General features: G+C 61.1%; 97 protein-coding genes (2 of these 97 cut by a window edge). 49 read left to right on the forward strand and 48 right to left on the reverse strand.

Annotation, left to right across the window (positions count from 1 at the left end):
* The 3 genes from Tel_02120 to Tel_02130 all read right to left on the reverse strand — a co-directional run.
* Positions 1 to 1514 carry the 5' portion of a hypothetical protein gene (locus Tel_02120; GenBank protein ALP52030.1) on the reverse strand. It extends 22 nt beyond the left edge of the window, so only the first 1514 of its 1536 coding nucleotides appear in the window; the start codon lies at positions 1512 to 1514; the stop codon falls past the left edge of the window.
* A gap of 87 nt (positions 1515 to 1601) precedes the next feature.
* A complete protein-coding gene (locus Tel_02125) occupies positions 1602 to 2108 on the reverse strand; it encodes a hypothetical protein (GenBank protein ID ALP52031.1) in 507 nt (168 codons plus the stop codon).
* 15 nt (positions 2109 to 2123) lie between these two features.
* Positions 2124 to 2645 carry a hypothetical protein gene (locus Tel_02130; GenBank protein ID ALP52032.1) on the reverse strand — a complete coding sequence of 174 codons (522 nt, stop codon included), beginning with the start codon at positions 2643 to 2645 and terminating at the stop codon, positions 2124 to 2126.
* A 156-nt stretch (positions 2646 to 2801) separates the two neighbouring features.
* Between Tel_02130 and leuS the strand changes: the two genes are divergently transcribed.
* The 3 genes from leuS to Tel_02145 are packed head-to-tail and all read left to right on the forward strand — an operon-like array spanning position 2802 to position 6889.
* Positions 2802 to 5306, forward strand: coding sequence for a leucine--tRNA ligase (gene leuS / locus Tel_02135; protein ALP54702.1), 2505 nt, complete (start codon positions 2802 to 2804; stop codon positions 5304 to 5306).
* A gap of 4 nt (positions 5307 to 5310) precedes the next feature.
* Complete coding sequence (locus tag Tel_02140) at positions 5311 to 5865, forward strand: hypothetical protein (GenBank protein ID ALP52033.1); 555 nt, start codon at positions 5311 to 5313, stop codon at positions 5863 to 5865.
* Complete coding sequence (locus Tel_02145) at positions 5855 to 6889, forward strand: DNA polymerase III subunit delta (GenBank protein ID ALP52034.1); 1035 nt, start codon at positions 5855 to 5857, stop codon at positions 6887 to 6889. Before Tel_02140 ends, Tel_02145 begins: the two co-directional genes overlap by 11 nt.
* Before the next feature lie 253 nt (positions 6890 to 7142).
* On the opposite strand, the gene Tel_02150 is transcribed toward Tel_02145, so the two are convergent.
* Entirely contained in the window at positions 7143 to 7559 is a 417-nt protein-coding gene (locus tag Tel_02150) for a hypothetical protein (GenBank protein ALP52035.1), read from the reverse strand.
* Between the two features lie 643 nt (positions 7560 to 8202).
* Here Tel_02150 and Tel_02155 point away from each other — a divergent pair.
* The 4 genes from Tel_02155 to Tel_02170 are packed head-to-tail and all read left to right on the forward strand — an operon-like array spanning position 8203 to position 10947.
* The gene (locus Tel_02155) at positions 8203 to 9462 is read left to right on the forward strand and encodes a gamma-glutamyl phosphate reductase (GenBank protein ALP52036.1); all 1260 of its coding nucleotides are present in this window, start codon (positions 8203 to 8205) and stop codon (positions 9460 to 9462) included.
* A complete protein-coding gene (locus Tel_02160) occupies positions 9459 to 10100 on the forward strand; it encodes a nicotinate-nicotinamide nucleotide adenylyltransferase (protein ID ALP52037.1) in 642 nt (213 codons plus the stop codon). Before Tel_02155 ends, Tel_02160 begins: the two co-directional genes overlap by 4 nt.
* Positions 10101 to 10466 carry a hypothetical protein gene (locus tag Tel_02165; protein ALP52038.1) on the forward strand — a complete coding sequence of 122 codons (366 nt, stop codon included), beginning with the start codon at positions 10101 to 10103 and terminating at the stop codon, positions 10464 to 10466.
* A gap of 10 nt (positions 10467 to 10476) precedes the next feature.
* Complete coding sequence (locus tag Tel_02170) at positions 10477 to 10947, forward strand: 50S rRNA methyltransferase (GenBank protein ID ALP52039.1); 471 nt, start codon at positions 10477 to 10479, stop codon at positions 10945 to 10947.
* A gap of 8 nt (positions 10948 to 10955) precedes the next feature.
* Here the strand turns inward: Tel_02170 and Tel_02175 are convergent, their stop codons facing one another.
* A complete protein-coding gene (locus Tel_02175) occupies positions 10956 to 12125 on the reverse strand; it encodes a sodium:proton antiporter (GenBank protein ALP52040.1) in 1170 nt (389 codons plus the stop codon).
* Positions 12126 to 12498: 373 nt separating this feature from the next.
* Between Tel_02175 and Tel_02180 the strand changes: the two genes are divergently transcribed.
* From Tel_02180 to Tel_02195, 4 genes are all read left to right on the forward strand, one after another.
* Complete coding sequence (locus Tel_02180) at positions 12499 to 12936, forward strand: hypothetical protein (protein ID ALP52041.1); 438 nt, start codon at positions 12499 to 12501, stop codon at positions 12934 to 12936.
* Positions 12937 to 13334: 398 nt separating this feature from the next.
* Positions 13335 to 13841, forward strand: coding sequence for a N5-carboxyaminoimidazole ribonucleotide mutase (locus Tel_02185; GenBank protein ALP52042.1), 507 nt, complete (start codon positions 13335 to 13337; stop codon positions 13839 to 13841).
* Positions 13841 to 14923: a phosphoribosylaminoimidazole carboxylase gene (locus Tel_02190; protein ALP52043.1), complete on the forward strand. Its 1083-nt coding sequence runs from the start codon at positions 13841 to 13843 to the stop codon at positions 14921 to 14923. Before Tel_02185 ends, Tel_02190 begins: the two co-directional genes overlap by 1 nt.
* Before the next feature lie 88 nt (positions 14924 to 15011).
* Positions 15012 to 16214: a sodium:proton antiporter gene (locus Tel_02195; protein ALP52044.1), complete on the forward strand. Its 1203-nt coding sequence runs from the start codon at positions 15012 to 15014 to the stop codon at positions 16212 to 16214.
* Positions 16215 to 16348: 134 nt separating this feature from the next.
* Here the strand turns inward: Tel_02195 and Tel_02200 are convergent, their stop codons facing one another.
* From Tel_02200 to Tel_02210, 3 genes are read right to left on the reverse strand one after another with little or no spacing between them, the layout of a single operon-like run.
* The gene (locus tag Tel_02200) at positions 16349 to 17287 is read right to left on the reverse strand and encodes a recombinase XerC (protein ID ALP52045.1); all 939 of its coding nucleotides are present in this window, start codon (positions 17285 to 17287) and stop codon (positions 16349 to 16351) included.
* Positions 17268 to 18017, reverse strand: coding sequence for a hypothetical protein (locus Tel_02205; protein ID ALP52046.1), 750 nt, complete (start codon positions 18015 to 18017; stop codon positions 17268 to 17270). The genes Tel_02200 and Tel_02205 overlap by 20 nt, the downstream gene beginning before the upstream one ends.
* Complete coding sequence (locus Tel_02210) at positions 18014 to 18847, reverse strand: diaminopimelate epimerase (protein ID ALP52047.1); 834 nt, start codon at positions 18845 to 18847, stop codon at positions 18014 to 18016. Before Tel_02210 ends, Tel_02205 begins: the two co-directional genes overlap by 4 nt.
* Before the next feature lie 144 nt (positions 18848 to 18991).
* On the opposite strand from Tel_02210, the gene Tel_02215 reads away from it, so the two are divergent.
* A complete protein-coding gene (locus Tel_02215) occupies positions 18992 to 19372 on the forward strand; it encodes a hypothetical protein (GenBank protein ID ALP52048.1) in 381 nt (126 codons plus the stop codon).
* A 45-nt stretch (positions 19373 to 19417) separates the two neighbouring features.
* Here the strand turns inward: Tel_02215 and Tel_02220 are convergent, their stop codons facing one another.
* Positions 19418 to 19966: an inorganic pyrophosphatase gene (locus Tel_02220; protein ALP52049.1), complete on the reverse strand. Its 549-nt coding sequence runs from the start codon at positions 19964 to 19966 to the stop codon at positions 19418 to 19420.
* 155 nt (positions 19967 to 20121) lie between these two features.
* Here Tel_02220 and Tel_02225 point away from each other — a divergent pair, with 155 nt between their 5' ends.
* Complete coding sequence (locus Tel_02225) at positions 20122 to 22125, forward strand: potassium transporter (GenBank protein ID ALP52050.1); 2004 nt, start codon at positions 20122 to 20124, stop codon at positions 22123 to 22125.
* Positions 22126 to 22167: 42 nt separating this feature from the next.
* Here the strand turns inward: Tel_02225 and Tel_02230 are convergent, their stop codons facing one another.
* Positions 22168 to 23430 (reverse strand): 6-phosphofructokinase, encoded by a 1263-nt coding sequence (locus tag Tel_02230; GenBank protein ALP52051.1) that lies wholly within the window; start codon positions 23428 to 23430, stop codon positions 22168 to 22170.
* A gap of 210 nt (positions 23431 to 23640) precedes the next feature.
* Between Tel_02230 and Tel_02235 the strand changes: the two genes are divergently transcribed.
* The 5 genes from Tel_02235 to Tel_02255 all read left to right on the forward strand — a co-directional run bounded on the left by Tel_02235 (position 23641) and on the right by Tel_02255 (position 30436).
* The gene (locus Tel_02235) at positions 23641 to 24912 is read left to right on the forward strand and encodes an adenylate kinase (GenBank protein ID ALP52052.1); all 1272 of its coding nucleotides are present in this window, start codon (positions 23641 to 23643) and stop codon (positions 24910 to 24912) included.
* 107 nt (positions 24913 to 25019) lie between these two features.
* A complete protein-coding gene (locus Tel_02240) occupies positions 25020 to 25988 on the forward strand; it encodes a delta-aminolevulinic acid dehydratase (protein ALP52053.1) in 969 nt (322 codons plus the stop codon).
* A 19-nt stretch (positions 25989 to 26007) separates the two neighbouring features.
* The gene (gene aroE / locus Tel_02245; GenBank protein ALP52054.1) at positions 26008 to 26847 is read left to right on the forward strand and encodes a shikimate dehydrogenase; all 840 of its coding nucleotides are present in this window, start codon (positions 26008 to 26010) and stop codon (positions 26845 to 26847) included.
* 57 nt (positions 26848 to 26904) lie between these two features.
* Complete coding sequence (locus tag Tel_02250) at positions 26905 to 27555, forward strand: hypothetical protein (GenBank protein ID ALP52055.1); 651 nt, start codon at positions 26905 to 26907, stop codon at positions 27553 to 27555.
* A gap of 214 nt (positions 27556 to 27769) precedes the next feature.
* A complete protein-coding gene (locus Tel_02255; GenBank protein ALP52056.1) occupies positions 27770 to 30436 on the forward strand; it encodes a hypothetical protein in 2667 nt (888 codons plus the stop codon).
* Positions 30437 to 30468: 32 nt separating this feature from the next.
* Here Tel_02255 and Tel_02260 read toward each other — a convergent pair whose 3' ends face one another.
* Positions 30469 to 30999 (reverse strand): hypothetical protein, encoded by a 531-nt coding sequence (locus Tel_02260; protein ALP54703.1) that lies wholly within the window; start codon positions 30997 to 30999, stop codon positions 30469 to 30471.
* 425 nt (positions 31000 to 31424) lie between these two features.
* Between Tel_02260 and Tel_02265 the strand changes: the two genes are divergently transcribed.
* A complete protein-coding gene (locus tag Tel_02265; GenBank protein ID ALP52057.1) occupies positions 31425 to 32810 on the forward strand; it encodes a hypothetical protein in 1386 nt (461 codons plus the stop codon).
* A gap of 120 nt (positions 32811 to 32930) precedes the next feature.
* On the opposite strand, the gene Tel_02270 is transcribed toward Tel_02265, so the two are convergent.
* A complete protein-coding gene (locus tag Tel_02270) occupies positions 32931 to 34280 on the reverse strand; it encodes a glutathione reductase (protein ALP52058.1) in 1350 nt (449 codons plus the stop codon).
* Positions 34281 to 34337: 57 nt separating this feature from the next.
* Between Tel_02270 and Tel_02275 the strand changes: the two genes are divergently transcribed.
* The 6 genes from Tel_02275 (at position 34338) to Tel_02300 (ending at position 39772) form a co-directional block, all read left to right on the forward strand.
* Positions 34338 to 34910, forward strand: coding sequence for a LemA family protein (locus tag Tel_02275; protein ID ALP52059.1), 573 nt, complete (start codon positions 34338 to 34340; stop codon positions 34908 to 34910).
* Positions 34911 to 34947: 37 nt separating this feature from the next.
* Positions 34948 to 35859: a hypothetical protein gene (locus Tel_02280; GenBank protein ALP52060.1), complete on the forward strand. Its 912-nt coding sequence runs from the start codon at positions 34948 to 34950 to the stop codon at positions 35857 to 35859.
* A gap of 170 nt (positions 35860 to 36029) precedes the next feature.
* The gene (locus Tel_02285) at positions 36030 to 36461 is read left to right on the forward strand and encodes a hypothetical protein (GenBank protein ALP52061.1); all 432 of its coding nucleotides are present in this window, start codon (positions 36030 to 36032) and stop codon (positions 36459 to 36461) included.
* Complete coding sequence (locus tag Tel_02290; protein ID ALP52062.1) at positions 36458 to 36877, forward strand: hypothetical protein; 420 nt, start codon at positions 36458 to 36460, stop codon at positions 36875 to 36877. Before Tel_02285 ends, Tel_02290 begins: the two co-directional genes overlap by 4 nt.
* Before the next feature lie 108 nt (positions 36878 to 36985).
* Entirely contained in the window at positions 36986 to 39022 is a 2037-nt protein-coding gene (locus Tel_02295; GenBank protein ALP52063.1) for an oligopeptidase A, read from the forward strand.
* Positions 39023 to 39067: 45 nt separating this feature from the next.
* On the forward strand, positions 39068 to 39772 hold the full coding sequence (locus tag Tel_02300) for a hypothetical protein (GenBank protein ID ALP52064.1): 705 nt from the start codon (positions 39068 to 39070) through the stop codon (positions 39770 to 39772).
* Here Tel_02300 and Tel_02305 read toward each other — a convergent pair.
* Positions 39742 to 41754, reverse strand: a complete 2013-nt coding sequence (locus Tel_02305; protein ID ALP52065.1) for a hypothetical protein — start codon at positions 41752 to 41754, stop codon at positions 39742 to 39744. The two genes, Tel_02300 and Tel_02305, sit on opposite strands and share 31 nt — an antisense overlap.
* Before the next feature lie 320 nt (positions 41755 to 42074).
* Here Tel_02305 and Tel_02310 point away from each other — a divergent pair, with 320 nt between their 5' ends.
* From Tel_02310 to Tel_02325, 4 genes are all read left to right on the forward strand, one after another.
* Positions 42075 to 43544 carry a 3-octaprenyl-4-hydroxybenzoate carboxy-lyase gene (locus tag Tel_02310; GenBank protein ID ALP52066.1) on the forward strand — a complete coding sequence of 490 codons (1470 nt, stop codon included), beginning with the start codon at positions 42075 to 42077 and terminating at the stop codon, positions 43542 to 43544.
* A 286-nt stretch (positions 43545 to 43830) separates the two neighbouring features.
* Positions 43831 to 44508: a hypothetical protein gene (locus Tel_02315; protein ALP54704.1), complete on the forward strand. Its 678-nt coding sequence runs from the start codon at positions 43831 to 43833 to the stop codon at positions 44506 to 44508.
* Between the two features lie 77 nt (positions 44509 to 44585).
* On the forward strand, positions 44586 to 45353 hold the full coding sequence (locus tag Tel_02320) for a hypothetical protein (protein ALP52067.1): 768 nt from the start codon (positions 44586 to 44588) through the stop codon (positions 45351 to 45353).
* 224 nt (positions 45354 to 45577) lie between these two features.
* A complete protein-coding gene (locus tag Tel_02325; protein ID ALP52068.1) occupies positions 45578 to 46426 on the forward strand; it encodes a cadmium carbonic anhydrase in 849 nt (282 codons plus the stop codon).
* Positions 46427 to 46505: 79 nt separating this feature from the next.
* On the opposite strand, the gene Tel_02330 is transcribed toward Tel_02325, so the two are convergent.
* From Tel_02330 to Tel_02340, 3 genes are read right to left on the reverse strand one after another with little or no spacing between them, the layout of a single operon-like run.
* Positions 46506 to 47375 (reverse strand): molecular chaperone Hsp33, encoded by an 870-nt coding sequence (locus Tel_02330; GenBank protein ID ALP52069.1) that lies wholly within the window; start codon positions 47373 to 47375, stop codon positions 46506 to 46508.
* A gap of 52 nt (positions 47376 to 47427) precedes the next feature.
* Positions 47428 to 47757: a hypothetical protein gene (locus Tel_02335; protein ID ALP52070.1), complete on the reverse strand. Its 330-nt coding sequence runs from the start codon at positions 47755 to 47757 to the stop codon at positions 47428 to 47430.
* Complete coding sequence (locus tag Tel_02340) at positions 47754 to 48617, reverse strand: hypothetical protein (protein ID ALP52071.1); 864 nt, start codon at positions 48615 to 48617, stop codon at positions 47754 to 47756. Before Tel_02340 ends, Tel_02335 begins: the two co-directional genes overlap by 4 nt.
* 84 nt (positions 48618 to 48701) lie before the next feature.
* Between Tel_02340 and Tel_02345 the strand changes: the two genes are divergently transcribed.
* On the forward strand, positions 48702 to 49712 hold the full coding sequence (locus Tel_02345) for a CDP-6-deoxy-delta-3,4-glucoseen reductase (protein ID ALP52072.1): 1011 nt from the start codon (positions 48702 to 48704) through the stop codon (positions 49710 to 49712).
* Between the two features lie 44 nt (positions 49713 to 49756).
* Here the strand turns inward: Tel_02345 and Tel_02350 are convergent, their stop codons facing one another.
* The 6 genes from Tel_02350 to Tel_02375 form a co-directional block, all read right to left on the reverse strand.
* The gene (locus Tel_02350) at positions 49757 to 51031 is read right to left on the reverse strand and encodes a hypothetical protein (protein ALP52073.1); all 1275 of its coding nucleotides are present in this window, start codon (positions 51029 to 51031) and stop codon (positions 49757 to 49759) included.
* Positions 51028 to 52251 (reverse strand): hypothetical protein, encoded by a 1224-nt coding sequence (locus tag Tel_02355; protein ALP52074.1) that lies wholly within the window; start codon positions 52249 to 52251, stop codon positions 51028 to 51030. Before Tel_02355 ends, Tel_02350 begins: the two co-directional genes overlap by 4 nt.
* A gap of 19 nt (positions 52252 to 52270) precedes the next feature.
* Entirely contained in the window at positions 52271 to 53047 is a 777-nt protein-coding gene (locus Tel_02360; GenBank protein ID ALP52075.1) for a hypothetical protein, read from the reverse strand.
* Positions 53048 to 53146: 99 nt separating this feature from the next.
* Complete coding sequence (locus Tel_02365) at positions 53147 to 54079, reverse strand: porphobilinogen deaminase (protein ID ALP52076.1); 933 nt, start codon at positions 54077 to 54079, stop codon at positions 53147 to 53149.
* A gap of 57 nt (positions 54080 to 54136) precedes the next feature.
* Complete coding sequence (locus tag Tel_02370) at positions 54137 to 54880, reverse strand: hypothetical protein (protein ALP52077.1); 744 nt, start codon at positions 54878 to 54880, stop codon at positions 54137 to 54139.
* Positions 54877 to 55950 (reverse strand): hypothetical protein, encoded by a 1074-nt coding sequence (locus Tel_02375; GenBank protein ID ALP52078.1) that lies wholly within the window; start codon positions 55948 to 55950, stop codon positions 54877 to 54879. Before Tel_02375 ends, Tel_02370 begins: the two co-directional genes overlap by 4 nt.
* Before the next feature lie 74 nt (positions 55951 to 56024).
* Between Tel_02375 and Tel_02380 the strand changes: the two genes are divergently transcribed.
* Positions 56025 to 57434, forward strand: coding sequence for an argininosuccinate lyase (locus tag Tel_02380; GenBank protein ID ALP54705.1), 1410 nt, complete (start codon positions 56025 to 56027; stop codon positions 57432 to 57434).
* On the opposite strand, the gene Tel_02385 is transcribed toward Tel_02380, so the two are convergent.
* Positions 57431 to 58276: a hypothetical protein gene (locus tag Tel_02385; GenBank protein ID ALP52079.1), complete on the reverse strand. Its 846-nt coding sequence runs from the start codon at positions 58274 to 58276 to the stop codon at positions 57431 to 57433. The two genes, Tel_02380 and Tel_02385, sit on opposite strands and share 4 nt — an antisense overlap.
* A 245-nt stretch (positions 58277 to 58521) precedes the next feature.
* Here Tel_02385 and Tel_02390 point away from each other — a divergent pair, with 245 nt between their 5' ends.
* The 3 genes from Tel_02390 (at position 58522) to Tel_02400 (ending at position 63537) form a co-directional block, all read left to right on the forward strand.
* A complete protein-coding gene (locus tag Tel_02390; protein ALP52080.1) occupies positions 58522 to 61401 on the forward strand; it encodes a hypothetical protein in 2880 nt (959 codons plus the stop codon).
* A 207-nt stretch (positions 61402 to 61608) separates the two neighbouring features.
* Entirely contained in the window at positions 61609 to 62862 is a 1254-nt protein-coding gene (locus Tel_02395) for a diaminopimelate decarboxylase (GenBank protein ID ALP52081.1), read from the forward strand.
* Positions 62863 to 62874: 12 nt separating this feature from the next.
* On the forward strand, positions 62875 to 63537 hold the full coding sequence (locus tag Tel_02400) for a hypothetical protein (GenBank protein ALP52082.1): 663 nt from the start codon (positions 62875 to 62877) through the stop codon (positions 63535 to 63537).
* Between the two features lie 3 nt (positions 63538 to 63540).
* On the opposite strand, the gene Tel_02405 is transcribed toward Tel_02400, so the two are convergent.
* From Tel_02405 to Tel_02440, 8 genes are all read right to left on the reverse strand, one after another.
* Entirely contained in the window at positions 63541 to 66132 is a 2592-nt protein-coding gene (locus Tel_02405; GenBank protein ID ALP52083.1) for a hypothetical protein, read from the reverse strand.
* Positions 66133 to 66150: 18 nt separating this feature from the next.
* Complete coding sequence (locus Tel_02410; GenBank protein ALP52084.1) at positions 66151 to 66624, reverse strand: rRNA methylase; 474 nt, start codon at positions 66622 to 66624, stop codon at positions 66151 to 66153.
* Between the two features lie 84 nt (positions 66625 to 66708).
* Positions 66709 to 68121, reverse strand: a complete 1413-nt coding sequence (gene glnG, locus Tel_02415) for a nitrogen regulation protein NR(I) (protein ID ALP52085.1) — start codon at positions 68119 to 68121, stop codon at positions 66709 to 66711.
* Positions 68118 to 69191, reverse strand: coding sequence for a PAS domain-containing sensor histidine kinase (locus tag Tel_02420; protein ALP52086.1), 1074 nt, complete (start codon positions 69189 to 69191; stop codon positions 68118 to 68120). The genes glnG and Tel_02420 overlap by 4 nt, the downstream gene beginning before the upstream one ends.
* A gap of 246 nt (positions 69192 to 69437) precedes the next feature.
* Entirely contained in the window at positions 69438 to 70844 is a 1407-nt protein-coding gene (gene glnA, locus Tel_02425) for a glutamine synthetase (GenBank protein ID ALP52087.1), read from the reverse strand.
* A gap of 239 nt (positions 70845 to 71083) precedes the next feature.
* Positions 71084 to 71317, reverse strand: a complete 234-nt coding sequence (locus Tel_02430; GenBank protein ID ALP52088.1) for a hypothetical protein — start codon at positions 71315 to 71317, stop codon at positions 71084 to 71086.
* Positions 71314 to 72357, reverse strand: coding sequence for a tRNA (5-methylaminomethyl-2-thiouridylate)-methyltransferase (locus tag Tel_02435; GenBank protein ID ALP52089.1), 1044 nt, complete (start codon positions 72355 to 72357; stop codon positions 71314 to 71316). Before Tel_02435 ends, Tel_02430 begins: the two co-directional genes overlap by 4 nt.
* Before the next feature lie 81 nt (positions 72358 to 72438).
* Positions 72439 to 73014, reverse strand: a complete 576-nt coding sequence (locus tag Tel_02440) for a hypothetical protein (protein ALP52090.1) — start codon at positions 73012 to 73014, stop codon at positions 72439 to 72441.
* Positions 73015 to 73242: 228 nt separating this feature from the next.
* Between Tel_02440 and Tel_02445 the strand changes: the two genes are divergently transcribed.
* From Tel_02445 to Tel_02475, 7 genes are all read left to right on the forward strand, one after another.
* Positions 73243 to 74232, forward strand: a complete 990-nt coding sequence (locus Tel_02445; GenBank protein ID ALP52091.1) for a hypothetical protein — start codon at positions 73243 to 73245, stop codon at positions 74230 to 74232.
* Between the two features lie 71 nt (positions 74233 to 74303).
* Positions 74304 to 75251 carry a glycine--tRNA ligase subunit alpha gene (locus tag Tel_02450; GenBank protein ID ALP54706.1) on the forward strand — a complete coding sequence of 316 codons (948 nt, stop codon included), beginning with the start codon at positions 74304 to 74306 and terminating at the stop codon, positions 75249 to 75251.
* Positions 75248 to 77338 (forward strand): hypothetical protein, encoded by a 2091-nt coding sequence (locus tag Tel_02455; protein ALP52092.1) that lies wholly within the window; start codon positions 75248 to 75250, stop codon positions 77336 to 77338. The genes Tel_02450 and Tel_02455 overlap by 4 nt, the downstream gene beginning before the upstream one ends.
* A gap of 3 nt (positions 77339 to 77341) precedes the next feature.
* Positions 77342 to 77884 (forward strand): hypothetical protein, encoded by a 543-nt coding sequence (locus Tel_02460; GenBank protein ID ALP52093.1) that lies wholly within the window; start codon positions 77342 to 77344, stop codon positions 77882 to 77884.
* Between the two features lie 10 nt (positions 77885 to 77894).
* Positions 77895 to 78629 (forward strand): acyl-phosphate glycerol 3-phosphate acyltransferase, encoded by a 735-nt coding sequence (locus Tel_02465; protein ID ALP52094.1) that lies wholly within the window; start codon positions 77895 to 77897, stop codon positions 78627 to 78629.
* Positions 78630 to 78752: 123 nt separating this feature from the next.
* A complete protein-coding gene (locus tag Tel_02470) occupies positions 78753 to 79574 on the forward strand; it encodes a hypothetical protein (GenBank protein ALP52095.1) in 822 nt (273 codons plus the stop codon).
* 43 nt (positions 79575 to 79617) lie between these two features.
* Positions 79618 to 80181 (forward strand): hypothetical protein, encoded by a 564-nt coding sequence (locus Tel_02475; protein ALP52096.1) that lies wholly within the window; start codon positions 79618 to 79620, stop codon positions 80179 to 80181.
* Positions 80182 to 80296: 115 nt separating this feature from the next.
* Here Tel_02475 and Tel_02480 read toward each other — a convergent pair whose 3' ends face one another.
* From Tel_02480 to Tel_02500, 5 genes are all read right to left on the reverse strand, one after another.
* Complete coding sequence (locus Tel_02480) at positions 80297 to 81613, reverse strand: hypothetical protein (protein ID ALP52097.1); 1317 nt, start codon at positions 81611 to 81613, stop codon at positions 80297 to 80299.
* A 1-nt stretch (position 81614) separates the two neighbouring features.
* Positions 81615 to 83051, reverse strand: a complete 1437-nt coding sequence (locus tag Tel_02485) for a peptidase C69 (GenBank protein ID ALP52098.1) — start codon at positions 83049 to 83051, stop codon at positions 81615 to 81617.
* Between the two features lie 6 nt (positions 83052 to 83057).
* Positions 83058 to 84044: a hypothetical protein gene (locus tag Tel_02490; protein ALP52099.1), complete on the reverse strand. Its 987-nt coding sequence runs from the start codon at positions 84042 to 84044 to the stop codon at positions 83058 to 83060.
* 127 nt (positions 84045 to 84171) lie between these two features.
* Entirely contained in the window at positions 84172 to 84735 is a 564-nt protein-coding gene (locus tag Tel_02495; protein ALP52100.1) for a hypothetical protein, read from the reverse strand.
* 126 nt (positions 84736 to 84861) lie between these two features.
* Positions 84862 to 85560 carry a flavodoxin gene (locus tag Tel_02500; protein ALP52101.1) on the reverse strand — a complete coding sequence of 233 codons (699 nt, stop codon included), beginning with the start codon at positions 85558 to 85560 and terminating at the stop codon, positions 84862 to 84864.
* Between the two features lie 289 nt (positions 85561 to 85849).
* Between Tel_02500 and Tel_02505 the strand changes: the two genes are divergently transcribed.
* Positions 85850 to 86890: a hypothetical protein gene (locus tag Tel_02505; GenBank protein ID ALP52102.1), complete on the forward strand. Its 1041-nt coding sequence runs from the start codon at positions 85850 to 85852 to the stop codon at positions 86888 to 86890.
* Between the two features lie 123 nt (positions 86891 to 87013).
* Here the strand turns inward: Tel_02505 and Tel_02510 are convergent, their stop codons facing one another.
* The 5 genes from Tel_02510 to Tel_02530 form a co-directional block, all read right to left on the reverse strand.
* A complete protein-coding gene (locus tag Tel_02510) occupies positions 87014 to 87232 on the reverse strand; it encodes an RND transporter (protein ID ALP52103.1) in 219 nt (72 codons plus the stop codon).
* 5 nt (positions 87233 to 87237) lie between these two features.
* Positions 87238 to 88035, reverse strand: coding sequence for an rRNA methyltransferase (locus Tel_02515; protein ALP52104.1), 798 nt, complete (start codon positions 88033 to 88035; stop codon positions 87238 to 87240).
* Positions 88032 to 89024, reverse strand: coding sequence for a 4-hydroxythreonine-4-phosphate dehydrogenase (locus tag Tel_02520; protein ALP52105.1), 993 nt, complete (start codon positions 89022 to 89024; stop codon positions 88032 to 88034). The genes Tel_02515 and Tel_02520 overlap by 4 nt, the downstream gene beginning before the upstream one ends.
* A gap of 264 nt (positions 89025 to 89288) precedes the next feature.
* Entirely contained in the window at positions 89289 to 90572 is a 1284-nt protein-coding gene (locus tag Tel_02525) for a molecular chaperone SurA (protein ALP52106.1), read from the reverse strand.
* 15 nt (positions 90573 to 90587) lie between these two features.
* A complete protein-coding gene (locus Tel_02530) occupies positions 90588 to 92828 on the reverse strand; it encodes a hypothetical protein (protein ID ALP52107.1) in 2241 nt (746 codons plus the stop codon).
* A gap of 146 nt (positions 92829 to 92974) precedes the next feature.
* Between Tel_02530 and Tel_02535 the strand changes: the two genes are divergently transcribed.
* From Tel_02535 to Tel_02545, 3 genes are read left to right on the forward strand one after another with little or no spacing between them, the layout of a single operon-like run.
* Positions 92975 to 94135 carry a hypothetical protein gene (locus Tel_02535; GenBank protein ID ALP52108.1) on the forward strand — a complete coding sequence of 387 codons (1161 nt, stop codon included), beginning with the start codon at positions 92975 to 92977 and terminating at the stop codon, positions 94133 to 94135.
* A 14-nt stretch (positions 94136 to 94149) separates the two neighbouring features.
* Entirely contained in the window at positions 94150 to 97299 is a 3150-nt protein-coding gene (locus Tel_02540) for a cobalt-zinc-cadmium resistance protein (GenBank protein ALP54707.1), read from the forward strand.
* A gap of 1 nt (position 97300) precedes the next feature.
* A complete protein-coding gene (locus tag Tel_02545) occupies positions 97301 to 98305 on the forward strand; it encodes an aminoglycoside phosphotransferase (protein ID ALP52109.1) in 1005 nt (334 codons plus the stop codon).
* Here the strand turns inward: Tel_02545 and Tel_02550 are convergent.
* Both Tel_02550 and Tel_02555 read right to left on the reverse strand, forming a co-directional pair.
* Positions 98260 to 98637, reverse strand: coding sequence for a hypothetical protein (locus Tel_02550; GenBank protein ID ALP52110.1), 378 nt, complete (start codon positions 98635 to 98637; stop codon positions 98260 to 98262). The two genes, Tel_02545 and Tel_02550, sit on opposite strands and share 46 nt — an antisense overlap.
* A 17-nt stretch (positions 98638 to 98654) precedes the next feature.
* The gene (locus tag Tel_02555) at positions 98655 to 100502 is read right to left on the reverse strand and encodes a hypothetical protein (protein ID ALP52111.1); all 1848 of its coding nucleotides are present in this window, start codon (positions 100500 to 100502) and stop codon (positions 98655 to 98657) included.
* 295 nt (positions 100503 to 100797) lie between these two features.
* Between Tel_02555 and Tel_02560 the strand changes: the two genes are divergently transcribed.
* Positions 100798 to 101871, forward strand: a complete 1074-nt coding sequence (locus Tel_02560; GenBank protein ID ALP52112.1) for a hypothetical protein — start codon at positions 100798 to 100800, stop codon at positions 101869 to 101871.
* Positions 101868 to 104903, forward strand: coding sequence for an acriflavine resistance protein B (locus Tel_02565; GenBank protein ID ALP52113.1), 3036 nt, complete (start codon positions 101868 to 101870; stop codon positions 104901 to 104903). Before Tel_02560 ends, Tel_02565 begins: the two co-directional genes overlap by 4 nt.
* Positions 104904 to 105879: 976 nt before the next feature.
* On the opposite strand, the gene Tel_02570 is transcribed toward Tel_02565, so the two are convergent.
* Entirely contained in the window at positions 105880 to 106500 is a 621-nt protein-coding gene (locus Tel_02570) for a hypothetical protein (protein ID ALP52114.1), read from the reverse strand.
* A 180-nt stretch (positions 106501 to 106680) separates the two neighbouring features.
* On the opposite strand from Tel_02570, the gene Tel_02575 reads away from it, so the two are divergent.
* Together Tel_02575 and Tel_02580 are read left to right on the forward strand one after the other, a co-directional pair.
* Positions 106681 to 107829 (forward strand): hypothetical protein, encoded by a 1149-nt coding sequence (locus Tel_02575; GenBank protein ID ALP52115.1) that lies wholly within the window; start codon positions 106681 to 106683, stop codon positions 107827 to 107829.
* 12 nt (positions 107830 to 107841) lie between these two features.
* Positions 107842 to 111036, forward strand: a complete 3195-nt coding sequence (locus tag Tel_02580) for an RND transporter (GenBank protein ID ALP52116.1) — start codon at positions 107842 to 107844, stop codon at positions 111034 to 111036.
* Here the strand turns inward: Tel_02580 and Tel_02585 are convergent.
* The 4 genes from Tel_02585 to Tel_02600 form a co-directional block, all read right to left on the reverse strand.
* The gene (locus tag Tel_02585; GenBank protein ALP52117.1) at positions 111033 to 111794 is read right to left on the reverse strand and encodes a hypothetical protein; all 762 of its coding nucleotides are present in this window, start codon (positions 111792 to 111794) and stop codon (positions 111033 to 111035) included. The two genes, Tel_02580 and Tel_02585, sit on opposite strands and share 4 nt — an antisense overlap.
* 614 nt (positions 111795 to 112408) lie before the next feature.
* Positions 112409 to 113986, reverse strand: a complete 1578-nt coding sequence (gene purH / locus Tel_02590) for a bifunctional phosphoribosylaminoimidazolecarboxamide formyltransferase/inosine monophosphate cyclohydrolase (GenBank protein ALP52118.1) — start codon at positions 113984 to 113986, stop codon at positions 112409 to 112411.
* A gap of 95 nt (positions 113987 to 114081) precedes the next feature.
* The gene (locus Tel_02595; protein ALP52119.1) at positions 114082 to 114357 is read right to left on the reverse strand and encodes a hypothetical protein; all 276 of its coding nucleotides are present in this window, start codon (positions 114355 to 114357) and stop codon (positions 114082 to 114084) included.
* 1 nt (position 114358) lies between these two features.
* On the reverse strand, positions 114359 to 115343 hold the 3' portion of the coding sequence (locus Tel_02600; protein ALP52120.1) for a tRNA-dihydrouridine synthase B. It continues 2 nt past the right edge of the window; only the last 985 of its 987 coding nucleotides appear in the window; its start codon straddles the right edge of the window (only 1 of its three bases is visible, at position 115343); the stop codon is at positions 114359 to 114361.

Consider the following 115343-nt stretch of genomic DNA (forward strand, 5'->3'; position numbering starts at 1 on the left):
AAACTTTGCCGGTGCGGCTTGCTGTTGAATTGGGTAAAGCGCTCATGGAACGCCTGGCGCTGACCTTGCTGCTGGACGTTGAGGTTGGCAATAAGCGTGTCGAGCGCGTGGGCGGTGGTCTGCGGCAGGCGCCCCTGTTCGTGCATGGCCTCCCGCAAGCGGGCGAAGAAATCGATATGCACGTGAATGTCCTGATACTCCCCCAGGTTGTCCTGCAAATGCTTGAGGATGGCGATGAGCTGCTTGAGTTTTTTTCTGGCATAGAGCGTGCGGAAGAATTCCATCAGGTAACGCAGCTTCTTGCAGCTCTTGCGCAGGGTGTGCAGGTCCTCCGGCGCTGACGCGGCGGTGATCGCCTTGCCCTGTTTCAGCACCTTTTTGTAGCTTTTCCAGATGCGCTCGTCCGCCACCTGTGCCAATGGCCGTTTGGCGTTGGCCAGGCGTGTGTTGGCCGGCACCGGTGTTTCCAAAAACCTGCGCCAGCCTTGGTAGAAGCGGGCGTGGCTGTTTGAGCGCAAATGGCGACACACATTTTTGTAGGCCGTGCGGCGTTGTTCCCGGATGAAGGCCAGGGCCGGCTCGAGATCGTCCTGCAGGGTGTTCGGCAGCAGCGTGCGATAGTCATCGAAGTTAAGCAGCATCACATCCAGATCGCGCAAGGGGGTGGTGATCCGGCCCAGCTGGGCCAGCTGGCGTTTGGCGCGTGCCAGCGCGCGTTGCGGCACGGTGCCCGGCAGCTGTCCCAACAACGTGCGGCTGCGCCGCACCGCGATGCGATAGTCATGCAGAAACTCGCTGTCGATGTCCTTGATCACGCCGTCTTCGTTGCGACGCATGACGCCCAGGAAAAATGCCAGCAAGCGTTTCATCTGCGCGTCGCTGCGTGCCTGGCCGTCTAACACGATATCCGCCTTGCTGTTGTAGCTTGTGTCTATGTCGAGACGCTTGAGCAGCAGTTGCAGCGCGCCTTGTGGGGTCGCCTCTAGTGAGGGTTCGTGTTTCAGCTGGGCGCTTATTCGTTTGTTGTCCGTGTCATAGCCTTTGATGGGGGTGTGAAACAACAGCTTGAGCGCCTGGCCGGCGGCGCCCGGGTTGATTTGTTCGATGCAGATCACAGCGGTGGTCTTGGCCTGGGCGTTGAGTTGCCGCAGGCATTGTTGTGTCACCGTGGCTTTTATGTGCGGCAGCAGGGCGCGCACATCGAGGATGGGTCTAAGCAGGCTTGCCAGGCGGGAGCGGCCCAGTTCGTCGACAAAACGGGGCAGTTTGGCGCTGTGCAGTTGGGTGATGAATGTCAGGTCGCGCAGGCGCAACAGTTGCAGCGAGATCGCATCGTCGCGGTGCTCGGCCTGCAGGCAGTAGCCCTTGTTGAGCAGGCGCCAGTCGAAGCTGTCCAGGTAGTCGCGTCTGAAACGCTGTCGTGGTTCCTCGCTCAGGCTGAGGGTTTGGCCAAGCTGATGGGCCAGCGTTGAAGCGCCGCTCTTCGGATTGATGAGGTAGCCGTAAGACGGCATGTATTCAGTGCTCCTGCGGTGACTGAAAAGGCCCAGTCTAGCAGGCGCAGGGTGTGAAAATTATGACAATTGTGACAGTCGCTAGCGCTAATCGATCTCGCCGGGGCGAATGATTTGCTGCAGCTTGCCGCACTCGGCGGTGAGTTGTTGCCAGTCGTCCGGCAGGCCGATCTGGGCCAAAGTGGCGGTGGCCATCAGCTTGCCCTTTTTGGAGCGCGGCAGGTTAGGGCCGCAGAGATAGGTGAGCAGCTCGTCCAGGCCGGGGTTGTGGCCCACCAGCATGATGTCGTCCATATCCTGCGGACAATGCGCCGCCACCTCCAGCAAGGTGGAAACGTCGGCCAGGTATAAGCGTTCGTCGAAATGGACCAGGGTGTCAGGGATGTCCAGGTGTTGCCGCAGCCCCTGCACCGTATCCAGCGCCCGCCGGGCCGGGGAGCTGACTATCCATTCCGGCTGAATGTGGGCCTCCTTCATCCAGCGCCCCATGCGTTCAGCGGCCTTGTGCCCGCGTGCATTGAGCGGACGATCGAAATCCGGCAGGTCGTTGGACCAGTCCGACTTGGCGTGGCGGAACAGCAGCAGGGTCTTCATGTGGCGATGTCCGGCTCAGGTCTCGGCGGGACGGGTAAAATAGGTCCCGCGGCACTTGGGGCAGGGCGGGATGTGACCGGCTGCGTGAAAGTGCAGCTCCTCGCCGCAATCCATGCAGGCCAGCAGGCCCGGGCCGGTGATCTCGCCGGTGCGGTACTCGGTGGCCTCGGCCAGCTGCTCCTGGAAGTCGAGCATGTCCAGCTTGGCCTGGTCGGCCACGCTCAGGAACATGTCGAATAGCTGGTTTTCGATCAGATTGAGATCAATGCGCAGCCAGTCTTTGAATTCCTGCGCCTCGTCGCCGGCCAGGTATTCACCGGCGTCCTGCAGGTCGCGGCGTAGATAATCGCCGATCTGCACCGCCTCCTCGCGGCTCAGCTCGCCCAACTCCACGGCCCGCTCCTCGGCGTTCTCGATGGCCTGGCGCAGGCGCGGCGCGGCGGCCTTCTCCGCCTTGCCCAGGGTCTTTTTGACCCGGCGCATCATCTGGTTATAGGCATGAACCTGCTTTTCATTGTGCTGGCTTTCTTCGCTCATGATGCGTGTCCTTCTTTGTATATGCTTATTCATTAGTGTTGGCCGTGGGCGGGAAAAGTGCAAGCGCCCATGGTGAGCTATGTATGTAAGAAAAGCCCGCCTTACGGTACCATATACCCCTTTCCGACCCATCCAATTGAAGAAATAGAGCTAATGATGGACGCGCACTATTCGCCCGCCGACGTAGAACAGGCAGCCCAAGACTACTGGGAGAAAAATCAGAGCTTTAGCGTCAGCGAGGAACCCTCCAAGGAGAAGTACTACTGCCTCTCCATGTTCCCCTATCCCAGCGGCCGGCTGCACATGGGGCATGTGCGCAACTATACCATCGGCGACGTCATCACCCGTTTCCAGCGCATGCAGGGCAAGAACGTGCTGCAGCCCATGGGCTGGGACGCCTTCGGCCTGCCCGCCGAAAACGCCGCCATCAAGAACAATGTCGCCCCGGCCAAGTGGACGCGCGAAAACATCGACTATATGCGCGGCCAGCTGAAACGCCTCGGTTTCGGCTATGACTGGAACCGCGAATTGGCCACCTGCGACCCGGACTACTACAAGTGGGAGCAGTGGCTGTTCACTAAATTGTTCGAAAAGGGGCTGGTCTACAAAAAGACCGCCGCGGTCAACTGGTGCCCCAACGACCAGACCGTGCTGGCCAACGAACAGGTCATCGACGGCTGTTGCTGGCGCTGCGATACCGTGGTGGAGCGCAAGGAGATCCCGCAATACTTTATGCGGATCACCGCCTACGCCGACGAGTTGCTGAATGATCTGGATCAGCTCGACGGCTGGCCCGAGCAGGTGCGCACCATGCAGCGCAACTGGATCGGCCGCTCGGAAGGGGTGGAGATCGCCTTCGACGTGGCCGGCCATGACGACACCCTGCGCGTCTTCACCACCCGCCCCGACACCCTCATGGGTGTCACCTATGTGGCCGTGGCCGCCGAGCACCCCTTGGCCCTGCAGGCCGCTCAGGAACACCCCGAACTGGCCGCCTTCATCGCGGAGTGCAAAAAGACCGGCACCGCCGAGGCCGAGCTGGAGACCATGGAGAAGCGCGGCATCGACACCGGCCTGAAGGCGATCCACCCCGTCAGCGGTGAAGAGGTGCCTGTCTGGGTCGCCAACTTCGTGCTCATGGGCTACGGCACCGGCGCCGTGATGTCGGTGCCCGCCCACGACCAGCGTGACTGGGAGTTCGCCAAAAAATACGGCCTGACCATCAAGCAGGTCATCGCGCCGCTCGCCGATGCGGAGATTAAAGAGTGTATCAACACGGCCCGCGGCAAAGTGACCACGGTCATGGACGTCGATCTGGAGCAGCAGGCCTTTACCGAGAAAGGCGTGTTGATCGACTCCGGCGACTTCAGTGGCATGTCATCCCGCGACGCCTTCGACGCCATCTCGGAATTTCTCAGCAGCAAGGGCAAGGGCAAGAAAAAGACCACCTACCGCCTGCGCGACTGGGGCGTGTCGCGCCAGCGTTACTGGGGCGCGCCCATTCCCATCATCAACTGCGGTGCCTGCGGCGAAGTGCCGGTGCCCGAAGACCAACTGCCGGTGGCGCTGCCGGAGGATGTCGCCCTCGACGGCGTGCGCTCACCCCTCAAGGCCGATCCCGGATGGCGCCAGACCACCTGCCCCAAATGCGGCGGCGCCGCCGAGCGCGAGACCGACACCTTCGACACCTTCATGGAGTCGAGCTGGTATTACGCCCGTTACTGTTGCGCCGACAACGACCAAGCCATGTTGGACGAGCGTGCGGCTTATTGGCTGCCGGTGGATCAGTACATCGGCGGCATCGAGCACGCCATCCTGCATCTGCTCTACGCCCGCTTCTATAACAAGCTTATGAGAGACGCCGGGCTGATCGGCAACGCAGAGCCGTTCAATAATCTGCTCACCCAGGGCATGGTGCTCAAAGACGGCGCCAAGATGTCCAAGTCCAAGGGCAATACCGTCGATCCGCAGGCGCTGATCCAGCAATACGGCGCCGACACCGCGCGCCTGTTCATGATGTTCGCCGCGCCGCCGGAGCAATCCCTGGAATGGTCCGACTCCGGTGTGGAAGGGGCCTCACGCTTTTTGAAAAAGATCTGGAACTTCGCCCAAAGCAACCAGGCCGCCCTGGGCGCCGCTAAGTCCTTCGATGCAAGTGCTGCGGACAAACAGCAACAGGCCGCGCGTCGCGAGGTCCACGAAGTGCTGAAACAGGCCCTGTTCGATTTCGGCAAACAACAATTCAACACGGTCGTCGCGGCCTGCATGAAGATTATGAATGTATTGTCGACAGCGAATGAGGGCGGCGCGCGTGAGGCCTTGATCAATGAGGGTTTCAGCATCCTGCTGCGCCTGCTGTCACCCATCGCCCCCCATATCACTCACGTGTTGTGGCGCGAGCTGGGCTACGGTGACGACATCCTTACCGCCCCCTGGCCCGAGGTGGATGAGGGCGCCTTGGTGCGCGACGCCATCGAGCTGGTGGTGCAGGTCAACGGTAAGTTGCGCGCCAAGATCGACGTCGCCGCGGATGCTGACAAAGACGCCATCGAGGCTGCGGCCCTGGCCGATGAAAACGTGCAGCGTTTCACCGCAGGCAAGCAGATCGCCAAGTTGATCGTGGTGCCCGGCAAACTGGTGAACATCGTTGTCAAAGGCTGATCGCATGTTCCCCCTGTTTCCCCGGGGCGTGGTGGCCGCCATCCTGGTGCTGGGTCTGAGCGCCTGCGGCTGGCATCTGCGCGGTTCCCAAACCATGGATGTGAGCCTGCCGCCGGTCTATCTGGAATTCCACAACGCCAGCGCCGAGCTGCGCCGTGATCTGAATCAGACCTTGGCGTCAGCCCAAGTGAACGTCGTCAACCAAGCGGCGCAGGCCGGGTTGTTGCTCACCATTCACAATGAGCAGCGCGGTCGTCGCGTGCTGGCGGTGGACAGCAGCGGCCGGGTGAGTGAATACGAACTGCAATACACGCTCACGTTCTCCGCGCGCGATCGCGGCGGCAAGGTGCTCATCCCACAAGACAGCATCGTGCAGCAACGTGATTACCGCTTCGACGAAAGCCAGGTGCTGGCCAAGGGCGAAGAAGAGAAAAAACTGTTCGACTTCATGCGGCGCATGTCCATCCAGGCATTGTTGCGGCGTTTGCATGCCTTGGACATCGGCGCAGAGGCCGACACACCCACGCAAGCTGAAGCAGAGTCCAGTAATGCAAATTAAGCCGGAACAGCTTAACGCCCAGCTCAAGCGCGGCTTGGCATCCATCTATTTCGTCAGCGGCGACGAAGCACTGCTGGTGCAGGAGGCCTGCGACGCCATCCGCGCCGCCGCGCGCCAGGCCGGTTGCAGCGAGCGCGAGGTGCATCACGTGGAAGGCGGCTTCGACTGGCAGGGCTTTGTGCAATCCGGCGACGCCATGTCCCTGTTCGCCGAGCGCAAACTGATCGAATTGCGCCTGCCCACCGGCAAGCCTGGCGACGCCGGCAGCAAGGCCTTGCAGGCCTACGCCGCGCGCCCGTCCGAAGACAATATCCTGTTGATTATTTCCGGCAAGCTCGAGGCCAATGCGCGCAAGAGCAAATGGTACAAGGCCCTGGATCAGGCCGGCGCCCTGGTCACTATCTGGCCCATGGATCTTAAACAACTGCCCGGCTGGGCCATGCGCCGCATGCAAGACAAAGGCCTGCAACCCAGCCAGGAGGCGGTGGCGCTCTTGGTGGAGCGGGTCGAAGGCAACCTGCTCGCCTGTGCCCAGGAGATCGAAAAACTATTGTTGCTACACGGCCCCGGTCCTATAGATATCGATCAAGTCGCCGCCGGCGTCACCGACAGCTCGCGCTTTGACATCTATAAACTGGTCGACGCCGCCCTGCAGGGCGATCCTGTGCGCACCACACGCATCATCAACGGCCTGCGCGGCGAAGGCGTGGAGCCGGTGCTGGTGCTCTGGGCACTGAGCCGCGAGATCCGTGCCATGGCCGGTATGGCCTTCGAAATCTCCCGGGGCGAGCGCGGCGAACAGGTGCTGGCCAAGCACCGTGTCTGGGAAAAACGCAAACCCCTGGTGCGCGCCGGACTCAAACGCCATTCCCTGGCCCAATGGCAGGACATGCTCGAGCGCTGCGCCGAGATCGACGCCATGATCAAGCGTGGCCGCGCGGGCAATGTGTGGGATGAATTCCTGGCCTTGAGTGTGTGCTTGGGCGGTGCCGAGTTGTTTCGCAGGGTGGGGCATGCCGTGTAGTGCACTGGCCGGGGACAGTGTTGCTGGCGCATTCGTCAGATTAAAGTCAGCGAACGACTGTCGGGCCGGCAGTATTTTCTAACGTACAGGGGCGCGTTACCGCCGGACGATCTGGTTGGACGGCGTTTGGCGCTGCCGCGGCTATTATTAGCCGTCCACGCTGCGCACGAATTCGATAAATTCATGACCGTCTCGCTGAAGCGGCTTGAAGCATTGCGTCAGCGGTGGCGTAGCCGGGACCGTAGTAAACGGTTTAGGCGGCCGTGACAGCGACTTCTATGCCCAGCAATATCACATAGGGGTATGCGGCCGCGGGGCGTAAGGTGTTGAGCATACATTCTTTCAGTAGGGCGCTGATCCCGGGGCGCGCGCCCTGCCGACTGGAGTAGAATTGCATGCCGGGCTGGTCTTCCGGCAGTTCTAACAATTTTTCCACCGTCAGCAGGCGCTGGGTGGTACGTGCTTGAATGGTTCGCCAAAAACCTTCCTGAAACCACAAGACCAACAAAAACAACACGGCCAGCGACAGGTCCAAGCCCAGCTTGAGTGAGAACAGGCAGACCAATACGGCGGCTAGTTTGATGAGCAGGCTGTAGCGATCGTAGCGGTCGTGTTCCCGGTGCAGGGTTCTCCACTCCTGACTGAGCAGATAGTGTGGGGTAACGTGCATCCGCAATACTCCTCGAATGGTTTGAGACTGCATCCATCCATTGAGAGCAATAAGTAGACCCGCTGTCGGCTATTACCCTACTTATTGCCGATATCTCCCTAGTGCCGACAGGGTTCAAAGGCGCACGCATTAATTACGCCAGAATTGCCAGTCCAGTTAAAACAGTCGCTTATATGGCACAGAGCGTGCGCAGGGTTCAAAAGTGTAAAAAATTACGACGCCTGAACGGCGGCCGGCGAGCGGGTTTTGCCGCGCATTGATCGTGGCCAGTGGCAGCTGCGAGCGCGGGAGCTGGTTTCCAATCTATTGCTGGGTCGGGATTCGGTCAAAGCGCGTGGGCGGAACCTTGTTGCTGTGCTCAATGCGGCGCCGGCCATGCGTTTATTGCGGGCGGTTCCGTCGCTTGTCTTGTTGCGTGCTGAGCGGCTGCGTCTCACGCCCGAATCGTTTCGCGTCATCCGCGCAGCCCGGGCCGGCAGTGTCTGCGGACCGGGGAAACGCCCACCGTTCGGCGTGGATCGGCCCCGCGGGGACAAGTGTACCCCGGAGTTGCTAAAATACCCTCTTCGCCCTTTGGGGTTGTCGAACACTTTTTTGTTGGGCGGTGTGCTTGCCCGGCCCAGCCGAGGATTGGAATTGAACCATGAGTGATATCGAACAGTACATGACCCAGGTCGGCCGCCAGGCCCGCGGCGCGGCGCGTGCCATGAGCCGCGCCGCTACCGCCGCCAAGGATGCGGCGCTGCGCGCCATCGCCGCCGCCATCGAGGCGCAGCAGGCCGAGCTGCTGGAGGCGAATAATAAGGACATGCAGGCCGGTCGTGATGACGGTCTGGATGCGGCCCTGCTGGACCGGTTGGAATTGAACGAGGCGCGCATCGCCGGCATGGCCGAGGGGCTGCGCCAGATCGCCGCGCTGCCCGATCCGGTGGGCGGCATCAGTGACTTGAGCTACCGCCCCTCCGGCATCCAGGTGGGCAAGATGCGCGTGCCCCTGGGGGTGCTGGGCATCATCTATGAATCGCGTCCCAATGTCACCGCCGATGCCGCCGGCTTGGCGCTGAAATCGGGCAATGCAGCGATTCTGCGCGGCGGATCCGAGGCCCTGCACTCCAACCAGGCCATCGCCCGGTGCGTCCATGCCGGGCTGGAGAAGGCCGGTCTGCCGGCCGCCGCGGTGCAAGTGCTGGAGACCGTCGACCGCGCTGCAGTAGGCAAGCTGATCACCATGCCGGAATATGTGGACGTCATCATCCCGCGCGGCGGCAAGGGCCTGATCGAGCGCATCAGCGCCGAGGCGCGCGTGCCGGTGATCAAGCACCTGCACGGTGTCTGTCATGTCTATCTGGACGACGAGGCCGATCTGGAAAAGGCGATCCAGATCGCTTTCAACGCCAAGACCCACCGCTACGGCGTGTGCAACGCCATGGAGACCCTGCTGGTGGCCGAGGGCATCGCCGAGCGGGTGCTGCCCGAGTTGAGCGGCATGTATCTGGAGAAGGGTGTGGAGCTGCGCGGTTGTCAGACCACCTGCCGTCTGGTGCCCGCCGCCAAGCCGGCCACGCAGGAGGACTGGGATACAGAGTACCTGGCACCCATTCTGTCGATCCGTGTGGTCAAGGACGTGGACGAGGCCATCGATCACATCGCGGCCCACAGCTCCAGCCATACCGAGTCCATCGTCACCGAGAATTACACTCGGGCGCGCCGTTTTCTGCGCGAGGTGGATTCCTCGTCGGTGATGGTCAACGCCTCCACCCGCTTCGCCGACGGTTTTGAATACGGCCTGGGGGCGGAGATCGGCATCAGCACCGATAAGTTCCACGTGCGCGGCCCGGTGGGATTGGAGGGGCTGACCTCACAGAAGTACGTGGTTCTGGGTGAGGGCCAGATCCGCCAGTGATCGCGCTTTTCGGCGGCACCTTCGATCCGGTCCACTACGGCCATTTGCGCCCGCTGCTGGAGGTGAAGCAGGCACTCGCCCTGAATCAGGTACGGCTGATCCCCGCCTTTATTCCGCCCCATCGCGATACACCGGGCGCCGAGGTGACACATCGCTTGGCCATGCTGCGCTTAGGGGTGGCGCAGGTGCCCGGTTTCGTCATCGACGAGCGCGAGCTACGGCGCGGCGGCCGCTCCTACTCGGTGGACACGTTGCAATCCCTGCGCGACGAGATCGGCGCGGCGACGCCGCTGTGTCTGATCATGGGGCTGGACGCCTTCGCCGGTTTGGCGAGCTGGCATGAATGGCAACGTTTGACCGAGTTGGCCCATTTGGTGATCGCTCAGCGCCCCGGCGCCGAGCTGCCCGGCAGCGGTCCGGTGGCCGAATTGATGGCCACCGCGCGTGCGCGACACGCCGCTGAGTTGCAACAACAGCCGGCGGGTAAACTCTGGTTTCAGGAGGTCACTCAACTGGAAATCTCCGCCACCGCCATTCGCGCAGAGCGCGCGCGGGGCGGCGATATACGTTTCTTAGTGCCGGACAGTGTGCGGCAATACATAGAGACCCGAGGGCTCTATCAACACCAAGAGGGTTAAATGAAAGAAGAAGAGATCAAGAACCTGGCCGTCACGGCCCTGGAGGATATGAAGGCGGTCAATCTGGTGGTGCTCGATGTGCGCGGCAAGTCCAGTGTCACCGATTTCATGATTATCGTCAGCGGTACCTCGGACCGTCACGTCAAGGCCATGGCCAATAATGTGGCGGTGGAACTGAAAAAGGCCGGGGTCAAACCGCTGGGCGTGGAGGGCGATAAAGTGGGTGAATGGGTGCTGGTGGACCTGGCCGATGTCATCGTGCATATCATGCTGCCCGATGTGCGCGACTTCTATCAGCTGGAAAAGCTGTGGGAGGCCGGTTCCATCGACGAAATCGCCGAGTTGCGTCCCAACTCCCAATCCTAGCCCGCATTTCATGCATATTCACCTCATCGCCGTCGGGCAGAAAATGCCCGCCTGGGTCAAGCAGGGCTATGAGGAATACGCCAAACGCCTGCCGCAAAGTTTCAGTCTAAAGCTTACCGAAATCGCCCCGGGCCAGCGCAGCAAACGCAGCGATCCCCGGCGGGCGATTGAGGAAGAAGGTGCCAAAATCATCAATGCCATTCCCGCGCCTGCCCACGTCATCGCCCTGGACGAGGGCGGCAAGCAATGGACCACCCTGCATCTGGCCGAACAGATGCAGGGCTGGATGCAGGACGGCCGTGACATCGCCCTGCTGGTGGGCGGGGCCGATGGTTTGTCACATGGATGTAAACAGCGTGCCGAGCAACGTTGGGCCTTATCGAAATTGACCCTGCCGCACCCGCTGGTGCGCGTGCTTCTCGCCGAACAGTTGTATCGTGCCTGGAGCGTTACCCAGGGCCATCCCTATCATCGCGAGTAGTGGGTCTGTTATTCCACAGCTGCGCCGCGCCGAATGGCGATGCGGGTCATGATCGGGCCGATGATCTCGAAGAATATGGTGCTGCTGATCACCACCGACAACAATACCTGACGATATTCGGGAAACTCAGCGGCGGCCATTAAGGCCATGCCCATGGCGGCACCCGCCTGCGGTAACATCGCCATCCCCATCCAGCGTCGTGTGCCCTGATCGGCACTGCAAAGATAAGCGCCGAAGCCGGCGCCGCCGATCTTGCCGACAGCGCGGAATACACAATAGATGACACCGATCAAGGCGATCTCTTTGACGTGGGAAAGATTCAACGACGCACCCGCCAACACGAAAAAGATCGCCATCAACGGCCATTCGACTCCCTCGATGGCGTGAAAGGGATATTCATGGTGCTTGGCCAGATTGGTGATGGTTGCGCCCAGCACCATGGCGGCGATCAAAAACGAGACTTCCAGCCATAAGGCCAAGCCACCGCAAACAAACACTACGCCCAGGGCCTCGGTCAACATCGGTTGTCCGGGTTTAATCCGGCCGGTGAGATAGGCGGCGGGTAAGCCAACAGTGAGTCCGAGCACAACCGCGCCGCCGATCTCGTGTACGGCCGCCAAGACAAACGAGTATTCGTCGCCAGAGCCGTTAAGCACGGTGACAGTCGCCATGCCCAGGCTGAACAGGATCAGGCCCCAGCCGTCGTCCAGGCTGACGATGGCGAACAGTATTTTGGAAAAATTGCCTCGGTATCCCGATTCAATCGCAGTGTCCACCGTGGCCGCGGGATCGGTGGCCGAGGCGATACAGCCCAGCAATATGGCGATTTCCAGAGGCATTCCGAATGCGATCAAGGCCAGGCTGACAATCATGGTGGTGACTATGGCGGCGCTGATGGAGATAGAAAGGATCTTTTTGCCCGACTGCTGAAATGTCTTCTTGGTCAGCATGCCGCCCATTAAAAATCCGACCATCAGCAGCGTCATGTTGGTGATGATTTCAAAGCGCGCACTGAAAAATTCCGGAATGAGATCGAAGCCCTCTTCGCCGATTACGATGCCGAAGATAAGCAATAGGGTGATGCGCGGTAAAAAGGTGTGACGTCCCAGCGCGTCGGTTGCCAAGCCCGCGAGCAGGATTGCGCCGATCGCCAATAAAAACTGTGTGCCGGTTTCCATGTCTAGTGTCAGTATATTGACCGTCTTTGCGGCGACTCAAGCATAAATTTGCACGAAGGTTATCGCCGTGTGTTTGTGGTTTTTAATGCTTGTCTGAAATTTATTGCGACTTTGCGTGCTTGGATGTTTTTAATTTTTTGAACCCTGGTCTAATATTCTCGCAGGTGGGGTCGATGATGAGTTGGATGATGGCATGAGCAGTTCTTTTTGCATTCATCTATCATTTGAAACTAAAATGAGTCCGCACTCTTTTTGAAGCAAATAAAATGGAGAATTTTTAATGGTAAAAAGAGCAACGAAAAAGAAGGCGCGTACTGCTCGTGCCAAGGCACGTCGTAAGCCAACGGTATCAGTTGCGAAGATTCTTAATGAAATGCCGATCGACGCCGAGCACAAAAAGGCGATCACCGCAGCAAGCCGTGCGGTAAAGGCTCAGGAGCGAGCCAATGCTGCGCTGGCCAAGGCGACTGCCAAAAAGGATGCTGAAGACGCGCGCGTGAAAAAGGCCGCTGCGGCAGCCAAGAGCAAGAAGACCGCCGCAGCCAAGAATGCCGTGGCCAGAGCCCGCGCGGCCAAATCCAAGGCCATTGAAGCGGTCAAGACCGCCAGGGCATCCGTAACCGAGGCCAATGCCGCGGTCAAGGACGCCATGTCGGCCATTGATACCATCAAGAAGAAAGAGGCGGCCAAGGAGAAGGCCGTGGCCAGTTTCCTGGCGAAATGGGAAAAGGCCTACAATCGTAGTGCTGCCGCTGCTGCCAAGAAAAAGAGCCGTCGTAAGAAAAAGACGCGTCGTAAGAAAAAGGCTTAAAGCCGTCCCGACGACAAGCAGCCCGGCTTAGGGCTGCTGGAAAAAGGCCCGCGGTACGGGCCTTTTTTTTGTTGTTACATCCGGCCAAGGGCTGAGATGCCGGTGATTGAAGCTGACGATGGACTCTCGAGAATGTCGATCAACCGGACAATCACACACTGTTCACGCCCTTGGCCTGGCGCGCTTCAAGCGGGTCTTCGCGCCCGTATGCGTGCGCTTGACTCAACGCGCAGCGATATACAGCTACCCCTTTACCAAAAGCACAAGCGCTCCAGCGCGGCGCCTAGGAGCGCGAATCATGCGTCTGCTCGCGCGCCCCTGGTGAGAAATGCGGGCTAAGCGCCGCAAACTGATATAATTGCCCGACAAATTTAGCGATAAATCAGATGGGCGTCTGCATGAACACAAAAAATAAACCGCTGGTGGGAATCATTATGGGCTCGACCTCGGATTGGGACACCATGCGCCACGCCGCCGAGGCCTTGGAGCAGTTAGGGATTCCGCACGAGGTGGAGGTGGTCTCCGCGCACCGCACGCCGGACAAGTTATTTCAATATGCCGAGGCCGCCGAACACCGGGGTATCGAAGTGATTATCGCCGGTGCCGGCGGCGCCGCCCATCTGCCCGGCATGGTGGCGGCCAAGACGGTGGTGCCGGTGCTGGGCGTGCCGGTGCAATCCAAGGCGCTCAACGGCATGGACTCGCTGCTGTCGATCGCGCAAATGCCGGCCGGGATTCCGGTGGGGACCTTGGCCATCGGCAGGGCCGGTGCCGCCAATGCCGCCTTGCTGGCGGCGGCCATGCTGGGCAATAAGTATCCCGAGTATCGCGATGCCTTGAAGCGGTTTCGCACGGCCCAGACGGATAAGGTATTGGCCAAGCCCGATCCGCGGGAGCAGGATTGATGGTGGTTGGAATTCTCGGCGGCGGTCAGTTGGCGCGCATGCTGGCGCTGGCCGGTTATCCGCTGGGGCTGAACTTTATCGTGTTGGACCCGGCGCCGGATGTCTGCGCCGCGCCCGTGGCCGAGCACATGCAGGGCGATTATGACGATCAGGCCTTGTTGGCCGAATTGGCGCAACAGGCCGACATCGTCACCTATGAATTCGAGAATGTGCCGGCACAGGCGGTGGCCTATCTCGCCGACAAGGTGGCGGTGTATCCGCCGCCACAGGCCTTGGCGGCGGCACAGGATCGGCTCAATGAAAAGACGCTGTTTCGCCGTCTGGGTGTCGACACCCCGGATTTCGTTGCGGTCAACAGCCTTGAAGAATTACAACAAGCCATGGATCAGGTGGGCTGGCCGGCTGTGGTCAAGACGCGCACCCAGGGCTATGACGGCAAGGGTCAGGCGATTTTGAAACGGCCCGACGATCTGGCGCCGGCTTGGCAATCCCTGGGCGGCGTGCCCGCCATTGTCGAAGCCTTCGTACCCTTCGCGCGTGAAGTTTCGATTATCGCCGTGCGCAGCACCACGGCCGAAGTGGTGTGTTATCCGCTCACCGAGAATAGTCATCGTGACGGCGTTTTGCGCCTCTCCATTGCCCGGCCCGACGACCCGATGCAGGGCCAGGCGGCGAGTTACGCCGCACGCCTGATGAAGGAACTGGACTATGTCGGTGTGCTGGCCCTGGAATTGTTTCAGGCCGATAATCGCCTGTTGGCCAATGAGTTTGCGCCGCGGGTGCATAACTCCGGGCACTGGACCCAGGACGGCGCCGCGACCTGTCAGTTTGAGAATCATTTGCGCGCCGTGCTGGGTTTGCCGCTGGGGTCGACGGACGCCGTCGGCCATAGCGCCATGGTCAACCTGGTCGGTACCATTCCGGCGCAGGCGGACGTGCTGGTCAACAGCCACGCTCACCTGCACCTCTATGGCAAGGCGCCGCGTCCCGGGCGCAAGGTCGGTCATATCAATTTGTGCGCCGAAAGCCGCGCCGCACTGGAGGCCGGGCTCAAACGCGTCCTCGCGCTGGCCGGGGAATAAAAACCGCGTTGTTATTGCGCTAGGCGGCGGGCTGTGACAGCCGCTGGATTGTGTCTAAGCTTGTAGTCAGACACATCCGGATGACGCCATGGAAGCCCATAGTTTCTTTCTCCACCTGCTGTTGGTTCTGCTGACGGCGCGTATCTTCGCCGAGTTGGCGACGCGTCTGAAATCGCCCTCGGTGATCGGTGAGTTGCTCGCCGGTGTGGTGCTGGGGCCGAGCCTTCTGGGTTGGGTCGACCCGGTGCAGGCGATCCGTTTGTTGGCCGAGATCGGCATCATTCTGTTGTTGTTCGAAGTGGGCTTGAACACCGATGTGCGACGCCTGATTCACAGCGGTAATGAGTCGGTGGTGGTGGCCCTGGCCGGGTTCCTGTTGCCGCTGGCGCTGGGCTTCGTGCTTGCGGTCGTTGTGTTCGACTTGCCGTCCTTGGTGGCCTTGTTTATTGGCGGTACCCTGACGGCCACCAGCATCGGCATTACCGTGCGCGTGTTGACGGACTTGGGTCGGCAGCAGTCGCGCGAGGGTCAGGTGGTGTTGGGCGCGGCTGTGCTCGACGACATCATGGGCGTCATCCTGCTGGCCTTGCTGTATGAATTCTCCCTCGGCGGCGGCGTCAGTCTGACCAACGTGGGCAAGGTGTTTATCTTCGTGGCCGCCTTTTTCGTCATGGCGCCCATCGCCGCCAAGCTGATTTCCCTGGTGATCCGTCACTTCGACGGCGTGACGGGATTGCCCGGCCTGATTCCCACCACCATCGTTTCGCTAGTGCTGTTTTTCGCCTGGCTGGCCCACACCATGGGTGCGCCTGAATTGTTGGGCGGCTTTGCCGCGGGCTTGGCGCTGTCGCGGCGCTTCTTTCTGCCCTTCGGTATCGCGCTGCGCACCGATCCCCAGTTCGCCGCCAAGATCGAGGCACAGATGAAACCCATTATTCAACTGTTCACGCCGATCTTTTTTGTCATGGTGGGGCTGTCGCTGAATCTGCATGAGATCGATTGGGGCTCGCCGTTTATCTGGGCCTTTTCCGGTTCCATGCTGGTGGTGGCGGTGCTCGGCAAGATGATCGGTGTCCTGGCGATTAAGGAGTCCTGGCCGCTGCGCTGGATGATCGGCACTGCCATGGTGCCGCGCGGTGAAGTGGGCTTGATCTTTGCGGAGTTGGGGCGCGTCAGCGGTATCTATTCCGCCGAGGTCTATGCCGGTCTGGTGATCGTGATTGCCTTGACCACCTTGCTGCCGCCCTTGGTGATGAAGTGGGCCTACACCCGCCTGGCCAGATACTATTAATCCGGCAATCGAATCGGTCGTGCTGAGCTGGTCGATTGGCGCCCGGTAAAACCTGGTGCAGAGTGTGCGTCTGCTGGAGTTTGCCGGGCGCCCATTGACTGAAGGCCAATGGCGGCACAGTGCTGTGCCTCGTATTAACCGCTTTTCTTTTTTCTGGCGCGCGGATGGGCCTTGTCGTAGACGCTGGCCAGGTGTTGAAAGTCGACATGGGTATAGATCTGGGTGGTGCTGATATCGGCGTGGCCGAGCAACTCCTGCACCGCGCGCAGATCGCCGGAGGATTCCAGTAAATGACTGGCAAAGGAGTGCCGCAGCATGTGTGGATGTACGTGTTTGTCCAGGCCCTGTTTCACTGCCCACTGACGCATGCGTTCCTGGATGGCGCGCGCCGACAGGCGTTTGCCGTGGCGGCTGAGGAATATCGCCGTTTCGCCTTGCGCCGCCAGCTCGGCCCGGCGTTTGTACCACTGTCGCAGGGCTTCCAAGGCGAAGCGGCCGATGGGGGCGATGCGGGTCTTGGCGCCCTTACCGGTGATGCGCACGGTCTGGTCGGCTAGATCGATATCGTTCAAGTCGAGAGCGGCCAGTTCACTGAGGCGCAAGCCGGAGGAGTACATCAATTCCATGATGGCCCAGTCGCGCCGGCTGAGGACGTCGTCGGATTTGATGTCCAGTAGCCGGGCCATCTGATCGACATCGAGCAGGTCCGGCAGGGCTCGCTGTTGCTTGGGTGCGCTCACCGAGGCGGCGGGATTGAGGCGCGCCAGGCCTTCGCGTTGCAGATAGTTGTAGAAGGAGCGGATGGCCGACAGGCAGCGCTGCAGGCTGCGTCCCGCCAGGCCGTTGCGGCGCAGTCGCGCGACGAATGCGCGGATATGATGATCGCGCAGCTCCTGCCAGTCGCCGATTAGCTGTTCGCGGCAGTATTCACTGAGCTTGTTGAGATCGCGGCGATAGTTGCTGAGGGTGTGGGGCGAGACGCGCCGTTCATGTTGCAGATAGGCGAGGAAATCATCGATCAGCCCGGGGTCGGGCTGAGCGGTGGCGCTGTCATCATTTGTTGTCGGCGACATAGGGGCGGATGGCGCGACTCAGGATTTCGCCCAGGTTGCTGAGAAACAGGGTGCCCATGTTGGTGTGAAAACGGCGTTCATCATGGCTGCCGATAGCGAGGATGCCGAGATAGTTGCAGCCCCGCGCAGAGCAATGCTCGCCGCCCAGCGGGATCAGAGCGGTGGATTTGATCTGCTCGGCGACCTCGCCGAACATGTAGCCCAGTTGTTCCGGCTTGAGTGCGCCGCAGACCGGTTTTTCGTGGCCCAGGATTTGTCTGAAGCCGTCCAGGCGCGGATCGTCCATCGGTACGAAGATGGTCTGCATGAGGTCGTTGTCCGCGTCGATGTCGGCCTGCGCCGTGTCGACGAACAGCTTGACGGTGACCGCGTCGGCGCCGAATTCGCCGCGCAGACTGTCGTCCAGGGCGATGTAAATCTCGTTCAGGCTGTCGGCGTCCATCACCGCCAGGGTCAGAGTGTGCATGCGTTCGTTGAGCTGATCGTTGTCACGGGCGATCTGGATCAGATTTTCCAGCTGGGTCTTGAGCTTCAGATTCTGCTCACGCAGGGTGGTGATCTGACGCTCGATCAGCGACACCGCGCCGCTGAGCTGATGACTGATGTTGAGCTCGGCCAGCACGTCCGGATTTTGTTCGAAAAATTCCGGATTCTGGTGCAGATATTCGGCAATGGTTTCGGCGTCGATCATGGCGGGACCTTGGGGCTGGGAATTCTGCTTGCTGCTCATATTTCTATACTTCCTTCAAAAACGTAAGTGGCGGGGCCTGTCATCCAGACGGGCTGATGGTCGCCCAGCCAGCGTATCAATAGTTGTCCGCCGGGCAAATCGACGTTTACCGTGTCGTCCAGTTCGCCCAGGCGATGGCCGACGACTGTGGCGGCGCAGGCGCCGGTGCCGCAGGCCAGCGTCTCGCCGGCGCCGCGCTCGTAGACACGCAGGCGGATATGGTCGCGCGCCAGGATCTGCATGAAACCGACATTCACCCCGCGGGGAAAGGCGGCATGAGCGCTGATGGCCGGCCCCAGCAGTGACACGGGCGCGGTATCCACATCCTTGACCTGTAACACGGCGTGGGGATTGCCCATGGATATGGCGCCGATGCGGATCTCTTGGTCTTTAATTTTGAGCGTATAGCTGTCCTGCGGGCCGTCGGCGTCAAAGGGCAGGCTGGCGGGATCGAACTTGGGGGCGCCCATATTGACGGTTACCTGGCCGTCCTGTTCCAGACGCGGATAGATGATGCCGGTCTTGGTCTCGACGGCGATTTCGTCTTTGTGGGTGAGTTGGCGGTCGCGCACGAAGCGGGCGAAGCAGCGCGCGCCGTTGCCGCATTGTTCCACTTCGCCGCCGTCGGCGTTGAAGATGCGATAGCCGAAGTCCGCCTCGCCGGTGAGCGCCTTTTGCACCAGCAACAGTTGGTCGCAGCCGACGCCGAAATGACGGTCGGCGATACGGCGGATCTGCTCGGGGCTGAGTTTGACCGTCTGGTTTATGGCATCGATGACTACGAAGTCGTTGCCCAGGCCGTGCATTTTCGTGAAATTGAGGCGTTGCATTCGGCCAGTTTAGCACGTAAATCAGGAATATAGATGTGTTTTGCCGTGCCGCCCCGGTGTCAGGGGAGGTTCAATTTCCGGCCGAATTGACTAGGATTATGAATATCGATGGAGTCAATGAAGCCACAACCTAAGGAGGCAGCAATGGCCCTAAGTAATGAACAACTTCAACAACTGAAGCAGCGGCTGGAGACGCGCCTGGCCGAGTTGCGGCAGATCATCAGCGATGCACTGGCTGCCGCCGGCCATGATCAATTGGTCGGGCAGGTGCGTGATAGCGGTGATGAAGCCCTGGTGGAACTGTTGTCCGGGGTGGACATGGCCATTGCTGAAATCGATACCCAGGAGTTAATGGATATTCGCGCCGCGTTGGATCGCATGGAGACGGGTCAGTATGGCCGGTGCATCGATTGCGGCGGGGAGATCGCGCCGGCGCGGCTCCAGAGCCAGCCAGCCGCCAGCCGTTGTATCGAGTGTCAGGAGGTCTTCGAGTCCCGCCACCGGCGCGCGACACCGAGCTTGTGAAGCGATCCGCCGGGGCGCTGCGCGGCCCGGCGGGTTCGGCGTCATTTAGAAGTGCGGTTTTTCAGGCGCGGCATTGAAGCGCTCGATGCTGGAGATGATCTCGGCCTTGGCCTCTTCGGCATCGCCCCAACCGTCGATCTTGACCCACTTGCCGCTTTCCAGATCTTTGTAGTGTTCGAAGAAGTGAGCGATCTGGCTCAACAGCTGTTTGGGCATGTCCTCGATGTCTTTGATGTGATCATAGCGATCGGTGAGTTTGCCCTGCGGCACCGCCAAGACTTTGGCATCTACCCCTGATTCGTCGGTCATTTTCAATACACCGATGGGGCGCACGCGGATGACGGAGCCGCTGATCAGCGCATGGGGGGTGATCACCAGCATGTCGACCGGGTCGCCGTCTTCGGACAGAGTGTGGGGCACATAGCCGTAGTTGCAGGGATAGAACATGGCGGTGGCCATGAAGCGGTCGACGAACATGGCGCCGGTGTCTTTATCGACTTCGTATTTTACCGGGTCGCTATGGGCGGGGATTTCGATAATGACGTTGACGTTGTTAGGGATATCTTTCCCCGAATCCACTCTGTCCAGATTCATTTTTCTTCCTCACTTGTCCACAAAAGGCGCACATTATATATGGAGTGGCCGCCTTGCGCTAATAGGCAGGCGTGCTATCTATATATACGAACAAATTATATTGAGCGCAATTTCACCGGCCTCAAGGGGCTTTGTATAGATAAGAGGGAGGTTTTATGGCAGTGGTCGAACTGTTACCCCCGTTATTGGGCGGGGTGGGATTGTGGGTGGCCTATAGGCTCTACCGCGACGTGCTCAAATGGCCGGCGGGGGAGGGCAAGGTGCAGGAGATCGGCGATGCCATCCACGAGGGGGCGATGGTGTTCCTCAAGCGCGAATATGTCACGCTTGCCATCTTCGCCGCGATCGTGACCCTGTTTTTGTTGTTCACCCTGGGCGTTGGCACCGCCTTCGCCTTTGTCGTCGGCGCGCTGGCCTCGGCCAGTGCCGGCTATATCGGCATGTATTCCGCCACTCAGGCCAACGTGCGGACCACCACTGCGGCCCATACCCAGGGGGTGGCGCAGGCCTTGAGTGTGGCGTTTTCCGGCGGCTCCATCATGGGGCTGGCGGTGGCCTCTGTCGGCTTGCTGGGTTTGGGGTTTCTCTATCTGATCTTCGGCGGTGATCCGGAAACCGCTCACATGATCCACGGTTTCGGCATGGGGGCCTCGAGCGTGGCGCTGTTTGCGCGTGTGGGCGGTGGCATCTATACCAAGAGCGCCGATGTGGGCGCCGACCTGGTGGGCAAGCTGGAGGCCGGCATCCCCGAAGACGATCCGCGCAACCCGGGTGTGATCGCCGACAATGTGGGGGATAACGTAGGCGATGTGGCCGGCATGGGTTCGGATATCTTCGAATCGTATTGCGGCGCCATGATCGCCACGATTGCCATGGCCTCAACGCTAAGTATGAATCTGGTGGCCGAATTGGGCGAGCGTCAGGATCTGATGTTCTTGCCCCTGGCCCTTTCCTCGGCCGGCTTGCTCTGTTCCATCGGCGGCATCTATCTGGTGCGCGCCTCCTCCCGCAAGCCGGCGCAGACCGCCTTGCGTATCGGTACACTTGGCGCCGCCGCGGCCTTCATTGTCGTTGCATTGCTGGTGGTGTTGATGCTGGGGATTTCGGCCGCGGTATGGGGTGCGGTACTGGCGGGCGCGCTGGGGGGTATGGTGATCGGGCTGGTGACCGAGTATTACACCGGCGGCGCGCCGGTGCGGCATATCGCCCGTTCGGGCGAGACCGGTCCGGCCACGGTGATGATTAGCGGCTTGGCAACGGGCATGCGCTCCACCTTGATCCCGGTCCTCACTCTCTTCATGATCATCTTCATCTCCACCGAGTTGTGCGGCCTGTACGGTGTCGGCATCGCCGCAGTGGGTATGCTGGCCACCGTGGGCATCACCATGGCCATCGACGCCTACGGTCCGGTGGCGGACAATGCCGGCGGCATCGCTGAGATGAGCGAGCTGGGCCCCGAGACGCGCAAGATCACCGACAGTCTGGATGAGCTGGGCAATACCACGGCAGCCATCGGTAAGGGCTTCGCCATCGGTGCCGCCGCCCTGGCGGCCTTGGCCATCATTGCCGCCTTCACTCAGGAGATTACCCGGCACGTGGCGGATTTCAGTCTGGCGTTGGATAACCCGCGTGTCTTGATGGGTATGTTTCTCGGCGCGGGATTCCCGTTTCTGGTCTCGGCCCTGACCATGACCGCCGTGGGTGACGCCGCCTTCGACATGATCCATGAAATCCGGCGCCAGTTTCGCGAAATCCCGGGGCTGCTTGAGGGGACCGGCAAGCCGGACAGCGCCCGCTGTGTGGATATCGCCACTAAGGCGGCGCTGAAAAAGATGGTCCTACCCGGTGTCTTGGCTGTCGCGGCGCCCATCGTAGTAGGGTTCACCTTCGGTCCGGAAACATTGGGCGGTATGCTCGGCGGCGCCTTGGTGAGCGGTGTGTTGCTGGCCCTGACCATGGCCAACGCCGGCGGCGCCTGGGATAACGCCAAGAAATATGTCGAGAAGGGCGAGCTGGGCGGCAAGGGCTCGGATGTACACAAGGCCTGCGTGGTCGGCGATACCGTCGGCGATCCATTCAAGGATACCTCCGGGCCTTCCATGAATATCCTAATCAACGTGCTGGCGATCGTGAGTCTGGTAATCGCGCCCTTGTTATAGCCCGCCACAGCCCCTCGACGGAGGGGCTGTTTCTTTGCCGGTTTAGATTTTGAATCGGGCCTTCAGCTTTTTGGCGACGGCGACGTTTTTCATGCGCGCGTATTGCGGCAGGCCGTTTTTATAGGGCGGATAGTCCTCGCCCTTGATCAACGGTGCCAGATATTCGCGGCAGGCATCGGTGATCTCAAAGCCGTTACGGCTGATGAAATTCTTGGGCATCATCTTTTCCACGTTGGCGACATCCGCCAATTTCGCTTCGCCGATCGTCCAGCGATAGGGTTTGTTGGATTTGCGCACGATGGTGGGCATGACCGCGTTTTTGCCCTTTAGCGCCAACTCCACCGCCGCCTTGCCCAGGGCATAAGCCTGTTCCACATCGGTCTTGGCAGCGATATGCCGCGCCGAGCGCTGCAGGTAGTCGGCCACCGCCCAATGGAATTTATGTCCCAGCTCGTGCTTGATCAGATTGGCGAGCATGGGTGCCACGCCGCCGAGTTGGGCATGGCCGAAGGCATCTTTGATGCCCGAGTCGGACAGGAATTTGCCGTCTTTGTCGCGCACGCCTTCGGAGACCACGATCACGCAGTAGTCGTACTTCTTCACCGCCTTGTCCACCTGTTTGAGAAATTTCGCCTGGTCGAAGGCGACTTCCGGAAACAGGATGATGTGCGGTGCATCGCCTTCCTGCTCTTGCGCCAGCCCGGCCGCGGCGGCGATCCAGCCGGCATGCCGCCCCATAACCTCCATAACGAAGATCTTGGTGGATGTCTTGGCCATGGAGGCCACGTCATAGGCCGCCTCGCGGGTGGAGACGGCGACGTATTTTGCCACTGAGCCGAAACCGGGGCAGTTATCGGTAATGGGCAGGTCGTTGTCCACGGTCTTGGGAATACCGACACAGGTGATGGGGTAACCCAATTCGGCACCGATTTGCGAGACCTTGTGTGCAGTGTCCTGCGAATCGCCGCCGCCGTTATAAAAGAAATAACCGATGTCATGTGCCTTAAAGACCTCGATCAAACGCTCGTATTGGGCGCGGTTCTCCTCGATGCCTTTAAGTTTGTAACGGCAGGACCCGAAGGCGCCGCCGGGTGTATGACGCAGCGCGGCGATATTGGCGGCGCTCTCCTTGCCGGTATCGATGAGATCTTCGGTCAAGGCGCCGATAATACCGTTGCGTCCCGCGTATACGTTGCCGATTTTGTCTTTGTGTTGCCGTGCGGTTTCTATCACGCCACAGGCGGATGCGTTAATGACTGCAGTAACGCCTCCTGACTGTGCATAAAAGGCATTTTTTTTCGTCATGGCAGTGACCTCGTTGAATTGAGTTGTGGAATTAATGCGAGATGTCTTGACAGTGAAGCCAAAATAATTTTGTTAATCGATTGACCTAATCAGTACTTGGATGTAGTTTTACCATATTCCAGACTATACTCGATGCAAAGTAACAAGGGGGACAGTCGATAGCGTGCTGGAATCAATTGATAAGAACAGCAAATAGAGAGAACTGACGAAATGAGAATTGTACTTCTGGGTGCTCCAGGGTCTGGGAAAGGTACACAAGGAAAGCTGCTCTCTGAAAAATTTCACATCCCTCAGATATCCACAGGTGATCTGCTGCGCGCCGCCGTTGCCGCTGAAACGCCGCTCGGTTTGCGAGCCAAGGCGGCGATGGATGCCGGCCAACTGGTGTCGGACGATATCGTGTTGGGGATGATAGAAGAGCGCCTGGCCCAACCTGATGCCAAGGACGGATTCATATTGGACGGTTTCCCCCGCAATATCCCCCAGGCCGAGGCCCTGGATACACTGTTGATGCGAATCGGCAAGCCCTTGCAGGTCGCCTTGCTGATGGACGTCGACTTTGATCTGCTCATGCAGCGTCTCACCGGTCGGCGTACCTGTGAATCCTGCGGACAAGTATTCAATATTTATACATCGCCCTCCAAGATCGATGGGCGCTGTGACAGCTGTGGAGGTAATCTGCGCCATCGCGCGGATGATCGAGAAGAGACAATTAGTAACCGCCTCAAGGTGTATGAAGCGCAGACTGCACCGTTGGTGGATTACTACCAGAGTCGTGGCAAGCTTAAGAAGGTTGAAGCTGTGGGAGAAATTGCCGATATATTCAACGGCATATGCAAGCTCCTCGATGAAGTGATTGAAGAAGAGAAGCAGCGAGCCAATGACATGCCGGCGGACGTAGATGCTATAGCCGCGGCAGTAACAAAGAGATTGTCAGCAGCGAAAGAGGAAAAACCGATGAAAAAATCAGCCAAGAAAAAGGCTGCGGCCAAGAAAAAGTCCGCAGTCAAGAAGAAGGTAGCGACCAAGAAGACGGTAGCACCGAAGAAAAAGGCGACCAAGAAGAAGGTCGCAAAGAAGAAGGTAGCCGCCAAGAAGAAGGCGGCACCGAAGAAAAAGGCGGCCAAGAAGAAGGTCGCGAAGAAGAAGGTAGCCGCCAAGAAGAAGGCGGCACCGAAGAAAAAGGCGACCAAGAAGAAGGTCGCAAAGAAGAAGGTAGCCGCCAAGAAGAAGGCGGCCCCGAAGAAAAAGGCGGCCAAGAAGAAGGTCGCGAAGAAGAAGGTCGCGAAGAAGAAGGTAGCCGCCAAGAAGAAAGCGGCACCGAAGAAAAAGGCGACCAAGAAGAAGGTCGCGAAGAAGAAGGTCGCGAAGAAGAAGGTAGCCGCCAAGAAGAAAGCGGCACCGAAGAAAAAGGCGGCCAAGAAGAAAGTCGCCAAGAAAAAGGCCACCCCCAGAAAAAAGACGGCTAAAAAGAAAAGGTAGTTGATTTAACTGCGATATAATGGAGCGGCATAGCCTATGCCGCTCCATTTTTTGTTTTAAGAGGGTAAACAATCGTGCCAGCTTCAGGCCTATTCCTTCCCCGGCGTATGCGCCGTATGCGCCGTGATGACTTTTCCCGTCGTTTGATGCGGGAAAATCGCCTCAGCAGTGATGACCTCATCTACCCCATGTTTATTCTCGAGGGTAAGGGTCAGCATGAAGCCGTCCCTTCCATGCCCGGCGTCGAGCGAGTGAGTATCGATTTGCTGTTAAAAGAGGCGGAGCACTTGGTGGGTCTGGGTGTTCCTGCCGTGGCGCTGTTTCCGGTGACGCCGGCTGAGAGAAAGAGTCTGGATGCCGCCGAGGCATACAATCCCGAAGGCCTGGCCCAGCGTGCCGTTGGCGCGCTCAAGCAAGAATTTCCCGAGTTGGGGGTGATTACCGATGTCGCCCTGGATCCCTTCACCACCCACGGTCAGGACGGCCTGATCGATGACCGCGGTTATGTCATGAACGACGAGACCGTAGAGGTGCTGGTGAAACAGGCCCTGTCCCATGCCGAAGCGGGCGCCGACGTGGTGGCCCCGTCCGACATGATGGACGGCCGTATCGGCCAGATCCGCGATGCGCTGGAGCAGAAGGGCCATATTCACACCCGTATCCTGGCCTATTCGGCCAAGTACGCCTCCAGTTACTACGGCCCTTTCCGCGACGCGGTAGGGTCGGCCGCCAATCTGGGGGCCGGCAATAAATATACCTATCAGATGGATCCGGCCAACAGCGACGAGGCCGTCTACGAAGTGGGCTTGGATTTGGAAGAGGGCGCCGATATGGTCATGGTCAAACCGGGCATGCCCTATCTGGATATTGTGCGGCGCGTCAAGGCGGAGTTTGGTGTGCCCACCTATGCCTATCACGTCAGCGGCGAGTACGCCATGCTCAAGGCCGCCGCCCAGAACGGCTGGTTAGACGAACGGGCCGTGGTGATGGAGGCCATGCTATGCTTCAAACGTGCCGGCGCTGACGGTATCCTTACCTATTACGCCAAACAAGTCGCCGAATGGCTCAAACAATAGTCGCAGGTATACCGTCGCGATGGAGACAGTGAGTACAGATCGTTACGCCGTCATGGGCAACCCCATCGGTCACAGCAAATCACCGCAAATTCATACCCAATTCGCCCGTCAGACCCGCCAGGCCATCAACTATGAAGCCCTGTTGGTGGAATTAGGCGGCTTCGCCGCGGCCGTGGAACGATTTCAGGCCGAAGCGGGCAAAGGCTTGAACATTACCGTGCCCTTCAAGCAGCAGGCCTGGTCATTGGTGACCGAGCGCAGTGAGCGCGCCCGCGTGGCCGGGGCCGTGAACACCATCGTATTTCGTGACGACGGTAGCCGCTACGCCGACAATACCGACGGTGTTGGACTGGTGCGCGATCTGCGCGTCAATCACAACATCGTCTTGCAAGACAAGGCCGTACTCATTCTGGGGGCGGGTGGCGCCGTGCGCGGTGTACTGGCACCCTTGTTGGCGCAGCGCCCCGCCCATTTGGTGATCGCCAACCGTACCGACGCCAAGGCCGTGGAATTGGCCGGACGCTTCCGCGAATTGGGTAATATCACCGGTTGCGGCTTCGATGATCTGGGCACGGCGCCCTTCGACCTGGTCATCAATGCGACGTCCGCCAGCCTCGAGGGGCAGATGCCGCCGTTACCCGACGATGTGTTGGCCGCCCAGGCGGTCTGCTATGACCTGATGTACAGCGCCGCGGCGACGCCGTTTCAGCTATGGGCGCAGGCCCGCGGTGCGGCCAAAGCGGTTGATGGGCTGGGCATGCTGGTGGAGCAGGCGGCTGAATCATTTTGCCTCTGGCGCGGGATGCGGCCCGAGACTCAGCCCGTCATCGCCCGGCTCAGGGCCGATATGAGCACCTGAAACCCTAGCCCCCGTTGCATAAAATGACACGGTGTTGGCGGCGGCGCGAGTGTTGGAATGATGGCTTGCAATAGATTGGGCGCCGCACTGCTTGGCGGCGGCGCTATGCTGATGTTCCTGGTCGTCGCCCTGGCCGCGGATAATAACGGCGGGGCCGATTGGGAGGAGATCAAACACGCCGACGGGATTCGCGTGCTCTCCACGGACGTTGCGCAGGATATCGTCAAGGTCAAGGCTATCGCCGTCCTGGCGGCATCCCCGCAAGCGGTCAGGGCGGTGATCGACGCCGTCGCACAGCAACCCGCATGGGTGCCCTACCTGACTGAAACCCGCGTGCTTAAGAACATATCCCCTGACGAGGCGTTGCTTTACAGCCGTTTCGATGCCCACTGGCCGGCACGTGACCGCGATTTCGTGTACCGCTCCCGCGTCAGTCGTGATGCGGCGGGACGTATTGTCTACCGTCTGGAATCCTACCAAAGTCCGTTGATGCCCGAGCGTGACGATTATGTCCGCGGCATCCTCATGGAGGGGCTGTATATCATTGAGCCCAAAGATAAAGATAGCGCGCGTGTGGAATTTATGTTCCACGCTGACCCTCGCGGTAGGCTGCCCCTGTGGATCGTAAATATCGTCCAAAGGCGATTTCCGTTCCAAGCCTTGTTAGGCTTAAGGGAACGGCTCGGTCTAAACGCGGCGGCGCCTTGAGCTCAATGGCGGATCGCGGTATGACCTGTTGCTGATAACGATAGGCGCAAGTTTGCCGCTTGCCGGAAGGGGATAAGGAGGGGTGTTGGAGATTATGTTGCCATTTTATGGGTTGTGGTTCCTACTTCTAGGTTTGCTGATCATAGTTTGGCCGAAACACGACAGCGACTACTGCATTGTTCGCTTGCTTTGGTTGTTGGCTGGTTTTGGCGTTGTGTACGGTCTGGCCGAATGGGTCGATTGGTGGTGGCTGACGTCCAGTTTGCATGCCCACCTCGGCGGGCTCCACCACGTGTTGGTCGCTGCCAGCTCTATTTTTCTGTTCGAATTCGGCCGCCGCCTGGCCCATGTGGCATGGTCGCCGGCCGCAATTTCCGCTCCGCCCCCTAGGTTCCTGTCGCACTGGCTATATGTCCCGTTGCTGCTGGTCGTGCTTGGCGGAGCTTTAGTCTCGACGCAATTTTTTGTCAGCATCGAAATCCTGTCGCGCTATGGCTTCGTCTTCACCGGCGCGCTGCTGACCGGTGTTGCGCTGCTACGTTACTGGCGTACCCACATGCAGCCGAATGTGCGCGCGATCGATACCCGCCGCGTAAAGGGTGCTTTTTACTTGTTGGCTGTATCGTTCCTCCTCTACGCGCTGGTTGGCGGTATCGTCGTTCCGCCCGCGGCATGGCTGCCGGCCGCAGTGATCAACGAACACACCTTTCCGGCGCAGTTTTACGTGCCCGTCGAGCTCGCGCGCAGCGCCTGTGGCATCATTATGCTTGTGGCGCTGAGCTATGTGCTGAGGTTTATCGAGCGCGATTCACGTCGGCAACTGCAGGTCGCGCGCGCCGATTCGGCGCGCGACCGCCAGACCCTAAGCCGCGTCAGTCGTCAGAGTGAGATATTGCTGCGTACCGCCAGCGACGGTATCCACGTGCTCAATCTGGAGGGCGACGTGGTCGAGGCCAACGACGCCTTTTGCAACATGCTGGGATACACCCGGGCAGAGGTGTTGGGGATGAATGTGAGAGAGTGGGACGCCCACTTCTCCGCCGAAGAACTGAAAATCCGTATTCCACAGCTGCTCGACAAACTGAATATCTTCGAGACGGTGCATCGGCGCAAGGACGGTCGTCTGATGGACGTGGAGATCAGCACCATCGGTGTGACCATCGATGATGAAATACTGCTTTACTGTTCCTCCCGCGACATTACCGATCGTAAGCACGCCGAGCAGCAATTGCGTCTGGTGGCGCGGGTATTCGACCGCGCCGCGGAAGGTGTCATGATCACCGATGCAAACCAGCATATTCTCACTGTAAACGACTCCTTCGTGACGGTCACCGGCTATGAGCGCGAGGAGGTGATCGGCAAGACCCCTGCCATTCTGCGTTCCGGCAAGCAGCCTCCGGAATTCTACAAAAAGATGTGGGAACAGCTTCAGCGTCGCGCTTGGTGGCAGGGCGAAATATGGAATCGCCGCAAGAACGGGGAGCTTTATCTGGAATGGCTTTCCATCAATGCGGTGCGCGATGAGTCCGGTGAGGTGATCAATTACATCGGCATGTTCAGTGATGTAACGCTGATCAAGGAATCGCGGCAGCGCATGGAGTTTCTCGCCACCCATGACGAACTCACCGGCCTGCCCAACCGCGCCCTGTTCAATGACCATCTGAGGCTTGCGCTGGCCCGTTCCGAGAGAAGCGGAACGCGGCTGGCACTGATGTTCGTCGATCTGGATAACTTCAAGATGATCAACGACACCCTCGGCCACGAGGAAGGCGATGAACTGCTGATGCAGGTGTCGGAGCGCTTGAAAAAATGCGTGCGCGGGATCGACACGGTGGCGCGCCTGGGGGGCGATGAGTTCGTGGTGCTTATGGAGATCGAAGGGCGGCGCGAGGCGCAGATCATGGCCGACCGGATTCTGGACATCTTCACCACTTGCTATACGCTGCAGGGCCAAGAGTATTTGGTGTCGTCGAGTATCGGCATCAGCATGTTCCCCGATGACGCCGGCGATCCCAAAATACTCATGCGCCATGCCGATACCGCCATGTATCGCGCCAAGGAGCAGGGTAAAAACACCTATATGTTTTTCACCGGCGATATGGCGGAAAAGCTCAGTCGCCGTATGGTGGTGGAAAACGCCTTGCGCCGGGCAAAGGAAAAGAGTGACATATTTTTGGAATATCAACCCCAGATTGATCTGCATAACGACAGGGTGGTCGGCGTCGAGGCGCTATTGCGGTGGAATCACAATGGCAATGTCGTTATGCCGGACGAGTTTATTCCCATCGCCGAAGAATCGATCCTGATCGCGGAGATCGATGAATGGGTCATTGGTGATGTCTGTAGACAAATACGCGAATGGGATAAAGCCGGCCTGCCCGCCTTCACAGTCAGCCTCAATGTCTCGGCGCGTCAGTTTCACAACCCCGGTATTGTTGGCCGCTTCACCAATATCGTGTCGCAGGCCGGCGTCGCGGCCGAACGTATTTGTCTCGAGATCACGGAAGGTGTGCTGATGGATGTGGAGTCCGCCGCGAGCATTCTGACTGAACTCAACCAGGTCGGGTTTCGGGTGAGTGTGGACGACTTCGGTACGGGCTTTTCCTCCCTGTCTTATCTGAAGCGCTTGCCCATCCATGAAGTCAAAGTGGACCGCAGTTTCATTGACGGCCTGGCGGATGACCCGGATGACTACGCCATCACCAAGGCCATTGTCGCCATGGCGCGTTCCATGGGCTTGAAGACGGTCGCCGAGGGGGTGGACTCAGAGGCCCAGCAACAGGTGCTGAAGGGCATCGGTTGTGACATCGGTCAAGGGTATTTGTACGCCCAATCCCTGCCGCCGTCGGCCCTGGGAGCTTGGCTGCTGCAGCGCATGTAATGTCGATGGAGATTCAGGACAGTGCGTGGCGGTCAGGATTTCATATGCCGGTTTTTCAATTCCACATAGTGTCGGGCAGAGAATTCCAAATAGGCCAATTCCTGTTCCGATAGCGGGCGTATCTTTTTCGCCGGGCTGCCCAACCACAGATGGCCGCTTTCGATGACCTTGCCCGGTGGCACCACGCTGCCGGCCGCCACCATGGCCTTGCTTTGCACCACCGCGCCGTCGAGCACGATGGCCCCCATGCCGACCAGGGCGTAATCTTCCACGCTACAGGCGTGCAGCACCGCCTTGTGCCCGACAGTGACCCCGTCGCCGATGATCGTGGCGAAGCCGCCCGGGTTGAATTCGTTATCGGCGGTGACGTGGATCACCGTGCCGTCCTGAATATTGGTGCGTGCGCCGATGACGATCTTGTGTACGTCACCGCGCGCCACCACCGCAGGCCAGATGGAGCTGTCGGCACCGATGGTGACGGCACCGATGACGCTGGCGTCTGGATCGACGTAGGCGCTAGCAGCGATGTCAGGATGAATATCTTGAAAGCTTCGTATACTCATGATGTTTTCCTCCACGAACAATGATGCGCGCGGCGGCGCGGATGTGATTCCATCTTACCTGCCTGCGCTGCCGCTTGCATGGGGGGCGGGCAATATTTCTGTGTCCAATCATGACGGCGTGCTCTGGTATTGGGCCAAGCATCCACAACCTTTTAATCCGGATTTCTTACCGCCGTGGGTGGCGAGAATAAAGCGATTAACGCGAAAACCCGTGATTGACAAAACGCAATGATGGACGCGTAAAGACATGTACGCTGTCATGTATGAGCATGACTTGATCGCAGGTGTTTGACCGACATGGCTGTAATCAATTCCACAAAATTGAGGATGAAACCATGAAGACCGCAATAACGTTATTCAGTTTGATTCTGACAGTAGGTCTGGTTGGCTGCGCCTCGCAGCCCAAACAGACACAGGCTCAGATAATGAACCAGTACCCCCACATCAATCGTCTCGATGCAGCGCTGCAGGATGCCCGGCGGGAAGGCGCGGAGTTGCTTGCGCCGCAGGGTTATACCAAGGCCAATGATCTGCTGGATCGTGCTGTTTCACAGGCGCGCAATAACGACGGCGACGCCGCCCAGAAAATCGCCCTCCAGGGGCTGGATGTAGTAGACGAAGTCAACCAAGATATGGCGACCAGTAAAGACATGCTCAAAGAGGTGCTGCGGCAGCGAGAAGACGCACTCGCCGCCGGCGCACCCAACGTGCGACAGGAAGAAATGTCCAGGCTGGATGAGGACTTAAAGCAGACCGCTGCCTTGATCGAGGGCGGCAACACTGAACGCGCCAAGCAGCGCCGGCCCAAACTCCTATCCGGCTATTCGCAAATCGAATTGGTGGCTTTGAAGGAAGGCACGGTGGAGTTGGCCGAGGCGGCGATTAATGATGCCAAGGAGCAAGAGGCAGCGGAATATGCACCGCAGACCTTGAAGCAGGCCGAGAGAGAAATGAAACTGGCGACCTCGATCCTGGATGCCGACCGGACAGATACGGAAAAGGCGGATAGACACGCAAAAACCGCCCGCTATCTTGCCGAGAAAAGCGCGGCGATCGCGGAAACCGTCAAGGATTTCGAGCGCCGTGATTACACCATGGAAGAGGTGGTGCTGTGGTATCAGGATCAACTTAAGACCATCAATCAACCGATCGGCGGCCAACTGCCGTTCAATCAACAAAATGACAAGGTGGTGTCCGCGTTGAAGTCGGAGGTCAATGATCTGATCGACGCGCGCAATACGGCACAAAGTCAATTGCAGACCGCCGAACAAAAACGTAATGCAATGGCCGATGCCCATGCAGAAAAGCTGGCACAATTGAAGTCTGAGTACGAGGCCCAACTGGCCATGACAGAACACGCGCGCGACGCCTCGGCGCAAATGGACGCCGCCGAGGAACAGAAGTTCGAAAAGGTGCAGAGTCTGTTCGATGACGGCGAGGCCACCGTCTATCGTCAAAAGAACAATGTTGTGATTTCCGCCTATGGCTTTGATTTTCCCACCGGGCAGAGTGAGATCCAGACGGACAATTTCCCGTTGATGAACAAGATTATCAAAGCAATCAAGACCTTTCCCAACGCACGCGTCGAGGTCACCGGGCATACGGATGCGACGGGAAGTGATGAGATCAACCAGGCCTTGTCCCAGTCCCGCGCCGAAAAGGTATCCAAGTTTCTCACCGAGGTGGGAGAAGTGTCGCAAAGCAGAATTAAGGCGCGCGGCTTTGGTGAAACTAAACCCGTAGCCAGCAATGAGACCCCCGAGGGTCGCGCTGAAAACCGCCGCGTCGAAATCGCCATTGTCAACGAGTGAAGCGAGGCTCGGTATCTATCGGCTGGGCTTAGCTTAAACGCGGACGCTAGGAATACCGATGGAGGCTGCCGGTGGAAACAGGGCACCGGCAGCTTTTTTGTTGATTTTCGAGGCGCTGAATTATTTCAATGTGACCCATTCCTCGGCACTGGTCGGGTGGATGGCGACGGTATTGTCAAAGTCGGCCTTGGTGGCGCCCATCTTGATGGCTACGGCGAAGCCCTGCAGCATCTCATCACAGCCATGACCGACCATGTGGCAACCGACGATATTTTCCTCTGCGCCGACACAGACCAGCTTCATGGCTGTTTTGGTTTTGTGCCGGGTCAGTGCGTGATACATGCCGGTAAAGCGGGTCTGGTAGATCTTCACTTGGCTGCCGAATTGTTCCCGCGCCTGGGCTTCGGTCAGTCCCACCGTGCCGATCGGCGGATGGGCGAAGACCACGCTGGGGATGTTGTGGTAGTCCAGCCGGCTGTCGCTTTGGCCGCCGAACAGCCGGTCGGCCAGTTTGCGGCCGGCGGCGATGGCCACCGGTGTCAGTGTTGCCCTGCCGGTGACGTCACCGATGGCGTAGATATTGTCGATGTTGGTGTTCTGAAATTCGTCCACAAGAATAGCGCCGCTGGCGTCGCAGATCAGATCGATGGCCTCCACATTGAGACGGTCGCTGTTGGGGATGCGGCCGATGGCCCAAATCAGACAGTCATAGCCCGAGAGTTCCGGGCGCTCATGGGGCACAAGCACCAGCTTGTCGTTTCGTCCCAGGGTGACGGTCTCGAGATTGTAGCAGGGGTGAATACCGACGCCGTCCTGCTCCATCTGTTGCCGGAGCGTGTCGCGGATCAGCGCATCGAAACTCGACAACAGCTGGTCGCCGCGCAGCAACATATCCACCTGACTGCCCAGTGCATTCAACACGCCGGCGATTTCCACGGCGATATACCCGCCGCCGACAATGGCGACCTTTTGCGGCAGCGTCTCCAACTCAAAAAAACCGTCCGAGGTGATGCCGAATTCGCCCCCCGGAAGCTGCGGCGTTAGCGGCCGTCCACCGCTGGCGATGATGATGTGGTCGGCCTGATACGCGACACCGTTTATCTCAACCGTGTGCTGGTCGATGAAACGGGCATGACCCGGGATAAAGTCCACGCCGGCCGTGTCGAGGCTGTCGAGGTGGATTTGATTGAGACGCTGCACATAGGCGTCGCGCCCCTGTTTCAGCTTCGCCCAGTTGAGTCCGCCGTGGCTGAGACTGAAGCCGTAGTCTTTGGCGTCCTCAAGGGCGTGGCCGAGGCTGGCGGCGTACCACATCACCTTTTTCGGGACACAGCCGACATTGACGCAGGCCCCGCCGAGACGGCCGGCCTCGATCACGGCGCAGCGGGCGCCGTGCTTGGCGGCCTGCTTGGTGGCGGCCAATCCGCCGCTGCCGCCGCCGATTGCGATAACATCGTAATGCTTGCTCATTAATATCCTCGTTCCGTTTGCCGATATTCCAGGCTAGTCAACAGGAGAATCCGATTCATGGAAATCAGCACCTTTATCTTGCTCGGTGTGCTTGTAGTCATCTCGGGTTATGGCGTCATGATCTACAACAACCTGGTCAGACTCAAGCATAACGTATCCCAGGCCTGGTCCAATATCGACGTGCTGCTGAAGCAACGCCACGACGAATTGCCCAAGCTGGTGGAAACCTGCAAGCAGTACATGGGCTACGAGCAGGAGACACTGGAAAAGGTCATGCAGGCCCGGTCGCGGGTGGCCGACGCCCGCGCCGCCGGCGATGTGGCGGCCTTGGGGCCGGCCGAGACTCAACTGCGCATGGGGCTGGGCAATCTGTTTGCCGTGGCCGAAGACTATCCCGAGCTCAAGGCCAGCGAGAGCTTCCAACATCTGCAGACCCGTATCAGCGGCCTGGAAAACCAGATCGCCGACCGGCGCGAGTATTACAATGAAAGCGTCAATAACAACAACGTCCGTATTGAACAGTTCCCTGATGTCATCATTGCCAACATGTTCAAATTCGGGCCGCGCGATCTGCTCGAGTTTAGTGACGAGGAAAAGCGTGATGTGGATGTGAAAGCCTTGTTTACGTAAATCCCAGCCCCCTTAAGTAATGATGCCGCAACTCCCCATGGGGCTGGCCCCCGCCGAATACTGGATCGTCGTCGCGGTGGCCGTGGCTGCCACGGTGGCGGCATTTTGGTTCGGCTGGCGCAACTGGCGCCGGGCACGACTGATCGAAGATGCCCCCACCGCCAAGATCCGTTCGGCCCATCAGGGCTATGTCGAGCTGGAGGGGCACGGACGGCTGATGGACGGCGAACCCGTTGTCGCGCCGCTGACCAGTCATCACTGCCTCTGGTATCGCTATCAGATCGAGCGTAAGGACACCTACCACACTAAACACGGTACCCAGACCAAGTGGACCACCGTGCGTCAGGAGACCAGTGACAATCTATTCCTGCTGGACGACGACAGCGGACACTGCGTTATCGACCCGGGCGGTGCCGAGATCACCACGGATGAAAAACTGTGCTGGTACGGCGATAGCGAGTGGCCCCTGTCGGCCCCTCTGCTGGGCAGTGGTTCGGCCTTTGTTGGCACGGGGCGTTATCGCTATACCGAGTGGCTCATGCTCGAGGGCCAGCCCTTGTACGCCATCGGCCAGTTCAAGACCGTGGCGCCGGCCCAGATGTACAGTGTCGCCGAACAGACGCGCGACCTGATCCGCGACTGGAAACAGGATCAGGCGGCCTTGCTGGAGCGTTTCGACGTCAACAAGGACGGCCGGATCGACCAGGACGAATGGAAAATCGTACGCCACTCGGCCAAGCTGCACGCCCAGCAGGAACACCGCGAACGAGCGCGGCAGCCGGAGATTCATATCCTGGCGCGGCCGGAAGATACGCGTCATCCCTACCTGTTGTCCATTTATCCGCAGGATCAGCTTACCAAGCGCTATCGCCTGCGTGCCTACCTCTCTTTGGCGGGATTCTTCCTCGCCGGCGCCGCGGCCGCCTGGTTGTTGCAGCAGGGCTTCTAGCTGTTATTGACTGGGCTGCCTTGACGGCGGCCGTTCAGGCGAACCTTGATGATTGTTGCGATATAATCGCGCTGTTACGGGCCCCGACGGCGCGCAAGACCGCCGTCGCTGTGCGAATGGCGCACGCCGGGGCGTTGTTTCGAATGAATTGCAGAAAAGTTAAATCGTAAGTGGAAAATTTTACTCCCTTCAGCGCCTTGGCCGGTGGTGTGTTGATCGGCCTTAGCGCCACCCTGCTGCTATTGTTTAACGGCCGTATCGCCGGTGTTAGCGGTATCCTCAGCGGCATTTTCGTCCAGCCGCGCGGTGACCGATTGTGGCGCTTGATGTTCGTACTCGGTATGGTCGGCAGCGGCGCCGTTTATCAATGGTTCAGCGACGCAGGGTTTGAAGAATACCGCGCCGTTTCCATGCCGCTGCTGCTCGTCGGCGCCTTCTTTGTTGGTTTTGGTACCCGCATGGGCGGGGGGTGTACCAGCGGTCACGGCGTCTGCGGCATCGGTCGGGTGTCGCCGCGCTCCATCATCGCAACCTTTGTCTTTATGGGGTTCGGCTTCATCACCGTGTTCGTGTTGCGTCATCTGCTGGGGGTGGGGGTATGAGGCAGAATCTGCTCGCCCTGCTGGCCGGCGCCTTGTTCGGTTTGGGCTTGTGCGTGTCGCACATGGCTGATCCGGCCAAGGTGATTAACTTTCTTGATGTGGCCGGGCATTGGGACCCCAGTTTGATACTGGTAATGGTCGGTGCCTTAGCCGTGACGCTGCTTGCCTTCGCCTGGGTGCTGAAGCGACCGGCGCCGTTGTTTGCCTCTGAATTCAAGGTGCCGATCGCCGCGCAGGTGGACAGAAAGTTGCTGCTGGGCGCTGCTTTGTTTGGCATTGGTTGGGGCATGATTGGCTATTGCCCCGGCCCCGCCATTACCGCCCTCGGTTTCGGCCTGAATACCCCCTTAATGGTGGTGTTGGCCATGATTGCCGGTTTCATGGTCCATAAATTCATATTCGAGAAAACACCGTAATACTCCCTTTTATTAGCGTTGGCCGGCGGACGTGGGGACTAAGGCTGACCGGCGCAGATATGGTAAATTGGGCCGTGTTCCCTTTGGCAGCAAAATAAAGGCGCAAATATGACGAATCCCCTGCTCACCATGAATGGCCTGCCGCCGTTCTCCCATATCAAACCCGAACACATCGAGCCCGCCATCGATCAATTACTGGCCGAGAGCCGCGAGCAGGTGGAGAATCTGCTCACCGCCAGCCAGCGCTACACCTGGGACAACCTGGTGCAGCCGCTGGAAGAGGCGGAAGAGCGCCTCGGGCGTGCCTGGTCACCGGTGTCGCATATGAATTCGGTGCTCAATTCGGATGCGCTGCGCGCCGCCTACAACGCCTGCCTGCCCAAGCTCAGCGATTACGCCACCGAGATGGGCCAGCACGAAGGTCTGTTCCGCGCCTTCAAACAGATCGCCGAGGGGCCGGAATATGCCACGCTCGACACAGCGCAGAGGAAGATCATCGACAACGCCCTGCGTGATTTCCGCCTGTCCGGTATCGAACTGCCCAAGGACAAGCAGGCGCGCTACAAGGCCATCATGCAGGAACTTGCCGCGCTCAACAGCAGGTTCGGCGAGAACATCCTCGATGCCACGAATGAGTGGAAGATCCAGATCAGCGACGCATCGCGGCTCAGCGGTCTGCCCGAGTCGGCGCGCGGTATGGCCAAACAGATCGCCGAGCGCGAGGGCCTGGAAGGCTGGGTCTTCAACCTGGAGTTTCCCTCCTATCTGCCGGTGATGACCTACGCCGATGACCGCGAGTTGCGCCGTGAGCTGTACAGCGCCTATGTGACGCGCGCCTCCGATGAAGGGCCGCATGACAAAAAATACGATAACACCCCGGTGATGGCGCAAATCCTGGCGCTGCGCCACGAGGCCGCCCAGCTGCTCGGCTTTAACAACTATGCCGAGCGCTCCCTGGCCACCAAGATGGCCCAATCCACCGACCAGGTGCTGGCCTTCCTTAACGACCTGGCCGCGCGTTCCCTGCCGCTGGCGAAACAGGAGCTGGACGAGGTGCGCGCCTTCGCCAAGGATCAGCATGGCGTGGAGCAGCTCGAGGCCTGGGACATTACCTATTACTCGGAAAAGCTGCAGCAGCACACATACGCCATCAGCCAGGAGGCGTTGAAACCCTACTTCCCCGAAGACAAGGTGCTGAGCGGCATGTTCGCCGTGGTGGAGCGTTTGTACGGCGTCAAGATCAGCGAACAACAGGGCGTGGACGTATGGCACGAGGATGTGCGCTTTTTCGAGATCTCGGACGCCGAGGGCGTGCGCGGCCGCTTCTATCTCGATCTCTACGCCCGTCCCAATAAGCGCGGCGGCGCCTGGATGGACGATTGCGTGACGCGCATGAAGACCGCGGACGGGGTGCAGGCGCCGGTGGCCTATCTCACCTGTAATTTCTCGCCGCCCATCGGTGACGACCCGGCCTTGTTCACCCACGACGAGGTGCTCACCCTGTTCCATGAATTCGGGCATGGTCTGCATCACATGCTCACCCAGGTGGATTATCCTTCGGTGGCCGGCATCGGCGGTGTGCCCTGGGACGCGGTGGAACTGCCCAGCCAGTTCATGGAGAACTGGTGTTGGCAGAAACAGGCCCTGGACGATATCGCCGGACATTACATCACCGGCGCGCCGTTGCCCGATGAGCTCTATGACAAGATGATCGCCGCCAGAAATTTCCAGTCGGCCATGCAGATGGTCAGGCAGCTGGAGTTTTCCATTTTCGATTTCCGCCTGCACCTGGAATACGCGCCGGCCAAGGGAGCGCGTGTGTATGAGATCCTTGACGAGGTGCGTGAGCAGGTGGCGGTGATGCATCCGCCGTCGTTCAACCGTTTCCCGCATAGCTTTTCCCATATCTTCGCCGGCGGTTACGCAGCGGGGTATTACAGCTACAAATGGGCCGAGGTGTTGTCGGCCGACGCCTTTTCCGCCTTCGAGGAGAGCGGTATCTTCGATCGCGACACCGGCCTGCGCTTTCTCTCCACCGTGCTGGAACAGGGCGGTTCGCGTGAACCCATGGAGCTGTTCATCGAATTTCGCGGCCGCGAGCCCAGTATCGACGCCTTGCTGCGTCACAGCGGGTTGGCGGCGTAAGCGTAGATGAAAAGACGTGGGCCGGTACTGGCGTCGCTCCTGGTGATGAAGGCTGCATTTGCCGACAGCGCCTATGTCACCGATCAGGTAAGCATTGCCGTGTTTCCCAAGGCCGATCTAAGCGGCGAGCCGGTGGAACGCCTGTTGAGCGGCACGCCGGTGGAGGTATTGCAGACCACAGACGGCGTGGCCGAGGTCAAGACCGGTGCCGGCAACAGCGGCTGGATGCGCAGCGATTTTCTCACCAGTGCCCTGCCTGCGGTGGTCAAGCTGGAGCAGGCCGAAACGGAATTGCGCGAGGCCAACATGATCCTGGACGCCGCCGATGAAAAGATCGCCCGGCTGGAAAAGGAACAGGCGGCCTTGAAAAAACAGGCCGAGGCGGCCAAGGAGCTGGGCTGGATGCGCGCGGAGCTGAGCAAGGCGCGCGACAAGGCGGCGGCCCTGGAGAAGCAGTTGGCCTCGCAGCAGGCGGAAACCAGCGAGGTGGACCAACAGGCCGAGACCTTGGAACAACGCATCGCCACGCTTGAAACGGAAAACCAGGATCTGCAAAAGCGCCTGGGCGCCGTCCTCATGATCAGCGACGACACGCAGCCCGCGACGCGGGAACAGCCCCCTGCCGCCCCGGCCTCGTTTCCCTGGAGTGCCGTCGCCTTGGTGCTGGGATTGGCGGCGGGTTTCGCCGCCGGCTATTATTGGCTGGAGCGCAGACTGCGTCAGCGTTTTGGCGGGATCAAGGTGTACTGAGGTCGACGCAGTAGCCAATGACCCAGCACTAGTCCCAATACCATGATCCAGTTCAACGCGCCGCCGCCGTCGCCGGTGCCCAGGTTGAGTTTGCCCAGGGTTTCACTGCTGGTGGAAGTGCTGCCGGTGAAGGTGCCGCTGTCCGCGTCGCTTTGATCCGCCGTGCTGTCGGTGGCGATAAAGATGCCCCCCATGAAATGGATCACGCCGTTGGCCGCACCGTCGTAGTCGTTGGGGCCGCCGTCTTGAACCCGGATAAGCAGACATTCCTGTCCCTGAACCAATGCGCCTTGGTAGGGATTGGCCGCGTCTATATCAGCGAAATCGGGACAATAAAAATCATTCCCCTTAAGATCGGTCGCGATCTGATTGTTCACATCGCTGGAAAAGGCCTCCCAGACACGGTCGCGGCTGAACACCATAAACCGCAGCGTACCGTCTTGCGAGGGCGGAATCCCGGCCGTCTGGGGAACGATGATATCGGCGCCGGCGCCCGCCTGTTGGAGCCCGGTGATTTCCAGGTCGAGCACCTGACCATCGCTGCTGGCCAGGCCGTCGGCCACCTCGGCATTACGCAGAGCTTCCGCCTGAGCGGTGCTGAGACGGGCATAGGCCTTACCGGCGGCGAAGGCGGTGGGGCCGAGATTGAGACTCAGGCCGGGCCGGGTGGCGATCATCAGGGGGTAGACGATCAGGTTGCTGGCCGGGGTGGCGCCATCGGCGGAGAACTCCCAGGTCAGGGTGATGCTGTCATTGATCAAGGTCTGGCTGCGCCTCACATCGGCATCGAAGACATAGGGCTCGAAGCCCTGCATCAGGGCCGGGTTGGTATTGGCGTCCAGGTAGTCGGGAATGCCGTCGTTATCACTGTCGACCAGACCCTCGTCGGCATCTTTTGTCCCGTCGTCATCCAGGTCGGTCGCGCTCGACAGGTTCGGCGTCTGGGCCAGCACAGCGAGCAATAACTCGTAGGCACTGCTGCCGCCGTTGGCGTCACTCACGGTCAGGCGCACGGTGTAAAAGCCCGGCGTCAGCCCCTGCGGATCGAACTCGAAACTGCTGCCGGTGGTGCCGGTCAGCGGTGTCAGGGCGTTGTCGCTGGCGCTCCAGTCATGGTTGACCCCATCGCCGTTGGCATCGTAGTCCGCCGCGGTGACGGTCACCGGCCCGTCACCGGTGATCACGGCGCGGGTCTGCTTGCCGTTTTGGCTGGCGGAGAGCTGTGCCAGTGGGGCATGGTTGGATTCGCTGATCAGCACTTCATGGCTGGACGTATGGCCCTGAATCATTTGCGCCGGCCACAGGGGCGCGCTGTCGTCGATGGTAATGATGACGGTCTCGCCGGCGTCGTTGACCCCATCGGACGTGATGTGGATGTTGATACTGGCGCTTGTTTGAGTGGCGTTAGCGAAGGTGAAACTGCCATTCACGGCGTCATGGTCGGCACCACTCGCCGTGCCCGACACGGTGTAGGGGACGGTAATGGGGAAATCCCCGGCCGCCGCGGGCAGCGGGCCGCTGAGGTACGCCGTGACCAGCGCCGTTCCCCCTTCCCCCGCGGTTTGGTTCGGTCCCAGGTTGATGCGGGGCTTCACGTCCAGGGTCTGGCTCGCCGTGGTTTCATTGAAGCCCAGGTCGGTGGCGCGCCAGTCAAGGATATAGCGCCCCGGCGTCAGCGGGCCGATCTCGGCCTCGGGACTGAAGCTGAAGGTGGCACTGTTGCCGTCCACCGTGTCGCTCACCTCGATGGGCACGGGGATATTTTCGATGGGTGGCGCGCTGTCCTGGAACTGCGGGATAAGCGCCGGCCGCCGGGTGTCGTAGCTTAGGGCGGGGAGGGTGGCGGTGTTGATGCTGGGTGCCGTGGTATCGAGCACCGGCGGGTTGTCCAGCGGTGCCGCGCTGATTGTGGTGCTGGCAGCAAGCAGGCCCACCGCGAGGGTGGCTACATAGGGTCGGCGATATGTGGGGGGATGCTGCATCTGCCAAATAACTCTGTCATCGATTGCGCGGCCACGCCGGCGCCTGCCGGGGTGCGAAACCCATTATGCCCGAGACGGCAAAGCGGCGCAGCTTAAGCCCTTAGACAGATAACGGCTGCGCTGGGTTCCTCGCCACTGTCGCGCCGACAGACGAGATAGTTCATTGTATTGTTTAGTAGTTTTGCCGCCCAACCGGCTGCCGCCGCGTCGTCATCGTGTTCTGGCGCGATACGTCGCAGCGCCAAAGTCAGCCGGCGAAAGGGACACCCTTTAGCGATGTTTGCTATGCTGCGGTGCTTACCTTCAGGTCAATCCTACAGATGAAATACAAAGACTTACGCGACTTTATCGGCCAACTGGAACGACGCGGCGAGCTCAAGCGCATCGCCCGGCCCGTCAGTCCCAAGCTGGAGATGACCGAAATCTGCGACCGCACCCTGCGGCGCGAGGGGCCGGCGCTGTTGTTCGAGCACGCGGCCGGCTATGACATTCCCGTGCTGGGCAACCTGTTCGGCACGCCCGGGCGCGTGGCGCTGGGCATGGGGGCGGAGTCGGTGACGGCGCTGCGTGAGATCGGCACGCTGCTGGCGGCGCTGAAGGAGCCGGAGCCGCCCAAGGGGTTCAAGGATGCCCTGGACAAGCTGCCCCTGTACCGGCAGGTGCTCAATATGGCTCCCAAGGTGGTGAAGAGCGCGCCCTGCCAGGCCCATGTGATCGAAGGCGATGACGTCGACCTTTCCAAGCTGCCCATCCAGACCTGCTGGCCGGGGGACGCCGGGCCGCTGATCACCTGGGCGCTGGTGGTCACCAAAGGTCCGTTCAAAGAGCGCCAGAATATGGGTATCTACCGCCAGCAGGTGATCGGCCGCAACAAGGTCATCATGCGCTGGTTGGCCCATCGCGGTGGGGCGCTGGATTTTCGCGACTGGCAGCAGGCCCGGCCTGGCGAGAAATTCCCGGTCGCCGTGGCCCTGGGCGCCGATCCGGCCACCATCCTCGGCGCGGTGACGCCGGTGCCCGACGCCTTGTCCGAATATGCCTTCGCCGGCCTGTTGCGCGGCAGCAAGACCGAACTAGTGAAATGCATGGGGAATGATCTGCAGGTGCCGGCCTCGGCCGAGTTCGTGCTGGAGGGATATCTGGCGCCGGGCGAGATGGCCGACGAGGGGCCCTTCGGCGACCATACCGGCTATTACAACGAGGTGGATCGTTTCCCGGTCTTCACCATCGAGCGCATCACCCATCGCGATAATCCCATTTATCACAGCACCTACACCGGCCGGCCGCCGGACGAGCCGGCCGTGCTGGGGGTGGCGTTGAACGAGGTATTCGTGCCCCTGCTGCAAAAGCAATTTCCCGAGATCGTCGATTTCTATCTGCCGCCCGAGGGCTGCTCCTACCGCATGGCCTGCGTCAGCATGAAAAAGCACTATGCCGGTCATGCCAAACGGGTGATGCTGGGGGTGTGGTCCTTCCTGCGCCAGTTCATGTACACCAAGTTCGTCATCGTAGTGGATGAGGATATCAACGTGCGCGACTGGAAGGACGTGATCTGGGCCATGACCACGCGCATGGACCCGGCGCGCGACACGGTGATGATCGAGAACACGCCGATTGATTATCTGGACTTTGCCTCGCCGGTGTCGGGCTTGGGTTCCAAGGTCGGCTTCGACGCCACCAACAAGTGGCCGGGCGAGACCACGCGCGAATGGGGCGTGCCCATCGTCATGGACGAGGCGGTGAAAAAACGCATGGACGAATTGTGGAGTGAGTTGGAAATCTTCGATTAGTTGGATTTTTAACGGCCCTAAGGTACCCTGCCACATTGTCAATTTCCGGGGGAAGAGAGAGTAGATCATGGACTCAAAAAAAGGCGCTTTATATACAATTCTGATTCTGGGCGGTATTGGCGTGCTAGCCGTGTCCTGTTCGGATTCCGATGAGGTTGATGAACATGGGGGCATGGAACAGCACAGTCCCGTAGGCGAACGCCATGACATGGACGAGCGCGACCACGAGACAGAAGCGCGCGCCGACGCCGAAGCGGTCCATGACGGTGACGGTCAGGGGCGGGCGGTGCACTGGGGCTATGAAGGCGCAGGTGCACCTTATCTATGGGCCGGCCTGAAGGACGAGTACGCCGTTTGCGCCACGGGCAAGCAGCAGTCGCCCATCGACATCACCGCCGTCACCGTTACCCAGCTGCCGGATATTGAATTCAATTATCAAGCCTCGCCGTTGGCCATCAGTAACAACGGCCACACCATCAAGGTGAGCTATGCGCCGGGGAGTTACATCACCGTGGACGGCAAGCGCTATGACCTGCTGCAGTTCCATTTTCATTCACCCTCCGAGCACACCATTGGCGGCAAGGCCTATGACATGGTGGCCCATCTGGTGCATCAGGCGGCCGACGGCCGGTTGGGTGTCATCGGCGTCATGTTCAAGGCGGGCACCATCGGCAATGACAGGATCGCCCAGTTGTGGCAGCACATGCCGGTGGAAACCGGGGTGACCAACAGCGTGCCCGAGGTGATGATCAATGCCGCCGACCTGTTTCCGCTGGACGACACCTATTTCAATTATTCCGGCTCGTTGACCACGCCGCCGTGCTCCGAAGGTGTCAACTGGATGGTGCTGGCCGCACCCAGCGCCATCTCCGAGGCGCAGCTGCAGCAGTTTACCGATCTCTTCCCGCTGAGTACGCGACCGGTGCAACCGCTCAACGGCCGGGTGGTGAACGTCAGCAATTAATTGAACCGACAATTTGGTCAAATCAGAGCGCGGACATCGGTCCGCGTTCTTGTCTGTGATGAATAAGGAGATGCAACATGTTTGAGTGGATCTACGAACCCCAGGCCTGGGTGGCGCTATTGACCCTGACCCTGCTGGAGATCGTGCTCGGCATCGACAATATCATCTTCATTTCCATCCTGGTTAGCCGCCTGCCGGAAAAAGTGCGGCAGAAGGCGCGCACGATCGGCCTGTTCCTGGCCATGTTCACCCGCATCCTGCTGCTGTTGATGCTGGCCTGGATCATGCGCCTTACCGAACCCCTGTTCAGCATGTTTGACCACGAGATCTCCGGCCGCGATCTGATCCTGATCGGCGGCGGCCTGTTCCTGCTGGCCAAGAGCACCCTGGAGATCCACAGTTCCTTGGAGGGCGCGGAACAGGAGCACGCCGGCGCCAAGGCCGCGGCGGCCGGTTTCATCAGCGTGGTGATCCAGATCGCCATTCTCGACATCGTCTTCTCGTTGGACTCGGTGATCACCGCCGTGGGCATGGCCGACCATGTGCCGGTGATGGTGCTGGCCATCGTCATCGCCATTGTCGTGATGATGCTGGCGGCCAAGGCTATCGGCGAGTTTGTCGACCGCCATCCCACCATCAAAATGCTGGCGCTGAGCTTTCTGGTGTTGATCGGCGTAGCCTTGATCGGCGAGGGTTTGCAGATGCATATTCCCAAAGGCTATATCTATTTCGCCATGGCCTTTTCGCTGTCGGTGGAGATGCTCAACATGCGCCTGCGCGCCAAGCGGCGTGAAGCCGAACCGGTGGAGTTGCATAAGCGCTATCGTGCCGACGGTTCCGACTAACCGCATCGTGCTTCGCGCGCAGCCGTGGCTATCCATGAACTGCGAACCGCCGAGCCGCCGTCGACGGGCCGGCGCAAGCGCGGGCGTGCATTATGAATGAAAGAAAAAAGACTAGGCCACGACGACTTTGTCATATTAAGATAGGTGCGCTTTTTGTATTGGGGTTTTCTGATAAGAGCAATTTATAAATCAATTCTTTAGCAGAAAAAGGGAGTAGGAAAAAAATGAAATTAGGGATTTATAGTCAATGTTTAGCCGCTCTGGCATTGGGGATCGTATCTGCAATCGCAGTCGCCAGCGATAACGGCCATGGTAAAGGGCATGACGAGTCGGGCGCGGCCTGTAGCGGATTCGGTCCACAGACACCGCGTGATATCGACAGCGCCGCCGGTGAAAACAAGCGCGTTTTTGGCATGGCGCCGCCTTCATCTCAGATGAACCTGTGCAACATCCACTTTCACAAGAACGCCGAGCATAAAGCCAACGCGTTCAACATCTATGCCGGTGAGGGTGACGGTCATGGCTATAACAGTGGTTATCAGTGTCGTATCAGCAAGACGCTGAGCAAGGCCGAGCTGGCGCCCACCCAGGAAAAGATCTGCGACAGTGAGCACGGCGATCTGAAGCCGGGCGATACCATCGAGGTGCACTGGGTGCACACCTCGGCCGATGTGAAACCCGGCGCGACTCTGGGCTCATGTCTGCACGAGGCCACCGGTAATCCGGCGCTGCGCGTCGAGACGCAGGTCTTTACCTTGGTCAATGACCCGAACGCGCTGAACTTCAACGACCTGGATTACGATGGCGACGTGGTCAACGGTTACCACCAGGCCAAGGCGCTGCCGACGGGTAGCGGCACACCGGTTGAATTCCTGGGGTCGACTACCGGTCCCAAATATTCCGGCCAGAAATGTTCACCGTTTCAAGTGACCTGGAGCGTTCGTCCGCAGTGTGCCAAGGTCGATATCAACTCGGTCGGTGAATGGTGCAAGGGCAACGCCTTTGATGAAGACCATGCCCATGGCGTACGCAAACTGGTGGTCAATCCGAAGTTATTGTCGACCATCGAGTAAGCGACACAGATAAGCCCTGGTTTGATCAAAACAGCCGTCCCGGTGGTGCCGGGGCGGCCGTTTTGTTTTTGATGGGAGGTTAATGCGAGCGACGGCTCCCCGGCGTCGGCGTCCCGCCGGCGAACAACTCCTCGGCGTCGATGGCGTCGAACAGATAGTGCTGATTACAAAATTCGCAGCCGACTGAGACCTTACCCTCTTCCTTGAGAATATCGCGCACTTCATCCGCCCCCAGGGCGCGCAGCATGTCGGCCACCTTGTCGCGCGAACAACTGCAGCGGAAGCTGACCGGCTCCGCTTCGAACAGGCGTACCTGCTCTTCGTGAAACAGGCGATACAGTACCTCGGCGGTGGACAGGCTGAGCATCTCCTGACTGGTCAGGGTGGCGCCCAGGGTCTCGATGCGATTCCAGGTGTCGGCATCGGGTTCGCGCCCCGGCAGGTGTTGCAGCAGCATGCCGACGGCCTGTTGCGGGTCGGCCGCCAGCCAGAGATGGGTCTGGAGCTGCTCCGATTGTTTGAAATAGTGTTCCAGGGTGCGCGCCAGCGAGCCGCCGCTGAGACTGACGATCCCTTGGTAGCGCGCGTCGTTGCGGTTGTCGATGGTGATGGTCATACGCCCGGCGCCGTACAGATCGCCCGGCACCGCCGCCAGTTCCGCGCCCCGCCAGCGCGCCAGGCCACGGAGGTGGCGCGCGTGGTTGCATTGCGCCACCAGCATCTGGATCGCCCCTTGGGACTGGGTCTGCATGATCAGCGCGCCGTCGAATTTGATGCTGGCGCTGAGCAGGGCGCTGGCGGCCAGGGCCTGGCCCAGTTCCTGGCCCACTGCGTCGGGGTAGTCATAGCGTTCCAGGGCGGTCTGGTAGCTGTTGCCGAGATGGACGAAGATGCCGCGCACGTTGCTGTTGTCGAATACAAAGCGCTGCAGGGTATCTTTGTTACGCATGAGAGATTACCGGGCTGTTGATCGGGGGGCGCAAGTATACAACAGGGCCGGCTCAGGGGTCGTAATCCACCAGGATGCGGTCCTTGGTGATTTTGACGGGCAGGGCGCTGAGGGCGTCGCCCTGGCAGGGGCCGGCCACACAATAGCCGTCATCCAGACGGAACAGGGCGCCGTGCAGGCTGCAGAGAATGTGTTGCCGCTGCGGGTCGAGGAATTGGTCCGGCTGCCAGTTGAGCGGTGCGCCGGTATGGGGGCAGCGGTTGAGATAGGCGCTGACGCCCTGTGCATGGCGCACCACGAAGGCGCCGGGGAGGGCCGGATCACGGCTCTCGATCTCCAGGCTGGCGGGGCAGGCGAATTGTTCCAGGCGCAGGCGGATCATGACTCCGCCAAACAGGCGGCCAGGCCTTGCTCCAGCCGGGGGTAGCGCAGCTCCACATCCAGCTCGCGGTGCAGCTTGCTGGTGTCCATGCGTCTTGATTCGCGCAGATACGACAGCATGGTTGGCGAGAATTCGGCCTCAGCCTGTTGCCAGTCGATCTCCCGCGGCCGCGGGAGGCCGGCATGCTCGGCCACGGCGATGAAGTAGTCGGACATGGTGCTGGCCTGGTCGTCGCAGACGTTGTAGATAGGGCGCATCCCCGGCGCCGCCGCGGCTGCCTGGCAGATATGCGCCAGATCGTCGGCGTGGATGCGGTTGGTGGGCGGTGCCAGGTCGCGGCGCAGCACCGGCAGGCCCTGGCGCAGGCGTTCCAGCGGCAGGCGGCCGGGGCCGTAGATGCCGCCCACGCGCAGGATGACGCAGGGGACGTCATATCGCTTTGCCCAGGTCTGCAGGGCCAGTTCCGCCGCCAGGCGCCGTTGGGCGCGGGGCGTGTCCGGTTGCGGCGCTGTCGCCTCCGTCACCCAGGCGCCCCGGCGATCCCCGTAAACGCCGCTGGTGCTGATGTAGATGATACGCCGGGGCAGCGCCGCGCCGGAGACGGCGCCGAGAAAATTCTCCAGGCGTGTGTCCCGCTCACCCTCGGCCGGCGGCGGGGCGAAGTAATAGATCACGGCCGCTTGAGTGGGCAGATCGGCCAGCGTCTGCGGGCGATCGAGATCGGCCCTGAGCGGTGTGATTGCGCTGTCCGCGACATCCACATTGCGCCCCAGGGCAAACACCTCGGCATCTGTCTGAAGCCAGCGCTGCGCCACGCGTTGGCCGATATCGCCGTAACCGACAATAAATACTCTATTCAGGGTTTTGCTCCCGCTTCAAATATTGGAGAATCTACACTCTTGGCACGATTGAGATGTTGAGTGACAGCTTACTAGGAATTACCCATGAGTTTCAAAGTCAGACTAGAGCCGAGCGGTAACGCGTTCACCGTGGCACAGAACGAAGTGATATTGGATGCCGCCATCCGTCACGGACTGTCGTTGCAGTACGGTTGCCGCAACGGTGTCTGCGGTGCCTGCAAGGCCAAAGTCGTGGAGGGCGAGATCCGTTATGATAACGGCCTGCCCGCCGCCCTTAACGAGGCCGAGGACGCCGTGGGTCAGGTGTTGTTGTGTTCGGCCAAGGCCGTCACCGATCTGGTGATTGAGGCCCATGAGATCGGCAGCGGCAGCGAGGTGCCGGTACGCAAGATGCCGGCGCGGGTGGTAAAACTGGAGCGCCTGGCCACCGACGTGATGCGTCTGTATCTCAAGCTGCCGGATAGCGAGCGGCTCCAATTTTTGGCCGGGCAGTATCTCGACATCCTGTTGCCGGACGGTCGGCGGCGCAGTTTTTCCATGGCCAATCCGCCCCATGACGACGCCCTGATCGAACTCCACGTGCGGCTGATCGAAGGTGGCGAGTTCACCGCGCATGTCTTCAATCGCATGCAGGAGAAGGACATCCTGCGCATCGAGGGACCCTACGGCAGCTTCACCCTGCAGGAGGACTCGCAGCGCCCCATGATCTTTATCGCCGGCGGCACCGGTCTGGCGCCCATCAAGGCCATCATCGAGCACGCCTTGCAGGAGGGCGTGACGCGCCCCATGCACATTTACTGGGGCGTGCGCGCCCCGGCCGATTTGTATCTCGCCGATCTGCCCCGGGCCTGGGCGCAACACGCCAATATCCGCTATACGCCGGTGTTATCCGAGCCCCGGCCGGAAGATAACTGGCCGGGCCGCCGCGGGCTGGTGCACGATGCGGTATTGCAGGATTTCGACGATCTGTTCAACTACGACGTCTACGCCAGCGGTCCGCCGGCCATGGTGGAGGCGGTGCGCCAGGGCGTCATTCTCAAGGGGCTGGCTTCACAGCACTTCTTTTTCGACAGTTTTGATTTTGCCGAGGTGTAGGGCGCGCATCGCGCGCCCTGACTTTTTCGGGCACATAAACGGACTCAGGCCGGATGGGTCGCCGAGGTCAGGCGCGGCGATCCGGGTTCCGCTGGCCGTGCCAGTTGCACCAGGCCGGTCTTCAGCTCCGGCTGTATAAAACTGTCCGAACTGAGCGCCAGGCCGCGGCGATAGCATTCCAGGGCCTGAGGCTGTTCGTCGAGGAAGGCCAGCAGGTTGCCCAGTTCCTGATAGGTCTCGGCATTGGGGGTGATCCTGAGGCTGGTCTCCAGGTATTCGCGCGCCGTTTCCCATTGATGTGAACGCAGAGCCAGGCGCCCCAGGCTCAGCAGCAGGACGGGGTTTTCCGGGTGTTTCTTGAGCCAGTTGCGGCCGCGCGCCAGGTGGATTTCGGCATCACCGCCCAGCAGGCCGTAGATATAGACCAGGGCGTCGCTCCACTGCTTATTGAGCCGGCGATAGAGGACTTCCTCTGCCGCATCACCCTGACCGAAATTGATCATGCCGATGCTGAAGTCGGCGATGATGTCTTCCTTATTACGCAGATCCTTGGGCATTTTGCGCCACAGCGCCCGCAAGGCCTCGGCGTCCTTGTGCCGGGCGGTGTGTTTGATCAGGCCCGCATAGGCGAGGTGCTCGAGCTTGTAATAATCATACTGGGGCAGTACGTTTTGGTGCTTGAGCTCGGGCAACAGCTGCGTCAGCCGGGGCCAATCACAGGCGTCGGTGTAGAGTCGCGCCAGCAACTTGAGCACGGCCGGGTCTTTATGCTGACTGTTGGGCAGGCGATTCAGGGTGCCAATGGCCTGGTCGGCGTGGCCGAAGTCGGCCTGGATCTGGGCCTGGGCCACGCTCAGGGCCAGGGCCTCTTTGGGCGTGCTCTGCTGCGCCCGCCGGATGTAGCCGTCGCGACGTGATTCCACCCCCTGCCCCTGGGCGGCGCGGGCCGCGGCCATATAGGCCAGTGGTGCCAGCTCCTGGTGCCGGGCGCTCTTGAGCAGCAGCTTCTCGGCCTCTTGCCAGCGTCCCAGATTGAGCTTCATCATGCCCTTTTGCAACTGCCTGCGGCCGACTTGCGCGCCGTGCATGCGGCGCCAACGGCGCAGCCGCTTGGGCAGCAGACCGGTGGCGATGAGCAGGCGGAACAGAGCGTAGAGGGCGATGAAGCCAAGCACGAGGACGACGGCGAACAGGGTGAAACTGGTCTCCACGGTCCAGTCGCGAAACGAGATCATGATGTAACCCGGGTCCTGCATGGCGAACACCGCCACGACGGCGGCGGCGATCAAGACGATAATGGTGGCGATGACGAGTTTCATGATTCGCTCACCTCCTCGCCGGCGGCGCTTTGTCCTTGTTCACGCCAGTCTTTCAAGGCGCGCAAGGCCGCCGAGACGTCGGGCAGCTCGGGCTGCAGTTCCAGCGCCTCATAGGACGACAATGTGGTGATCATGTTGCCGGTGCTCGGGGCGGCGCTGTTGAAATAGCGCTGCAGCCACTGCCTGGCCGTCTCCAGGCTGGTGCGGAAGCTCTGAGTATCGCGCTGCATGAGCGCCAGGCGCGCCGCCTCCAATTTCAGACGCAGATTCTGTTGCAGAAAGAAGCGTTGGCCCGGCGGCAGCAGGGCGGTGTCGGCGGCGCTGTTGCGGCGCACGCTGACCAGTCCCTTGAGGTCGCTCCAGATCTTGCTGAAGAAGCCGCCGACGCCGCTCACTTGCGCCTGCTCGGTCTGCGCGGCCGAGCTTGGCGCGTCGTCTGCCTCTTCATGGCGCAGCGGCAGCCCGTCGACCTCGTCTTCCAGCTCGGCCAAGGTCAAGGCGATGGCGCTGATATCGGGCGCGGCGACATTGCGCAGGGCGATGATGTCGTCAGTGATGGTCTTGCGTACCTTCAGCAGGGCCGGGTCGTCCGCGTCGCTGAGGCGTTGATTGGCGGCCTCCAAGGCCGCCGCCGCGGCCGCCGCGTTATGGTTCAGCTGTGCCTGATGATGGGCGATGTTGATCAGGTGGCGGGCCTCGGCCACCAGCAGGTCGTCGTTGTTACCGCTCTTGAGGGCCTGCCGGAGCGTGTCCAGCGACTGCTGCAGGGCGCTGTCGTTTTCGCGCAGCTCGTCCAGACTGCGGTTGAGTTTGCCCTCCAGGCCGCCGAGCTTGTCGGCCAGGCTGTCGAGACGGCCCTGTGTGGATTGGCTGGTCTCGCGCACCTGCTTCGCCAGGGTGCGGATGGATTCGGTCCCGGATTCGAGTTCGCCGATGCGTGTCTGGCTGGTGTCGATACGCTGTCCCAGCGCGGCCTGTTGGGCGCCGATCTCCTGCAGGCTGATATAGCCGGCGACGAAGGCGCCGATCGCGACGATCAGGGCGACGAAGGCGATGAAGCCGATAAAGCCTCTACCCGTGCCTTGGTCGTCCTGCTCTGTCGCGCCTTGAGTCTCGGCGTCCGCCGGCGTTGTGCTATGCGTTGCCTCGTCGCCGCGGGTGTTTGCGTCCTGGTCCGTGTCCTTGGTGTCGGTGTCGTTGTTTTTCTGTGCTTCAGGCATCACGCTGTCCTCAAAGTCATCAGTGGTTGTTGTCTCTGCGCCAGGCCGTCATGGCCTCGACCAATCCTTGTTCATTGCCGTGCGCCGCGACGATGGCCGGATGTTGGAATCCCAGGCGCACGGCCAGGTCCGCGGCGCGCTCACCAATGACCACCAGCTGTCGCTGTAGCAGCCACTCACGCTGTGAGCGCGCGGCCATGTCGTAAAGATTTTGCAGGGTCTCGTTGCTGGTGGCGGTGATCACATCGGGCGGCGGATCGTGGGCCATCAAGCGGCGCAGGTCGCCGCCGGGGCGGACGCGCCGATAGACCTCGGCATATTCAACCGCGGCGCCCCGTTGGCTTAATGTCTGTGCCAGCAATTCCCGTCCCCCCTGGCCGCGAAAGATGATAATACGGCGGCCGTTGAGTTGTTGTAATTTTCCTGTTGCCAGCAGCGCCTCGCTGTTCCAACCCTGTGCCGGGCTGATCACGGGGCGCCGCCAGTGTCGTTCGACGGCGCGGCGGGTGCTGTCGCCGACCGCGGCCAATTGCAGCGCGGCGGGCAGCGTATCACCGATCAGTCGCGCGGCCCCCTCGACCGCATTGGCGCTGATAAAGATCGCCATGTCAAACTGATTGAGCCGGCTCGGCAGCGTGGCCAATTGTTGTTGTGATTCCGGTGCGCGGATCTCAATGGCAGGAAAGGCGATGCTCGTCCCGCCATGGGCCTCAATCAGGCGGCAGAGTGAAACTGCCTGCGCCGCCGGCCGCGTCACCGCCACTGTAATGCCGGCTAGGGCCTGCGAATCAGTCATGCCCGAAGTCATGCCCAGAGGCCGCCTTGCCGGACCGGCGCGGCTGCTGTCGATACCGAGGCTTTGATCCTAGCATCATTTTCCACCGCCATGCCACGGCTAGCCGTGCTGATATAGAGCGGCCAGTATTTCGCGCGCGCCGCGGGCGAGCAGGTCGTCGGCCAGTTCGGTGCCGAGCCGCCGGGCCTCGGCGCTGGGCCCGCTGATCTCGCCGCGCAGCATCTCGCTGGCATCGGGCTGACCCACCAGGCCACGCAGTCGCAAGGTGTCGCCGTCGAGCACGGCGTGGCCGGCGATGGGCACCTGGCAGCCGCCTTCGAGACGGTTGTTCATGGCCCGTTCGGCGCTGACACGGATGTAGGTATCCGGGTCGTTGAGCGGTGTCAGCAGGGCGTTGACGCGCGTGTCGTCGCTGCGGCATTCGATGCCGACGGCGCCCTGGCCGATGGCCGGCAGGCTGATCTCGGTCTCCAGGACCTGGGTGATGCGCGCCTCGAAACCGAGCCGGATCAGGCCGGCGGCGGCCAGGATGATGGCGTCGTACTCGCCCTCGTCGAGCTTGCGCAGGCGGGTGTTGACGTTGCCGCGCAGGTCAATGATGCGCAGGTCGGGGCGGCGCTCGCGCAGCTGGCATTGACGCCGCAGGCTGGAGGTGCCGACCCGGGCGCCCTGGGGCAGGGCGTCCAAGCTTGGGTAATTATTAGAGACGAAGGCATCGCGCGGGTCTTCGCGAGCGCAGATCACCGCCAGGTGCAGGCCCGCGGGGAATTCCACCGGCACGTCCTTCATGGAATGCACCGCGATATCGGTCGCGCCGTCGAGCATGCTGACTTCCAATTCCTTGACGAACAGGCCCTTGCCGCCGATCTTGGCCAGCGGGCTGTTGAGGATCTGATCGCCCTGGGTGGTCATGCCGACCAGTTCCACCGCCAGGCCGGGGTGGGCCTGGATGAGGCGGTCGCGGACGAATTCCGCCTGCCACATGGCCAGCGGGCTTTTACGGGTTGCGATACGGATACGTTGCTTCGACATACTCAGGTTCCTTTCGGCAGACCGCTTATGCTACGGTTTGGCGCCCTTCGAAGCAACTTATGAACGCTTTGAATCAGCCAATTCCGCGATGCGCTGGCGCACCACCGGCAGCTGGCGCCGACTCACCTCAAGTGTGCTATCGCACCCCCGCAGGCGCAGCTGGTACTGGTGATTGCCCAGTCTTTCCAAGGCTTCGATGCGGTCGCTGGCCACCAGGCAGTTGCGATGGATGCGGGTGAAGCGATCGGCGAATTCCTGTTCCAGATCCTTGAGCGGTTCGTCGATCAATAACTCGCCGCCTTGATGATGCACCGCCACATATTTGTTGTCCGATTGGAAGTACAGAATCGCTTCGATGGGCACCAGCTTGATACCGCCACGATGATGGGCGCTGATGTGGCGGCGCCGGGGGTTGTCGCCGGTGACGGCCGCCAAGCGCGCCCGCTGCAGGGGGCGGGCCTTGGCCAGGGCCTGCGCCAGGCGGGCGCGGCGGATGGGTTTGAGCAGGTAATCGATGGCGTTGGCGTCGAAGGCTTCCAGGGCGTGTTCGCTGTAGGCCGTGGTGAAGATGATGGCCGGCGCTGGATTCAGATTACTCAGATGACGGGCGGCTTCCAGGCCGTCCATCTCCGGCATGTGGATGTCCAGCAGCAACACGTCGGGCTGTAGTTGCTGCGCCTGCACCACGGCTTGGCGGCCGTCGCCGACCTCGCCCACCACGCGGTGGTCGCCCAGGTCCTCGATCAGATCCCGCAGGCGGCTGCGGGCCAGGGGTTCGTCGTCAACAATGAGTATGTTCATGCGGGTTCACAGGGCTGGTAGGGGAAGCGCAGTTTGACTTCGTACTGTTGGTCGTGTTGCGCGCTGCTGAGTTTGCCGTCTTCGGCGAAATGGGCCAACAGACGCTGCCGGGTGTTATCCAGGGCGATGTGCAGTCCCTGGCGGCGGCGCTGAACCTCTTGGCCGGGGGCGGGCAGCGGGTTGGTGATGCTCAGCTCCAGCCGGCCGCCGTGGCGCATGCCGCGGACGCGGATCTCGCCGCCGCGACCGATGGATTCGATGCCGTGGCAGACGGCGTTCTCCAATAGCGGTTGCAGGGTCAGGGCGGGCAGGGCGGCGTCGCCGGGAATCGCCTCAATGTCCCAATCGACCTGGAGTCGTTCCCCCAGGCGCAGTTGTTCCATGTCCAGATAGCGCCGCGCGATCTCGACCTCGGTGCTGAAGGGCAGGCGGGCCTCGGCGCTGTTGAGGGTGTGACGGAACAGGTCGGCCAGGTCCTCCACCGCCTCCTCGGCGCGCTGCGGCTGGCGCCGGATCAAGCTGGCGATGGTATTCAGGGCGTTGAACAGAAAATGGGGACGAATGCGCGCCTGCAGGGCCTGCAGGCGGTATTGGTTCTCGGCCTCGATGTTGAGCTTGAGCTGGTGCTGCAAATAGAAATAGCGCAGCGTCAGCAGGCTGGCGATGGCACAAATGGCGAAGTTGCGGCTGAAAAATTCGAGGTGGCTCATATTGATCGAAAGCGCGCCGTGGCCGAAGCGCTGACTGACTTGGTAGGCCAGTTCACTGAACAGCGCGGTGATGGCCAGCAGCAGGGCGAAGGCGGCCAGGGCGGCGCCGTTGTTGCCCAGCCGGTTCAGGCGTGCGCGCAGCCAGCACAGCGTGGCGGTGGAGCTGAGCGCGATCCACTGGATATAAATAGAGACCAGACTGAGATAGCCCCAGTCACCGCCGCGCGCGCTGGGCGTGGCCAGGGTGAGGACGAAGGCCAGCAGTTCGGCGATGATGACCACCGCGAAGACGATGCGGATGTGACAAAAATCGGGCAGAAAGGTCTCGATTTTGGCGTCGCTTTTGTCGAGCTGGGGCATACGCTGTATCCCTGGAAAACCTATTTATGGTATCGGATGGCCGCGCCTTTTGCCTTATTGATATACTTCGCCTTTTGCCATCGAGCCAAGGAATCATCGTGACCGAGCATACCAGCAAGCCCTGGGCGGGGCGTTTTACCGAGCCCACCGATGCCTTCGTCGAGGCCTTTACCGCCTCGGTGGGCTTTGATCAACGCCTGTATCGTCATGACATCGCCGGTTCCCGCGCCCATGCCCGCATGCTGACCCACGTCGGTGTGCTGACCCAAGGCGAGTGTGACACGATCCTGCAGGGCCTGGATCGGGTGGAGCAGGAGATCGAGACCGGCCAATTCCAATGGTCGGTGTCGTTGGAAGACGTGCACATGAATGTGGAGGCGCGCCTCACCGCCCTCATCGGTGAGGCCGGCAAGAAGCTGCACACCGGCCGTTCGCGCAACGATCAGGTAGCCACCGACATCCGCCTTTATCTGCGCGACGAGATCGACGCGATTCAAGCCGAACTGAAGCGCCTGCAAACCGCCCTCATCGACCTGGCCGAGCGCGAGCACGACGCCATCATGCCCGGTTTTACCCATCTGCAGGTGGCCCAGCCGGTCACCTTCGGCCATCACATGCTGGCCTGGTTCGAGATGCTGCTGCGTGACGCCCAGCGCCTGGCCGACTGCCGCAAGCGCGTCAATGTCATGCCGCTGGGCGCCGCCGCCCTGGCCGGCACCAGCTATCCCATCGATCGGGAATACAGCGCTCAGCTGCTGGGGTTTGAGCGGGTCACCGAGAATTCCCTGGACGCCGTCAGTGATCGCGATTTCGCCATCGAATTCTGCGCCGCCGCCGCACTGTTGATGACCCACTTGTCACGCTTTTCTGAAGAATTGATCCTGTGGGCCTCGGCCCAGTTCGACTTTGTCGACATCCCGGACAGTTTCTGCACCGGATCAAGCATCATGCCGCAGAAAAAGAACCCCGACGTGCCCGAGCTGGTGCGCGGCAAGGTGGGCCGGGTCAACGGTCATCTGATCTCCCTGCTGACCCTGATGAAGGGCCAGCCCTTGGCCTATAACAAGGACAATCAGGAAGATAAAGAACCGCTGTTCGACGTGGTGGACACCCTGCGTGGCTCGCTCAAGGTCTATGCGGACATGATGGCCGCGCTGACGATCAAGCGCGACAACATGGAGCGCGCCGCGCTGCAGGGCTTTTCCACCGCCACCGACCTGGCCGATTACCTGGTGCGCCAGGGTGTGCCGTTTCGCGACGCCCACGAGGTGGTGGGCAAGGCGGTGCGCCTGGGCGTGGACACGGGGCGTGATCTGGCCGAGATGGCCTTAAGTGAACTGCAACAGTTCTCCGACGCCATCAGCGCAGATGTGTTCGAGGTGCTCACTCTGCAGGGCTCGGTGGCGGCGCGTGATCACATCGGCGGCACGGCCCCGGCCCAGGTCAAGGCCGCGGCGGCGCGGGCGCGTCGACGCGTCCTTTAACCTGCCGCCGCGATCGATGTTCCCGCCGCCCTGGCGGCGGCGACACCGTCGCTGAGGCGCTGCAGCATCAGGTTGGCATCATCCCCTTTGTGCCAGGCGGTCAGGCTGCAGTAAGGCGTGACCTTGAGGCTTTCGCCGGCGTCGCCGGGCAGTTCCAGCGCCTTGATCAGATCGCAGATCTTGGCCGCCAGGGTCTCGGTGGCCTCGGCCGGGGTCTCGGGCAGAATGAGCAGAAATTCCGGCCCGTCGAAACGGCCGATGATGTCGGCCCAGCGCATCTGTTCCTTGAGCAGTTGACCCACCCTGAGCCAGGCCTCTTCCTCGTAGCGCTGCAACTGGTCCGGGGCCAGGTCGTTCAGTTCGGCGCGCAGCTTGATCAATGACAAGGGGTTGCCGTAACGGCGGCTGCGCGAGATCAGCGGCTCCAGGCCCTGCAACAGGGCGCGGCGATTGGGCAGGCCGGTGACGGGGTCGCGGGTGGTGAGTTGTTTCAGGTCGTCTTCCAGGCGGTCGCGCTCCAGGCGCAGGCGCTGTTCGGTGGTGATGTCTAGATAGAACTGCACGCGCTTGCCGTCGTCGGTGGTCTGGCTGTGGCAATGCAGCCAGCGTTGGCTGTCGTTGCGTTGCAGCAGGATGGTCTCGGGCGGGGAGGCCAGTACGCTGGCCATCTCCTTGGGAAGTTCGGCGATGGATTTGCCTTTGAGCTGCTCCGCCGAGATATCCAGCATGCGTTCCAGGGTTTGGTTATGCCACTGGATGTTGCCCTGCGCATCCATCAGGATGATGCCGACCGGCGCCGGGTGCAGAGCGTTTTGTAGGTCAGCGAGGCTGGTTTGTTCCATAATTTATGCGACTCCCCTGTGCGTTGATTCGGTGCGTAAAGGTCTAGATATACCCCATATCGCCGCGGCCTGCCAAGGGATGCTCGGCAAGGAAACGGGCCTAACGCATAGCATATTGAAATCCGGGATGTTTTTAGTAAATTTTTGAATCTGTATGGATATCTCGGGCCGTGCCGGCGCCCTTGGCGCCGGCTTTTAAGTTCTGCGCCCCGCCGGCCGATACAGGCTTGTGTGCGGGGGAGACAATGTTCAAGTCCAAAACTAAAAACAAGCTCACATTTTCTGACGTCGACGCGGTCAGAAAGCGCTTTATAACGCTCAATCGGCAGCGCCTGCAGCGCGGCGAGGAGTGCATGCGCAGCAACCAGCGTGATTTTCTCGACTTTTTGCCGCTGCTGTTTCACATCAATCATCCCAGCCTGCCGGGCTATGTCTCCAAGCTGACGCCCTCGGGCATTTGCGACTATACGCCGACGCAGCGCGCGCTGGATGCGGCGAAAAAATACATCCATCGCTTCGATTACCGCAATCGAGCCCTACCGCGCTACGACATACTGTCCATGTTCCTGATGGGCAGCAGTGGCACCATCGCCTATTCCCGCAAGAGCGATTTTGATATCTGGCTGTGTCACCAGCACGATATCCCCGCCGACCGTCTGGCCGAGCTGCAGCAGAAGGCCAGCCTCATCGAACAGTGGGCCGATGAGCAGGGCCTGGAAGTGCATTTCTTTTTGATGGATGCAGAGGATTTTCGTCAGGGCAAGATCGTTGATCTTTCCTCCGAGAGCAGTGGCACGGCGCAGTATTACTTATTGCTGGAAGAATTCTACCGCACCAGTCTGTTGCTGGCCGGCCGCTTCCCGGTGTGGTGGCTGGTGCCGGTGGAAGAGGAAGAGAATTACGCGGCCTATGTCGACAATCTTTATCAAAGCCGGTTGGTCAACGAATCGGAGGTGATCGACTTCGGCGGCATCCCCACCCTGCCGGCAGAGGAATTCTTCGGCGCCGCCGTGTGGCAACTCTTCAAGGGCATCGACTCGCCGCACAAGTCCTTGCTCAAGTTGTTGTTGATGGAGGTCTACGCCGCCGAATATCCGCAGATCGATTTGCTTTGTCTGCGCTTTAAAAAATCCATTTTCGACGGCGAGAATGATCTGGACAAGCTCGACCCGTACCTGATGCTCTATAAGAAACTGGAGGAATACCTGCTCAGCCGCGACGAGGAGGACCGCCTGGAATTGGTGCGGCGCTGTTTTTACTTCAAGGTGAATCAGAAATTGAGCCGTAAGGACAACGTGCCCTACGATTGGCGCCGCGACCTGCTGCGTTCCATGACCAATGCCTGGGGCTGGGAGGACGAGTATCTGGCGGTGATGGATCGGCGCCAGAACTGGAAGATCAAACAGGTGCTCAGCGAACGCGCCGTGTTGGTCAAGGAGTTGACCTACACTTACCAGTTTTTGTCTTCCTTCGCGCGCCAACACGCCCAACTGGCGGCCATTAATCAACATGATCTGAACGCCCTGGGGCGTAAGCTGTATGCCGCCTTCGAACGCAAGACGGGCAAGGTGGAGATCGTCAATCGGGGCATCTCGCAAGACGTCTTCGAACCCCTGCTGACGCTCTACCAAATTCGCCAGCGTGGCCGGGAAGGCGGCTGGGCGCTGTTGAGTTCGGGAGGCGACAGCGACAGCCGTGATCCGTCCTCCATGGTGGCGCTGAAGCGCAGTCGCCACGTCATCGAGGCGCTGGCCTGGGGCTATTTCAACGGTCTGATCAAGGGTTCCAGCGTGGTGAAGGTGATCAAACATGCCAGCGATCTGGAAACGCGCCAATTGGAAGAGTGTGTACGCAGCCTGGAAAAGGCGCTGCCCGCCAGTAAGATACTGGAGACCGATATCGAAGAACTGGGCCGGGCGGTGAAGGTGCTGGAGTCGGTGCTGGTGGTCAACTTAGGGCACGATCCCATGGTTGAACTGCGCCGCAGCGGCGCCCATCTGGCCAGCAACCGCACCGACGCCTTCAGTTACGGCGGCATGTACGGCAGCCTGATCGGCAGCGTCGACCAGATTATTCTGACCAGTTGGAAAGAGGTGATCACGTCGCACTTCGAGGCCGCCGCGGGCATGCTCGACTGCCTGAGCAATTATTTTCGTATGATGCCGCCGTCGAAGGGCGCGGCGCCGCCCACGCCGACCGTGCTCTGCTATACCCAGAATCACGCCATTACCATCCGGCAGCGCGTCGAACGCCTGTTCGACGACCTGGTGGAATGTTTTTACGGTGCGCGCGAGAAGCAGAACAACCGCTTCATCTTTTGCGTCCAGCGAGATTACTACGTGCTGTATTTCGAAGATGATGTCATGCGCTACCAACGCATCAGCGACTACGGCGAGCTGCTGCGCTATCTGAGCAAGGGGCGGCAGAGTTTCGGTCAGGTGACCATGGATCCGAATGTGATTTCGGATAAGCTCCTGGCGTTGGTATTCAAGTTCAATAAGCCCGGCATGGTGCAATTTTTTTACAAACGGGAGAGTGGCGGCAATGCCGAGGTCTACGTGGTCGATGAGAACGGCTCTTTATTCTGTCAAAAGCATGAGGCCGCCGACGAAGCATGCCTGCTAGGTCATTACAGCCGCTTCTTCGATACCGTATTGCAGCGTCAATTGTTTCAGATCATCGGTCAGGGAGAGGAAGGTAAGGAAGCCATCGAAGTGGAATACTACAGCGTCGGGCGCGACCGCCAGGGACAGTATCAAGTCAGTCGCCGCGCCCCGCATGACAGCGGCAAGCGCGGTTATACCAGCATTCAGGTGATTGCCTCGCGCGAGGACGCCAGCGGTTCCGCCTTTACCATCTATTGCGACGAAAAGGAGTTCTCATCGCTCGAATACGGCAGTAACCTGTTCACCGAGATCGCCGTCAATATTCTCGCCAAGCGCAAAAGCCGGCGCACCTATCCCGTCTACATCACTGATATCGATCTGACGCCCGATATGTTCGCCGACTATCCGGCCGGCCATGTGCCGGTGGTCGAGTTTCTCAACTACAAGAAAAACATCGAGGCCAAGTTGAATCAGGCCTTGGAGCAGGTCAAGCAAATCCGGCCCTTGCGGCCCCAATAAGTCCGTCCCGCACGTGTAGAGCGGCGTTCCCATTTCTGGGATAATGGCTTCCCACGTTTGAATTGTCCGGGAGCCGAGTGGTGAAATCATTGCGTTATCTGTTGCTGCTGAGCTGTTTGGCCATGGTCACGGCCTGCGGTCAGAAGGGGGATTTGTATTTCCCCGAATCGACGCACGCCGCGTCCGTCCCGGTCGCATTGGAGAAGTATGGATTATTTTGAATATCGCGATGCGGGTCTGTGCGCCGAAGCGCTGCCACTGACGGCCCTGGCCGAGCGTTTCGGTACGCCTTGCTACGTCTATTCCCGCGCCACCATCGAGCGCCATTGGCGCGCCTTCGACGACGCCCTGGCGGGACAGCGTCATCTGGTCTGCTATGCCGTCAAGGCCAACTCCAACCTGGCCGTGCTCGATCTCATGGCCCGGTTGGGCAGCGGCTTCGATATCGTCTCGGTGGGCGAGTTGGAGCGCGTGCTCAAGGCCGGCGGCGACCCGGCCAAGGTGGTGTTTTCCGGTGTCGCCAAGCGCGCCGACGAAATGCGTCGCGCCCTGGAGGTGGGCATTAAGTGTTTTAACGTGGAGTCGGTGGCGGAACTCGAACGGCTCAACCGGGTGGCCGGCGAGATGCAGTGTCAGGCGCCGGTGTCCATCCGCGTCAACCCGGACGTCGATGCCAAGACCCACCCCTATATTTCCACCGGCCTGAAGGAGAATAAATTCGGCATCGACATTGAGCAGGCCCCGGCGGTGTATCGCCAGGCCGCCGCCCTGCCCCATCTGAACGTGGTGGGGGTGGATTGCCATATCGGTTCCCAGCTCACCGGGGTGACGCCCTTTGTCGATGCCCTGGAGCGGGTGCTGCTGTTGATCGGCCAGTTGCGCGACGCCGGCATTGAGATCGAACACCTGGACGTGGGCGGCGGCCTGGGAATTCGCTACCACGACGAAACGCCGCCGGCGCCGGCCGAGTATGCCGAAGCCATTAAACAGCGCCTCGACAATACCGAGCTGGAACTGCTCATTGAGCCGGGCCGGGCGATCGTCGGCAATGCCGGCGTGCTGCTCACCCGCATCGAATTTTTGAAACAGACCGGCGACAAGCACTTCGCCATTGTCGACGCCGGCATGAACGATCTGCTGCGTCCGGCGCTGTATTCCGCCTGGCAGGCCATCGTGCCGGTAGTGCCGCGCGCCGATGTGGAGCGCCGCCGTTACGACATCGTCGGTCCGGTATGCGAGACCGGCGACTTCCTGGGCAAGGAGCGCGAGTTGGCCGTCAGTGCCGGCGACCTGCTGGCGGTGCGCAGCGCCGGGGCCTACGGCTTCAGCATGAGTTCCAACTACAATTCGCGCGTGCGGCCAGCGGAGGTGATGGTGGACGGCAAGCAGGCCCACTTGATTCGCCGCCGCGAGACCCTCGACGAGCTGTATCAAGCGGAATCCCTGCTCCCCGAAGCGTGATCCACTCAGTTGATGCAGCGCATCCCCGAGCCTGAATTGATGGACGAGGCCGAGCAGGCTCAGGCCTATGCCGAGGCCGATTTCGACGCGGCCAACCGTTTGTTTGTCGACAGATTCCGCGCGGCTTTCGGTGACGGGCTCAAGGGGCGGGCGCTGGATCTGGGCTGCGGCCCCGCCGACATCGTCGGCCGCCTGGCCCGGCATTATCCCGCGCTGCACTTCGACGCCGTGGACGGCGCCGCCGCCATGCTGGCCTGGGCTGAGCGCAGCTTGGCCCATGACGGCGTGGCGGAGCGCGTGACGCTGTTACGGCGTCATTTGCCCTGTGATGACCTGCCCGTCGCCAGTTATCAGGTGATCACCAGCAACAGCCTGCTGCATCATATGCGCGATGCGCATGGGTTCTGGACCATGCTGGCGGCCTATGCCGAGCCGGGTACCCGGGTGATGGTGATGGACTTGCTGCGCCCGGCGAGCCTGACCGCGGCGAATGACTTGGTGGCCCAATACGCCGCTGACGCGCCGCAGGTCCTGCGGCAGGACTTTTATCGCTCACTGCTGGCGGCCTATCGCCCCCAGGAAATCGTGCTGCAACTGAGTCGCGCCGGGCTGGCGCCGCTTGACGTGCAGGTGGTCTCCGACCGTCACTGGCTGGTCAGTGGCCGGCTGGACTGAGTTTTATTCCAATGACAGTCGTTGCGGCGTAGTCTTCCAGGCGTTGCCGTCGCCGAATTGATACTCGGCCCCGTCGCCCCAGCAATACACGCTGCGGTTGCCCACGGCATCTTCGCGAATGCCGCAGCCGTGGGTCTTGGCCGCGGTGGCGTTGGTCCAGTCGTTGTTGAATCCAATAGTCTGGGGAGTGGAAAAGGCGCCCTGATCGGACGCCGCATTGATCTGCCCCTCGCCGTTGTCGCCCCAGCATCTGGGGATGCCCGCCGTGGTGACGCCGCAGCTAAATTGTTGACCCAAACCGATATCTTGCCAGGTATTGGCCGGGTCCACGAGGGTGGGCAGGTTTCGCGTGGCGTCCCCTTCCGTGCCCACACCGAGCTGGCCGACACTGTGGTCACCCCAGCAATAAAGCACGCGCTCGTCTGGTACTGCCTCGTTGATGGCACAGCTGTAACTGTTGCCAGCCTCGATGCGGACCCAGCTAGTGTTGAAATTGGGGGCGAGCACGGTGGTGCCGGGATCGACGGCGGTGATTTGTTGTGGTGTGTGATATTCGCTGGTGTCGCTGGTGCCCAGCTGGCCGAGATCGTTCTTGCCCCAGCACCACAGGCTGCCCTGGGTATCGCTCGGGTTGGCCAGCTGGATGGCGCAGCTGTGACCGCCGGCCGAGGTGTCGGCATCTGAGTAAACGCCGCCGACCGCCATGTCCAGCCAGGAACCGGCGATCTGGACCGGGCTGCTGCTGAGAGTCGTCGTGCCGTTGCCCAATTGGCCGTTGCTGTTGTCGCCCCAGCAGTACAGGTCACGGTTGACGCCTTTGATGGCGCAGCTGTGGCCGGCCCCGGCGGCGATTGCGTCCCAATCGTCGGCCCCCTGAGACACCTGTGTCTGCAGTGACCAGTTGCCGGCGATATTGTCGCTGGTATGACCGCGTCCCAGCTGGCCGTGCTTGTTTTTGCCCCAGCAGTAGAGTGTGCCGCCGGCGGTAATTGCGCAGGCGTAGTGGTGACCGGTGGCGACGGCCTGCCAGTCGTCCAATGTGCCTGCCGGCCCTCTGATGCGCACCGGGGCCGCCTGGTTGGCGCGGGAGCCGATGCCGAGCTGGCCGAAGTTGTTGCCGCCGCCACACCACAGGGCGTTCAAGGTCGGCGAGTCGGGATCGGTCTTCAGGCCGCAGCTGTGATCGGTACCGCTGTCGATGGCCGCCCAAGCGTCGGAGTCATCGAACAGGCGCGGCGCGTCGGTGCCCAGTTGAATGCCGTTGCCCAGTTGGCCGGAGGTGTTGAGACCCCAGCAATAACCGATATAGTCGCTGTCGATGGCGCAGCTGTAGTCGTCGCCGGCGCTGAGCGTGAGCCAGGCTTCACCGCTGCCCACTTGGGTGGGGGTGGCCAGGGCGATGGTGGTGCCGACGCCCAGCTGGCCGGCGACATTGTTGCCCCAGCAATACAGCGGGTAGGTGTAGGTCTGCGGTGAGGAACCTGCCACTGGTTTCTTTTCGATGGCGCAGCTGTGGCCCTTGCCCACCGCCACGGCGCGCCACTCTGTGCTGGCCCGGACCGCCAAGGGAGTGGGTGAGGGGGCGGAGAGGGTGCCCTGTCCCAGTTGGCCGAAACTGTTGTCGCCCCAGCACCAGAGGCTGGCGTCGTCGTCCCGGATGGCGCAGCTGTGGCCAGCAGCGGCGGCTATGCGACTCCATGTCATGCCCGGCTGCACGACGCTGGGCTTGGCCCTGTCCGTGGTGTCGCCCAGGCCCAACTGGCCCGTTGCATTGTCGCCCCAGCAATAGAGCGGATAGGTATAGGCGACGGGATCGGAATCGGGCACGGGGATCTTTTTGAGCGCGCAACTGTACTGATCGCCCAGACTGAGGCTGTCCCAGTCGTTGTCGTTGCCGACGCGCAGCGGCGTTATGCTCATGTTGCTGGGATTGCCGTCACTGTCGGTGCTTGTTTCGCCCAATTGGGATTGGCTGTTGTCGCCCCAGCAATAGAGCGGATAGGTATAGGCGACGGGATCGGAATCGGGCACGGGGATCTTTTTGATTGCGCAGCTGTGGTCGCTGCCCACGGCGACGCGGTGCCAGTCTTCATCGCTGCCGACTTGGACCGGTTGGTCGGCGGCGACGGTGCCGCCGCTCAACTGTCCCGCTTCATTGGCGCCCCAGCACCACAGCGTCTTGTCCTCCAGGATGCCGCAACTGTGGCGCTCTCCGGCGGCGACCTGGGTCCAGGCCTCGCTGCCGATGCGGATAAAGCTGCTGGCGTCGAAGCGGGCGCCGTTGCCGAGCTGGCCGGCGTCGTTCTCGCCCCAGCACCACAGGCTGTTGTCGCCGTTGCGAATGGTGCAGTTGTGGGCGGCGCCGCTGGCGATGAGTTTCAGGCCCGAGGTGGGGCCGCTGGGCGGGGGCGGCGTGGCCGGAGGATTGGTGACGCCGCCATCCTGGCCGGCATCGCTGTCGGGGGTGGGGTCGCTAACGGGCGGATTGGTGGTGCTGTCATTAATACAGCCGCTCAGCCCGGCGCCGAGGCAGAGCAGCAGCGCGATCAGCGCCACCAGGCGCAGGGGACGGGCTAGGGGGGAAGAGGCTGGCATGCTCGGCTGACTACTCGCTCATTCGCTATCTTTGGACAAGGCAAAGCCGTTTTGTCGCCATGCCTCATATAACACTATCGACACGGTGTTGGACAAATTCAGGCTGCGACTGTTCGGTTTCATGGGCAGGCGCAATACCTGCTCCGGCGCCAGTTGTCGGCGCAGCTCGGGCGGCAGGCCGCGGGTCTCGGGGCCGAACAGCAACAGGTCGCCGGGGCGGTACGCCGGGTCAGAGTAGCAGCGCCGGCCGTGGGTGGAAAAGGCGAAGACGCGCGCGGGTCGCAGCCTGTGCAGCAGGGCATCCAGGTCGGGGTAGGTATGCACGCTGGCGAATTCGTGATAATCCAGGCCGGCACGGCGCAGTTTACGGTCGTTGAGTTCGAAGCCGAGCGGATGGATCAGATGCAGCTGCGAACCGGTGTTGGCACACAGGCGGATGACGTTGCCGGTGTTGGGCGGGATTTCCGGCTGGAATAGGGCGATGTGGAACATGGGCTGGAAGCATACACAGCGCCACCGCGCTTTCCAACCGAATCCTCACCGCCGGCTTGTTGTATTCGCCAGGGGCTGGGGCGCTCAGACCTCCCCGTCCATATTCAGCTCTTTAATCTTGCGCGTCAGGGTGTTGCGGCCCCATCCCAGCAGCTTGGCGGCATCCTGGCGCCGGCCGCCGGAATGCATCAGGGCGCATTTGATGACGATGCGTTCGAAGGCGGGCATGGCGGTGTCGAGCAGGTCGGTGGCGCCGCCGACGAGGAATTGCTCGCTCCAGCGTTTCAGCGCCGATTCCCAATCGTTGGTGTTGGATTCCACGCCCTGGGGCGTTTTCAGCTCCGGCGGCAGGTCGTCCATGTGCACTTCGCGTCCCGAGGCCATTACCGTCAGCCAGCGGCAGATATTCTCCAGCTGACGCACATTGCCGGGCCATTCCAGACGGCTCATGTATTCCGCCACCTCGGGGCGCAGGGTCTTGGGTTCGACGTCGAGCTCCTCGGCGGCGGCGGCGAGGAAGTACTTGAGCAGCAGCGGGATGTCCTCGCGCCGCTCGCGCAGGGCCGGGATGTGGATGCGGATGACATTGAGACGATGGAACAGGTCTTCGCGGAACAGCCCCTTTTCCACCCGGGTCTCCAGGTTCTGATGGGTGGCGGCGATGATGCGCACGTCCACCTTGATGGGGGTGTGGCCGCCGACACGGTAGAACTCGCCGTCGGCCAGCACGCGCAGCAGGCGGGTCTGCAGTTCGGCCGGCATGTCGCCGATCTCGTCCAGGAACAGGGTGCCGCCGTCGGCCTGTTCAAAGCGTCCGCGACGGCTGCTCTGGGCGCCGGTGAAGGCGCCGCGCTCGTGGCCGAACAGCTCGGACTCCAGCAGGTCGCGCGGGATGGCGGCGGTATTCAGGGCGATGAAGGGCTTCTCGGCGCGCGGACTGTGACGGTGCAGGGCCTGGGCCACCAGCTCCTTGCCGGTGCCCGATTCGCCATTGATGAGCACGGTGATGTTGGAGCGCGACAGCCGGCCGATGGCGCGAAATACCTCCTGCATGGCCGGCGCTTCGCCGATGATCTCGGGCATTTCCTCTGTCTGGGCCGCCGTTCGGGCCTCCTTGGCCTGGCGCCGGTGGTCGATGGCGCGCCGCACCAGGTCCACCGCCTCGTCCGTGTCGAAGGGCTTGGGCATGTATTCGAAAGCGCCGCCCTGATAGGCCGAGACGGCGCTGTCCAGGTCGGAGTGGGCCGTCATGATGATCACCGGCAGCTCGGGCTGCTCGCTGTGGATGCGGTCCAGCAGGGTGAGGCCGTCGGTGCCCGGCATGCGGATGTCGGAGATGATGACGTCGGGCGCTTGCTTGGCCAGCTGCTCGATGACATTCAGGCCGTTCTCAAAAGCGGTGACGTCCATGTCCGCCTTCTCCAGGGCCTTCTCCAGCACCCAGCGGATGGAACGGTCGTCATCGATGACCCAGACGCGGGTCCTGCTTTCCTTCATGCCTTCTCCAGCGGAAGTAAAATCGTGAAAATCGTTTCGCCTGGTCGACTGCTGCATTCGATCAGTCCTCCGTGTTGATTGATAAGTGCCTGGGCGATGGGGAGTCCCAGGCCTGTCCCGTCGGCCCGTCCTGTGACCATGGGGTAAAACATCCTGTCCAGCATGTCTGCCTCGATGCCCGGGCCGTCGTCGATTACCTCGATGCAGGCGGCCAGCTTATGACGCTTCTGCCCCAGAGTGATCTGGCGTTGGATGCGTGAGCGCAACACGATCGTGCCTTGGTCCTTGAGCGCCTGCACGGCGTTGCGGGTCAGATTCAGTACCGCCTGGATGAGCTGGTCCGGATCGGCGTAGACGTTGGGCACGCTGGGGTCGTAATCGCGCTGAATCTCGATGCCGGCCGGCAATTCGGTCTTCACCAGTTGCCGCACCCGTTCCAGCAGCTCATGAATGTTGGTGCTTTGCTTGTGCGGCAGGGTGTTGGGGCCGAGCATGCGGTTCATCAGGTTCTGCAGCCGGTCGGCCTCCTGGATGATGATGGCGGTATATTCCTTAAGCTGGTCATCATCGAGTTCGGCCTGCAGCAGTTGGGCGGCGCCGCGCAGACCGCCCAAGGGGTTTTTGATCTCATGGGCCAGGCCGCGGATGACGTCGCGGGTGGCGTTGTGCTGAGCCAGTAGGTGCTCCTCGCGGGCGATGCGCAGCTGGCGGTCGACCTGGGCCAGTTCCACCAGCAGCTTGGCATCGGCGCTGTCTTCGGCGAGTGGGGTGACGGTGCAGTCGGCGGTGATATGGCGATTATTGGGCAGGGAGAACGCCAGTTCGCGCTCGGTGAAGGGGTGATTGCTGTGCAGTGCCTGCTCCACGTTGCTGATGAATTTGCAGGAGTCGGCGAACAATGCGGCGAGGCCGATGCCTTCGGCCCGGTGCAGGCTGAGGGCGAACAGCATCTCACCGGCCGGGTTCAGGTAATTCAGCCGCAGCTGCCGATCAAACACCAGGAGGGCGGTATTGGCGTTGTCCAATATGCGCTTAAACAGGGCGTTCTGTTGAATCAAGTCTTGGGTCATATAGCTGCTTTAGCAATCTCCGAGCCAAGTTGCACTGTTTTTGGGAGTTGATATTAAAAACAAACAATAACAACTGCTTGTCAAATACCCTGTGATGCGGAGCGGCGATTTGAGCCCCTTTGCGGAGACACAAAGTCCGCTTGCGTGCACTGAGTATAGACTGTTTGCACCAAAATAGTGCGGGTCGTCGTACAGCAAAAAAAACCCCCGCTGTGGCGGGGGCTGGCGTTGCATTGACTGCCCTATTTATAGGCTGTAGTACATGTCGAACTCAACCGGGTGCGTGGTCATACGCAGACGGGTGACCTCATCCATCTTCAGGGCGATGTAACCATCCAGCATATCGTCGGTGAAGACGCCGCCGGCGGTCAGGAAACCGCGATCCGCGTCCAGAGCCTCCAGGGCCTGATCCAGGGAGGAGCATACCGTGGGGATGTCCTTCAGTTCTTCCGGGGGCAGGTCGTAGAGGTTCTTGTCCATGGCGTCGCCCGGGTGCACCTTGTTCTGGATGCCGTCCAGACCGGCCAACATCATGGCCGAGAAGGCCAGATAGGGGTTGGCGGTCGGGTCGGGGAAGCGCACCTCGATGCGACGGCCTTTTGGATTGGCGACGAAGGGAATGCGAATCGATGCTGAGCGGTTGCGGGCCGAGTAGGCCAGCAGCACCGGGGCTTCGAAGCCGGGTACCAAACGCTTGTACGAGTTGGTCGAGGCGTTGGTCAGGGCGTTCAGGGCGCGGGCGTGCTTGATGATGCCGCCGATGTAGTAGAGCGCGGTTTCGGACAGGCCGCCGTATTGGTTGCCGTTGAACAGGTTCTCGCCGTCTTTGGCCAGGGACTGATGCACATGCATACCGGAGCCGTTGTCGCCGACCAGGGGCTTGGGCATGAAGGTGGCCGTCTTGCCGTAGGCGTGGGCGACATTCTGGATGACATATTTCATGATCTGGTTTTGGTCGGCACGCTTGACCAGGGTGTTGAACTTGGTGCCGATTTCACACTGACCGGCGGTGGCCACCTCGTGGTGGTGAACCTCGACCTCAACGCCCATTTCCTCCAGGGCCAGGCACATGGCGGAGCGCATGTCGTGCAGGCTGTCCACCGGCGGCACCGGGAAGTAACCGCCTTTGAGCGTGGGGCGGTGGCCCATGTTGCCGCCTTCGTAGACGCGCTCGGAGTTCCATTCCGCCTCTTCGGAGTCGATCTTGACGAAGGAGCCGCTGATGTCGGCGCCCCAGCGGACGTCGTCGAGGACGAAAAACTCAGGTTCCGGGCCGAAGAAGGCGGTATCGGCGATGCCGGTGGACTTTAAATAGGCCTCGGCGCGCTTGGCGACGGAGCGGGGGTCGCGCTCGTAGCCCTGCATGGTGTTGGGCTCGAGGATGTCACAGCGCAGGATCAGGGTGCTTTCGTCGGAGAAGGGGTCAAGCACGGCGGTGTCGGGATCGGGCATCAGCACCATGTCGGAGGCTTCGATACCTTTCCAGCCGGCAATGGACGAGCCGTCGAACATTTTGCCGTCTTTGAAATCATCTTCGCTGATGACCTTGGCGGGGACGGAAACATGCTGTTCCTTGCCGCGGGTGTCGGTAAAACGGAAGTCAACGAATTTAACGTCGTTTTCTTTGATAGTATTAAGCACTTCGGCTGACATTGCTTTCTTCTCCCTCCGGAAATATTCCGTAGTTGCAAGTTAAAAGGTTGGTCGCCCGGTCGTTACGGGTCGCCCCTGAATTTTCTTCAGTCCGGGTGCATTCTGCACGAAACATGCCACCTGACTGCCCCAAAAAAATCCAAACACTGACAAGGAATTAGTTGTAACTGATGGATAGTGGTTGCCCCAAAACAGTGCGCCCAAGCAATGGGGTGCACTGTTTTGGCGCGATAGTCGGGTCACGCGCCGATTTCCAGGGTGATAACAATGAGTTTGCCGTCTTCTCTGGTTTTATTACTGAGCACGGTATGCCCGTTTATGCGGCACCAGGCGGGAATATCATGCATCGCCCCAGGGTCCGTGCACAGTACCTCCAACACATCGCCGGGTGCAAGTTTTTTCGCCTGGTTCTGGGTGCGGATGACGGGGATGGGGCAGAGCTGGCCCTTGACGTCCAGTGTGTGGGCGCTCATATGTACCAATCCTTGGGAAATTCGGTCTCACTTAAGGGGGCGACGGCATAGGGTTGCTCGCGGCCGTCGGGGGTGACGTAGTGCACCACCACTTCGGGCGCGTGCTTGCCCTGGCCGAAGCGGGCGGTGATGCGGCCGGCCAGTTCGATATCGTCTTGGTTGAGTTCGCCGTCGGCCAGCACCAGGGGGCCGGGATGGCTTTTGCAGTAGAAGTAGGGGAAGCGCTTTTTATAGCCTTCCATGAAGCGATTTTCCCCCTCCTCGCGGCCGACGATCAGCTTGAAGTGGGGGCGCGGGCGGATGTGGCGTCCGACCTTGAGCAGCATGACATCGTCGAATTCATACTCTTTGCTGCCGCGTACCTGCCACAGGTCCACCAGCTTTTTGGAATAGCTTTCATCGGTGAGAAAACAGCACCCGCCGGCGGGTTGGGCGTAGTCGTCGAAGCCGAACTGCTGGGCCAGGGCCATTTGCGGTTTGCGGCTGCGGCCGCTGAAGCCGTGGAGCCGTTCGCGGTCGATCCAACCCTTTTGCTCGGGGATGGTGGCGGGCAGATTTTGGGCGCTCAAGGGGCGCACCAGCAGGCCGCCGGCGCCGGAGTCGCGCGCCACCACCGGCATGGTGTCCTTGCGCTGCGACATGGGGCGCTGGCCCACCACCTCGCCGGTGATGATGAAGTCGAAATTGTTCTCCTCGATCCATTGCAGCGCCTTGCGCACCATGAAGGTCTTGCAGTCCAGACAGGGATTGAGGTTGGCGCCATAACCGTGCTTGGGATTGATCAGCACGTCTTTGTATTCCTCGATGACGTCAATGATATGTAGCTTGACGCCCAACTGCTCCGCCACCCACAGGGCGTTGTTGCGCTTCTGTTTCTTCTGGTCCTGTTTGCGGATCGCGTGGGTATGACCCTCGACGCAAAAGCCGGTGAAGAAGTTGATGCCCTCCACATGGACGCCCTGTTCCTGCATGACGCGTACCGCCAGCATGGAATCCAGACCGCCGGAGATGAGGGCCGCCGCTTTGACTTGTTTAGACATGAGGATTGAAAACGACCGAGCTGAAAAAGGCCGCCAAATATACCAAATTTGGCGGCCTAATTTAAGTCAGGGTTGGCAGGGTTAGTGGCTGGTGTCGGCGCCGTCGATCCAGTCGCGCTTAATCATGTGGCCGCCCGAACTGCCGTCCTTGACGCGTTCTAAGGCATGCTGGCTGCCGGTTTCTTCCCACAATTCGAAGGCATCGAGCAGGTCGATGTGCTGCGATTGATCGTTTAATTCGCGCATGGCGTGCAGTACATCCATCATGGGGATGAAGTCCGCCGCCAGCTGACCGTAGAAACCGTGAATCTTATCATGTAATTGCTGGTAGGCACTGCGGCCCATGTTAACGAAATAGCCGATGCTGACCAGGCGTCGCTTGGCATTTTGCGGAAATAGCCCCGACACCAGCAGACATTTATCGCCCACGTCACGCAACTGCGCGTGTTGCTGTTGGCCGGCTTTCTGAGCGCTGTCGAGAAACTCCAAGGCCATGACGCTGCTGACCAATTCCGGTCGCTGGGTAAAGCGCATCAGGGTCAGCACCAGGTAGCTTTCCAGGGTTTCGTCGAGTTGGCGGTTGGCCGCCGCTTCGGCGTCGCTGACCAAGGCCTGCCACAGTGCCGTGCTGGTGGGTTCCAATACCAAGCTTGTCATAGGCTATCCCTCATTCCGCAAACACAGTTCCATACTATGGATATCGGTGCTTGGCGACAAGCGCTTGAGTGTGAGAGTTTGATATGCCGGCTGCGGCTTAAGGATGGCGGGCGGCTGCCGTCAAGATGAAAGGGTTGCTTAATTGACTATGGACGCATGTGTATGGGGACTGGATTTGCCGGATGTTGTGACATAAATCGCCATGCCCGGGCCGCGAGCGTCGCGCCCGTGCGCGCGGGTCTGGCGGCATTGCTGCTCTTGTGTGCGGCTCCCGCCGTCGCCGAGACGGCGCTTGCCGTCGCCCTCGAGGGTGGTTACCGTTTCGATGCGCTGGACTGGAATATCGCCGGCTGGAATACCGACTCGGGGAATCCCGATCAGCAGCGCTCTGGCGAGTACGTCAATGTGTTATCGGAGCTGAGCTGGAGTGATGTGCAGATCGCCCAGGTCGGTCTGTCCTTCGAGGCCCGCGATGGGCGCCTGTACCTGCGTGGGCAGGCCTTTTACGGCGAGGTGCTGGACGGTGACAACCGCGATTCCGATTACGATTACGACAATCGTCAGGGTGAGTTCTCGCGCTCCGATAACGGCGTGTTCGGTGATACCTTGGACGCCGGTATCAGTCTCGGTTATCGCTACGATGTCGCCTGGGGCGACGCCTCTCCCATCCACATCATGCCAGTGGTGGGTGCCGCCATTCATCAACAGAATTTCGGCATGAACGACGGTTACCAAACGCTTTATGTGCCCTATGCCGAGCGGCTCGGTCATCCTCAGGCCGGGGTACCCGACACCAGCGTCGTGGGACCGGACCTGCTGGCCGGCCTGAACAGCAGCTACGATACTGAATGGACCACCGGCTGGGTGGGTCTGGATATCTGGCGGACGCTGACGCCCCGGCTGAGTCTGCGGCTGAATGCGCAATTCCACACCGGTGACTACGCCGCCGTGGCCAATTGGAATCTGCGCCAGGACTTGGCGCATCCGGTCAGTTTCGCCCATTGGGCCGATGGTCAGGGTCTGGTGCTCGGCGTGGGGGGGGAATACGCATTGAGTCCGGCGCTGCTGCTCAAGTTCGGCGTCAATTACGGCAAATGGGACACCGACCCCGGCATCGACCGGGTGTATTTCAGTGACGGCAGTCGCGTGGAGACCCCCTTGAACCAGGTCAACTGGGAATCGCTGGCCTTTAACCTGGGGCTGGCGCTGCGGCTCTAGCCGCCCTTACATTCTTAACTCGGCAACCGGTATACTTCCCGTTTTTCTCGCGGGAACAACAGGCAGTTATGTTGAATCAGGAACCCCGGCCGGCCGGCGCCGATTACGATCTCTCCACCTTTCAGGGCATGATCCTCGCCCTGCAAAGCTATTGGGCCGAACACGGCTGCATCGTGCTGCAACCCTACGACATGGAAGTGGGTGCCGGTACCTTTCACACCGCCACCTTCCTGCGCGCCATCGGCCCCGAGCCGTGGCGCGCCGCCTACGTGCAGCCCTCGCGCCGCCCCACCGACGGCCGCTACGGCGAGAACCCCAACCGCCTGCAGCACTACTATCAGTTTCAGGTGGTGCTCAAACCCTCACCGTTGGCGATTCAGGAGCTTTATCTCGGCTCGCTCGAGCTGCTCGGTTTCGATCCGCTGGTGCACGACATCCGCTTCGTCGAGGATAACTGGGAGTCGCCCACCCTGGGCGCCTGGGGCCTGGGCTGGGAGGTGTGGCTCAATGGCATGGAGGTGACCCAGTTCACCTACTTTCAGCAGGTCGGCGGGCTGGACTGCAAACCGGTCACCGGCGAGATCACCTACGGCCTGGAACGCCTGGCCATGTACATGCAGGGGGTGGACAGCGTCTACGACCTGGTCTGGACCCGCGGCCCGGATGGTGATGTGAGTTACGGCGACGTGTTTCACCAGAACGAGGTGGAGCAGTCGGCCTACAATTTCGAACACGCCGAAGTGGCGCCCCTGTTCGACTGGTTCGACAACTGCGAACGCGAAAGCAACAAACTCATCGCGCTGGGTCTGCCCCTGCCCGCCTATGAACAGATGCTCAAGGCCTCCCATACCTTCAATCTGCTCGACGCCCGCCACGCCATCTCCGTGACTGAGCGGGCCCGCTTCATCGGCCGGGTGCGCGCCCTGTCGCGTGCCGTGGCCGAGGCCTACTACCACAAACGCGAAGAGTTGGGCTTTCCTATGTTGAGGCAGGGGCTGAAACAGGGAGGGCAGGGCTGATGGAACGCAAGGATTTTCTGGTCGAACTGGGTACCGAAGAGCTGCCGCCCAAGGCACTCAAAAAACTCGCCGACGCCTTCACTGCCGGCATTGTCGAAGGCTTGCAGAATGAACACCTGAGCCACTCCGCCGTGCACAGCTACGCCGCGCCACGGCGTCTTGCGGTATGGGTCGAGGCCCTGCAAACCGCCCAGCCCGACAAACAGCTTGAACGGCGCGGTCCTGCCGTGCAGGCCGCCTTCGACGACAACGGCCTGCCCACCAAGGCGGCCCAAGGTTTCGCCCGTTCCTGCGGCGTGCAAGTGGAAGAGTTGGAAACCCTGGAGACCGACAAGGGCAGCTGGCTGGTGCATCGCGGTTTCGAACAGGGCAAGGGCGCCCGGGAGTTGTTGCCCGCCATCGTGCAGCACGCGCTGGATAAACTGCCCATCCCCAAACGCATGCGTTGGGGCGATCTCAGCGCCGAGTTCGTGCGCCCGGTGCACTGGCTGGTGCTGTTGTTGGGTGAAGAGGTGATCGACACCGAGATCCTGGCGGTTGAATCGGGCCGTGAGACCCGCGGCCACCGTTTTCATCACCCGCATGCCATCAGCATTAACCAGCCCTCCGAATACGCCCCGTTGCTGGAGACCGAAGGGCGCGTCGTCGCCGATTTCGAGCAACGCCGCGAGGCGATCCGCGGCCAGGTGCAGGAGGCGGCCGTGCGCTTGGGCGGCAAGGCGGTGATCGACGCCTCATTGCTGGATGAAGTGACTGGCATGGTGGAGTGGCCCGTGGCCGTGGCCGGTTCATTCGACCGGCGTTTTCTCGATGTCCCCGCCGAGGCCTTGATCTCGGCCATGAAGGGCCACCAGAAGTATTTCCACGTGGTCGACGCCGATGACACACTGATGCCCAATTTCATCACCGTCAGCAACATCGACAGCAAGGACATCAGCGCCGTGCGCGACGGCAACGAGCGCGTCATCCGGCCGCGCCTGGCCGACGCCGAATTCTTCTGGCATCAGGATCGCAAGCAGTCACTGGCCGGGTATCGTGATGCGCTGAAGCACGTGGTGTTCCAGAAACAGCTCGGCACCCTGTTCCACAAATCGGAACGCATCGCCGGACTGGCCGGTGCTATTGCCGAACAGTTGGGCGCCCAACGCAGTGAGGCGGAACGCGCCGGGCAGTTGGCCAAGTGCGATCTCATGTCCGAGATGGTGGGTGAATTCCCCGAACTGCAGGGCACCATGGGGCGTTACTACGCCGCCCATGACGGCGAGCCTGCCGAGGTGGTCGCCGCCATGGACGAGCAATACATGCCGCGCTTCGCCGGCGACCGATTACCCGCCAATCCGGTCGGTCAGGCGGTCGCCATCGCCGATAAGCTCGATACCCTGGTGGGCATCTTCGGCATCGGTCAGCCGCCCACCGGTTCGAAAGACCCCTTCGCCCTGCGCCGTGCCGCTCTGGGGGTGTTGCGTACCCTCATCGAACAGAGGTTGGAGCTGGATCTGACCAACCTCATCGACGAGAGCATCGCCCACTATAAAACCGGCGGTAATGCGTTCGACGCCAAGCTCGACGGCCAGGTGTTCGACTTCATGATGGAGCGCCTGCGCGTCTACTACAGCGACATCGGTATTTCAGTGGATGTGTTCGAAGCGGTGCTGGCGGTACGGCCCACGCGGCCCTATGATTTCGATCAGCGCGTGCGCGCGGTCAACGCCTTTCGTGAACTGGCCGAGGCCGAGTCGCTGGCGGCGGCCAACAAGCGTGCCTCCAACATCCTGCGTCAGGCCCGGGAGAAGGGTGAGACGTTCAGCGATCAGGTCGATAGCACCCTGCTGCAAGAGCAAGAGGAGCAAGTGCTGGCCGAGCGTATCGTCAAGGTCGGCGCGGCGGTGAAACCGGAGCTGGAAAAGTTCGACTACAGCACCGCCCTGCAGCAGATGGCCGAGCTGCGCCAACCGGTGGACGCCTTCTTCGATGAGGTGATGGTGATGGCCGAAGACGAGGGTGTGCGTCGCAATCGCCTGGCGCTGCTCAACAGTCTGCGCGAGTTGTTTTTGCGGGTCGCCGACGTGTCTCAGTTACAAGGATAAATAATGAAACTCATCATCCTCGACCGCGACGGCGTCATCAACGAAGACTCGGACGACTACATCAAATCGGTCGATGAGTGGCGGCCCATCCCCGGCAGCATCGAGGCCATCGCCAAACTCTCCATGAACGACTACCGCGTGCTGGTGGCCACCAATCAGTCCGGCATTGCGCGCGGCCTGTTCGATCTCGATACCCTGGCGCAAATGCACGACAAAATGCATCAACTGGTCGGCGCCGCGGGCGGCAGCGTCGAAGCGGTGTTTTTCTGTCCCCACGGCCCGGACGACGGTTGCGACTGCCGCAAACCCAAGCCCGGCATGTTGCGCGACATCGGCGATCGCTTGCGCGTCGAACTCAACGGTGTGGCTGCGGTGGGGGATTCGCTGCGCGATTTGCAGGCTGCCGAGGCCGTCGGCGCGCGACCCGTGCTGGTGCGCACCGGTAAGGGTCAGCGCACCCTGGATAAGTTGGGGGGTAAGCTGGACTGCGAGGTCTACGCCGACCTGGCCACATTTGTGGACGTGTTGTTGGTGGAAGAGGACTGACCGCGCCATCATGCAGCTGCTACGTTCGACGATCTTTTTTATCACCATGGTGGTATCGGCGATTGTGTTCGCCATACCCGCCGTGCTGCTGTACCCCCTTTCCTTCAGGACCCGTTATCGCTTTATTTCTCAATGGGCGCGCTTCAACATCTGGTGGCTGAAGGTCACCTGCAGACTGACTTACCGTGTCGAGGGCTTGGAGCATCTGCCGCGCGAAGCGGCCATTGTCTACTGCAAGCACGCCTCGACCTGGGAGACCCTGGCCTTGCAGGGTATCCTGCCGCCGCAGACCTGGGTGCTCAAGCGCGAACTGCTGCGGGTACCGTTTTTCGGCTGGGGGCTGGCCATGTTGAAACCGGTGGCCATCGACCGCGCCTCCGGGCGCAAGGCGTTAAAACAGCTGGTGGAGCGGGGTAAGCGCTGTCTCGCCGAAGGGCGTTGGCTGATCGTGTTTCCCGAGGGCACGCGCATGGCGCCGGGCAAGATGCGTCGTTTCGGTCTGGGCGGCGCCATGCTGGCGGAGAAGAGCGGCCATCCGGTGGTGCCCATCGCCCATAATGCCGGCCATTACTGGCCGCGTCACCGTTTCCTCAAAACGCCCGGTGTGATTACCCTCAGGATCGGCCCGGTCATCGACAGTCGAGTGCACAACGCCGCCGAAATCAACGCGCGCGCCGAGCAATGGATGATCGAGGCGATGACCGACATCACCGGCCAGCCGGAAGAGATCGTTGAACGCAAGTAACAACCACTCTTAGCAAAAGGTTGTTAACACTGTTTAACCTTTCGCGGGTTCCATCTGTGTGAACTTGTGAACTATGTTGTTAAGCTGTTGCCCTATTGGGAACGATTTCAAAGAAAGGCCGGCATGGACCAGCTGTTCAACGACCCCCTGTTTCAATCCGCATTCCTGCCCTTTGTCGTGAGTCTGATTGTGGCGCTGATCCTGCGACCCCACGGTTGGGTCTGGGCCGGCCTGTCGGCCGTGGCCGGTTTCGCCGCCACCGCCTATGTGCTCACCGGCTTTGAACTGTTTCCATTACGCAGCGATCGCAAGATCCTGCTGCTGGGCGGCATCGCCGTGGGGCTCGGATTGTTGCTGGACTTATTGCCGTGGCGGCGCGCGGCGCCGGGGTTGCTGTTTGTCGCCGCCGTGGCCGCCGCCTTGTGGCTGGTCTGGCCCCGTTTCCGCTTCATGGACGGCTGGCAGCTCTGGGCCCTGGCCATCGCCGGGCCGGCCTATGTGGCCTGGCTGGTGGTGAGTTGTGAGGCCTTGCGTGACAAGGCCTTGCAGGCCGACAGCGTGGTCTTCGCCCTGTCGTTAGGTACCGGGCTGTCGGCCTTGCTCGGTGCCACCGCTTTGTACGGCCAGCTGGCCTCGGCGATTGCCGCGGCGGTGGGCGCGCGCCTGCTTTTGCAATTCTTGAACAAACCCGTGGCGGCCGGTTCCGTCATGCTGGTGCCCTTGGTGGCGGTGAACGCCTTGCTGGGTCTGGGGGCGGTGGTGTATGCCAAACTGCCCTGGTACAGCCTGTTGCTGTTGGCCTTGATACCGCTGCTGATGCGTGTACCGCTGAGCGCGGCTATGCCGCGCTGGCTGCTGACCATGGTGACTGTATTGATTGCCTGCGTGCCCGCGGCGCTGGCAATATTCCTGACGTGGCGGGAGGCGGGTGCACCGCCGATCTAAATTTTTGTAGGAACTTCAACTCGACAATGAAAGGGGAGTAGCAATGCGTAACGTTTGTTTGGCCGTCGCCATGACGGTGTCCGTGTCAGCCTATGCGGCGGAGGAATACACCATCGATCCGTTTCACACATATCCTAATTTCGAGATCAATCATCTCGGCTTTTCCACCATGCATGGTCGTTTTGGTAAGACTGAAGGTGAATTGATCATCGATTGGGAAAACAATACCGGTGAGGTCGATATCGTGATCGACGCTGCATCCGTGGACACCGGTATGAAGAAGCGTGACGATCATTTGCGATCGCCTGATTTTCTCAATGCCGCGGAATTTCCCGAGATCACTTATGAGTCCACCAATGTCGTTATCAATGACGACAAGACCGCCAAGGTGGAAGGCGAGCTCACCATTATGGGCGTCAGCAAGCCCGTGACCCTGGATGTGAAGAGCATCAATTGCGGCGAGCATCCGATGCAGAAGGGCACCTTTGTCTGCGGCTTCGATGCGGAAGGCAAGATCAAGCGTTCGGATTTCGGTGTCACCTACGCTTTACCGGCGGTGGGCGATGAGATGAAGCTGCATTTCCAGGTCGAGGCCAAGCGCAATTAAGCCGCATTTCTCACCGGGACCGCGGCAGCAGCTGCGGGAACATTCATTGTAAGGCCCCATTTTTGAGGGGGCAAAAAAACGGCGCTGACAGCGCCGTTTTTTTATGGGCGCGCCGCTACAGCGTGAAGCTGAAATCGTCCACCAGCACGCCGGGCAGCTTGGCGCTGCTTTCCGAGCGTCTTTCATAGGTGCCGGTATCGAAAATCTGTTCGCGCTCCCGGGTCAGATCCACCAGTTTTTCTCCAAGGATGCTGAGGACGCTTTCATCGAAACGCATGACGTTCAGCGGTGCCACCGGCACACCGTTTTCTACCCACAGGCAGGCGAAGCGGGTCATGCCGGTGATGCGGCAGTGATTGCGGTCGGAATAATTGCAGTACCACAGGTTGCTGATGTAGACGCCGGTGTCCAGTGCCTTCAGTACTTCGTCTTGAGGTAATTCGCCGCTGTCCATTTCCAGGGTCTGTGGATGTTCTATGCTGCAATTGACGGCGCTGCCGTATTCCTTGGCGCTGCGTGGGTAGGCCAGACATTGAGCGTATTCACCGTTGACGATCAGCGGCACGGTATCGGGCTTGATGAAACCGCTGCGGGTAAAGCGCGGTGTAATGCCGCCGGCATGGTTTTCGGTGAGCGTGACGCGGGCGTCCAGTTTCACGCCTTCGCGCACCATCTTGATCAGCGGCGTGGTGGCGGTGCGGTGGCTCTTGAGCCCGAAGCCGCCCCAGTTGAGCAGGGTCATCAATTCATACAGGGCCTGGGGGGCGAGGAAGACGCGATAGCGTCCGGGTTTGATGGTGATCGGGGGCTTGTCCAGCAGTCCGAGAGTATCACGCGCGAATTCCACCTTGTGCTTCAGGTGGGCCGGGCTCCAGTCGACGCCGGCGTAATTTTGTTTCACCGCCTTGTCGTCCTGCAGGTAGACGCTCCAATCGAAATTGAAATTGAAATTGCTGTGCCAGTTGAATTGGCCCAGGGCGTTGGCGAAGCCGTGGGTGATCTCACCGCCGGCCCACAGGCCCACCAGGTCGAGGTCTGCGGCGCAATCGATGATTTGGTCGATCACCTCATGCGTCGGCGGCAGGCAGTCCCTGCCCGGCTGGTAGGTGTCGTGCCATTCACTGGAATAGTTTAGATAGGGATCCTGCGGCAGTAGCGGCAAACGCCGGCGCAGCGCCTGTAGCGCGCGCTCGGCCTGGTAGACATCACTGCGTAGATCACCGTTGATCTGTATCACGGCACTGGCCTCGCGTTGCGAGTGGATCAAATCCAATTGCAGACTCTGTTGCCGCACATGGCCGGCCTGGCGGATGCGGTTACGGTTGAAACGCACGAAGTCCGATTGCTCGCCGTCGTAGTTGAGCAGCAGCACTTCGCCATCTTTCAGGCTGTTGCATAACTGTTCGCTGAGCTGGCGGAAATGGATTTCCATGTCATGCGCCGCCGAAGATTTCGATATCGTGAAAGACGCAGGCCGGGGAGGCATGTCCCACCTGGATGGCCTGGTTGGGTTCCCCTTTGCCGCAATAGGGCGTGCCCCAGATTTCGAAACTGGCGCCGTTGCCGACAGCGGCCAGGCTGCGCCAGAAGGTGGCGGAAATGCCGCGATAATTGGGGTTGCGCACAATGTCTTTGATTTCGCCGTCCTCAATGAGGCGGCCGAGTTCGCAGCCGAATTGGAACTTGTTGCGGCTGTCGTCGATGGACCAGGACTTGTTGGTCTCCATCAAAACGCCGCGCTCGACGGACGCCACCAGTTTATCAAAACTGTCCTTGCCCGGCTCCAGGTTGAGATTGGCCATGCGGTCGATGGCGGGACGGTTCCAATCACAGGCGCGGGCGTTGGCCACACCGGCCATGCCGCTGCGCGCCTGCGACACGGCGCTGCCCAGGGGGCGTTCCAGGATGCCGTTGCGAATGACATAGCTGCATTCGGCCGGCGTGCCCTCTGCGTCGAAGGCATAACTGCCCACTTCACGCGCCAGGCCCGGGTCGAAGGTGACATTGAGCAGATCGGAGCCGTATTGATAGGTGCCGAACATCTCCGGCGTGACGAAGCTGGTGCCGGCGTAGTTGCGTTCGTCGCCGAGGATGCGGTCCAGCTCCAAGGGATGGCCGATGCTCTCGTGGATCTGCAGCATCATCTGGCTCGGCATCAGCAACAGCGATTGAATGCCTGTCGGGCATTCGGGTGCCTCCACCAGGGCGATGGCCTCTTCCGCGACTTGCCGCGCGGCATCGGGAAAGCCGTAATCGGCCAGCAGTTCCAGCCCGCCCTGAAACGCAGCCCCCCAGCCGCCGCCACTGCGGCTCTGGGTTTGGGCGCCGCGGTTGGCGACGGCGGCGAAGCCGGGGATCAGAAACTCAAATTGTTGTTCGATCTCGATGCCGTCGCTGGTCAGCAGTAGGATGTCACTGTTACGCCGGGTTAAGTGGGCCTGCCAGTCGACGATGCGGTCATCGATCTTGAGGGCGCGATTGATGCTCATCAGGGCAGCCAGTTTGTCATCCAGACCGGTACTGTCCCACGACTGGTTGACCTGCGAGCGATACACGCCGGAGCGCTGCGGTCGCGGAATATCGGCGGCGCTGAACAAGGCGTGACGGGCGTTGGTCTCGGCCCAGTGCAGGGCCTGGTCGATGCTGTGGCGCAACCCGGCCTCGGTGAGCTGGCTGGTGGCGGCATAACCCACGCCGCCGCCATTGACCACGGTGAGATGAATGCCGCGGCTGCGGCTCAGACGCGGTGGCTGGACGATGTTCTCGCGTACATTGAGGCTTTCGCGATCGTCGCTGACCAGGCGCAGGGACCAGAAGTCCACGGCCGGCATGATCTCTTTGAAGAGCTTGATGGCATGTTCGAAATCCATAGGTGATCAGTCCTGGCGCTGCGCGGTTTCCGGAAATAACAGATCGAGATAGCGCTCGGCGGTGGGTTGGGGTTCGTGATTGGCCAGACCGGGACGCTCGTTGGCTTCGATGATGACATACGCCTCGCCTTCCAGTGTCGGCATCAGAAAGTCCAGGCCTACCACCGGGATGTCGATGGCCCGTGCCGCCGCCAGCGCGGCCGCGCGGATGGCCGGGTGGATACGCGCAGTGACGTCGTGGATGGTGGCGCCGGTATGTAGATTATCGGAACGGTGCACCACCAGGGTCTCGCCCTCCGGCAGGACACTATCCATGGCATAACCCGCCTCACTGACGCAGCGGTGCGTCTCGCCGTCCATGGGGATGTGGCTCTCGCCGCCGGTTTCCTGTTCACGGCGATGGCTTTGTGCGTGGATCAATTGCTCGATGCTGTCGCGGCCGTTGCCCGTGACCTGGGGCGGGCGGCGTACCGCGGCGGCCACCACCGCGTTGTTGATGACCACCACGCGCAGGTCATCGCCGGCGACGAATTGTTCCAGCAATACGCGGTCGGCCGTCTGGTGGGCGATATCGATGGCCTCGTCCATGTCCGCTTCGGTACGGATATCCACGCTCACCCCGGCACCCTGTTCACCTCGGATGGGTTTCACCACGATGTGTCGGTGGCGCTCGAGGAAGGCGCGGTTGTCCTCAGCAGCGCCGGCCAGCTGTTGGGCCGGCACCTGCAGTCCCGCCTGCGCCAATAGGCGGCGGGTGACACCCTTGTCATCGCAACGGCTCATGGCGATGGCCGTGGTCAGTTCGCTGAGCGACTCGCGGCACACAATGCGCCGACCGCCGTAACTCAGTTCAACAAAGCTTGCCTGTCGGTCCAGCAACTCTACGTGTATGCCGCGGCGCCGGGCTTCATCGACGATGATTTTGGCGTATGGGTTGAGTGCTTCGAGCGCCCGCTCCGGGGCGGTCGATTCTGGTGCCTGCACATCGTTCATCTATCCACCCTAATGAGTCGTCTGTATCAATCATCTTAGGGCCTGTCGACGCGAATTTCAAAACGGCGGCGATCCACGAGCTGACTGCTGAAGCGGGAATAATGAGTATTCAGTATTCAAAGGCCCTTTAGTGATCGTTGTCGAAACCGAAACGCCCCAGACAGGCGTCGCACATGGTGTGCGTTATGCGCGGCAGGCTTTCCGTGTCGAACAGGTGTAGGTGGGCGATGGCGTTTTCGGTCTCCATCCAGCCCGTGCCACCGGTGTCGATGTTTTTACACCAACTGCACATGCGCAGCATCGCGCCGTGCTCATTGTGAGACGCCGCTGGATCGAGCAGCCTCAGCGGTTCCCGTTGTTCGGTGCGCAGCGTCCGACAGCAGTACTCAATAGCGTCGTTATCCAAGGGCGCGATAATCATTTCCATATACCTGCGCAGCGCCGGGGCATCGCATCTGAAGGGCAGGGTAAGCGTGTGTCCGCTTTGCCGTACCCGTTGCAGCAGGGTTTGATGCAGGTGGCGCGTTTCGGAATCGCGGATAAAGTGCCACAGCACCTGGTTGGTGATGTGGTCTTGCATCAGGTCGCGGGCGTCGTTTTCAATGGCAAAGCGATTCCATTGGCTGTTGAATACCACGAGACGATCGTCGGCATCGATTTGATACACGGTTTCTTTGTGATGTTGATTCATGGGCATGGGCGCATGTGCTTCATGTCAATAGCCCCCGTTTCTCACCATTGTTCGTAGCGAGACGGTTCAGGCAGGATGCTCGCCTCGGTTTGGCATGCGAACCGAACCGGCCCCCGTCCGTTTTCGTCAATCGCGCTGATTGCCCTGTGCCGGAATGCCGCCAGCATGCCTGATCATACCCGCCAGGTGCATCAGATTCCAGCTCATAATCTGGGTGTTGCGCTGCGTAAATGCATTCTCAGGCCCGCCCGAATCCGGATCGCGGTAGGACGGCCCCGGCCCGGCTTCGCCGACCCAGTAGGCATCTGCCTGGGGCGGAATGACAAAACCCAAATGTTGGAGCGAATACAGAATGTTCATGGCGCTGTGCTTGGCGCCGTCCTCATTGCCGGTGATCAGGCAGCCGCCGACGCGGCCGTAATACACCGATTGTCCGGTGTCGTTGGTGTCGGCCGAATTGGCGTAGAGGCGTTCGATGAGCTGGGTGCAGACCGATGATTTTTCCCCAAGCCAGATAGGCGTGGTGAGCACCAGAATATCCACTGCTTTGACCTTTTGGTACAGCTCGGGCCAGGCGTCCTGATCCCAGCCGTGGTTACGCATATCCGGGTAAATGCCGGTGGCGATGGCGTAATCCACCGGGCGCAATATTTCCACCGTGACGCCCTGCTGCGCCATGATGCTGCGTGACAGTTCAACCAGGCCGTCAGTGTGGGACAGTTCGGGCGACCGTTTAAGCGTGCAGTTGAGGAATAAGGCCTTAAGGCCTGAAAATTCAGCAGTACCTGTTGAATCCCGTTGAGATTGGTGGCGTCCATCGCCCATGGCCGTCTTTCCCCGGTTGTGTGTGAAAACGGTATAGTAATTCCCACAGGCGGTCGCAACTCAAGAATGCTCGCCATACATGGCCTTGCTGAGCCCATCCTTATTGAGAAATCTCAATGCAATTTGCGAGGTAAGCGTTAATCATAGCCTAAGTGCCAGCCCAACGGCGCTTGCTTCGTGAGACGATTATTTCATCATTGAAGAGGTCCATTGCATCATGACAAATGATACCCCAATGCCTGCGCGCGCGATTCCACGCATCGGCAGCGTCGCAGTGTTAATGAGTGCCATGATCAGCGCGCATGCCCATGCCGACATCCAATTCCAGTTGTCACCGCGCGCTGTGGGGGGTGGCCATAGCGAGGGGGTGGCCCTGGCCGATCTGAATGGGGATGGCTATATCGACGCCTTTATCGCCCAAGCCAACGCCCCAAATGAGGTCTGGTTCGGTAGCGGAAACGGGCACTTCGATAATTCCAACCAGGCTTTGGGCAACGCCTATAGTCGTGGCGTGGCATTGGCGGACTTTGACGGCGATTCTGACATCGATGCCTTTGTCGCCAACTACGGTTCGCACAGCACGGTTTGGCTCAATGACGGACGCGGAAAATTCAGCAATAGTGGTTTGGAATTGGGTGTGGGCGTCATCAGTTGGGATGTCGACGTCGGTGATGTGGATGGCGACGGCGATGTCGACGCCGTGGTGGCCAATCATGCCGGGAGCAACGACGTTTGGCTGAATGACGGCGCCGGCGGGTTCCAACGCGCCGCGGCTGGCGTGGGTGACAGCGATAGCTGGGATGTCGTCTTGGCCGATCTGGACGGCGACGGCGATCTGGATATTTACGAAGGCAACCATGGCCAGCCCAATTATGTTTGGCGCAATGACGGCAAAGGTGAATTCACTGATACCGGTCTTAGGCTGGGTGAATATTACACCTGGGGGGTAGTGATCGCCGACTTCAATGGCGATGGCTATCCCGACGCCTTCGATGCCAACTGGTCGAATGGTCCCAACCAAGTTTGGTTCAACGACGGCAAGGGCGGGTTTCGCGATAGCACGCTGAAACTCGGCCGTGCCGACAGTGAGGCGGGCGCTGCGGCGGATTTCGATGCTGACGGCGACGTGGACGTATTTGTCGCCAATTCCGCCGCAGACGGGAATCGCCTTTGGTTGAACGATGGTCGCGGACATTTTAGTGACGGCGCCTTGCCGTTGGGGAAGGCCGACAGCAAAGACATCGTCGCCCATGATTTCGATGCTGACGGCGATGCCGATGTGTTGGTGGTCAACGACGGGGAGAATCAGATCTGGCTCAACACTCGCTGAGCGCAGCCCCCCCCTTACAGGGGATGCCCGCGGCCGCCGTGCGGCCTAGTCACGCCCGCAGTGCCTTGTGTTAGGCAAGCGGGCCGGGTCCGGTTCAGCGGGCCCCGGCCCACCTCCCGTCCTTTATTTGTTGATCATCTTGCGCGCCAGTCTGACGCCCAGCAGTGTGAGGGGCAGGCCGTGTAACAGGAGGTCGAAGATGTCCAGGGGCTTGGTCAGTTGCCCCGCGCTCAGCAGCTTCAATTTTTCCCATAGATGCGGCTCGGGGCTGAAGGGTGCCAATGCCAGCAATATGGCCGCCACGGCGAAGGGAAGCAGGGGGATTCCATCCAGCCACTTCAATGCCCTTACTCCGTCTCTGTCACGACGCTGTCGCTGAGCCTGGCGAAGTCATCGAGGCTGAGGGTTTCGGGTCGGGCGCCGGGATCGACGCCGACGCGTGCAATCTGCTCGGCGCTGAGAACGGATTTCAGGCTGTTGCGCAGGGTCTTGCGACGTTGACTGAAGGCTTGGGTGACAAGTTGGGCGAACAGCTTTTTATCACCCACCTGCACCGGGGATTGGGCATGAGGGGTGAGGCGCAGGATGGCGGAATCCACCTTGGGCGCCGGCTGGAAGGCGCTGGCGGCGACGTCGAACAGGTGTTGCGTTTCGCAGTGGTACTGGATCATGACACTGAGGCGGCCGTAATTGTTGTCGCCGGGGCCGGCACAGATACGGTCGACCACCTCTTTTTGCAGCATGCAGTGAATATCCCGGATGCTGTCGATCTGATCTATCAGGTGAAATAACAGCGGTGTGGAGATGTTATAAGGCAGATTGCCGACCACGCGCAGCCTGTGGGCGTCGCCCAGGGTGCGGAAATCGAAGCTCAAGGCATCGGCGCTGTGGATGCAGATGTTCGGTTCAGCGGCGTAGCGTTGTTGCAGACGCGCCACCAGGTCGCGGTCCAATTCCACTACGTGCAAGCGTCCCGCGGCGGCCAATAATTGCTCGGTAAGGGCGCCCAGACCGGGGCCGATCTCGACCAGGGTGTCGTCGGGCTTGGGATTGACCGCGTCGATGATGCGTTGGATGACGCCCGGGTCATGGAGAAAGTTCTGGCCGAAGCGTTTGCGTGCGCGGTGGCCTTGGTGGGCGTTCATGGGCGTGTTTTCCACTGCTTGCTCATCTCGATGGCACTGTTAATGGCGGCGTTAAGACTGCCGTTGTCGGCCTGGCCCGTGCCGGCCAGGTCGAGGGCGGTGCCGTGGTCCACCGAGGTACGGATGATGGGTAGACCCAGGGTGATATTGACGGCGGTGCCGAAGCCTTTGTGTTTCAACACCGGCAGACCTTGATCGTGATACATGGCCAGTACGGCATCGGCGTGATCGAGATATTTGGGTATGAATAGGGTGTCGGCGGGCAGCGGCCCGACGAGGTCCAGACCCTCGTTTCTGAGTCGGTGTAGGGTTGGTTTGACGATCTCCTCGTCTTCGCTGCCGAGATGGCCATCTTCCCCGGCGTGGGGATTAAGGCCGCAGACGTAGATGCGCGGCGCCGTGATGCCGAGTTTATCGCGTAGATCGCGGTGCAGGATGTGAATCACGTCTTCGAGCAGGGCTTGGGTGATGGCATCGCAGACCTGGCGCAGAGGCAAATGGGTGGTGGCCAGGGCCACGCGCAGGCCGGGGGTGGCCAGCATCATCACCACCTGATCGGTGTGAGTCTGCTCGGCGAGAAATTCGGTATGACCGCTGAATTTGATGCCCGCCTCGTTGATAACGCCTTTGTGCAGCGGTGCGGTGACCAGGGCGTGAAAGGTGCCGTCCAGGCAGCCGCGGGTAGCTTGGGTGAGGGTGTCGAGCACGTACGGGGCGTTGGCCGGGTTGAGTTGGCCGCATTGGACCGGTTGCGCCAGTTCAACGGGCAGCACTTTGAGTATGCCGGGTTGCTGCGCTCGGGCCGGTTGGCGGGCGTCGAAGGTTTCGATTTGCAATGGCAGGTTGAGCAGCCGGGCGCGTTCGCTGAGGAGTTCGGGGTCGGCCACGGCGACCAACTCGGCGGCGTGGGGGTGCTGGGCCAGTTGCACGACCAGGTCGGGGCCGATGCCGGCCGGTTCGCCGGGGGTGATGGCTAGGCGGTGAGGCATGTGGGGCGGTATGTGATTTGCGGGTTAGAAATCCCCCCTAACCCCCCTTTTACAAAGGGGGGGACGGCATGTGCCACACCCTGCCTACAGAGTGCTTCCCCCCTTTGCAAAAGGGGGGAGAGGGGGGATTTACCGTCGTTGTCTTGAGTGTGCGTAGCCGGCTGTGGGAATAGCCTATTTAACATCCCCCACAGTCCTGTATGCCCGTATGGGTGCCCTTTTTCAAAGGGGGAGGCTGTGCATGTCGGATCAGGCCTCTGCATGTTACAACCGAATCTCGATATACGCCTCGTCGCGCAGGCGCCGCAGCCACAGCTCTTCCTCTTCCGCCGCCTTGCGTTGGAACAACTGTTGGCGCGCCTGATTGCGATAAAAGGTGTCGGTGTCGTCATGCTGGCGCCGCTCCAACACCTGGACAATATGCCAGCCGAACTGGGTCTGGAAGGGCTCGCTCATCTGGCCCGGTTCCAGTTCGCCCATGGTGGCCTCGAAGGCCGGGACCATTTGGCCGGGACTGCTCCAGCCTAGGTCGCCGCCCTTGGCGGCCGAGGCCTTGTCGTCGGAGTGGGCGCGCGCCAGCATGGCGAAGTCCTCGCCGTTTTGCAGCCGCTTTCTCAATTCGAGCAGGCGATTGCGGGCGCTGGCGTCGTCGACCAGCTCATTTGTCTTGATGAGAATGTGGCGGGCATGGGTTTGGGACACTACGTGGCGTTCGCCGCCACGCTTGTCCATGAGCCGCAGGATGTGGAAACCGCTCGGGCTGCGGATCAGGTCGCTGGTATCGCCGCGCTCCATGTCTGCCACGTTATTGGCGAACAGGGCCGGCAGCTCGCCCAGCTTGCGCCAGCCCAGGTCGCCGCCGGACAAGGCCAGCTGGCCGTCGGAGTGGCGCATGGCCAGCTGCTCGAAGTCCTCGCCTTGCGCCAGCGATTGCAGCACCTCGGCGCCGCGTTGGCGGGCGGCCTCGATATCCTCGGCCGAGGGCGCCTCGGGCAGGTCGATGAGGATATGGCCGAGGCGGTATTCGTCCTCGCTGTTGCCCTGCACCTTTTGTTGCGTCAGAAACTGATCGACTTCCGTGTCGGTGATGTTGATGCGGTTGTTGACATAACGCTGACGCAGCCGCTGTTGCAGGATCTCGTGACGGATCCCTTCGCGGTAGGCGTTAAAGTCGATGCCGTCACCTTCGAGGATGGTGCGCAGCCGTTCCAGGGACAGATTATTCTGCTCGGCGATGCTGTTGAGGGCGCGATTGAGGGTTTCGTCGTCGACGATGATGTTGTTGCTGGTGGCCAGCTGACGCTGCAGGTGTTTCATGATCAGGCGGTCCAGCACCTGTTCGCGCAACACGTCGCCGGGGGGCAACTGGCTGGGGTCCATTTGCAGTTTGATGGTCTTGACGGCGTTTTCCAGCTCGGTCTCGCTGATGGCCTGGTCATTGACGACGGCGACGATGCGGTCCAATTCCAGCGGTTCGGCCTGAACCGCGACGCTGCCGCCGAGCAGCAGCAGGGCGAGCAGACAGTGGCTGGCAATAGCTTTGATCATAATGTGGTTCTCTATTTACTGCGGTGTGTAGCCCAGGATCTGGTCTTGCATGAATTCGTCGATGCGCTTGCCCACGCTGGTCAGCCCCTTGAGCTCCAGTTGCACCAGCCAGCTGTAGCGCAGGCTGCCGAAGGGCGGGGCAATGGCGGAGGCATCGTTGACGAAGATTGCGCGGCGAATGAAGCGAAAGGCCCAGCAGCAGCTGCTGTATTCCAGCCCGGCCATCTTCTCTAGGGTGCGGTCATCTTCCAGCGAGTGATAGCGCCGCGCCATCATACTCCAGCGCGTGCCTAGAGGCCAGAGCACCGAGGTGTCGAGCTCGCGGCTCAGGCCGGCGGGATTGCTGCGCCGGTTGCCGCGGTCGCGGTAGCGCACATTGAAAATATGAAAGTTGTCAGTGCTGTATTGCAGGCGCACGTCGCGTTCGATGATAACGTCGTCGTCCGTGTCCCAGAGCAGGTCCAGCGTCAGGCGCAGATCGTCATTGGGGGTGAATTGGATTTCGCCGATGATGTCCGACTGATGGCCGGCGTCCAGGATATTGCCGTTTAAACCGACGCGCCGGTCGTCCAGATAGACGATCTTGCCGAGACTGCCGGAGAGCTTTTCTGCGCCGCTATCGGCGCTCAGCAGACGCGAGGTCAGCGACACGGTAACCTGGTTGGTGTCGCCGATGCGGTCCAGGCCGGTAAAGCGGCGTTCGCTGAACAGCTGTGACTGACTGAAGGCCAATCGCGATGTGTCGAACAGGGGAAACTGCGACTGGTCGCGGTAGGGCGCATAGACATAGAACAGGCGCGGCTCCAAAGTATGAATATAGTCCTCGCCACCGAGGGCGGTCTCGCGTTCCAGATAAATGCCGGTATCGAGACTGCTGATGGGCACGGTACGCTGCAGTTCCTCGTCGGCAAGCGTGTTATTGGGGTCTTCCAGCTGATAGCGGGTGTGATACACGCTCAGCTTGGGCGTGACATAACCCGCCATGCGTTCAAAGGGCAGGCTGAGCGTGGGGGTGAGGTTGGCCCGCTGGCCGGTAATGCTGTCCTGTCGTTGAAAATGCACCAGTTCACTCTCGAGTTGCAATCTCATTGGACCCACCATGGGCGGGCTGAGTTCATAGGTGATTTGGGGCAGGCGGCGATACGGCTGGCTGCCGACTGGAAGGTCCGGATTGATAATCTGAAAATCCTGGGCCTGGATCATAAAGTGCTGCAGACGGTCGTTGTATTGCAGCTTGGCGTAGCGCTCCAAGTAGGCGGTGCTGCTGGTGCTGAGTGAGTCGCCGAAGTCGTTGAAGTATTCCGCGTCCGAGACGCGGTTGAACAGGAGCTGGTTGCTCCAGCCGGTACCCAACCTGCCCGTATGTTCATAGTGATAGAGGCTGCGATCCTGGCCGAAGAGCTCGTCGTCGATGTTTTCAGTATTGATCATACCCGCGCCGTAGCGGCTCAAATAGCGCAGCTCGTTTTGCCACATCAGGCCGCGCTCGGTGTAGTTGTGCGGGGTAATGGTGAGATCCAGCTGCGGATGCAGATTGAGATAAAGGGGCTGGGCGAATTCGTTGCCGCCGTTGTCGCTGCTGCCCCAGGTGGGCGGCAACAGGCCGGTCATGCGTGCCTCGGTGATGGGGAAACGGATATAGGGGATGTAGAAAATCGGCACACCCTGGAAATGCAGCCGGGCGTTGTAGGCGTTCCCCATGCCCTCGGCATGGTCCAGTTCTACCGTGCTGGCGCGCAGGGCCCAGTCTTCATCGTTCTTGTCGCAGGTGGTGTAACTGCTCTGTTTCAGCACAGTGAGATCGTCCCCCCGCAGCAGAATCTTGGTGCTGCTGCCGCGCGCATGACGTTCGTAGATAAAGAACTCGGCGTTGCTGAATTCACCCTCATCCGTATCCGCCACGATCTGGGCGCGGTCGCTGAAGGCGCTGAATTCCGGCGTCTCGTAGCGCACATTGCCGACCGCGTCCAGGGTGCTGGTGCTGCGGTAATAGGTCGCCTCGTCGGCCAGGAGTTGCTCGTCGGGACGCTGCACCAGCACCTGGCCGAAGAGTTTGACCACCTCGTTGTTCAAACCTTCCGAGGAGTCGGCACTCAGATATATCGGCGCGTCTGCGCCGCGCTGTGCGCCGGGATAGTCCAGGATCGGCGCCGGCCAGGCCTGGCACAGCGCCCACGGCGCGTCTTGCGCCGCCAGGGGCGCGCTGGCGCCCAGCAGGAGCAGGCAGAGGACCGTGTTGGCGCGCCGTTTAATCATGGGGCGGGAGCTTAGCAGCCCGACCGCGGCGTTGAAAAACAGGTCTTGAGGCGGGGGCGACAGACGCAGGAAACAATGGTAGAGCGTGTGATTTTGTCGTAACGTAGCGAGACAGACATGAATGCAGTCAACTATTTGGTTTTAAAGTGCAAAAAAAGCCCCTGGCGCATAAGTATACCTTGTTCCTGACGGTCGGTATGGTGCTCATCCTGGCACTGATCGTCATCACCCGACCCGAACCGCAAGCCCAGCGGAGCGAGCTGCCGCCGGTGCAGGTGCAGGTGGCGCCGGTGCAACTCGGCGATCTGCAGCCCAGCGTGCGGGTGGGGGGCTATCTGCAACCGGTGCAGCAGGCGCGCTTGCAGTTTCAGGTGGGAGGACGGTTGCAGCAGCGCCTGGTCGAGCCGGGTACGCCCGTGGCCCAGGGCGAGGCCCTGCTGCGCCTGGAGCCGGCGGATTACCAGGACCTGCTGACCGAGGCCCGGGCGCAACTGGACATGGAGCGGGCCGCCGTGGCGCGGGATCGTCAGTTGTTGCAGCTGGCCGAGCGTAATCGTGAACTGCAGCAGGCCGAAGTGGCGCGGCAGCAGCGTTTGGGCACGGAGTCCTTGTCGTCCAAGGCGGCCTTGGATGCGGCCCGGCAGCGTTTGTTGCAGCTGCAAGCAGAGGAGGCGCAACTGCGTTACAACGTGGATAGCGCCACGGCGCGTCTTGACCGACTCGAAGCCGCCGCGCGCCGCGCCAAACGCAATCTGGAGCGTACCACCCTGCGCGCGCCCTTCGCCGGCACGGTGAATCAGGTGCTGGTGCAGGTGGGCGACGAGGTGGCGGCCAACGAGGTGGTGCTGGAACTGCTCGATGCGAACCGGCTGGAGTTCTATGCCGAGATCGAGCGCGCGCTCGTCACCGAACTTGAGCGCGGCCAGCGCATCGAGGTGTTGTTGGACGGCCAGACCTACGCGGCGCAGATCGTCGCCCTGCAACAGCACCCCGATCCCGATACCTATACCTATGCCCTGCGGGCGCGTTTCGACAATCCCGGCCTGGTGTCGGGCGCCGCGGCCGAGGCGCGTCTGCTATTGCCCGAACTTAAACAAGTGACGTTGGTGCCGGTCTCGGCCCTGGTGCACGACGACGGACAGGTCTACGTATTCGTGGTCAAGGACGGCGTGCTGCAGCGGCGTCCGGTCAAACTCGGTGCGCGTCAGGGGGAACGGCAGGTGATCGTCGCGGGCGTGGCGGCCGGGGAGCGGGTGGTCAGCCGCGGCGGGGGCAGCCTGAGCGACGGACTCAAGGTGCAGTTCTGAGCTGACCCATGCCCCTGATCCGCTTCTCCATCGACAATCCCCTGATCACCAACCTGATGCTGTTGTTGGTGTTCATCGCCGGGGTGCTCTCCTGGCAGGCCATGCCGCAGGAAATGTTTCCCCTCGTCGAGCTGGACCGCATCACCATCACCACCGAGTTCAAGGGCGCCGCCCCGGCCGAGGTGGAGCGTCAGGTCACCCTGCCCATCGAAGAGGAATTCGACGGCGAGGCGGACATCGATACCCTCATGTCCACCAGCAGCGAAGGGCTCTCATCCATCATCATCGAGTTGAAGCAGGGCAGCGACGTGGATGCCTTTCTGGATGAGGCGCGCAGCATCGTCGACCGGGTCACCGACCTGCCGGAGGAGGCCGAGGAACCCGAGGTGAGGCGCCTGGAGACCCGCTTTCCGGTGATCAGCATGGCGGTCTACGGCGACGTGGCCGCCGCCACGCTGTACGATACGGCGGAAGAGATCAAGCGCCGCCTGCTGGAAATCCCGGGGGTGGCCAGCGCCCAGCCGGCCGGCATCCGCGAGTGGGAGCTGTGGGTGGCGGTGGATCCGCACCGGCTGGCGGCGCGCCGGGTGACGCTGGAGGAGATCGCCCAGGCGCTGCGTCAGAATCTGGCCGAGCTGCCCGGCGGCTCGCTGGAATCCGAGCAGGGCGATATCCTGCTGCGCGGCATCGGCGTGGCGCCCGAGCCGCGCTTGGTGGAACAGGTCCCGGTGCGCAGCAATGCCCGGGGCGGGGTGTTGCGCCTGGGGCAGGTGGCCGAGGTGGACCTGCGCTTCGAGGAGGCCCGTACCCTGGCACGCTACAATGGTCAGCCCTCGGTCAACATCACCGTCACCAAGACTGCCGAGGCCTCCACCATCGAGGTCTCGGAGCAGGTGCGCCTGCTCTCCGAACAGCTGCGCCAGGAGTTGCCGGCCACGCTCCAGACCGGCGTCTTCAGCGATCTGTCCCTGTATGTCAAAAACCGCCTCAACACGGTCAAGTCCTCGGGCGTGGTGGGTTTGGTGTTGGTACTGCTGTCCTTGTATCTGTTCCTCAATTTTCGTGTCGCCCTGATCACCGCCATGGGGATTCCGGTCTCCTTTTTGGTTGCCATCATCGGGATGAACCTGTTCGGCCACACCATCAACATGGTGTCCCTGTTCGCCTTTCTGATCGCCTTGGGGATGATCGTCGACGATGCCATCATCGTCACCGAGAATATCTACCGTCATCTGGAAATGGGCAAAACGCCGCGCGCGGCCGCACAGATCGGCACGCGCGAGGTGATGGCTCCGGTGATTGCTTCCACCGCCACCACGGTCGCCGCCTTCCTGCCGGTATTCGCCATCGGCGGCACCATGGGGGCCTTCGTTGCCGTGATCCCGGTGGTGGTGAGCTGCGCCCTGCTGGGCTCGCTATGGGAGGCCTTTGCCGTGCTGCCCTCCCATGCCAATGAGTTTCTGCGCCTGCAGCCGCGCCGGCAACAGACGGGCAGCGGCCGCTGGCGCAAGGTGGTGCAGCGTTATAGCGACGTGTTGAGCTGGGCGGTGGTGAATCGTTACCTGGTGGCCGTGGCCACCGTGGGCGTGCTGGCTATCGTCATCGCCATCGCCATGACCCGGGTGCCGTTTCAGCTCTTCGGCAGCGTCGAGACCGGGCAATTCTTCGTCAACATCGAAACCCCCAACACCTACAGCCTGGAGGACAGCGCCGCCACCGCCAAGCGCCTGGAGCAGGTGTTCAACCAGGTCATCGAGGACGACGAACTGCACAGTCTGCTCACCAATGTCGGCGTCACCTTCATCGATTTCAACACGATTCGTTTTGGCAGCAAATACATCCAGTTCATCGTCGATCTGGAAAAGCGCGAGCCGCAGGGTTTTATCGAGACCTGGATCAGCCCGGTGGTGAGCCTGGAGTTTTCCTGGGAGGGGGCGCGTGAGCGCGCTACCGAGACCATTATCAACCAGCTACGCCAGCGCCTGTTGACCGAGCCGGGCATCGAGAAGCTGTCCATCCTGCGTCCCCAGGGCGGGCCTACCGGGGCCGACATTGAGGTGGGGGTGCACGGCAAGAACATCCAGGGTTTGATGACGCACGGTGACGCCATCGCCGCCTTTCTCAAACAGACGCCCGGCGTCTATGACGTACGCACCGACATGGAGGCGGGCAAACTCGAATACCGCTACCAGCTCAACGAGCGCGGACGCCAGCTGGGGCTGACCCAAATGCAGCTGGCCGACGCGGTGCGGCGCGGCTATCAGGGCGAAGAGGTGGTGTATGTCACGCGCGCTGACGAGCGCATCCCGGTGCGCCTGATTTTCACAGACGCGGTGCGCGATCAACTCGAGACCCTGCAACGCCTGCCCATCGTTGTGCCCGGCGGTGGCGTGGTGATCCTGTCGGACGTGGCCGATATCGACATGGGGCGGGGTATCGAGAGCATCAAGCACCGCGATCTGCGCCGCCTGGTGACGGTGACGGCGGAGGTGGATGACGACATCACCACGCCGCTGGCGGTGACCGACCTGATCCGCCAGGAGTTCGAATCCATTCAAGCGCAGCGCGATTACGGCCTGGTGTTTTTGGGTGAAAAGAAAGAGGCGGCCGAGTCGGTGCAGGATATGTTGCGCGCCCTGGTGATCGCCTTGACGGTGATCTTTTTCATCCTGGCGGTGCTGTTCCGCTCGCTGTTCGATCCCTTCGTGGTGATGTTCGCCATTCCCTTCGGCCTGATCGGGGTGGTGGCGGGTCACATCATCATGGGGGAGCATCTGCAGTTTCTCTCCCTGCTCGGCTTTCTCGCCCTGACCGGTATCGTGGTCAACGATTCGCTGATCCTGATCGAGTTCGTCAAGCGCATGCGCGGCGAGGGCTATGACCGGCTGGAGGCGGTGGTGGAGGCGGGCCGGGTGCGCATGCGGCCGATCATTCTCACCAGTGTGACCACCTTTTTGGGCGTGTCGCCGCTGATCTTTTTCGCCACCGGTCAGGCCGCCTTTCTGGCGCCCATGGCCATCAGCCTGGGATTCGGCCTGCTGTTCGCCACGCTGTTGATCCTGGTGGTGTTGCCCTGTTTTTATCTCATCGGCGATGATTTGCATGGGGCGAGTTGTCGGCGCTGGCGCCAATGGTTCGGCGCGTCGGAACAGGAACGGGTTTGAGATGGATGACAGACTGAAACAGTTAACGGCCTGGGTTGAGAAGACGCTGGGCATCGCTGTGGCGGATATCAGTCCGGCCTCCAGCGATGCCAGCTTTCGGCGCTATTTTCGCGTGCGCCAGGGGGGTGACAGCTATGTAGTCATGGACGCACCGCCCGCAAAGGAGGACTGCGGTCCGTTTATCAAGGTCTCGGCGGCCATGGCCACCTTTGGGCTGCACGTGCCGGTGGTGTTGCAGCGCGACCTTGCCCAGGGCTTTCTGCTGCTGACCGATCTGGGCGAGCGCCAATACCTACAGGTGCTCAACGCAGACAATGCCGGCGCCTTGTATGGCGATGCCATGGCGGCATTGGTGAAGTTGCAGGCCGGCGGTGCGCACAGCCGCGTCGCCTTGCCGCCTTATGGGCGTAAGCTGCTGATGTTCGAGATGGGCCTGTTTAAGGATTGGTTGCTCGATAAGCAGCTGGGGCTGCGCTTGAGCCCGGGGGTGTGCCAGGAACTGGAGGGAATCTTTATCTATCTGGCGGATCAGGCGCTGGCCCAACCCCGCGTGTGGGTGCACCGCGATTATCATTCACGCAACCTGATGGTCACCGACGTGAATAACCCCGGCGTGCTCGATTTCCAGGACGCGGTGTCGGGACCGCTCAGCTATGATCTGGTGTCGCTGCTCAAGGACTGTTACATCCGCTGGCCGCGTGCGCGGGTCGAAGCCTGGGTGAATGAATATTTTGCGCGCTTGGCCGAGGCCGGGCTGGCCGGCACGCTGAGCGCCGAACAGTTGCTGCACTGGGTCGATTTGATGGGGACGCAGCGCCACCTGAAGGCGGCGGGCATTTTCGCCCGCTTAAATAAGCGCGACGCCAAACCGGGCTATTTGCAGGATATTCCCAGGACGTTGGGGTATGTCTGTGAAGCGGCGCAGTGGCAGCCGCGGTTGCGGCCCTTGGCTGATTTGCTTCAGGAGCGGGTACTGCCCGCGCTGGATGCGTCTTCGCGGTCGTAGCGCATGCGGGTGCCGTGCAGCAGGGACAGTTCGAGTTCGCCGGCCGAAACCTCTTTGGGAAACAGGGCGCCGGAGATTTTGGCGCCGTTGATGCTGGCGCCGCGCAGATTGGCCTCGCTGAAGTCCACCCCCCGCAGGTCGGCCTGGCGGAAATAACAGCCGCTGAAATCGACGCCGGCGGCGTCTACTCCCTTCAAGTCGACGGTGCGAAAATCGCAGTTGGTGAGGTCGAATTTGGCGCCATTGCGCTTCTGGTCGTTGAATTCCTCGATATTGCCGTCACGCAGCAGCCGGTACATCGGGTCATCGGTCTTGATTAAAGGCATGGTGATTTCTTACCTCGTGCGATTTACTTGAACAGCCGGGACGACTTGCGTTCTTCCTGGTTGAGGGATGTGGTCTTGAGTTTCTCGGGCGGCTCGACCAGTTCATATTGATATTGGGAAAACGACGTGGTCGACTCCAGCTGGCGTGTCAGTCGGGCATAGAGAATACGATTGCCCAGGTTGAGCATGATCACTGAGCCGATGTCATATACCGCCGCCGGTGTGACCAAGGTGGTGGGAAACTTTTCCGGGTCCAGGTCGGGCGCAATCAGGGCGCGGAAGTATTCGCCGCCGGTGCCGACGCCGGCCACCGCCTTGGCGGCCGTGGCACGGGCGTCCTCGGCGATGGTGCGCACCCCTATGTTGATGTCCTCGTCGACCACTTTCATCCAGCGGATGACGCCGATGGTCCAGCCTTCATCATAGGCGCCGCTGCGCGCCGCCAGCAGTTCGCCGGTGCGCGCCGGAGGGTTGGTGCGGGTCGGGCAGCTGAGGCCGTAGCCACCCTGATTGGTATTGATGACCTGACAATCGTAGACCTGGTATTCCACCTTCTCGTTATCGGTGAATTCTTCGATGGTCTGGGCCGAGGTGGCGAAGACCTTAATCCAGATATCCTTCTGGCTTTCCCCCTCGCTGCCTTCGAATATGGAACGCCGCGGGTTGTCCAGGTCGCCGCGCAGGTGGTAATCACTGGCCTCGTGTTTCCAAGGCGTGTGCTCCTCCGGGATCAGGGACAGGGAGTCGCTGGTCAAGTGGGCACTGTCGTGGTCCTGGATCTCCAACTCTTTTTCTTCCGGGGAGAAGGCGCTTTCACCGCTGATGAAGTGATGCGCCAGGGTCAGGCTGCACACCACTTGGGTGGGCGTCTGGGTCGGGGTACGGTGGCTCATGCGTTCGCGGCGGATGCCCCAGCTTGTCGACCAGCGGAAATACATGTCGCGCTCCATGCGCTTGGCGAGGTTGCTGTGCACGGCATTCTTGGTCTGGGTCGCCAGCACCCGGATCTCCTCATTGAGCGTGTTGAGGATGGCCTTGATTTCGAACAGCCGGCCTTCCTTGGGACGGATTTTGGTCGCGGTGTTGGGTGCGTACAGCGGCGGCGCATCCATGTTCAGGTCGACGAACAGTTGGCCTTCCGGCACGGTTTTATTGCCCAGCGGCATGATCTTGCAGCTGGGCGCCCATTCGACCAGGCGCTTATACATCCTCACCGCCTCGCCCTGCATCAAATGATAGGGGTTGGCCAGCGACAGCAGAATAATGCGCCGATAGGTGTTGGCGATGGTGGCCGGGGTGGGTTCGTCGCTGGCGTTGAGCGGGCTCAGACGGATATCGTGCAGCTGCTGTCTTTCGGCGTATAGGTAAAGCTGGTTCAGCTCCATCCAGATATGCGGCGGTTCATCGGCGTATAAGGCATAGGCATCCAGCAGCTGGCGCGCCAAAAAACTCATGGCGTAGTAGATGGCCTGGGGCAGTTGCGTGGTGCCGCTGCCGGTGGCCGCCTGTTCTTCCAACAATTCCTGCACGATGATCTTGTAGCCGTAGCTAAGTTCGGTTTGCAGGTCGTGGATGATGCCGGCACTGCGGCCCTGTTTGGGCGCCAAAGGCAGAGGCATGTTGAGATAGGTGGAGCGTACACTGCTGACCAGATCATCCAACAGCGGCAGGATCATGGCCATGATCTGGGTGCGGACATGCAGGTCCAGGGGCGCGCGGTTGAGCGGTTTGAGCAGGTCATGAATCCGGACACAGCTCTCGCGCGCATTGGCCAGCGGCAGGGCATCCAGGCTGGCCCTGACCTGAGCGATGCTCGGGTTGATGGTGACGCTCGGGTTGTGCGTGCGCTCAGGGATACGTAATTTGATCATCGAATCTCCACTTGAACGACCAATCTGGCATGGTTTATTGTCTGCATACTCAAGTATATCGGTAAGGCCCACAATAACTTGCAGCAATATAATCGGGGGAAGATATGGGCGACACCACACATCATTGTACAGGGGGCTAGCATAAACCAATTATGTATGAATCCGAAAGTCGGCTTAGACACTGAACCCAAGCCCCGTACCATTGTCTTGGAATACAACGCCGCCGGGCGTTCGCCGCCCCAGGTCCGCAACTGGGGCTCGAATAAAAATAAAATCGCAGCCATATCTAAGGAGAATGCCCTTGGCATCCAGATTGACGCAATTCCTCGGCCGCTGGACGGCTGCCGCCTCGCTCTGTCTGAGCGTCGCCGTTTGGGCGCAGCAAGGCCCGCCCGCCGCCCCGGTGGAAGTCGCCGAGGCCCAGGTGCGCGCCCTGGCGCCGGTGATCTGGGTGGCGGGCACGGTGACCAGCCTGGATGACGCCAATATCGCCGCCGAAGTGGCGGGACGCCTGGTGACGGTGGCCGACGAGGGCGACCCCCTTGAACGCAATGACGTCCTGGCGCGCCTCGACGATACCCTGTTCAAGGCCGATGTCGCCGAGGCCCGTGCCGCCGTGGCCAGCGAACAGGCCAATCTGACCTTTTTGCGCCGCGAAGTGGATCGGCTGCAGCGCCTGGCCAGGCAGAACAATGCCGCCCAGACCCAGCTGGAGCAGACCCTGGCGCAGCGCGACGCCAGCCAGAACAACCTGGAGGCGGCCCGGGCGCGGCTGCAAATCGCCCAGGAACGCCTCGCGCGCACCGTGCTGCGCGCCCCCTTCGCCGGGGTGGTGGTGCGCCGCGCCAAGCGCGCCGGCGAGTGGGTCAACGGCGGCGACGCGGTACTGCAGCTGGTGGATACCGAACGCCTGGAGATCGAGACCACCGCGCCGGTGGCGCTGCGCCCATTTCTGAGTCTGGGGCAACGCCTGAAGATCAAGACCGATCGTCAGCAGGGCACGGCCACGCTACGCGCCGTGGTGCCGGTGGCCGATGTCCAGTCGCGCCTGTTGCGGCTGCGGCTTGAGATTGCCGGCGGGGAGTGGCTGGCGGGCCAGCCCGTCAAGGTGGCCCTACCCACGGCCCAGCCGCAGGAGGTGCTGAGCGTGCCGCGCGACGCCTTGGTGCTGCGCCGCGGCGGCAGTTATCTGTTCAAGGTCAATACCGACACCACGGCGGAGCAGGTGTTTGTCGATGTCGGTATCGCTGACGGTGAATTCATTCAGGTCGGCGGCAACCTGGACGCCGGTGACCGGGTGGTGATCCGCGGCAACGAACGCCTGCGCCCCGGCCAGCCGGTGCGCGTCAAGGATGGGGCCGCGCAGTGACCCTGACCCGACTTGCGCTGGGCAACCCGGTGGCGGTTGCGGTGGCCTTTATCCTGGTGGTGCTGTTCGGTCTGATCAGTCTGAGTCGCCTCCCCATCCAGCTCACCCCCGAGGTGCAGGAGCCGGAGATCAGCATCTCCACCACCTGGCGTGCGGCGGCGCCGGAGGAGGTGGAATCGGAAATCATTGAACCCCAGGAGGACGCCCTGCGCGGCCTGCCCGGCGCCACCCGCATCCTTTCGGAAGCCAACCGCGGCCAGGGCCGCATCAATCTCACCTTCGCTGTCGGCACCGACATGCGCCGTGCCCTGCTGGAGGTGATGAGCCGCCTCAACCGGGTGGCGCGCTACCCCGCCGACGCCGACGAGCCGGTGATCAGTTCGGTGGGCGGCGACAGCCGGCCGGTGGCCTGGTTCATCGTCAAGCCGGTGGCGGGCAACGAGCGCGACATCGCCGGCTATCAGGATTACGTCGAGGAGGTGATTCAGAGCCGCTTCGAGCGCGTGCCCGGCGTGGCCATGTCCGAGGTACGCGGCGGGCGCGAGAATGAACTGCGCATCACCTTCGATCCTTACAAGGCCGCCAGCCTGGGTATCGAACTGCCCGAGGTGGTAGAGCTGGTGGGCGCGGAGGACGTTTCCGCCGGTTTCGCCGACGTCGGCAAGCGACGCTACACCCTGCGCTATACCGGCGCCTATGAACCCGGCGACTTCGACGAGATGATTCTCACCTGGCGCGAGGGCCGGCCGGTGTATCTGCGCGACGTGGCCGAGGTGGATGTGAAAATGGTGGACCGCAGCAGCTTCGTCATCCAGAACGGCCAGGCCGCCATGGCGGTCAACGCCCACCGCGAGACCGGCGTCAATGTGCTGGAGGTGATGGCGGGCCTGCGGCAGGCGGTGGATGAGCTGCGTGCCGGGCCGCTCAAGCGCGCCGGTCTGGGCATCGAGCAGGTCTATGATGAGACCGTCTACATCGACAACTCCATCGCCATGGTGGCCAACAACCTGGGACTCGGCGTGCTGCTGGCTATTGGCGTATTGTGGTGGTTCTTCCGCAAGTTTCGGGCGACCTTGATGGTGGCCCTGGCCATACCGGCTTGTATCCTCGGTAGTTTTCTCATCCTGGACGCCGCCGGGCGCACCCTGAATGTCATCTCCCTGGCCGGACTGGCCTTCGCCGTGGGTATGGTGCTGGACGCCGCCATCGTGGTGCTGGAGAACATCGTGCGGCTGCGCGAACAGGGGGAATCGCCGGAGACCGCCTCGGCCAAGGGCGCCGGGCAGGTGTGGGGGGCGCTGCTGGCCTCCACCGCCACCACCGTGGCTATCTTCCTGCCGGTGGTATTCTTGGAAGACGAGGCCGGTCAGCTGTTCGCCGACCTGGCCCTGACCATCGCCGTGGCGGTCTGTTTCTCCTTGCTGGTGGCGCTCACCGTGTTGCCCACTACCGCCATGACCTGGCTCAGGCGCGCCAAGCTGGAGGATCCCCATCATCATTGGTGGGAGGCCATGAGCGGCGCCATCATGCGCCTCACGGGACCCGGGCGGCGGCTGATCTGGATCGCCGGGCTGCTCACGGTGCCGCTGATCCTGGTCTATTTCATGATGCCCAAGGCCGACTACCTGCCCGAGGGCAACCGCAACCTGGTATTCAGTTTCATTAATCCGCCGCCCGGCGCCAACATCGACTACATGGAAGAGGAGATGGGCAAGCAGGTGGCCGCGTTCATGGCCCCCTACGTGGCCGGTGAACAGCAGCCGCGCGTGGACAATTACTTCTTCGTCGCCTTCGCCAATGGCATGTTCATGGGCGCGCGCACCGTCGACCCGGCCCGCAGTGGTGAATTGATCCCCTTAATCAACGGCCTTATCGCCAGCTTCCCCGACACCATCGGCTTCGCCTTCAAGGCCTCCCTGTTCGGCGGCCTGGGCGGTGGGCGCGCCATCGAAATCGACATACAGGGGCGTGATCTGGAGGCCCTGCTGCAGGCCGCGGGGGCCGGCTTCATGGCGGTGCGCGAGGCCTTCGGTACCATGCCCCGGCCGTTGCCGGGCCTGGAGCTGGCCGAACCCGAACTGCGCCTGCAGCCCAAGGAGCGGCGCATCGCCGAGGTGGGTTGGGATCGCGGCGACATGGGCGGCATCCTGCGCGCCTTGGGTGACGGCCTGTTCGTGGCCGACTATTTCGATGGCGAGCAGCGCCTCGACGTCATCCTGCGCAGCGACAAATGGACCACGCCCGAGGAGTTGGCCGCCTTGCCGCTGGCCACCCCTGCGGGCGGTATCCAGCCGGTGGGTGAACTGGTGGACGTGGTGCGCACGGCCGGACCCAATCAACTGCGCCGCATCGATCGGCGCCGCACCGTCACCCTGCAGGTGCGGTTGCCCGAGGGCATGTCGGTGGAAGAGGGCTTGGACCTGATCCAAGCCAAGGTGACCCCTGCCATCGAGGCGGTGCTGCCCGAGGACGGCTTCATCCAATACTCCGGCTCCGCCGACAAGCTCAAAACGACTTTGGCCAGCATGAGCGGCGCCTTTCTGCTTGCAATCGCCATCTTGTATCTCTTGATCAGCGCCCTGTTCCGCTCCTTCAAGGACAGCCTGCTGGTGCTGCTGACCATCCCCCTGGCCACGGTGGGCGGGGTGGCCACCCTGTTCATGATGAACCTGGTGGGCATTAAACAGCCCATGGATCTGCTCACCATGATCGGCTTCGTCATCCTGCTCGGGTTGGTGGTCAACAACGCCATCCTGCTGGTGCACCAGACCCGCGCCGCCGAGCGCGAGGGACTGGCGCGGCGCGAGGCGGTGGAGCAGGCGGTGCACCTGCGCTTGCGGCCGATTTTGATGAGTACGCTGACCAGCCTGTTCGGGATGTTGCCGTTGTTGTTAATGCCGGGGGCGGGGACCGAGCTGTATCGCGGCCTGGCCGGAGTGATTGTCGGTGGTTTGGCGGTGAGTACCTTGTTTACTCTGATTCTGTTGCCGAGTTTGTTGCGGATTGGGGAGGATAAGGTGGTTGGGTCTTGAGGTAATGACCGGCACTGAAATTTGTTACCAAGCCTGACTATTAGCGTTGTATTCCCTCTCCCCTCTAAGGGGGGTGAGGGGTTAAAATCCAAAAGCCTGCGTTTGTCGCAGGTTTTTTGTTTGTATCGCTCCGCGATGATTGATTTTGATGCGGGGTCTCGCCCCCGCGCGGCGAGGTACTTTTGTTTCGGCAAAAGTACCCAAAACCATTTTCCCGGCGACTTGCCCCATCAGCAAAAAGCGCTGCTGGGGTTCCCTGCGCTTCTCAGAAATTAAGGGGCTCTCCAGACAGGCCATCCCTGGCCTGACTGGAGAGTTCGCGCGTCCATGCGCGAACCCTGCCGGGCCTTTCCTTAATTTCCTCCGATGCTCGGCGGCGTCGGACGGGATTGGCGGGCAAGGTTCAAAGACGGTGGTACATCAAGGTTGGAATAGGCGGGTTTTCCAAACTACATAATGATTTCTTCCAACCGGTGGGGCTAAGGTGGGTTGGAAGATCACGTATGACGCCGCCGAGCACCGCAGCCCATAGCGGGAATAAGCGCTCTTTGTCTGAGCCCGGGAGCGAAAGCGAGTGGGCGAGTTCTAGAGCGCGCCGCTATGGGCGAGGAGCACAGGGCACCGGATTGGCGCAGTTGGCCAATCCGGCAAGTCATCCGGGCGGCCTTTTCTTTGGTTCGTTTCTTTTGGCCGCGCAAAAGAAATGAACCCGGCCGCGGTCCGGAAACCGCATCAAAATCAACCATCGCGGAGCGATACAAACTCAAAGAAGCCTGCAAAAACGCAGTCCTTTGGATTTTAACCCCTCACCCTAACCCTTTTATGCTCCGCGAGTACTCCCTTTATGCCCTGCGGGTGCTTGAAGCGGAGAGGGGATCATCGTGCCAAACTTGAGTTTTCTGAGTGCTTCCTTGGGAGGGCGAGAGGGAACCTCCGGGGCTTCGGCCAGGAGCGAGGCTGTTACCTATCACCCAGCCTATTTTTCAGCCGCCAACCCTTTCAAGTAACAATCAATAATCGGCCCCGCATATTCCGCCAACGGAAACAGCTTCGGCTCCAAGGTCCAATTCACAATCAAACCGTCCATCAAGGCCAATACCCCCACCGCGGCCTGATGCGGATCCACATGCTCAGGCAACTGCCCCAAGCCTTTAGCCTTGCGCAAGGCCCCCTCCATCATGCCGATATAACGATGACCGCACTCCAGATGTTTGTCACGGATCTCGGCCATTTCACCGACGTACTCGCATTTGTGCCAGGCGATCTCCAGTACGCGCTGATAATGGGGGTCCTGGGTGAGGCGCTCGAGCACGTACATGGCGACACTGCGGGCCCAGTCCAGTGGTTCGCCGGCACGCAGCAGTTCCAGCTCCGCCGCCATGGCCTCCCAGGGGGTGATGAGGCGTTCGATCATGGCGTCGAACAGGTCGGCCTTGTTTTTGAAATGCCAGTAAATGGCGCCGCGGGTGACGCCGGCGGCAGTGGCGATGTGCGCCAGTGAGGTGTGGGAGACCCCCTTGCGGTGGAATACCTCTTCCGCCGCATCGAGGATGCGATTGCGGGTCTCTTGGGCTTCTTCCTTGGTTTTTCTGGCCATGTCGCAGAGTCAGGTTGGGTACCGAGATGATTCAGGATTGCCGAGCGCTTGTTTTATCACGGTAACAAAATTTAACCTATTTTGAGATTTACATACACATATGTATGTATATACTCTTGCCCCATTATCAATAAGTTTCATTGCGATTTAGCCGACAATGTCATGCAAGGAATCAGCGTTATGATCATTCGCTTATGTCTCCGTTCCGCCGTTCTCGGTCTTGTGGCCTTACTGGCGGCCTGTGATCAGGCGCCAGCTGAGCCTCAGGGCGGGGGCGGCGCTATGTTCGGCGGCCCGGCGGCGGTGGCGGCGGTCACGGTGCAGCCGCAAACGGTGCCGCTGCGGCTCGAGTCTATCGGTCGCACCCAGGCGCTGCGCGAGGCCCAGGTACGGGCGCGGGTGGAGGGCACCCTGATCAAACGCAGCTTTGTCGAGGGTGAGCCGGTCAAGGCCGGCCAGACCCTGTTCATCATCGACCCGGAACCTTTCCAGGCTGCATTGGCCCAGGCCGAGGCGGCGGTGGCGGCGGCCCAGGCGCGCCTGGATCAGGCTCGGCGCGAAGTGGCCCGCCTAAAGCCGCTGTACCAGGAAAACAGCGTCAGCCGGCGTGACTACGACGACGCAGTGTCGTTGGCCTCTATCAGCCAGGCCGATCTGCTGGCGGCCCAGGCGGCCTTGCAACAGGCACGTCTGGAGCTGCAATGGAGTCGCGTCCAAGCGCCCATCAGCGGCATCAGCGGCCGCGCCCTGGTATCGGAGGGCAGCCTGATCTCCGAGTCGGACCAGTTGCTCACCACCATTACCCAGCTTGACCCGATCCAGGTGCTGTTCGGTCTTTCCGACGCGCTGCGGTTGCAGTTGCAGCGGGAATTGGCCGCCGGGCGACTGGAGTTGCCGCCGGAGGGGCGCTTCGAGGTGAGGCTGCAGCTGGCCGACGGCAGCGAATATGCCCATCGCGGCAAGGTCGATTTTCTCGGCGTGCAGGTGAGCGGCAGCACCGCCGCCAGCGAGGTGCGCGCTGAGCTGCCCAACCCGGACGCCTTGCTCTATCCCGGTCAGTTCGTGCGGGTGCAGGTCAGCGGCGCCCAGCGCACGGGGGTCTTCCTGGTGCCGCAGCGGGCGGTGCAAGAGGGGGCGCAGGGCAAGTTCGTGTACGTCATCAACGGCGAGGACAAAGCCGAGCCGCGCCCGGTCAAGGTGGCCGAGTGGCAGGGCAGTGACTGGGTCATCACCGACGGCCTGCAGGCGGGCGACCGGGTGATTGTCGAGGGCACCATGAAACTGTCCCCCGGCGCCCCGGTGAAGCTCACCGACGCCTCGGCGCAATAGGGGACCAGGTCCATGTTTTCGCGTTTTTTCATTGATCGCCCCATCTTCGCGGCCGTCATCTCCTTGTTCGTCATTATCGCCGGGCTGGCGGCCATGCGTGTACTGCCGGTGGCCCAGTATCCCGAGATCGCGCCGCCGGTGGTGACCGTGGCGGCCACCTATCCCGGCGCCTCCGCCGAGGTGTTGGCCAATACCGTGGCCGCGCCGCTGGAGACCCAGATCAACGGCGTCGAGGGCATGCTCTACATGAGTTCCATTTCGGCCTCCAACGGCCGGGTGGAGATCCAGGTCACCTTCGACATCGGCAGCGATGTGGACCAGGCGGTGGTGGATGTCAACAACCGCGTCAAACAGGCCGAGGCACGCCTGCCGCAAGAGGTGCGGCGCCAGGGGGTGACGGTGGAGAAGGGCTCGTCCTCGTTCCTGCAGGTGTTGGCCTTCCTTGCGCCCGACGGCCGCTACGACGACCTGTTCACCAGCAACTATGTCACCCTGAATGTGCTGGACGAGCTCAAGCGCGTACCCGGCACCACCAATGTGCAGATCTTCGGTGCCAAGGATTACGCCATGCGCGTCTGGCTCGATCCCGAGCGTCTGGCTCAGCTCAGCCTCACCCCCGGCGATATCGCCGGCGCCATCACCGAACAGAACGCCCAGTTCGCCGTCGGCCGCATCGGCCAGCCGCCCACCGCCGGCGATCAGGAACTGGCCCTGACGGTGAACGCCCGCGGCCGCATGTCCGAGGTGAGCGAATTTGAACAGATCGTAGTGCGTGCCGAGCCCGACGGCACCCTGCTGCGGCTCAAGGATGTGGCGCGGGTGGAGTTGGGGGCCAAGGACTACGACTTCATCGGTCGCCAGAACGGCCAGCCCGCCACCCTGGTGGGGATCTTCCTCAAACCGGGTGCCAACGCCCTGCAGGTGGCCGACGCGGTCAAGGCCAAGCTCAAGGAGCTGGAGCAACGCTTCCCGGAGGGGCTGGCCTATTACATCCCCTACGATACCACCCAGTTCGTCGAGGTCTCCATCCGCGAGGTGATGAAGACCCTGGCCGAGGCGATGCTGTTGGTGTTCCTGGTGGTGTTTCTGTTCCTGCAGAACTGGCGCGCCACCCTGATCCCGACCCTGGCGGTGCCGGTATCGCTGATCGGCACCTTTGCCGGGCTGTTGATGTTGGACTACTCCATCAACACCCTCACCCTGTTCGGCATGGTGCTGGCCATCGGCATCGTGGTGGACGACGCCATCGTGGTGCTGGAAAATGTGGAGCGCATCATGCACGAGGAGGGCTTGAGCCCGCGTCTGGCCGCCATCCAGGCCATGAAGGAAGTGACCGGGCCGGTGATCGCCATTGTGCTGGTGCTGGTGTCGGTGTTCGTGCCCATCGCCTTTCTCGGCGGTCTGGCCGGTGAGTTGTATCGCCAGTTCGCCGTCACCCTGGCCATCGCCGTGGCCATCTCGGGGGTGGTGGCCCTGACCCTGACGCCGGCCTTGTGCGCCCTGTTTCTGCGCCCGGAGCACAAGCGGGTGGGCGGTTTTTTCCGTGCCTTCAATAACGCCTTCGGCTGGGTGACGCGGCGCTACACCGGCGGGGTGGCCTTTCTCATTCGTCGCGGCGCGCTGGGTCTGATCCTGTTTGCCGGCATGGTGGCGTTGGCGGCGGGGCTGTGGCAGGTCACCCCGGGCAGCCTGGTGCCGGATGAGGACCAGGGCTTTTACATCGCCGCCGTCTACCTGCCCGACGGCGCCTCGCTGGAGCGCACCGACGCGGTGGTGGGCGAGGTGGATGAGATCATCCGCAGCAATCCGGTGATCAAATACTCCACCGCGTTTACCGGCTTCGACTTCATCGGCGGCAGTTTCAAGAACAACGCTGCGACGATTTTTGTGGTGCCGCAGCACTGGGATGAGCGCGAGGTGACGGCGCCCGAACTGGTGGGCGAGCTGTTCGCCAAGACCGCCCACATCAAGGAGGCGCTGGTGCTGGCCTTCAATCCCCCGGCCATCTTCGGCCTGGGCACCGCCGGCGGTTTCGAGGCCCATCTGCAACTGCGCGGTGAGGGCGGGCCGCAGCGCCTGGCCCAGGTGAGCCAGCAGTTCATCGGCGCCCTGCAACAGGATCCCACCTTCGCTATGGTCTCCATGCTGTGGCGGCCCAACGTGCCCCAGTTGCAGGTGGATGTGGACCGGGAGAAGGCCAAGGCCCTGGGCGTGCCTGTCGACGCCGTGTTCGATACCCTGTCGGCGACGATGGGGACCTTCTACGTCAACGACTTCAACAAGTACGGCCGCACCTGGCAGGTGTTGATGTCGGCCCAGCCGCAGGCGCGCAATGATCCAACCGACATCACCAATCTCTATGTGCGCTCGAACGGCGGCGCCATGGTGCCCCTGTCGGCCCTGGCCCGGGTCAGCTTCAGCGCCGGGCCGGAGACCATGGAGCGCTTCAACAATCTGCCCGCGGTGAAGGTCATGGGCAACGGCGCGCCGGGGATGAGTTCCGGTCAGGTGATCGAACGCTTCGAGGCCATCGCCGCCGAAACCCTGCCGCCGGACTTCACCTATGACTGGAGCGGTGCCTCTTTCCAGGAGAAAAACAGCGGGGGTAGTTCCGGACTGGCATTGGGCTTGGGGGCGTTGATGGTGTTTTTGATCCTGGCGGCCCAGTATGAACGCTGGTCGCTGCCCTTTGCCGTGCTGCTGGCCTTACCTTTCGGCACCTTCGGCGCTTTGCTGGCGGTATGGCTGCGCGACTTCACCAATGACGTCTATTTCCAGATCGGTCTGGTGACCTTGTTGGGCTTGGCGGCCAAGAACGCCATCCTGATCGTGGAGTACGCCATCTACAAACATCAGGAGGGCATGAGCGCGGCGGCCGCGGCCATCGAGGCGGCGCGGCTGCGTTTTCGCCCCATCCTGATGACCTCCATGGCGTTTATTCTGGGCGTGGTGCCGCTGGCGTTTTCCAGCGGTGCCGGCGCCGGGGCGCGCCAGTCCGTGGGGACGGGGGTGATGGGCGGCATGCTGGCGGCCACCTTCCTGGCCATCTTTTTTGTGCCGCTGTTTTATCGCCTGATCAGCGAGCGCAAGTTACGTGAGACGCGCAGCAGCGCCGAGCTCTTCGAGGAGGTGGAGCAACAGCAGGCCATTACCCACGAACGCATCCAGGCCGAGGCCCGCGCCGAGCAGCAACGTACCCAGCACTAGTGCGTGTCGTCCTCCGGATGGGCACTGTTGAGCGCGACGTAGTGGCGCAGTTGGGTCAGGGTCGCTTCGTCCACGCGGCCGAACTCAAAGGCTATGAGTACACTGTTGCAGTGGTTGCGGCTTCGCTGCGGGTCAACCTCGATGCGCACAATCTGGCCATAGGTTTTGATGACCTGGCCGTCAACGGGCAGCAGGGTCAGGCTGACATAGTCGTAAATGCAGCTCAGCCCCGGCGCCGCGATAGGACTGCGTATCAGCACGCCGGTCTCGGAGATGTTGACCACCTCGGCGATATAGCTCTGTTGGGACGGGTCGAAGCCCAAATCCACCTCGCAGCGCGTCAGGGGGATGACGCGTTTGGCGCGGCGACGTTCTATCGGGATATGCAATTCGATTAAACCGATCAGGTCGTCGGCATTGAAGGGCTTGGTGAGCACCGCCTTGGCTTGAATGGCGCGGGCGAGTTGCTGGGCCTGCGCGTCGCCGGTGGCGGTGAGTAAAAACAACGGGACAGCGCTGATATCGAGCTGTGCTTGTAGCTGCTGAAGAACCTTTTGCAGGGGCGTGCCGGGCATGTTCCAGTCACTGATGATGAGGGACAGGCGCCCCGGACGTTGTTGTATCAGCGCCAGGGCTTGATCGGGGCTTTCCGCTTCGACGACGTGTTGGAAGTTTGTCTCCTGACGCAAAATCAACGAGACGAATTTACGCATGGAAATAGAGTCTTCGATTACCAGGGCATAGTCGTTATGGTTCATAGTGTGCACCATTCAATTCGCTGGGATATATCCTCACCTCTGCGCCTCGCGACACAGAAAGATCCTGTCGACCGGGGGTGCGGTCGGTATTTTGAGTTTGAAACGCGAAGCGACCCCGCGAATGAGGCCGACAACTGTTCCGGCGGTCCCGCTGTCGTAGGGCCTCGCCCCTTAGACCGGTGACTTTGCGACCCCGCGCTTTCGCCCGGGGGTGCCTTTTTCAAAACAGTCCTTTGAAATGTGTTAATCCCTGAAAGGTGTGAAGCGAATCACAAAAGGTTATCGGTAGGCCAGGCCTAAAGCTTTATTAAAATCGGGTTTTCCGGCTTGACGGACACGTAGAACCGCATGCGGATATCAAAAAATCGTTCACAATCATGTGAGTAGCGGGTCAAAGTGGTGTCGGCCCTGACACGTCTGTCTCGGTATCGCTCGCGCACGGCAGCCCCCAGGCCTTTCTCGTTGCCCTCGCCTTGGGGGTGTGGTTCGCCCGGTAAGAAATGCGGGCTACGCTCGGCTTCGAACCGGCCAGTGCGGACCCGTATGCCGGGTGGTGTGGCAGGGGGCTGGTCGGTACTGGCCGCCCCTATTCCTAAGGGGTCGCGCTTGGCTGCTCAGTGACGGAAGTGGCGCATGCCGGTGAACAGCATGGCCATGTCGTGCTCGTCGGCGGCGGCGATCACCTCTTCGTCGCGCATGGAGCCGCCGGGTTGAATCACGGCGGTGATGCCGGCCTGCGCGGCGGCGTCGATGCCGTCGCGGAAGGGGAAGAAGGCGTCCGAGGCCATCACCGAACCGGCCACGTCCAGGCCTTCGTCGGCGGCCTTGATGCCGGCGATCCGGGCGCTGTAGACACGACTCATCTGGCCGGCGCCGATGCCGATGGTCATGCCGTTTTTGGCATAGACGATAGCATTGGATTTGACATACTTGGCCACTTTCCAGCAGAAGCCCAGGTCCTTCATTTCCTGCTCGGTGGGGATGCGTTTGCTCACCACTTCGAGATCGGTGACGCTGACCATGCCGTTGTCGCGGGTCTGGATCAGCATACCGCCGTTGACCCGTTTATAGTCCAGTGCCGCCATGGGCGCTTCGCTCCAGGTGCCGCAGGCCAGCAGCCGCACGTTCTTTTTCTCGGCGATGATGTCCGAGGCCTCGCGGCTGACGCTGGGGGCAATGATGACTTCCACGAATTGACGTTCGATAATGGCGCGTGCGCTGTTGCCGTCCAATTCGCGGTTGAAGGCGATGATGCCGCCGAAGGCCGAGGTGGGGTCGGTGCGGTAGGCCTGGTCGTAGACGTCCAGTAGATCGGTCCCCACCGCCACGCCGCAGGGATTGGCGTGTTTGACGATTACGCAGGCCGGTTCATCGAACTGCTTGACGCACTCCAACGCTGCATCGGTGTCGGCGATATTGTTATAGGACAGCGCCTTGCCCTGCAGCTGCACGGCGGTGGCGACGCTGGCCTCAGTGGCGCGGTCGTCGATATAAAACGCGGCCTGCTGGTGCGGATTCTCACCGTAACGCAAGTCCTGCAGCTTGATGACCTGGCTATTGATGGTGCGCGGAAATGCGCAGCGGTTCTGATTGCTGTGACCGCCGTCGGTAATACTGCCCAGATAGTTGGCGATGGCGCCGTCATAGGCGGCGCTGTGCTCGAAGGCCTTGGTGGCCAGGTGAAAACGGGTCTCGAAGTTGAGTGCAGCGTCGTTTGCCTTCATCTCGTCGAGTACGGCGGCGTAGTCGCCCACGTCGACCACGATGGCCACGTCTTTATGATTCTTGGCCGCGGCGCGCACCATGGTCGGGCCGCCGATGTCGATGTTTTCAATGGCGCTGGCAAGATCACAATCGGGTTTGGCGACGGTCTGCTCGAAGGGGTAGAGATTGACCACCACCATGTCGATCGGGTCGATGGCATTGTCAGTCATAATGTTGTCATCGGTGCCGCGACGGCCGAGAATGCCGCCGTGTATTTTCGGGTGCAGGGTCTTGACGCGGCCGTCCATCATTTCCGGAAAGCCGGTGTAGTCCGACACCTCGGTGACCCGGATGTCGTTTTCAGACAGCAGCTTGAAGGTGCCGCCGGTGGAGAGCAGCTCCACATTCATATTGCTCAGTTGGCGGGCGAATTCAACCACGCCGGTCTTGTCGGACACACTGATAAGCGCACGTTTGATGGTTGCCATGAGTCACTTTCCAAAGATGTGAAAAAAGTCGTCGTCGGAATGCCGCGTATGCAGGCGCAATCCGGGGGCAAGCCTGCGATGCTTGCCCTTGGTTGTTAATCGATCAGACCGTAGAGGCGGAGCTTTTTGCGCAAGGTGCTGCGATTGATGCCGAGGATGGCGGCCGCCTTGGATTGGTTGCCGTGGGTGCGCTCCATCACCGAGCTGAACAGTGCCTGTTCCACTTCAGCGATCATCATGTCGTAGAGGTTGCCCGGCTGTTGGCCGTCCAGATCGGCAAAATAATTGCTAATGGCGGTATAGGCGGCACTGCGCAACGGCTGTCTGCGACGCTCTTGAAACGGCTTCGGCGCGTCGTTTACCACAGTCATTTCAGGCGGCTTGCTGTATGTCCTGCTGTAAGCGCTCAAAGAAGTCCTCGGTCATTTTAAGTTGTGCGTCGATCGAGTCGACACGGTTAACGGCTTGGCGAAAGGCGGCGCCGTGACGATGCCCCTTGCTGTACCAGGCGATATGCTTGCGCGCCATGCGCACCCCGGTGTACTCCCCGTAGAAATTATACAGATTGTGCAGGTGGCCGAGCAGGATGTCGCGCACGTCGGTGACCGAGGGTTCGGCCAGTGTTTCGCCGGTTTTCAGGTAATGCCCGATTTCGCGGAAAATCCACGGTCGCCCTTGGGCGGCGCGGCCGATCATGATGCCGTCAACGCCGGTCTTGGCCAGCACCTGCTGCGCCTTTTGCGGCGTGGTGATGTCGCCGTTGGCGATCACCGGGATCGTCACCGCCTGCTTGATGGCGGCGATGGTGTCGTATTCCGCGTCGCCGCGGTACCCGCAGGCGCGCGTGCGGCCATGCACCGCCAGGGCCAGGATGCCGGATTCCTGGGCGATGCGGGCGATGCGGACGCCGTTGCGATGGGCGGTGTCCCAGCCGGTGCGGATCTTCAGGGTGACCGGCACATCGACGGCGCCGACCACGGCCTCCAGGATGTCCTGCACCAAATCCTCGTATTGCAGCAGCGCCGAGCCTGCGGCCACGTTGCAGACCTTCTTGGCCGGGCAGCCCATGTTGATATCGATGATCTGGGCGCCGTTGTCCACATTGTAACGGGCGGCCTCGGCCATCATCTTGGGATCGGCACCCATGATCTGGACCGATTTGGGCTCGGTCTCCCCTGTGTGGTCGGCGCGCCGTTTGGTCTTCTCGCTGCCCCATAGCAGGGAGTTGGATGACACCATCTCGGATACCGCCATACCGGCGCCGAGCTGTTTGCACAGCTGGCGGAAGGGGCGGTCGGTGACGCCGGCCATGGGCGCCAGCACCAGGTTATTGTTCAGTTTGTAGGGTCCGATTCTC

The sequence above is a fragment of the Candidatus Tenderia electrophaga genome (assembly GCA_001447805.1).
In the GTDB taxonomy this organism is placed as follows: domain Bacteria; phylum Pseudomonadota; class Gammaproteobacteria; order Tenderiales; family Tenderiaceae; genus Tenderia; species Tenderia electrophaga.

Excerpts from the sequence above, each read along its gene's own strand:
- Tel_02125 (ALP52031.1), bottom strand. The coding sequence starts at position 2,108 with ATGAAGACCCTGCTGCTGTTCCGCCACGCCAAGTCGGACTGGTCCAAC.
- Tel_02130 (ALP52032.1), bottom strand. The coding sequence starts at position 2,645 with ATGAGCGAAGAAAGCCAGCACAATGAAAAGCAGGTTCATGCCTATAAC.
- leuS (ALP54702.1), top strand. The coding sequence starts at position 2,802 with ATGGACGCGCACTATTCGCCCGCCGACGTAGAACAGGCAGCCCAAGAC.
- Tel_02140 (ALP52033.1), top strand. The coding sequence starts at position 5,311 with ATGTTCCCCCTGTTTCCCCGGGGCGTGGTGGCCGCCATCCTGGTGCTG.
- Tel_02145 (ALP52034.1), top strand. The coding sequence starts at position 5,855 with ATGCAAATTAAGCCGGAACAGCTTAACGCCCAGCTCAAGCGCGGCTTG.
- Tel_02150 (ALP52035.1), bottom strand. The coding sequence starts at position 7,559 with ATGCACGTTACCCCACACTATCTGCTCAGTCAGGAGTGGAGAACCCTG.
- Tel_02155 (ALP52036.1), top strand. The coding sequence starts at position 8,203 with ATGAGTGATATCGAACAGTACATGACCCAGGTCGGCCGCCAGGCCCGC.
- Tel_02165 (ALP52038.1), top strand. The coding sequence starts at position 10,101 with ATGAAAGAAGAAGAGATCAAGAACCTGGCCGTCACGGCCCTGGAGGAT.
- Tel_02170 (ALP52039.1), top strand. The coding sequence starts at position 10,477 with ATGCATATTCACCTCATCGCCGTCGGGCAGAAAATGCCCGCCTGGGTC.
- Tel_02175 (ALP52040.1), bottom strand. The coding sequence starts at position 12,125 with ATGGAAACCGGCACACAGTTTTTATTGGCGATCGGCGCAATCCTGCTC.
- Tel_02180 (ALP52041.1), top strand. The coding sequence starts at position 12,499 with ATGCCGATCGACGCCGAGCACAAAAAGGCGATCACCGCAGCAAGCCGT.
- Tel_02185 (ALP52042.1), top strand. The coding sequence starts at position 13,335 with ATGAACACAAAAAATAAACCGCTGGTGGGAATCATTATGGGCTCGACC.
- Tel_02190 (ALP52043.1), top strand. The coding sequence starts at position 13,841 with ATGGTGGTTGGAATTCTCGGCGGCGGTCAGTTGGCGCGCATGCTGGCG.
- Tel_02195 (ALP52044.1), top strand. The coding sequence starts at position 15,012 with ATGGAAGCCCATAGTTTCTTTCTCCACCTGCTGTTGGTTCTGCTGACG.
- Tel_02200 (ALP52045.1), bottom strand. The coding sequence starts at position 17,287 with ATGTCGCCGACAACAAATGATGACAGCGCCACCGCTCAGCCCGACCCC.
- Tel_02205 (ALP52046.1), bottom strand. The coding sequence starts at position 18,017 with ATGAGCAGCAAGCAGAATTCCCAGCCCCAAGGTCCCGCCATGATCGAC.
- Tel_02210 (ALP52047.1), bottom strand. The coding sequence starts at position 18,847 with ATGCAACGCCTCAATTTCACGAAAATGCACGGCCTGGGCAACGACTTC.
- Tel_02215 (ALP52048.1), top strand. The coding sequence starts at position 18,992 with ATGGCCCTAAGTAATGAACAACTTCAACAACTGAAGCAGCGGCTGGAG.
- Tel_02220 (ALP52049.1), bottom strand. The coding sequence starts at position 19,966 with ATGAATCTGGACAGAGTGGATTCGGGGAAAGATATCCCTAACAACGTC.
- Tel_02225 (ALP52050.1), top strand. The coding sequence starts at position 20,122 with ATGGCAGTGGTCGAACTGTTACCCCCGTTATTGGGCGGGGTGGGATTG.
- Tel_02230 (ALP52051.1), bottom strand. The coding sequence starts at position 23,430 with ATGACGAAAAAAAATGCCTTTTATGCACAGTCAGGAGGCGTTACTGCA.
- Tel_02235 (ALP52052.1), top strand. The coding sequence starts at position 23,641 with ATGAGAATTGTACTTCTGGGTGCTCCAGGGTCTGGGAAAGGTACACAA.
- Tel_02240 (ALP52053.1), top strand. The coding sequence starts at position 25,020 with ATGCGCCGTATGCGCCGTGATGACTTTTCCCGTCGTTTGATGCGGGAA.
- aroE (ALP52054.1), top strand. The coding sequence starts at position 26,008 with ATGGAGACAGTGAGTACAGATCGTTACGCCGTCATGGGCAACCCCATC.
- Tel_02250 (ALP52055.1), top strand. The coding sequence starts at position 26,905 with ATGATGGCTTGCAATAGATTGGGCGCCGCACTGCTTGGCGGCGGCGCT.
- Tel_02260 (ALP54703.1), bottom strand. The coding sequence starts at position 30,999 with ATGAGTATACGAAGCTTTCAAGATATTCATCCTGACATCGCTGCTAGC.
- Tel_02265 (ALP52057.1), top strand. The coding sequence starts at position 31,425 with ATGAACCAGTACCCCCACATCAATCGTCTCGATGCAGCGCTGCAGGAT.
- Tel_02270 (ALP52058.1), bottom strand. The coding sequence starts at position 34,280 with ATGAGCAAGCATTACGATGTTATCGCAATCGGCGGCGGCAGCGGCGGA.
- Tel_02275 (ALP52059.1), top strand. The coding sequence starts at position 34,338 with ATGGAAATCAGCACCTTTATCTTGCTCGGTGTGCTTGTAGTCATCTCG.
- Tel_02280 (ALP52060.1), top strand. The coding sequence starts at position 34,948 with ATGGGGCTGGCCCCCGCCGAATACTGGATCGTCGTCGCGGTGGCCGTG.
- Tel_02290 (ALP52062.1), top strand. The coding sequence starts at position 36,458 with ATGAGGCAGAATCTGCTCGCCCTGCTGGCCGGCGCCTTGTTCGGTTTG.
- Tel_02295 (ALP52063.1), top strand. The coding sequence starts at position 36,986 with ATGACGAATCCCCTGCTCACCATGAATGGCCTGCCGCCGTTCTCCCAT.
- Tel_02300 (ALP52064.1), top strand. The coding sequence starts at position 39,068 with ATGAAGGCTGCATTTGCCGACAGCGCCTATGTCACCGATCAGGTAAGC.
- Tel_02305 (ALP52065.1), bottom strand. The coding sequence starts at position 41,754 with ATGCAGCATCCCCCCACATATCGCCGACCCTATGTAGCCACCCTCGCG.
- Tel_02310 (ALP52066.1), top strand. The coding sequence starts at position 42,075 with ATGAAATACAAAGACTTACGCGACTTTATCGGCCAACTGGAACGACGC.
- Tel_02320 (ALP52067.1), top strand. The coding sequence starts at position 44,586 with ATGTTTGAGTGGATCTACGAACCCCAGGCCTGGGTGGCGCTATTGACC.
- Tel_02325 (ALP52068.1), top strand. The coding sequence starts at position 45,578 with ATGAAATTAGGGATTTATAGTCAATGTTTAGCCGCTCTGGCATTGGGG.
- Tel_02330 (ALP52069.1), bottom strand. The coding sequence starts at position 47,375 with ATGCGTAACAAAGATACCCTGCAGCGCTTTGTATTCGACAACAGCAAC.
- Tel_02335 (ALP52070.1), bottom strand. The coding sequence starts at position 47,757 with ATGATCCGCCTGCGCCTGGAACAATTCGCCTGCCCCGCCAGCCTGGAG.
- Tel_02345 (ALP52072.1), top strand. The coding sequence starts at position 48,702 with ATGAGTTTCAAAGTCAGACTAGAGCCGAGCGGTAACGCGTTCACCGTG.
- Tel_02350 (ALP52073.1), bottom strand. The coding sequence starts at position 51,031 with ATGAAACTCGTCATCGCCACCATTATCGTCTTGATCGCCGCCGCCGTC.
- Tel_02355 (ALP52074.1), bottom strand. The coding sequence starts at position 52,251 with ATGCCTGAAGCACAGAAAAACAACGACACCGACACCAAGGACACGGAC.
- Tel_02360 (ALP52075.1), bottom strand. The coding sequence starts at position 53,047 with ATGACTGATTCGCAGGCCCTAGCCGGCATTACAGTGGCGGTGACGCGG.
- Tel_02365 (ALP52076.1), bottom strand. The coding sequence starts at position 54,079 with ATGTCGAAGCAACGTATCCGTATCGCAACCCGTAAAAGCCCGCTGGCC.
- Tel_02370 (ALP52077.1), bottom strand. The coding sequence starts at position 54,880 with ATGAACATACTCATTGTTGACGACGAACCCCTGGCCCGCAGCCGCCTG.
- Tel_02375 (ALP52078.1), bottom strand. The coding sequence starts at position 55,950 with ATGCCCCAGCTCGACAAAAGCGACGCCAAAATCGAGACCTTTCTGCCC.
- Tel_02385 (ALP52079.1), bottom strand. The coding sequence starts at position 58,276 with ATGGAACAAACCAGCCTCGCTGACCTACAAAACGCTCTGCACCCGGCG.
- Tel_02390 (ALP52080.1), top strand. The coding sequence starts at position 58,522 with ATGTTCAAGTCCAAAACTAAAAACAAGCTCACATTTTCTGACGTCGAC.
- Tel_02395 (ALP52081.1), top strand. The coding sequence starts at position 61,609 with ATGGATTATTTTGAATATCGCGATGCGGGTCTGTGCGCCGAAGCGCTG.
- Tel_02400 (ALP52082.1), top strand. The coding sequence starts at position 62,875 with ATGCAGCGCATCCCCGAGCCTGAATTGATGGACGAGGCCGAGCAGGCT.
- Tel_02405 (ALP52083.1), bottom strand. The coding sequence starts at position 66,132 with ATGCCAGCCTCTTCCCCCCTAGCCCGTCCCCTGCGCCTGGTGGCGCTG.
- Tel_02410 (ALP52084.1), bottom strand. The coding sequence starts at position 66,624 with ATGTTCCACATCGCCCTATTCCAGCCGGAAATCCCGCCCAACACCGGC.
- glnG (ALP52085.1), bottom strand. The coding sequence starts at position 68,121 with ATGAAGGAAAGCAGGACCCGCGTCTGGGTCATCGATGACGACCGTTCC.
- Tel_02420 (ALP52086.1), bottom strand. The coding sequence starts at position 69,191 with ATGACCCAAGACTTGATTCAACAGAACGCCCTGTTTAAGCGCATATTG.
- glnA (ALP52087.1), bottom strand. The coding sequence starts at position 70,844 with ATGTCAGCCGAAGTGCTTAATACTATCAAAGAAAACGACGTTAAATTC.
- Tel_02430 (ALP52088.1), bottom strand. The coding sequence starts at position 71,317 with ATGAGCGCCCACACACTGGACGTCAAGGGCCAGCTCTGCCCCATCCCC.
- Tel_02435 (ALP52089.1), bottom strand. The coding sequence starts at position 72,357 with ATGTCTAAACAAGTCAAAGCGGCGGCCCTCATCTCCGGCGGTCTGGAT.
- Tel_02440 (ALP52090.1), bottom strand. The coding sequence starts at position 73,014 with ATGACAAGCTTGGTATTGGAACCCACCAGCACGGCACTGTGGCAGGCC.
- Tel_02460 (ALP52093.1), top strand. The coding sequence starts at position 77,342 with ATGAAACTCATCATCCTCGACCGCGACGGCGTCATCAACGAAGACTCG.
- Tel_02465 (ALP52094.1), top strand. The coding sequence starts at position 77,895 with ATGCAGCTGCTACGTTCGACGATCTTTTTTATCACCATGGTGGTATCG.
- Tel_02470 (ALP52095.1), top strand. The coding sequence starts at position 78,753 with ATGGACCAGCTGTTCAACGACCCCCTGTTTCAATCCGCATTCCTGCCC.
- Tel_02475 (ALP52096.1), top strand. The coding sequence starts at position 79,618 with ATGCGTAACGTTTGTTTGGCCGTCGCCATGACGGTGTCCGTGTCAGCC.
- Tel_02480 (ALP52097.1), bottom strand. The coding sequence starts at position 81,613 with ATGGAAATCCATTTCCGCCAGCTCAGCGAACAGTTATGCAACAGCCTG.
- Tel_02485 (ALP52098.1), bottom strand. The coding sequence starts at position 83,051 with ATGGATTTCGAACATGCCATCAAGCTCTTCAAAGAGATCATGCCGGCC.
- Tel_02490 (ALP52099.1), bottom strand. The coding sequence starts at position 84,044 with ATGAACGATGTGCAGGCACCAGAATCGACCGCCCCGGAGCGGGCGCTC.
- Tel_02495 (ALP52100.1), bottom strand. The coding sequence starts at position 84,735 with ATGAATCAACATCACAAAGAAACCGTGTATCAAATCGATGCCGACGAT.
- Tel_02500 (ALP52101.1), bottom strand. The coding sequence starts at position 85,560 with ATGGGCGATGGACGCCACCAATCTCAACGGGATTCAACAGGTACTGCT.
- Tel_02505 (ALP52102.1), top strand. The coding sequence starts at position 85,850 with ATGATCAGCGCGCATGCCCATGCCGACATCCAATTCCAGTTGTCACCG.
- Tel_02515 (ALP52104.1), bottom strand. The coding sequence starts at position 88,035 with ATGAACGCCCACCAAGGCCACCGCGCACGCAAACGCTTCGGCCAGAAC.
- Tel_02520 (ALP52105.1), bottom strand. The coding sequence starts at position 89,024 with ATGCCTCACCGCCTAGCCATCACCCCCGGCGAACCGGCCGGCATCGGC.
- Tel_02525 (ALP52106.1), bottom strand. The coding sequence starts at position 90,572 with ATGATCAAAGCTATTGCCAGCCACTGTCTGCTCGCCCTGCTGCTGCTC.
- Tel_02530 (ALP52107.1), bottom strand. The coding sequence starts at position 92,828 with ATGATTAAACGGCGCGCCAACACGGTCCTCTGCCTGCTCCTGCTGGGC.
- Tel_02545 (ALP52109.1), top strand. The coding sequence starts at position 97,301 with ATGGATGACAGACTGAAACAGTTAACGGCCTGGGTTGAGAAGACGCTG.
- Tel_02555 (ALP52111.1), bottom strand. The coding sequence starts at position 100,502 with ATGATCAAATTACGTATCCCTGAGCGCACGCACAACCCGAGCGTCACC.
- Tel_02560 (ALP52112.1), top strand. The coding sequence starts at position 100,798 with ATGCCCTTGGCATCCAGATTGACGCAATTCCTCGGCCGCTGGACGGCT.
- Tel_02570 (ALP52114.1), bottom strand. The coding sequence starts at position 106,500 with ATGGCCAGAAAAACCAAGGAAGAAGCCCAAGAGACCCGCAATCGCATC.
- Tel_02575 (ALP52115.1), top strand. The coding sequence starts at position 106,681 with ATGATCATTCGCTTATGTCTCCGTTCCGCCGTTCTCGGTCTTGTGGCC.
- Tel_02580 (ALP52116.1), top strand. The coding sequence starts at position 107,842 with ATGTTTTCGCGTTTTTTCATTGATCGCCCCATCTTCGCGGCCGTCATC.
- Tel_02585 (ALP52117.1), bottom strand. The coding sequence starts at position 111,794 with ATGAACCATAACGACTATGCCCTGGTAATCGAAGACTCTATTTCCATG.
- purH (ALP52118.1), bottom strand. The coding sequence starts at position 113,986 with ATGGCAACCATCAAACGTGCGCTTATCAGTGTGTCCGACAAGACCGGC.
- Tel_02595 (ALP52119.1), bottom strand. The coding sequence starts at position 114,357 with ATGACTGTGGTAAACGACGCGCCGAAGCCGTTTCAAGAGCGTCGCAGA.